Annotated in this window: 99 protein-coding genes (1 of these 99 cut by a window edge); 59 read left to right on the forward strand and 40 right to left on the reverse strand. The window is 58.0% G+C overall.

What is annotated here, in order from left to right:
• Nucleotides 1-60 precede the first annotated feature (60 nt).
• Together VN622_17160 and galE are read right to left on the reverse strand one after the other, a co-directional pair.
• On the reverse strand, nucleotides 61-1,149 hold the full coding sequence (locus VN622_17160) for a UDP-glucose--hexose-1-phosphate uridylyltransferase (GenBank protein ID HWR37593.1): 1,089 nt from the start codon (nucleotides 1,147-1,149) through the stop codon (nucleotides 61-63).
• Nucleotides 1,133-2,119, reverse strand: coding sequence for a UDP-glucose 4-epimerase GalE (gene galE / locus VN622_17165; protein HWR37594.1), 987 nt, complete (start codon nucleotides 2,117-2,119; stop codon nucleotides 1,133-1,135). The genes VN622_17160 and galE overlap by 17 nt, the downstream gene beginning before the upstream one ends.
• 336 nt (nucleotides 2,120-2,455) lie before the next feature.
• Between galE and VN622_17170 the strand changes: the two genes are divergently transcribed.
• Entirely contained in the window at nucleotides 2,456-3,487 is a 1,032-nt protein-coding gene (locus VN622_17170) for a LacI family DNA-binding transcriptional regulator (GenBank protein ID HWR37595.1), read from the forward strand.
• Nucleotides 3,488-3,517: 30 nt separating this feature from the next.
• On the opposite strand, the gene VN622_17175 is transcribed toward VN622_17170, so the two are convergent.
• The 4 genes from VN622_17175 to VN622_17190 form a co-directional block, all read right to left on the reverse strand.
• Nucleotides 3,518-4,789, reverse strand: a complete 1,272-nt coding sequence (locus VN622_17175) for a GAF domain-containing protein (GenBank protein ID HWR37596.1) — start codon at nucleotides 4,787-4,789, stop codon at nucleotides 3,518-3,520.
• Between the two features lie 116 nt (nucleotides 4,790-4,905).
• Nucleotides 4,906-5,301 carry a PilZ domain-containing protein gene (locus VN622_17180; protein ID HWR37597.1) on the reverse strand — a complete coding sequence of 132 codons (396 nt, stop codon included), beginning with the start codon at nucleotides 5,299-5,301 and terminating at the stop codon, nucleotides 4,906-4,908.
• A gap of 165 nt (nucleotides 5,302-5,466) precedes the next feature.
• Nucleotides 5,467-6,855, reverse strand: a complete 1,389-nt coding sequence (locus VN622_17185) for a sigma-54 dependent transcriptional regulator (protein HWR37598.1) — start codon at nucleotides 6,853-6,855, stop codon at nucleotides 5,467-5,469.
• Complete coding sequence (locus tag VN622_17190) at nucleotides 6,852-7,751, reverse strand: HAMP domain-containing sensor histidine kinase (GenBank protein HWR37599.1); 900 nt, start codon at nucleotides 7,749-7,751, stop codon at nucleotides 6,852-6,854. Before VN622_17190 ends, VN622_17185 begins: the two co-directional genes overlap by 4 nt.
• Nucleotides 7,752-8,102: 351 nt before the next feature.
• Here VN622_17190 and VN622_17195 point away from each other — a divergent pair, with 351 nt between their 5' ends.
• From VN622_17195 to VN622_17270, 16 genes are read left to right on the forward strand one after another with little or no spacing between them, the layout of a single operon-like run.
• Nucleotides 8,103-9,182, forward strand: coding sequence for a sigma-54 dependent transcriptional regulator (locus VN622_17195; GenBank protein ID HWR37600.1), 1,080 nt, complete (start codon nucleotides 8,103-8,105; stop codon nucleotides 9,180-9,182).
• Complete coding sequence (locus VN622_17200) at nucleotides 9,172-9,777, forward strand: polysaccharide biosynthesis/export family protein (GenBank protein HWR37601.1); 606 nt, start codon at nucleotides 9,172-9,174, stop codon at nucleotides 9,775-9,777. Before VN622_17195 ends, VN622_17200 begins: the two co-directional genes overlap by 11 nt.
• Nucleotides 9,778-9,784: 7 nt before the next feature.
• The gene (locus VN622_17205; GenBank protein HWR37602.1) at nucleotides 9,785-11,104 is read left to right on the forward strand and encodes a hypothetical protein; all 1,320 of its coding nucleotides are present in this window, start codon (nucleotides 9,785-9,787) and stop codon (nucleotides 11,102-11,104) included.
• 3 nt (nucleotides 11,105-11,107) lie between these two features.
• Nucleotides 11,108-12,670, forward strand: coding sequence for an XrtA system polysaccharide chain length determinant (locus tag VN622_17210; protein ID HWR37603.1), 1,563 nt, complete (start codon nucleotides 11,108-11,110; stop codon nucleotides 12,668-12,670).
• A 3-nt stretch (nucleotides 12,671-12,673) separates the two neighbouring features.
• The gene (locus VN622_17215) at nucleotides 12,674-13,624 is read left to right on the forward strand and encodes an AAA family ATPase (GenBank protein ID HWR37604.1); all 951 of its coding nucleotides are present in this window, start codon (nucleotides 12,674-12,676) and stop codon (nucleotides 13,622-13,624) included.
• The gene (locus tag VN622_17220; protein HWR37605.1) at nucleotides 13,621-14,526 is read left to right on the forward strand and encodes a CpsD/CapB family tyrosine-protein kinase; all 906 of its coding nucleotides are present in this window, start codon (nucleotides 13,621-13,623) and stop codon (nucleotides 14,524-14,526) included. Before VN622_17215 ends, VN622_17220 begins: the two co-directional genes overlap by 4 nt.
• 2 nt (nucleotides 14,527-14,528) lie before the next feature.
• Nucleotides 14,529-15,911: a sugar transferase gene (locus tag VN622_17225; protein HWR37606.1), complete on the forward strand. Its 1,383-nt coding sequence runs from the start codon at nucleotides 14,529-14,531 to the stop codon at nucleotides 15,909-15,911.
• Complete coding sequence (locus tag VN622_17230; GenBank protein ID HWR37607.1) at nucleotides 15,908-17,095, forward strand: glycosyltransferase family 2 protein; 1,188 nt, start codon at nucleotides 15,908-15,910, stop codon at nucleotides 17,093-17,095. The genes VN622_17225 and VN622_17230 overlap by 4 nt, the downstream gene beginning before the upstream one ends.
• Before the next feature lie 41 nt (nucleotides 17,096-17,136).
• The gene (locus VN622_17235; protein ID HWR37608.1) at nucleotides 17,137-17,922 is read left to right on the forward strand and encodes a polysaccharide deacetylase family protein; all 786 of its coding nucleotides are present in this window, start codon (nucleotides 17,137-17,139) and stop codon (nucleotides 17,920-17,922) included.
• On the forward strand, nucleotides 17,919-19,073 hold the full coding sequence (locus tag VN622_17240; GenBank protein ID HWR37609.1) for an alkaline phosphatase family protein: 1,155 nt from the start codon (nucleotides 17,919-17,921) through the stop codon (nucleotides 19,071-19,073). Before VN622_17235 ends, VN622_17240 begins: the two co-directional genes overlap by 4 nt.
• Nucleotides 19,074-19,075: 2 nt before the next feature.
• On the forward strand, nucleotides 19,076-20,281 hold the full coding sequence (locus VN622_17245; protein HWR37610.1) for a glycosyltransferase family 4 protein: 1,206 nt from the start codon (nucleotides 19,076-19,078) through the stop codon (nucleotides 20,279-20,281).
• The gene (locus VN622_17250; GenBank protein ID HWR37611.1) at nucleotides 20,278-21,390 is read left to right on the forward strand and encodes a hypothetical protein; all 1,113 of its coding nucleotides are present in this window, start codon (nucleotides 20,278-20,280) and stop codon (nucleotides 21,388-21,390) included. Before VN622_17245 ends, VN622_17250 begins: the two co-directional genes overlap by 4 nt.
• Nucleotides 21,391-21,441: 51 nt before the next feature.
• A complete protein-coding gene (locus tag VN622_17255; GenBank protein ID HWR37612.1) occupies nucleotides 21,442-22,365 on the forward strand; it encodes a glycosyltransferase family 2 protein in 924 nt (307 codons plus the stop codon).
• 13 nt (nucleotides 22,366-22,378) lie between these two features.
• Nucleotides 22,379-23,611 carry an O-antigen ligase family protein gene (locus tag VN622_17260; GenBank protein HWR37613.1) on the forward strand — a complete coding sequence of 411 codons (1,233 nt, stop codon included), beginning with the start codon at nucleotides 22,379-22,381 and terminating at the stop codon, nucleotides 23,609-23,611.
• Nucleotides 23,608-25,212: an oligosaccharide flippase family protein gene (locus VN622_17265; protein HWR37614.1), complete on the forward strand. Its 1,605-nt coding sequence runs from the start codon at nucleotides 23,608-23,610 to the stop codon at nucleotides 25,210-25,212. Before VN622_17260 ends, VN622_17265 begins: the two co-directional genes overlap by 4 nt.
• On the forward strand, nucleotides 25,213-26,139 hold the full coding sequence (locus VN622_17270; GenBank protein HWR37615.1) for a glycosyltransferase family 2 protein: 927 nt from the start codon (nucleotides 25,213-25,215) through the stop codon (nucleotides 26,137-26,139).
• A gap of 41 nt (nucleotides 26,140-26,180) precedes the next feature.
• Here VN622_17270 and VN622_17275 read toward each other — a convergent pair whose 3' ends face one another.
• Nucleotides 26,181-28,412, reverse strand: coding sequence for a hypothetical protein (locus VN622_17275; GenBank protein ID HWR37616.1), 2,232 nt, complete (start codon nucleotides 28,410-28,412; stop codon nucleotides 26,181-26,183).
• A 93-nt stretch (nucleotides 28,413-28,505) separates the two neighbouring features.
• The gene (locus tag VN622_17280; GenBank protein HWR37617.1) at nucleotides 28,506-31,865 is read right to left on the reverse strand and encodes an Ig domain-containing protein; all 3,360 of its coding nucleotides are present in this window, start codon (nucleotides 31,863-31,865) and stop codon (nucleotides 28,506-28,508) included.
• A 338-nt stretch (nucleotides 31,866-32,203) separates the two neighbouring features.
• On the opposite strand from VN622_17280, the gene VN622_17285 reads away from it, so the two are divergent.
• The 7 genes from VN622_17285 to VN622_17315 all read left to right on the forward strand — a co-directional run bounded on the left by VN622_17285 (nucleotide 32,204) and on the right by VN622_17315 (nucleotide 39,079).
• The gene (locus tag VN622_17285; GenBank protein HWR37618.1) at nucleotides 32,204-33,118 is read left to right on the forward strand and encodes an exosortase/archaeosortase family protein; all 915 of its coding nucleotides are present in this window, start codon (nucleotides 32,204-32,206) and stop codon (nucleotides 33,116-33,118) included.
• The gene (locus VN622_17290) at nucleotides 33,115-33,750 is read left to right on the forward strand and encodes an EpsI family protein (GenBank protein ID HWR37619.1); all 636 of its coding nucleotides are present in this window, start codon (nucleotides 33,115-33,117) and stop codon (nucleotides 33,748-33,750) included. Before VN622_17285 ends, VN622_17290 begins: the two co-directional genes overlap by 4 nt.
• Before the next feature lie 16 nt (nucleotides 33,751-33,766).
• Nucleotides 33,767-36,040: a tetratricopeptide repeat protein gene (locus VN622_17295; protein HWR37620.1), complete on the forward strand. Its 2,274-nt coding sequence runs from the start codon at nucleotides 33,767-33,769 to the stop codon at nucleotides 36,038-36,040.
• A 485-nt stretch (nucleotides 36,041-36,525) separates the two neighbouring features.
• Nucleotides 36,526-37,185 (forward strand): PEP-CTERM sorting domain-containing protein, encoded by a 660-nt coding sequence (locus VN622_17300; GenBank protein ID HWR37621.1) that lies wholly within the window; start codon nucleotides 36,526-36,528, stop codon nucleotides 37,183-37,185.
• A gap of 105 nt (nucleotides 37,186-37,290) precedes the next feature.
• Nucleotides 37,291-37,950, forward strand: coding sequence for a PEP-CTERM sorting domain-containing protein (locus tag VN622_17305; protein ID HWR37622.1), 660 nt, complete (start codon nucleotides 37,291-37,293; stop codon nucleotides 37,948-37,950).
• Between the two features lie 148 nt (nucleotides 37,951-38,098).
• Nucleotides 38,099-38,794 (forward strand): response regulator transcription factor, encoded by a 696-nt coding sequence (locus tag VN622_17310; protein ID HWR37623.1) that lies wholly within the window; start codon nucleotides 38,099-38,101, stop codon nucleotides 38,792-38,794.
• Between the two features lie 69 nt (nucleotides 38,795-38,863).
• Nucleotides 38,864-39,079, forward strand: coding sequence for a hypothetical protein (locus VN622_17315; GenBank protein HWR37624.1), 216 nt, complete (start codon nucleotides 38,864-38,866; stop codon nucleotides 39,077-39,079).
• 272 nt (nucleotides 39,080-39,351) lie between these two features.
• On the opposite strand, the gene VN622_17320 is transcribed toward VN622_17315, so the two are convergent.
• The 3 genes from VN622_17320 to VN622_17330 form a co-directional block, all read right to left on the reverse strand.
• Nucleotides 39,352-39,561, reverse strand: a complete 210-nt coding sequence (locus VN622_17320) for a hypothetical protein (GenBank protein ID HWR37625.1) — start codon at nucleotides 39,559-39,561, stop codon at nucleotides 39,352-39,354.
• 142 nt (nucleotides 39,562-39,703) lie between these two features.
• A complete protein-coding gene (locus VN622_17325; GenBank protein HWR37626.1) occupies nucleotides 39,704-40,297 on the reverse strand; it encodes a hypothetical protein in 594 nt (197 codons plus the stop codon).
• A 93-nt stretch (nucleotides 40,298-40,390) separates the two neighbouring features.
• Nucleotides 40,391-41,011, reverse strand: coding sequence for a hypothetical protein (locus tag VN622_17330; protein HWR37627.1), 621 nt, complete (start codon nucleotides 41,009-41,011; stop codon nucleotides 40,391-40,393).
• Nucleotides 41,012-41,158: 147 nt separating this feature from the next.
• Between VN622_17330 and VN622_17335 the strand changes: the two genes are divergently transcribed.
• The gene (locus tag VN622_17335; GenBank protein HWR37628.1) at nucleotides 41,159-42,151 is read left to right on the forward strand and encodes a Gfo/Idh/MocA family oxidoreductase; all 993 of its coding nucleotides are present in this window, start codon (nucleotides 41,159-41,161) and stop codon (nucleotides 42,149-42,151) included.
• Nucleotides 42,152-42,195: 44 nt separating this feature from the next.
• Nucleotides 42,196-43,380 carry an NAD(P)/FAD-dependent oxidoreductase gene (locus VN622_17340; protein ID HWR37629.1) on the forward strand — a complete coding sequence of 395 codons (1,185 nt, stop codon included), beginning with the start codon at nucleotides 42,196-42,198 and terminating at the stop codon, nucleotides 43,378-43,380.
• A gap of 12 nt (nucleotides 43,381-43,392) precedes the next feature.
• Here VN622_17340 and VN622_17345 read toward each other — a convergent pair whose 3' ends face one another.
• From VN622_17345 to egtB, 3 genes are all read right to left on the reverse strand, one after another.
• A complete protein-coding gene (locus VN622_17345) occupies nucleotides 43,393-43,779 on the reverse strand; it encodes a DoxX family protein (protein ID HWR37630.1) in 387 nt (128 codons plus the stop codon).
• A 33-nt stretch (nucleotides 43,780-43,812) separates the two neighbouring features.
• Complete coding sequence (gene egtD / locus VN622_17350) at nucleotides 43,813-44,727, reverse strand: L-histidine N(alpha)-methyltransferase (GenBank protein ID HWR37631.1); 915 nt, start codon at nucleotides 44,725-44,727, stop codon at nucleotides 43,813-43,815.
• Between the two features lie 132 nt (nucleotides 44,728-44,859).
• Nucleotides 44,860-46,140 carry an ergothioneine biosynthesis protein EgtB gene (gene egtB / locus VN622_17355; GenBank protein HWR37632.1) on the reverse strand — a complete coding sequence of 427 codons (1,281 nt, stop codon included), beginning with the start codon at nucleotides 46,138-46,140 and terminating at the stop codon, nucleotides 44,860-44,862.
• A gap of 343 nt (nucleotides 46,141-46,483) precedes the next feature.
• Here egtB and VN622_17360 point away from each other — a divergent pair, with 343 nt between their 5' ends.
• Nucleotides 46,484-48,304: an ABC-F family ATP-binding cassette domain-containing protein gene (locus VN622_17360; GenBank protein ID HWR37633.1), complete on the forward strand. Its 1,821-nt coding sequence runs from the start codon at nucleotides 46,484-46,486 to the stop codon at nucleotides 48,302-48,304.
• Between the two features lie 256 nt (nucleotides 48,305-48,560).
• Here VN622_17360 and VN622_17365 read toward each other — a convergent pair whose 3' ends face one another.
• Both VN622_17365 and VN622_17370 read right to left on the reverse strand, forming a co-directional pair.
• The gene (locus VN622_17365) at nucleotides 48,561-49,412 is read right to left on the reverse strand and encodes an alkaline phosphatase family protein (protein HWR37634.1); all 852 of its coding nucleotides are present in this window, start codon (nucleotides 49,410-49,412) and stop codon (nucleotides 48,561-48,563) included.
• Between the two features lie 202 nt (nucleotides 49,413-49,614).
• The gene (locus VN622_17370) at nucleotides 49,615-50,307 is read right to left on the reverse strand and encodes an outer membrane beta-barrel protein (protein ID HWR37635.1); all 693 of its coding nucleotides are present in this window, start codon (nucleotides 50,305-50,307) and stop codon (nucleotides 49,615-49,617) included.
• 392 nt (nucleotides 50,308-50,699) lie between these two features.
• On the opposite strand from VN622_17370, the gene VN622_17375 reads away from it, so the two are divergent.
• The 18 genes from VN622_17375 (at nucleotide 50,700) to hutH (ending at nucleotide 71,199) form a co-directional block, all read left to right on the forward strand.
• On the forward strand, nucleotides 50,700-51,680 hold the full coding sequence (locus VN622_17375) for a hypothetical protein (protein HWR37636.1): 981 nt from the start codon (nucleotides 50,700-50,702) through the stop codon (nucleotides 51,678-51,680).
• A gap of 25 nt (nucleotides 51,681-51,705) precedes the next feature.
• Nucleotides 51,706-53,535: a hypothetical protein gene (locus VN622_17380; GenBank protein ID HWR37637.1), complete on the forward strand. Its 1,830-nt coding sequence runs from the start codon at nucleotides 51,706-51,708 to the stop codon at nucleotides 53,533-53,535.
• Between the two features lie 66 nt (nucleotides 53,536-53,601).
• Nucleotides 53,602-56,862: an error-prone DNA polymerase gene (locus VN622_17385; protein ID HWR37638.1), complete on the forward strand. Its 3,261-nt coding sequence runs from the start codon at nucleotides 53,602-53,604 to the stop codon at nucleotides 56,860-56,862.
• Nucleotides 56,863-57,077: 215 nt separating this feature from the next.
• On the forward strand, nucleotides 57,078-57,329 hold the full coding sequence (locus VN622_17390; GenBank protein HWR37639.1) for a DUF2934 domain-containing protein: 252 nt from the start codon (nucleotides 57,078-57,080) through the stop codon (nucleotides 57,327-57,329).
• Between the two features lie 68 nt (nucleotides 57,330-57,397).
• Nucleotides 57,398-57,787 carry a response regulator gene (locus VN622_17395; protein ID HWR37640.1) on the forward strand — a complete coding sequence of 130 codons (390 nt, stop codon included), beginning with the start codon at nucleotides 57,398-57,400 and terminating at the stop codon, nucleotides 57,785-57,787.
• A 295-nt stretch (nucleotides 57,788-58,082) separates the two neighbouring features.
• Nucleotides 58,083-60,125 carry a heme lyase CcmF/NrfE family subunit gene (locus VN622_17400; protein ID HWR37641.1) on the forward strand — a complete coding sequence of 681 codons (2,043 nt, stop codon included), beginning with the start codon at nucleotides 58,083-58,085 and terminating at the stop codon, nucleotides 60,123-60,125.
• Between the two features lie 262 nt (nucleotides 60,126-60,387).
• The gene (locus VN622_17405) at nucleotides 60,388-60,882 is read left to right on the forward strand and encodes a cytochrome c-type biogenesis protein CcmH (GenBank protein ID HWR37642.1); all 495 of its coding nucleotides are present in this window, start codon (nucleotides 60,388-60,390) and stop codon (nucleotides 60,880-60,882) included.
• The gene (locus VN622_17410; protein ID HWR37643.1) at nucleotides 60,879-61,250 is read left to right on the forward strand and encodes a hypothetical protein; all 372 of its coding nucleotides are present in this window, start codon (nucleotides 60,879-60,881) and stop codon (nucleotides 61,248-61,250) included. The genes VN622_17405 and VN622_17410 overlap by 4 nt, the downstream gene beginning before the upstream one ends.
• Nucleotides 61,247-62,512, forward strand: coding sequence for a carboxypeptidase regulatory-like domain-containing protein (locus VN622_17415; GenBank protein ID HWR37644.1), 1,266 nt, complete (start codon nucleotides 61,247-61,249; stop codon nucleotides 62,510-62,512). The genes VN622_17410 and VN622_17415 overlap by 4 nt, the downstream gene beginning before the upstream one ends.
• A 163-nt stretch (nucleotides 62,513-62,675) precedes the next feature.
• Nucleotides 62,676-63,104 (forward strand): hypothetical protein, encoded by a 429-nt coding sequence (locus VN622_17420; GenBank protein ID HWR37645.1) that lies wholly within the window; start codon nucleotides 62,676-62,678, stop codon nucleotides 63,102-63,104.
• A 55-nt stretch (nucleotides 63,105-63,159) separates the two neighbouring features.
• Nucleotides 63,160-64,026 carry a zinc metalloprotease HtpX gene (locus tag VN622_17425; protein ID HWR37646.1) on the forward strand — a complete coding sequence of 289 codons (867 nt, stop codon included), beginning with the start codon at nucleotides 63,160-63,162 and terminating at the stop codon, nucleotides 64,024-64,026.
• A gap of 166 nt (nucleotides 64,027-64,192) precedes the next feature.
• Complete coding sequence (locus VN622_17430; protein ID HWR37647.1) at nucleotides 64,193-65,155, forward strand: MoxR family ATPase; 963 nt, start codon at nucleotides 64,193-64,195, stop codon at nucleotides 65,153-65,155.
• A 31-nt stretch (nucleotides 65,156-65,186) separates the two neighbouring features.
• Nucleotides 65,187-65,396, forward strand: coding sequence for a hypothetical protein (locus tag VN622_17435; GenBank protein HWR37648.1), 210 nt, complete (start codon nucleotides 65,187-65,189; stop codon nucleotides 65,394-65,396).
• Between the two features lie 259 nt (nucleotides 65,397-65,655).
• Nucleotides 65,656-67,281: an acyl-CoA carboxylase subunit beta gene (locus VN622_17440; GenBank protein ID HWR37649.1), complete on the forward strand. Its 1,626-nt coding sequence runs from the start codon at nucleotides 65,656-65,658 to the stop codon at nucleotides 67,279-67,281.
• A 24-nt stretch (nucleotides 67,282-67,305) separates the two neighbouring features.
• Nucleotides 67,306-68,169, forward strand: a complete 864-nt coding sequence (locus VN622_17445; protein ID HWR37650.1) for a hydroxymethylglutaryl-CoA lyase — start codon at nucleotides 67,306-67,308, stop codon at nucleotides 68,167-68,169.
• A 66-nt stretch (nucleotides 68,170-68,235) separates the two neighbouring features.
• Nucleotides 68,236-69,018, forward strand: a complete 783-nt coding sequence (locus VN622_17450; protein HWR37651.1) for an enoyl-CoA hydratase-related protein — start codon at nucleotides 68,236-68,238, stop codon at nucleotides 69,016-69,018.
• Nucleotides 69,015-69,503, forward strand: a complete 489-nt coding sequence (locus VN622_17455; protein ID HWR37652.1) for a thioesterase family protein — start codon at nucleotides 69,015-69,017, stop codon at nucleotides 69,501-69,503. The genes VN622_17450 and VN622_17455 overlap by 4 nt, the downstream gene beginning before the upstream one ends.
• 139 nt (nucleotides 69,504-69,642) lie before the next feature.
• Entirely contained in the window at nucleotides 69,643-71,199 is a 1,557-nt protein-coding gene (hutH, locus tag VN622_17460; protein ID HWR37653.1) for a histidine ammonia-lyase, read from the forward strand.
• 65 nt (nucleotides 71,200-71,264) lie between these two features.
• Here hutH and VN622_17465 read toward each other — a convergent pair whose 3' ends face one another.
• Nucleotides 71,265-71,837 (reverse strand): HDIG domain-containing protein, encoded by a 573-nt coding sequence (locus VN622_17465; GenBank protein ID HWR37654.1) that lies wholly within the window; start codon nucleotides 71,835-71,837, stop codon nucleotides 71,265-71,267.
• Between the two features lie 199 nt (nucleotides 71,838-72,036).
• Here VN622_17465 and VN622_17470 point away from each other — a divergent pair, with 199 nt between their 5' ends.
• Complete coding sequence (locus VN622_17470; GenBank protein HWR37655.1) at nucleotides 72,037-72,570, forward strand: helix-turn-helix transcriptional regulator; 534 nt, start codon at nucleotides 72,037-72,039, stop codon at nucleotides 72,568-72,570.
• A gap of 83 nt (nucleotides 72,571-72,653) precedes the next feature.
• On the opposite strand, the gene VN622_17475 is transcribed toward VN622_17470, so the two are convergent.
• Nucleotides 72,654-75,047: a TonB-dependent receptor gene (locus VN622_17475; GenBank protein ID HWR37656.1), complete on the reverse strand. Its 2,394-nt coding sequence runs from the start codon at nucleotides 75,045-75,047 to the stop codon at nucleotides 72,654-72,656.
• Nucleotides 75,048-75,960: 913 nt separating this feature from the next.
• Here VN622_17475 and VN622_17480 point away from each other — a divergent pair.
• The 5 genes from VN622_17480 (at nucleotide 75,961) to ispG (ending at nucleotide 81,564) form a co-directional block, all read left to right on the forward strand.
• Nucleotides 75,961-76,755, forward strand: coding sequence for an isoprenyl transferase (locus tag VN622_17480; protein HWR37657.1), 795 nt, complete (start codon nucleotides 75,961-75,963; stop codon nucleotides 76,753-76,755).
• On the forward strand, nucleotides 76,752-77,645 hold the full coding sequence (locus tag VN622_17485) for a phosphatidate cytidylyltransferase (protein HWR37658.1): 894 nt from the start codon (nucleotides 76,752-76,754) through the stop codon (nucleotides 77,643-77,645). The genes VN622_17480 and VN622_17485 overlap by 4 nt, the downstream gene beginning before the upstream one ends.
• 28 nt (nucleotides 77,646-77,673) lie before the next feature.
• Nucleotides 77,674-78,867, forward strand: coding sequence for a 1-deoxy-D-xylulose-5-phosphate reductoisomerase (gene dxr, locus VN622_17490; GenBank protein HWR37659.1), 1,194 nt, complete (start codon nucleotides 77,674-77,676; stop codon nucleotides 78,865-78,867).
• Nucleotides 78,868-78,874: 7 nt separating this feature from the next.
• Nucleotides 78,875-80,215 (forward strand): site-2 protease family protein, encoded by a 1,341-nt coding sequence (locus VN622_17495; GenBank protein HWR37660.1) that lies wholly within the window; start codon nucleotides 78,875-78,877, stop codon nucleotides 80,213-80,215.
• A gap of 98 nt (nucleotides 80,216-80,313) precedes the next feature.
• On the forward strand, nucleotides 80,314-81,564 hold the full coding sequence (ispG, locus tag VN622_17500; protein ID HWR37661.1) for a flavodoxin-dependent (E)-4-hydroxy-3-methylbut-2-enyl-diphosphate synthase: 1,251 nt from the start codon (nucleotides 80,314-80,316) through the stop codon (nucleotides 81,562-81,564).
• Between the two features lie 303 nt (nucleotides 81,565-81,867).
• Here ispG and VN622_17505 read toward each other — a convergent pair whose 3' ends face one another.
• The 3 genes from VN622_17505 to VN622_17515 form a co-directional block, all read right to left on the reverse strand.
• Nucleotides 81,868-81,990 (reverse strand): hypothetical protein, encoded by a 123-nt coding sequence (locus VN622_17505; protein ID HWR37662.1) that lies wholly within the window; start codon nucleotides 81,988-81,990, stop codon nucleotides 81,868-81,870.
• Between the two features lie 189 nt (nucleotides 81,991-82,179).
• Entirely contained in the window at nucleotides 82,180-83,145 is a 966-nt protein-coding gene (locus VN622_17510; protein ID HWR37663.1) for a DUF72 domain-containing protein, read from the reverse strand.
• 48 nt (nucleotides 83,146-83,193) lie between these two features.
• The gene (locus tag VN622_17515) at nucleotides 83,194-83,967 is read right to left on the reverse strand and encodes a CAP domain-containing protein (GenBank protein ID HWR37664.1); all 774 of its coding nucleotides are present in this window, start codon (nucleotides 83,965-83,967) and stop codon (nucleotides 83,194-83,196) included.
• Nucleotides 83,968-84,101: 134 nt separating this feature from the next.
• On the opposite strand from VN622_17515, the gene rmuC reads away from it, so the two are divergent.
• The gene (rmuC, locus tag VN622_17520; protein HWR37665.1) at nucleotides 84,102-85,490 is read left to right on the forward strand and encodes a DNA recombination protein RmuC; all 1,389 of its coding nucleotides are present in this window, start codon (nucleotides 84,102-84,104) and stop codon (nucleotides 85,488-85,490) included.
• A 728-nt stretch (nucleotides 85,491-86,218) separates the two neighbouring features.
• Here the strand turns inward: rmuC and VN622_17525 are convergent.
• Complete coding sequence (locus VN622_17525; protein HWR37666.1) at nucleotides 86,219-87,085, reverse strand: ABC transporter permease; 867 nt, start codon at nucleotides 87,083-87,085, stop codon at nucleotides 86,219-86,221.
• A 155-nt stretch (nucleotides 87,086-87,240) separates the two neighbouring features.
• Here VN622_17525 and VN622_17530 point away from each other — a divergent pair, with 155 nt between their 5' ends.
• Nucleotides 87,241-88,047, forward strand: coding sequence for a DUF4412 domain-containing protein (locus tag VN622_17530; protein HWR37667.1), 807 nt, complete (start codon nucleotides 87,241-87,243; stop codon nucleotides 88,045-88,047).
• A gap of 25 nt (nucleotides 88,048-88,072) precedes the next feature.
• Here VN622_17530 and nikB read toward each other — a convergent pair whose 3' ends face one another.
• Together nikB and VN622_17540 are read right to left on the reverse strand one after the other, a co-directional pair.
• Nucleotides 88,073-88,990, reverse strand: a complete 918-nt coding sequence (gene nikB / locus VN622_17535) for a nickel ABC transporter permease (GenBank protein HWR37668.1) — start codon at nucleotides 88,988-88,990, stop codon at nucleotides 88,073-88,075.
• A gap of 16 nt (nucleotides 88,991-89,006) precedes the next feature.
• A complete protein-coding gene (locus tag VN622_17540) occupies nucleotides 89,007-90,365 on the reverse strand; it encodes a hemolysin family protein (protein ID HWR37669.1) in 1,359 nt (452 codons plus the stop codon).
• Nucleotides 90,366-90,656: 291 nt separating this feature from the next.
• Between VN622_17540 and VN622_17545 the strand changes: the two genes are divergently transcribed.
• Nucleotides 90,657-91,865, forward strand: coding sequence for an efflux RND transporter periplasmic adaptor subunit (locus tag VN622_17545; protein HWR37670.1), 1,209 nt, complete (start codon nucleotides 90,657-90,659; stop codon nucleotides 91,863-91,865).
• A 240-nt stretch (nucleotides 91,866-92,105) separates the two neighbouring features.
• Nucleotides 92,106-92,948, forward strand: coding sequence for an SAM-dependent chlorinase/fluorinase (locus VN622_17550; protein ID HWR37671.1), 843 nt, complete (start codon nucleotides 92,106-92,108; stop codon nucleotides 92,946-92,948).
• Nucleotides 92,949-93,135: 187 nt separating this feature from the next.
• On the opposite strand, the gene VN622_17555 is transcribed toward VN622_17550, so the two are convergent.
• On the reverse strand, nucleotides 93,136-93,369 hold the full coding sequence (locus VN622_17555; GenBank protein HWR37672.1) for a hypothetical protein: 234 nt from the start codon (nucleotides 93,367-93,369) through the stop codon (nucleotides 93,136-93,138).
• A gap of 96 nt (nucleotides 93,370-93,465) precedes the next feature.
• On the opposite strand from VN622_17555, the gene VN622_17560 reads away from it, so the two are divergent.
• Nucleotides 93,466-93,834 carry a tetratricopeptide repeat protein gene (locus VN622_17560; protein ID HWR37673.1) on the forward strand — a complete coding sequence of 123 codons (369 nt, stop codon included), beginning with the start codon at nucleotides 93,466-93,468 and terminating at the stop codon, nucleotides 93,832-93,834.
• A 41-nt stretch (nucleotides 93,835-93,875) separates the two neighbouring features.
• Here VN622_17560 and VN622_17565 read toward each other — a convergent pair whose 3' ends face one another.
• From VN622_17565 to pilB, 5 genes are all read right to left on the reverse strand, one after another.
• Nucleotides 93,876-95,258, reverse strand: coding sequence for a sigma-54 dependent transcriptional regulator (locus VN622_17565; GenBank protein HWR37674.1), 1,383 nt, complete (start codon nucleotides 95,256-95,258; stop codon nucleotides 93,876-93,878).
• Between the two features lie 24 nt (nucleotides 95,259-95,282).
• Entirely contained in the window at nucleotides 95,283-97,037 is a 1,755-nt protein-coding gene (locus VN622_17570; protein ID HWR37675.1) for an ATP-binding protein, read from the reverse strand.
• Nucleotides 97,038-97,079: 42 nt separating this feature from the next.
• Entirely contained in the window at nucleotides 97,080-98,288 is a 1,209-nt protein-coding gene (locus VN622_17575; GenBank protein HWR37676.1) for a type II secretion system F family protein, read from the reverse strand.
• 105 nt (nucleotides 98,289-98,393) lie between these two features.
• Nucleotides 98,394-99,494: a type IV pilus twitching motility protein PilT gene (locus tag VN622_17580; protein HWR37677.1), complete on the reverse strand. Its 1,101-nt coding sequence runs from the start codon at nucleotides 99,492-99,494 to the stop codon at nucleotides 98,394-98,396.
• A 72-nt stretch (nucleotides 99,495-99,566) separates the two neighbouring features.
• Entirely contained in the window at nucleotides 99,567-101,279 is a 1,713-nt protein-coding gene (pilB, locus tag VN622_17585; GenBank protein HWR37678.1) for a type IV-A pilus assembly ATPase PilB, read from the reverse strand.
• A 383-nt stretch (nucleotides 101,280-101,662) separates the two neighbouring features.
• On the opposite strand from pilB, the gene VN622_17590 reads away from it, so the two are divergent.
• A complete protein-coding gene (locus VN622_17590) occupies nucleotides 101,663-102,427 on the forward strand; it encodes an endonuclease III domain-containing protein (GenBank protein ID HWR37679.1) in 765 nt (254 codons plus the stop codon).
• A gap of 82 nt (nucleotides 102,428-102,509) precedes the next feature.
• Here the strand turns inward: VN622_17590 and VN622_17595 are convergent, their stop codons facing one another.
• The 6 genes from VN622_17595 to VN622_17620 form a co-directional block, all read right to left on the reverse strand.
• The gene (locus VN622_17595; GenBank protein ID HWR37680.1) at nucleotides 102,510-103,862 is read right to left on the reverse strand and encodes a sigma-54 dependent transcriptional regulator; all 1,353 of its coding nucleotides are present in this window, start codon (nucleotides 103,860-103,862) and stop codon (nucleotides 102,510-102,512) included.
• A 94-nt stretch (nucleotides 103,863-103,956) separates the two neighbouring features.
• Nucleotides 103,957-106,239 carry an ATP-binding protein gene (locus tag VN622_17600; GenBank protein HWR37681.1) on the reverse strand — a complete coding sequence of 761 codons (2,283 nt, stop codon included), beginning with the start codon at nucleotides 106,237-106,239 and terminating at the stop codon, nucleotides 103,957-103,959.
• A gap of 12 nt (nucleotides 106,240-106,251) precedes the next feature.
• Nucleotides 106,252-107,196 carry a GTPase Era gene (gene era / locus VN622_17605; GenBank protein ID HWR37682.1) on the reverse strand — a complete coding sequence of 315 codons (945 nt, stop codon included), beginning with the start codon at nucleotides 107,194-107,196 and terminating at the stop codon, nucleotides 106,252-106,254.
• 63 nt (nucleotides 107,197-107,259) lie between these two features.
• On the reverse strand, nucleotides 107,260-108,555 hold the full coding sequence (locus tag VN622_17610; GenBank protein HWR37683.1) for a hemolysin family protein: 1,296 nt from the start codon (nucleotides 108,553-108,555) through the stop codon (nucleotides 107,260-107,262).
• Entirely contained in the window at nucleotides 108,552-109,043 is a 492-nt protein-coding gene (gene ybeY, locus VN622_17615) for an rRNA maturation RNase YbeY (GenBank protein ID HWR37684.1), read from the reverse strand. The genes VN622_17610 and ybeY overlap by 4 nt, the downstream gene beginning before the upstream one ends.
• Before the next feature lie 120 nt (nucleotides 109,044-109,163).
• On the reverse strand, nucleotides 109,164-110,270 hold the full coding sequence (locus tag VN622_17620) for a PhoH family protein (GenBank protein HWR37685.1): 1,107 nt from the start codon (nucleotides 110,268-110,270) through the stop codon (nucleotides 109,164-109,166).
• Nucleotides 110,271-110,889: 619 nt separating this feature from the next.
• Between VN622_17620 and rpsT the strand changes: the two genes are divergently transcribed.
• Both rpsT and VN622_17630 read left to right on the forward strand, forming a co-directional pair.
• Nucleotides 110,890-111,159, forward strand: a complete 270-nt coding sequence (rpsT, locus tag VN622_17625; protein HWR37686.1) for a 30S ribosomal protein S20 — start codon at nucleotides 110,890-110,892, stop codon at nucleotides 111,157-111,159.
• Between the two features lie 255 nt (nucleotides 111,160-111,414).
• Nucleotides 111,415-112,452, forward strand: coding sequence for a tetratricopeptide repeat protein (locus tag VN622_17630; GenBank protein ID HWR37687.1), 1,038 nt, complete (start codon nucleotides 111,415-111,417; stop codon nucleotides 112,450-112,452).
• A gap of 7 nt (nucleotides 112,453-112,459) precedes the next feature.
• Here the strand turns inward: VN622_17630 and holA are convergent, their stop codons facing one another.
• The 4 genes in view from holA to VN622_17650 are tightly spaced (at most 4 nt apart) and all read right to left on the reverse strand, a layout consistent with a single transcriptional unit that may run on beyond the window.
• Nucleotides 112,460-113,584, reverse strand: coding sequence for a DNA polymerase III subunit delta (gene holA / locus VN622_17635; GenBank protein HWR37688.1), 1,125 nt, complete (start codon nucleotides 113,582-113,584; stop codon nucleotides 112,460-112,462).
• 2 nt (nucleotides 113,585-113,586) lie between these two features.
• Entirely contained in the window at nucleotides 113,587-114,111 is a 525-nt protein-coding gene (lptE, locus tag VN622_17640; GenBank protein HWR37689.1) for an LPS assembly lipoprotein LptE, read from the reverse strand.
• A 4-nt stretch (nucleotides 114,112-114,115) separates the two neighbouring features.
• Complete coding sequence (locus VN622_17645) at nucleotides 114,116-115,180, reverse strand: Asd/ArgC dimerization domain-containing protein (protein ID HWR37690.1); 1,065 nt, start codon at nucleotides 115,178-115,180, stop codon at nucleotides 114,116-114,118.
• Nucleotides 115,177-115,343 carry the end of a phosphatidylcholine/phosphatidylserine synthase gene (locus VN622_17650; GenBank protein HWR37691.1) on the reverse strand. 697 nt of this gene lie beyond the right edge of the window, so only the last 167 of its 864 coding nucleotides appear in the window; its start codon lies off the right edge, out of view; the stop codon is at nucleotides 115,177-115,179. The genes VN622_17645 and VN622_17650 overlap by 4 nt, the downstream gene beginning before the upstream one ends.

A 115,343-nucleotide genomic window follows, 5' to 3' on the forward strand; every position in this document is an offset into this window, starting at 1 on the left:
CCCGCGCAACCAAGGCGCGATAAGGTCTTTCGAGTCCTTCGACTTCTGAGCCGCCGTTACTTACAGGCGATCCAGGTAGTGTTCTTCACTCAAGCTCCGCAGAAGTTCCGCACCCGATTCAGGAGTGATGTCTCGCTGCGGACTTGCCAGCATTTCATAACCAACCATGAACTTCCGCACAGTCGCCGAGCGAAGCAGTGGCGGATAGAAGTGCGCATGGAAGTGCCACTCCGGATGTTCCTGCCCATCCGTGGGACGCTGATGAAAACCCATCGAGTACGGAAACGAGACTTGGAACAGGTTGTCATAGCGGATGGTCAGCCGCCGCAAAATGTCTGCGAGCGAGTTTCGCTGCGCATCTGTAAGCGCGGCGATATCGGTGACGTGCTGCTTGCTCAAGACAAGGCTTTCAAACGGCCATATCGCCCAGAAAGGCACAACCGCGATGAAGTGCTCGTTCTCGCAGATAACTCTCTGGTTGATCGCCAGCTCGGTTTCGACGTAGTCGCACAGCAGGCAGGCGCCGTTCTTTGCTCGATATTCGATGAAGGCCGACTGCTCTTTTAACGGTTCATTGGGAATGCTCTCGTTGGCCCAAATCTGGCAGTGCGGGTGAGGATTGCTGCAACCCATCATCGCACCGCGATTTTCAAAGATTTGAACGTGGTTGATGTGCGGCAACTGACCTAGCTCGGAGTACTGCTCCGCCCACACATCGACGACATTGCGGATTTTGAAGGCCTCCATGCGAGCGAGGGTCAGATCGTGTCGCGGTGAAAAGCACACCACTTTGCAGATTCCGCGCTCGCTTTGAGCGACGAGTAAGCCGCGGCCGTCCACGTCGATGTTGAAGTCGCGCACCTCAGGCTTCAGCGCCGCGAAATCGTTTTCGAAAATGAACGTCTCGCTGTAGTGCGGGTTCCTGGCATCGCCTGCCCTGGGATTCCCCGGACAGAGATAGCAGGCGGGATCGTACTCAACAGAAGCGGGAACAGCCTGTTTCTCTACCTGCCCCTGCCAGGGACGCTGTGTCCTGTGCGGCGAAACCAGGATCCAGTCGCGCGTCAGCGGATTGTATCTGCGATGGGGAGATTGGGTGAACTCTTGAGCGAACTCGGACAGGTCCATGGCGCTATTCCTGGTAGCCATTCGGATGATTGCGCCTCCACTCCCACGCGCTGGCGATGATGCCGTCCAGCTCCGAGTGCCTCGGAGCCCAGTTCAGTTCCTTCTTGATTTTCTCTGAACTTGCTACCAGAACAGCGGGATCACCGGCACGCCGCGTCGCTTCCACGGCTTCGATCTGTCTGCCAGTCACGCGCCGTGCGGCTTCGATGACCTCTCGAACCGAGAAACCCGACCCATTGCCAAGGTTATAAATCAGACGTTCAGGCGCGGCGCTTTTGCCCAGCGCATCCAGGGCGAGAACATGGGCGCTGGCAAGGTCCTGCACATGTATGTAATCCCGCACGCACGTCCCATCCGGCGTCGGATAGTCCGTTCCATAGATGGCGACGCTCTTGCGGCGTCCAAGCGCAGCTTCCAAAACGATTGGAATCAGGTGTGTTTCGGGACTGTGATCCTCGCCTAAGTCAGCGGTGGCTCCTGCCGCATTGAAGTAGCGCAGGCTTGCATAAGCCAGGCCATGCAAGCGGTTGAACCACTCCAGCATGCGCTCGACGAGCAGCTTCGACTCGCCGTAGGCGTTCGTGGGCAGCAGGCGATCCTGCTCCAGAATCGGCGTGCGCTCAGGGTTGCCGTACAGCGCCGCGGTAGAGGAAAAGACAACTCGCGGAACCTTGTGCTCGAGCACAGCTTCAAGCAGCGCCAGGGCGTTGGCAGTGTTATTCCGGAAGTACTTCTCCGGGACCTGCATCGACTCACCAGCTTCAATGAACGCCGCGAAATGGAGGACTCCATCGAAACCGCTGCGCAGCAGGGCAGCGAGCGAGGCTCGATCGGATATGTCGCCCACCACGAGTCTCGCCCCGCCGGTGACCGCCGTTCTATGTCCGTTGCTCAAATTGTCGAACACAGTGACGTCATGTCCGGCCTTAAGCAGTTCGAGCGTGACGACACTGCCGATGTAACCGGCGCCACCTGTCACCAGTACCTTCATGGCGTTTTTTCTTTCTGCTCTGACTATCTGCCGGGCTCCATCATCCCGCGGTAATACCGCGAAATAGCCCGATAACTCAGAACGTAATGCATTAGTGTAATCGCTTACATAAATCAAAGTAAAGATCGCTATTGGACATCGTTGCCGTCGAACAACGACAAAGCGTGCGGGCGAAGCAGCAAAGCAACGCAATGTTTCACTCGGCACTCTCGCGAAGAAGAAGAACGTCTATTGTTGTGATATGTAAGCGGTTGCACATAAATCTATTAGCAATGTCTCTCGTAAACCTCGTTTAGCCTATAATGCCGAACGTTCCTTAACCAGAGATAAAGGCTCATGAACATCAAGCAGGTTGCCGCGCAAGCGAAGCTTTCTACCGCAACGGTTTCGCGCACGATCAACGGCAGTTCGTTCGTAAATCCGCGCACGGCGGAGAAAGTCTGGCGTGCTGTTCATGCACTGGGATACTACCCCAACACCCAGGCAAGGTCTCTGGCGGCGGGACGCAGCCGCACATTCGGCTTAATCATTTCCGACATCGTGAACCCGTTCTTTCCCGAAATCGTGAAAGGCTTCGAGGACACCGCCATCCAGCGCGGTTACGAAGTCATGATGGCCAATACCAACTACGATCCGCACAGAATGACCCTCGCGGTTCGCCGGATGATCGAGCGAAAAGTCGATGGCGTCGCCGTGATGACATCCGAAATCGACCGTTCGCTGACCGACGAACTCGCCAAGCGCGGCTTATCCATCGTTTTCCTGGATGTCGGCAAACCGCGCGAACGCACGACGAATATCGCAGTTGATTACCCCGGTGGTATTCGGCAGGCAGTGCAGCATCTCGTTTCGCTGGGGCATCGCCGCATTGGGTTTATCAGCGGTCCGCAAACGCTGAAATCGGCTCGCGTTCGCCGCTCGGCATTTCTGCATTGCATTCGCGAATTCCGCATGGCCGACACAGAAAATCTTGTAGTTGAAGCCAATCACAAAATAGATGGCGGAGAAGCCGCAATGCGTCAACTGCTCGCCCGGCGTCACATCCCCACCGCTGTGCTTACGTCCAATGACTTGAGTGCGGTCGGCGCGCTGCGGGCGATCTCCCAAGCCGGACTTGATGTTCCGTCCGATGTCTCAGTGGTCGGCTTTGACGACATTGAGATCAGCCAGTACACGAGCCCCGCACTCACAACAGTTCGCCTGTCGCGTGAGGAACTGGGGCGGACGGCGTTCGACGCGCTTCTCGAACTTACGGAAGGCACGGGGTCGAAGGGGCAGGAGATCGTCGTGCGCACAAGCCTCGTAGTCAGAAAGTCCACTGCGCCCGTACGATCGAGAAGAGCGACGTCCAAGTCACACTCGGCATAGCAGAAACTAGCGATTCCAAAGTACGATGCCTCATTCGGCACCGGCCGCTTTCAACTGCAAGTCAAAGACAAGAACGTAGGGATTTGAAGTCACGCTTACGAGATAAGTCGACGGGGAATTCAGTTCCATAACGAGCCGCACGACGCCTTTGCCGTATCTCCCCAGCCTGAAGATCTTTACCGCCCCAGCCGGTGCGATGCCCGCCGTCTTCAACTGCTTCGGCAGTTGCACGCCCTGTAGGTCCACATAGATGCGCGGCGGGGCCGAAAGCTCGCGCACCTGGAACTGCCTCGGTTCGCTCAGGCGGATTGAGACGAATGTGTGTCCCGGAGTGACCTGCGTAGCGACGGTATCAATCGTGGGCGACGAGTCTCCAGCATCCCTCACCCCTGCGGCAGCAGCCGACACTTCCAGCGGGAAGGGGAACTCCTCCACCCGGAATGTGGGCTGTGTCTCAGGCGTTATGGACGCGGGCCGCTCGGTTTGTGCCGCACCCGACACGGGCGACTTGGCCTTGTCACCCGGTCGCGCGAAGTGCCACCACATCCCTCCGCTGCAAGCCATCGCCAGCACCACCGCGAGTAACAGTAGAGTCTGCAGAGCCGCACGGGGTTGGGTCAGCTCGGGGCTCGGCATCGCAGCTTCGGCATTGACTGTGAAGATGACAGCACCATCCGGAACTTTTTCATGCTCGGCGGCTGCAACGGCGATTCGTGCGCTGTCACTTGCTTCCCGCTGAGGGGCTATCCCAACCGGTTGCCATCGCAGCAGTCTCACTACCTCGCGCGCGAGCATCTGCAGAACACGAAGGTCATGGTTCGTGAAGTGATTGGGCGCTTCGGAGAATACGCCGATGACGCCCGCGGGCTGCACACCATCCTGCACACCGCGCAGCAGCGGGACATAGATGATCGAGCGAACGCCAAACGTCCGGGAGTGCAAGCGGTCCACGATGGGGTGCGTCTCGGTGTCTAGGCAAACCTGTGGTGTGCCTGTCCGAATACATTCGGCGGCGAGACCGATGCCGGCCTGCGGCCGCGAGCCTGTTTGTGGCGCGGCCTCTCCGCTCCGCGCCACACATTCGATCTGCTGCTGATGCGAGATAGCGATGGCCGCGCCGGAAGCCATCGTGGCGAAGCGTGCCTGTTGCGCCAGTGTTGCGAGTTCGGAGCGGATGCGACGCCCGCTCCCGACCTGAAGCCCAGAGGCAAATGCCAGCAGTGCCTGAAGATTGTGCCCTTGGGCGTCGGGTTCCGGCACCCAGCGCGAGGACAGTCTGCGCGGAGACTTGGGTGTCGGCATGGCTTCTTAGCGTGCGTGCCTTTGCATGCTGTTGATGGAGTTCAGGGTAGCGCAATACGCTGCAGGCGCGACGGAGACGTGCCCCAGAGGCTCGTAACAATTAACAATCCAATGATCTAAGCTTTGGCAGTACGCGCTGAGTAGGCTTCGGGACTGAATTCATATCGTCTGATCTGGACGGCCACCCCGTGCCGATATCCGATATCATCTGACTTCTCAACCCGGACCACTGTGCCCCAGAATTGCACGTGCAACGGATTGGTGGTCGTCAGGTCGGGCCCAAACGTCAGGACGAACTGAATCTTCTCTCCGACTTCGATGGGTTCGTTCACTCGGAAGAATGCCCCGCTGGCACTCACATCCCTGGTCTCGCCGCGGACACCGGTGTTTTCCGGCAGTGCGTTGTGCAGTCTGAGCTCAGTCCCAATCGACAGAGGGAAGCGCCGATGGTTACGTTTGTCTTGGGCGAAATCCATTGAACTAGTCACCATGGTCCCAATGATCTGAATCATCTGGCTAATCGAAGTGCAACTCGCTTGCCATCCATGGCAGCATCTGCCGTTTTGAGACCGGCGACGTAAACCGTATGTTCCTCGTCAGTTAGCAACTGATTTCCACAGGCGCAAGAATTTGCTCATTGCATGTGTGAAGTATTCTGTCGCTATTGAGAAACAATCTTACGCTGATGGCACGCCAGTCTCGACCGGCTTATCAATGCCATACTGCTTGATCTTGTACAGCAGGGCCTTGTAGCTGATATTTAGCAAAGCGGCAGCGCGTTTCCGGTTCCAGGAAGTTTCCTGCAGCGCTTCACTGATGGCCTGCATCTCGGCTTCGCCCTTCACGTCGCGTGCGATCTGCTTCAGGTCACCGGAGCTGGAGCGTGGACGGTCCGCCGACGGACGTGCTGCGGCTGCCGACGTCAGTTCCGTAATCACCGACGCTTCATCGCCAAAAACAAGATAGCGCTTCAGGAAGTTGTCCATCTCGCGCAGGTTTCCAGGCCACGCGTAATTGACGCATGCCTGCATCAGGCCCTCGGAAAATCCGAGCGGAGCTTTCGCATAGCGCTCCGCAAGACCCACCATCATGTGCTTCAGTAACAGCGGAATCTCCTCCCGGCGCTCGCGCAACGGGGGCATTTCCAGCGTGAAACCGTTCAGGCGATAGTACAGATCCTCGCGGAAAGTACGGTTCGCGATTGCCTGCTCCATGTTGATGTTCGTCGCAGCGAGGATACGAACATCGACCTGCACAATATTTCGACTGCCCAGACGGGAGAACTTCCCTTCCTGCAAAACCTGCAGCAGCTTCGCCTGAAGCGCTGGAGGCATCTCGCCGATTTCGTCCAGAAAGACGGTTCCGTTATTAGCCAATTCGAAACGGCCCAGGCGCGTTTTGTTCGCGCCGGTGAAGGCTCCCTGTTCGTATCCAAACAACTCGCTTTCGAGGAGATCGGCTGGTACGGCGGCACAGTTGACCTTGAGGAACATGCGGTGGGCTCGCGCCGAATACTTGTGGATGAGTCGCGAAAGCACTTCCTTGCCTGTTCCGCTCTCGCCGAGAATAAGCAGTGGCAGGTCGGTCTTCGCGACCATCGCAGCCTGCGAGCGGAGTTTCTTCATCGCCGGAGAGCCGGCGAAAAAATATGTGCCGTTCCCGACATCGATGGACTCCATCGACGCGTCCTCGGGCGAGTGCTTGAAGCATTGCCTTAAGACTTCCTGCAACTCCTCGTTATGAACCGGCTTGGAAAGATAGTCCTGCGCGCCCAACCGGATGGCATGAGCAACAAAGCGCGTGCCCGTCATGCACGACAACATGACAATCTTTATATCTGGCCGGATCATGCGAATGCGCCGCATCGTTTCCAGGCCGTCGAAGTCCGGCAGCATGTAGTCCAGGAGCACGAGGTCCGGATGCGGCTGCTTTTGAAAGTGCTCGAGGGCTTCCGTCCCAGTGCTGGCCCACTGCAGGCGATAGCTGTCCGGTTCGATCAAACGCGCAATGTCTTTGACAGTGCTGGGCTCATCGTCAACAACGAGAATGGTTCCTGCGAAACTCATGTCTGGTCTTCTGCTACCTCTGTGCTGTCATGCGTATAAGGGAGGAGAACTGCGAACTTGCTTCCTGCACCGGGCGAGCTTTCAACCCAGATCTTGCCATGATGCGCATACACCAGGCGGCGCGCAATCGCAAGTCCCAAGCCTGAGCCTTCAATGCCCTTTGTTTGCCGCGGCACGCGGAAAAACTCCTGGAATATCTCCTGCTGAAATTCCGGGGCGATTCCCGACCCCGTATCGGAAACGGTAATACGCGCCGAATTCGGTTCCTGGTCGGAACGGCGGCGCCGGTCCATTGGGAAATTCTGGCCATCGAGTCGCCTGTCCCAGAAGTAAGGCTCGGCGTGCAGTTGCATCTTGCTGCCTTCCGGACTGTACTTGTACGCGTTCTCAAGCAGATTCGAAATGATGTGCTGCACCTTGTAGTAGTCGAATGCAAATGGGCGAACGTCTTCCATAACGAAGCTGAAGTCGATCTGCTTGTCCCGGAATTTCGGGGCCCAGAACGAAACCAGTTCGTTCAGACACAAATGTAAGTCGCCAACCGTAAACTGCAACTCGGCCTGGTCGAAACGTAAAGAATTGAAGTTAAGAAACTGGTTCACGAGCAGGAGAACCTGCCGGCGGCTGCGATGCAGTTCGCCGATAATCTCCAACTGCCGCGAGGTCAGCGGCCCTGGCTTGCCGCTCAGAAGCACTTCAAGATATCCGCCGAGTACGGCAAGCGGCGTTTTTAGTTCATGTGCGGCAATCGACATGGACGAACGGCACTGCTGACATCGTGCCGCGCCGGCCATATCCTGCTCTGTATCACTGCGATGGCAGACCTCCTGCACTCCTTCGGAGCATGGGACAGTTGCGTTTGGATTATTCACCTTTGCACTCGTAGGCTGTGCCATGCTGGCCTTCCCGGGGGAAACAACTATTTATGACGGACTGATACAGAATGGGGACTTCGCTTGAGTACAAGGCAAATTGAAGCGTCTGTCAAGGGAGTTGAATATAGATCGGTAGCCACCCGAATCTTGGTATCCAATCCAGATTCAAGAAGAAAGTGTTTTCCCTGTGTGCAAAGATTTGCTCTTTTAAGTGCAGGGTTCCTGCAATTCACCCATCTGCGCAACCACCCGCGATAAATGTGCAGAACGTTGCATGTTCAACGGCTTTGCGGCGCTATAAGCCAGCAAACGAGCGCGACTCCCGGTTTGGCGCTCTGAATGCAAGTAGCGGAACAGACATCCTGTTTCCGCATGATAGCGAACTCAAAAAACTCGACAGACCCTTTCGGTCAACTGCCGCCCGACGATATCGTCTTTGGCCGCACCCCCGAGATGCTTGCGCTGCGTGACAAGCTTCAACGCGTCGCGCGGTCAAACGTCCCTGTTCTCATCAACGGCGAGAGCGGCACCGGCAAGGAAATCATCGCCAAGCTGGTGCACCGATATTCCGCGGCGAACGGTTCTCCGTTCGTCAAGGTCAACTGCCCTGCCATCCCAGGCACATTGCTGGAGAGCGAACTCTTCGGATACGAGCGCGGAGCTTTCACCGGAGCCTATGCCGATAAACCCGGACGCGTTGAGCTTGCGGACGGCGGCACGCTTTTCCTGGATGAAATTTCCGAACTTGATGCCAGCCTTCAGTCCAAGCTCTTGCAGGTCTTGCAGGATGGACAATTCTGCCGCATCGGCGCGCAAGAGGATCAGAAGGTTGATGTTCGTCTCGTCTGCGCCACCAACCGCGACATGCAGGAAGAGACGGAGTTGGGCAGATTCCGGCGTGACTTGTTTTATCGCATCGCCGTCGTAACGCTTTCCCTTCCGCCGCTGCGTCACCGCATTGCCGACTTGCCGGAAATGACTCGCTATCTGCTCAACGTGCAGCAGCAAAAGCTGAATGGGACGGCGAAGCCCATCAGTCCATCCGTGATTCGCCAGATGCAGCTCTACGCGTGGCCAGGGAACATTCGGCAACTCGAAAACGTTATCAAGCGCTACGTCATCCTGGGCACCGACGACGTAATCCTTGCCGAACTCGCCGGTTCCCGCACGGAAGACCTTCGGGTTGCGCCTGACGGGGCCTGTTCGCTTCGTTCCCTGACCCGCCAGGCGGTTCGCAAACTCGAAGCGCAGGTCATTCTTGGCGCACTCGAATCGAACCACTGGAATCGCAAGCGTGCTGCGCGTGCCCTGAACATCAGTTACCGGGGGCTTCTCTACAAGCTGAAGGAAGTTGGAATCGCCGGGCCGCGCAGCCGAAGCACTGTCGTTAAAACCCAGCCCGAAGAATCCGGTCCCGTTCCAGTCGAGAAAGGTGCAACAGATGAAATTTAAGTGCCTGGCTATTTTGATCACATCTGCACTGCTGTTATCTGGTGCAGCGATAGGCCAAGACGGCGCTTCGAAAACTTCGCAACCCGTACAGAGTCCCGCGGCCAACGATCCGAACTACGTGATCGGCGCCGAAGATCTGCTTGCGATCAGCGTGTGGAAAGAGCCCGACCTCACGCGCTCCGTGCCGGTTCGACCGGACGGGAAAATTTCCCTGCCCTTAATAGATGAAGTCAAAGCCGAAGGCCTGACCCCTAAGCAATTGGAAACGGAACTGACAAAGAGGTTCTCGCAATACATTGCAAGTCCGCAGGTCTCGGTCATTGTCGCCGATGTTCGCAGCCGCACCTTCAGCATCGTCGGCGAGGTGAACCGGCCTGGATCGTTTCCGTTACGGCAAAAGCTCACTGTGCTTGAGGCGCTGGCAGCCGCGGGTGGTTTCAAAGACTTTGCCAAAACGAAAAGGATTTATGTCCTGCGCCTCAATGCGGACGGCACCAGGAGTCGCCTGCCGTTCAGCTACAACCGCGTGATCAAAGGTGAGGAAACGGCCCAGAACGTTGAACTGCAGTCCCACGACACGATCGTCGTACCGTAGGTGCAAAATGCGTAATTTTCTAAACATCACGATATTCGCGCTGCTCGCGGGCATCGCTTTCGCCCAGGTTGATGCTGCGCAACCGCAGCAAGCTGTTGCGCCTGTGAACATTCAGCCCAGCGGCTCTCCGCGCACCGAACTGCCACCGCAGGTTGTAAACAACGAGTCGTCTCCCGCGTTCGAGATTGGCCTCAGCACCAGTGCGGCCTTCGACGACAACGGGGGAAGCTTCCTTAGCGGCGACACCGCTGGTTTTGTCACCGGCATCTCACCCCTGGTCAGGCTCAAGAGTGGCGGCCAGAAACATCGCCTGCTCCTCGAATACCAGCCAAGCTTTTCGAGAACTACCGGCCTTTCCGAACGGGACGACTTCGGGCAGAACTTCAATGCCTCCCTTGAGTGGAAGCTGAGCAAGCGCTGGACGATGAGACTTCGCAACGGCTTCGTCATCACCTCGAATCCGTTCGAGAGCGCATTGCGGCCCACCGCCGAGTCGCCCAATGCGACCATCGCCACTCCGTTCATCCGCCAGAAGCGCGAACTCGCATCCGCTGAGCTTGAGTACTTCTTCTCGGCACGCACTTCGGTGGGAGCGGTCGGCGGTTTCTCCATGCAGCGCTACAACGACCCGAGCGGCGTAAAGAACAAGGACCGGCAACTGCTCGACTCCTCGAACGGTTCGGGGCGCGCTTACTTCCGCCATCGCTTCACCAAAACGATCGCCGGCGGATTCGAGTACTCGTATCAGGACTTGCTTGTTGCCCAGAGCACGTCGCGCACGCAGTCGCACACGGCCACCGCGTTCACGACATGGCAGCTTGGGAAGCATTCACAGATTTCCCTGTTCGCCGGTCCGGAGCGTTCAAGACTCCGCGATGTCGCGGAAATCGATCTTGGGCTTTTCATCATTCACTATCCGCTGGATGAGTTGCAGACCTCTGTCGCCGCCGGAGCGACCTACGCGTGGGAAGGCAAGCAGAATCGCTTTCGTGCCGGGTACAACCGACGCGTCGCCGATGGCGGCGGCCTGATCGGCGCAGTTCGCCTGGACAGCGTTTCTGCCGCATTCGAGCAGAAGCTGAGCCGGCGATGGGACGCAGCACTGGATTTCACCTACGGACATAACGCCGCGCTTGGGGTGGCCAACCGCGCATTGGAGTCCTACGCGGGCGGCTTGACCGTTCGCCACACAGTCAGCCGCGACCTGAACATCGCCATGAGCTACAACCACGTTGAGCAGAACGGCATGAGCACCATTCCCAACAACAATCACAATCGGGTCAGCGTCTCGCTTGAGTATTTGTGGACGCATCCGCTCGGAAGGTAACGAATGACGCGCCAAAGTACAAAAGAGCTGGGCCTGAGTGATATCTGGGCGGTTGCCGTCAGGAGACGCTGGTGGCTTCTGGTTCCTGCATTCCTGGTATGGACAGTTGTATTCGGTGTCAGCTGGTTCGTCCCGTCGGAGTACAAATCCGAGACGGTCATCCTGGTCGAACAGCAGAAGGTGCCGGAGCAGTACGTCGTCCCGAACGTGTCGTCCGACATGCAGCAGCGCCTGCAAAGCATGACCCAGCAGATCCTCAGCCGCACTCGGCTGCTGAAGATCATTGAAGATTTCAAGCTGTATCCCAGTCTTCGCGGACGGAAGGCGCCGGACGAACTCGTGGACCGCATGCGCGAGGACATCAGCATAGAGCTCGTGCGCGCGGGGAACCGGAACGATCTCACGGCGTTCAAGATCTACTACTCGGCATCGAATCCGCTCGTTGCTCAGCAGGTCACCAATCAGCTGACAACGCTGTTCATCGACGAGAACCTGCGGGCCCGCGAACAGCAGTCGCAAGGCACCACCGACTTCCTGGAGCGGCAGGTTGATTCTGCCCGCCAGAACCTTGAACAGCAGGAAGCCCGGTTGCGCGACTTCAAGCTCCGCTACCTCGGCCAATTGCCTGCGCAGTTGCAGCCAAATGTGCAGATACTCTCCGGCTTGCAGGGACAATTGGTAGCTGCCACAGGCGCGCGCGATCGCGCCGTGCAGCAGAATACGTACCTCACTTCCCTCATCAGCCAGTACAAGAGCACGACCAGCAGCAAGGACGGCAAAGATGCGGATCTATCCGGCATCGGCGCTGCGGCTTCGGCAGATCAGCAGCTCGAGACGCTTCGCGTTCAACTCGCCGAGTTGCAGTCGAGATACACGAACCAGCATCCGGACGTGCTGAAGCTACAACAGCAGATATCCGAGACCGAGCGTCTGCGAGAGAAGATGGCAACGGAGCCGCCGAAATTCAGCGCATCCGATGGAAAGATCACTCCGTTGGCACAGTTGAATAGTCAGCTGAAGGCAAACCAGCTTGAGATACAGAGCACCGACAAGGAAATCAAACTGCTCCAGGGGCACATTGCGGAGTATCAGGGCCGCCTTAACATCACTCCGCTGCGCGAACAGCAGATCTCCGATTTGAGCCGCGACTACGAGCAGTCAAAGGCAAACTACGAATCTCTGCTTGCGAAGAAGATGCAGTCGTCGCTGGCGACAAGTCTTGAGAAGCGTCAACAGGGCGAACAGTTCCGCATCATCGACCCGCCTAGTCTGCCGATCAAGCCGACCTCACCCAACCGCCTGCTGTGGAGTTTGGGCGGACTGGTCGTCGGCCTCGGGTTGGCTTTCTGCGCGACTGCTGTACTGGAAGTTCTCGACGATCGACTTCGCGGCGAGCAGGATCTCCTGGAAACGCTGCGGCTTCCGATCATCGCCGAAATCCCTCGCCTGGAAACCAGCGCCGAGGCTGCCTCGAAACGCTTCCGGCCACTGCTGGAAACAACCGCGATTGCGACGATGGTAACCGTCATTTCCGCAAGCACGCTGTTCGTCTACTTCCAAGGCTGAGATATGTACAAGAATTTCTACGGGCTTACTAAAAACCCGTTCGAGATCAGTCCGGACCCCTACTTCTTCCACCCGACGCCTCGGCACCTGGAGGCGCTGGCGAACCTCGACTTTGGGGTTCGCCGGGGGAAGGGCTTCATCGTCGTGACCGGGGAGGTGGGCACCGGCAAGACCTTGCTCATCCGGTGCCTCTTGCGTGAACTGGTGGCGAACCAGGTCAACTTCGCATACGTGTTCAATCCCCTGCTTTCGGTGGAAGACTTCTTCAGGTGCATCCTGCATGAGCTTGGAGTAGAGGGACCGTTTCAGTCGAAGGGTGCGATGCTGATCGCCTTGAACGACTTCCTCATCAAGTCGCACGGAGAGGGCAAGTGCACGGCGCTCATCATCGATGAGGCGCAGAATCTCACCCCAGAGTTGCTGGAAGAAGTTCGTTTGCTGACGAATCTCGAGACGGCCGAGCACAAGCTGCTACAGGTTTTGCTCGTCGGCCAACCGGAACTGGATGACAAGCTGGACTCGCCCGACCTGCGACAACTGAAACAGCGCGTGGCGTTGCGTTGCGCACTGCGGCCGTTCGATGAAGTCGAATCGCGAGCATACATTTTGAAGCGTCTGGAACGGGCGGGCGCCGGGCCCAAGTCGTCCATCTTCGCGAGTCAGGCATTGCACTCTGTTCATGCCCATGCGCGGGGCATCCCCCGCTTGATCAATGTCATATGCGAGAACGCGCTGTTGAACGGATACGCCCAGCAGTCGCGACAGATCACGCCGCGGATGATCGACGAAGTTGTAAAGGATTTGAGGCTTGACGTTCAGTCGGCGGCATTGTCGAAGCCGGACGACGAATCGAGCATGACGGAAATTGGGCTGCTGCGCGCGTTGTTGCGCCTGTTGCGCTCCGGAGGAGTGGACTCCACTCTTGCCCTAAACCTTCGAGAGGTAAAGAAATGAGCAGAATTTTTGATGCGTTGCAGCGCTTCGAACAGGAAAAGCGTGCCGGGCAGGCGACCAATCCTGCCGCTGCGCCTGACACACCTGCCGCTGCCGTCGCCAGTGCCGCCCCCGCATACGCGGCGTCCGCGACCCTGACACAGACGGTCGCCGAACCAGATTGGAATCCGAAGCCTCTCAACATCGCTCCCGAGGAATCGAGCCGGCTGGTTGCGATCAGCGATCCTTTCAGCATTGGCGCAGAGAATTTCCGCATGCTGGGTTCGCGCCTGGCACAGATGAAGACCGCCGGGCGCAACCGAATTCTCATCACCAGTTCCGTCGCCGACGAGGGCAAGACAGTAATCGCCACAAATCTTGCAGCGACGCTGGCAAAACGTTCCGGAGAGCGCGTGCTGTTGATCGAAGGCGACTTGCGCGCTCCGAAGGTGCTGGACGACCTAGGCGCGGGCCAGGCTGCGGGAATTTCCGAGTGGTACCGGCTCGGCGGATCCATCTTCGATTACATCTACCGGGTGCAGTCGCTGGAGTTGAACGTTCTCCCCGCAGGTCTCGGCGTGGACGATCCTTTAGAACTCCTGGATTCGCAGGCATTCAGCCGCACGATGACGCTGCTGGCGCAGCACTTTGACTGGATCGTGGTCGACTCCTCGCCCCTGGTTCCGGTAGCCGATAGCTTGTGCTGGATGCGCAATATCGATTCCGTGCTGCTGGTGACGCGCGAGAACAAGACCCCGAAAAACCTGCTGGCCAAAGCGGTCAAGACCATCGATCAGTCGAAGATTATTGGCGTGGTGCTGAACGACGCGTCGCGCGCAAAGTCCGCGTCCAAGTACTACGGCTATTACAAATATGGAAATCGCGGCAATGCCGCCTCCAAGTCGCCCGAGGTGACGAACTAAATATGGTTCGTCTCCTCAATGCGTACTTCCCGGCGAGAACCGTGCTGCTCTGTGTGACGGAGCTGCTGCTGGTCACGCTTGGGTTGGTTGGAGGCACGGTGATCTGGACAGGTCTGGTGGACGCCGACCTGGCGCTGTTCTATGAAGGCGGGTTTCTAAAAATCACGCTTATCACCGCCGTGGTATTCGTGTGGATGTACTACTTCGACCTCTACGACAGCACGGTGCTTGGCAACCGGCGCGAAGTGTTTACGCGCATCACCCAAGTATTGGGAACAACGTGTGTTTCGCTGGCGGCAATCTACTTTATGTTTCCGCAGAGCCGCCTGACGATGCGGATTCTTGGGCTTGGGGCGGTTTTCGTTATCATCGCCCTCGCCTTCGGACGCCGGCTGTTCCTGCTTGTGAACACATCCGAACGATTCGCTCAGCGCGCCATCATCCTTGGAGACGGTCCACTGGTGAAGCCTCTTATCGAGGAAATCAACAACCGTCCTGAACTCGGCATCATGCCGGTTGGCATCGTCGGCGAGCAGCCGGGAGTGGCGGGTGTGCCGAATATCGGCTCCATGGATCAGTTGCTTGAATTGGTCGTGAACCGCCGTGTAGACCGCATCTTTATCGACATGGCTGAGCGTCGCGGCAAGATGCCTGTTGACCTCCTGCTGGAGTTGAAGACTTGCGGAATCAGCATCCAGGACGCTTCCGCGTTGTATGAAACGTTACATGGCAAAATTCCGCTGCAATCGCTGAAGCTGAGTTGGCTGCTCTTTTCACCCGGATTCCAGCCAACGCGCGCATCGCTGTTTTACAAGCGCTTCGTCTCGTTGCTGCTGGCAACACCGGCGCTCATCATCTCTCTGCCTGTGATGTTGCTGGTCGCTATCGCCATACGACTCGAGTCTGCCGGTCCCGCGATTTTCCGGCAGAAGCGCGTGGGTAAAGGCGGCGAGACTTTTACGTTGTACAAGTTTCGCTCCATGCGCGACGGCTGCGACAGCGATGGCAACAATCGCCCCGCCGTAAAGGATGACGACCGCATCACGCGCCTCGGACACTTCCTTCGCCGGAGCCGGCTCGATGAACTGCCGCAACTTTTCAACATCGTGCGCGGCGATATGTACATCGTAGGCCCGCGGCCATTCGTCATCAGTCAGGAGCAGGAATACGTTAAGCAGATTCCCTTTTACCGTCAGCGCTGGGTCGTTCGCCCCGGAGCGACGGGATGGGCGCAGGTCAATCGTCCCTATTGCGCCACCATTGAAGACAATCGCGAAAAGCTTGAATACGACCTCTTCTACATCAAGAACGTCTCGTTCGGCCTCGACGTCCTCATTCTCTTCAAGACTCTGAAGATTCTGCTGCTAGGGCGAGGTGGGCAATGATCGAGTATCTGCGTGCCGCCGCCTGGGTGTCGTTCTGGATCTCGGCGTTCGCCATTGCATACACATACTTCCTTTACCCGGTTCTTCTGTTCGTGCTGTTCTCCGCAGCTCAGGTTCGCAGGGATCTTCGCTATCTGGCAATGCGATCGAACCGTCGCGCGCCCCTCAGTCTGCGCCAATGGCCGAAGGTCAGCATCATCATGCCCGCTCACGATGAAGAAACACATCTGCCCGCCAAGCTTGAGAACCTGAAAGAGCTTGAGTACGAGAGTGGGATGCTGGAGATCATCATCGTTTCGGATGGATCGACCGACAGGACGAACGAGTTTCTGTCCCATGTCACCGATCCCAGGGTCACGGTTGTCATTCTCGACGAACGCCAGGGTAAGCCCAACGCTTTGAACCAGGCAGTCGCGCAAGCCTCCGGCGACGTGCTGCTGTTCTGTGACGCTGCGACGCTTTTCCAGCCGGACACGGTCCGTATGTTGGCCCGTCATTTCGTAAATCCAAATGTGGGCGTCGTGTGCGGCGCGTTGCGGTTCGAGGGCTCCACCGAGTCCAAGCAGACCGAAGGGACTTACTGGAAGTACGAGACGGTCTTACGCCTGATGGAATCAAGGCTGGGCGCAACTCTCACCGCCAGTGGCGCACTCTATGCGATGCGCCGCAGCGCATACTCTCCCATCGCAAAGAATACGATCATCGAAGACCTTATCATTCCGATGGGCGCCCGCAAGCTTGGACTGGCCGTACTCTACGACCCTGAAGCCATAGGCGTTGAATATGCCGCGTCCACAGTGGCAGGAGAGTTCACGCGACGCGTTCGTCTTGCCATAGGAAGCTTCCGCTCAATCGGGCAGTTGCTGAGAATCCCTGTCGACTTCTACACCGCGCTTGCGCTTGTTTCGCACAAGCTGCTGCGCTGGTTCGTATTCTTGTTCGCTATCGTTCTGTTCGTCAGCAACATGGCGCTGCTGAACCGCTCCATTTATCAACTGGCGTTTCTATTGCAAATCGCTTTCTACCTGTCAGCCCTTGTTGGATATCTGCTGCGCGATCGGGCTCACAACTTACGTCTCGTTAGGCTCGGATACTTCCTGGTGGCGATGAACTGGGCGTTCGTGCTCGGCCTGTATCGATGCCTTGCAGGACGCGACAACGTGAAATGGCAGAGGGTGGCATGACGAATCAGATGACTCACTCTGTCGCTGCTCGCGATAACTCTATGAAGCGTCGGCTTCGGCTGCCCGGCGTGCCTGTGTTCGTCTACCACGGTATCGCTGAGGGGGCAGAAACGATTTCACCCGGCGACCGGAAGTATTGGGTGCGCGTCTCGGAATTGAAGCAGCACCTAAACCACATTCGCGCCAATGGCCATGCGATCTCGCTTGCGCAACTCACGGACCGGAGCATGACCCCTAACCCTGTCGTCATCACGTTCGATGATGGACGACTCTCCGATTACGAGTTCGCTTATCCGGAATTGCAGAAAGCGGGCATGACCGCCGAGTTCTTTGTGAACACGGCAAAAGTTGGGACGCGCGGATTCGCTGACTGGAGTCAGCTTCGAGAAATGCAACACGCTGGAATGTCCATCCAGTCGCACGCGCACGATCATGTCGATCTTGCACTACTGGCGGAAGGTGACCTGGAACGGCAATTATCAGTATCCAAGAACATGATTGAAGAACGCCTCGGAACAGCCGTTCAGTTCCTGGCGGCGCCATACGGCCGGCTAAATGCAAAGCTAATCGAGATCGCTCTTAAGGTGGGATACCGCTCAGTTTGCAGCGCGCGCAGCATACCTGCGCAGTATGGAGCGACGAAGATCGACCGTGTGGTTCTGCATCGTGACATGCCCTTAAAAGAATTTGCCCAATACTTCGACCGAGATCCGGTCCGATACCTTCGCCGAATCAGCCGCTCACTGCGTTATCGGTGGCCTCTGTCTGTGCTGTGCCGTCCGGCGTCTTCACGTTTGCAGCACGACTCCGTGGAGGGTTATCAATGAAAGACGGCAGGCAGATCCAAGTGTTCGTGCTGATTGACGCCCTGGGGTGGACTTACCTGAAAGATCGCGACTTCCTTCAGGATGTACTGCCATACCGCACGCCGCTGCGCACGGTGCTCGGCTTCAGTTCGGGAGCGATCCCTACGATCCTCACGGGAGTGCCGCCGGCCGAGAACGGGCATTGGAACCTTTTCTATTATGACCCCAACGGATCGCCATTCTGGTGGCTGAAGTACTTCAGCTTTTTGCCGGATGCCATCCTGGATCATCGCGTCCCTCGCAAGATTCTGAAAGAGCTAGGTCGGCGCGTGCTTGGACTTGGCAAGAGCTTCGAGGTTTGCGTCAATCCGCATCTGCTCCGCTGGTTTAACTGGGTTGAGAAGAAGAACATTTACGCCCAAGGCGGCATCACCGGCGCGCCCTCCATCTTCGACCAACTTGCGGCGAAGGACATTCCTCATCGCATTTACAGCTATCACGACTTGCGGGACGAACAGATATTCCAAACTGCGAAGCGAGACCTCGTTACGGGCGCAGCCGATTTCTATTTCGTTTATCTCTGCGAGATGGACGAATTCCTGCATCACCACTGCGAACACCCGGATCAACTCGAGGAACGCCTGGCGTGGTACGACGCGCAACTGCGCGAACTTTTCGCCGTCGCTCGTAGTCTAGACCCCGATGCTACGCTGGCAGTCTTCTCCGACCATGGCATGACGCCGGTTCGCGAACACTACGATTTGATTCGCGACATCAATGCTCTCGGCCTTCAGATGCCGAAGGACTATCTCGCCGTTTACGACTCAACCATGGCGCGTTTCTGGTTCTTCAACGACCGCGCACGAGAAGCGGTGACTGGCTTACTGGACAAGACGGCGTGCGGCCGCATCGTCTCCGATCGTGAACAGCAGCAACTGGGCATCTTCTTCCCTGATCGTCGTTTCGGCGAATCCATCTTTCTCATGAATCCCGGGATGATGCTGGCGCACAGCGACTTCAACGGTCCCCGCTGGATGCCGACCGGCATGCATGGCTATCACCCCGACGACGCTTATTCGGATGCGAGCTTCCTCAGCAATCGGCAGCCATCCTTCCCTATGTCGACGATTGCCGATATCTATCCGCTGATGCGTACGGCGCTTGAGGAATAACCATGAGCCAGCGCATCTCGGTTCTCCAGTACACAAACACAATTGTTCGCGGCGGAGTGGAAGAGCACATCCTGGTGCTCCTCCGTGGATTGAACAGGGACATGTTCAAGCTCTCATTCGCGTGTCCGCCCGAACTGGCGTCGCAGATGCGAGCGGACGTTCCTCGCGATGTCGATTTCATAGAGATTCCGATATTCCGATTCTGGCGTCTCGGCGAAGCTCGCCAATTCGCAACGCTCCTACGCAGCCGAGGAGTGCAGTTGTTGCACTCGCATATGTTTCAGAGCAGCCGCATGGCTTCGCCCATCGCTTCGTTCGCCGGGGTCCCAGCCATTATCGAAACGCCGCACGTCCGCGAGAGCTGGCGCAACCGCTGGCCGAGATCGAGCTATCTGCCGGACCGGATGCTGGCGCGTTGCGTCGATCGCTTTATTGCCATCTCCTACGCCAACGCGAAATACCTGGTCGCGGAAAAAGGTCTGCCCGGAGACAAAATCCGGGTCGTACAGAACAGTTGTGACCTCAAGCGATTCTCTGCGCCTCTTGCGGCGAATCCGCAGCTAAGGCACAGCGTCGGAGCCAGTGAATCCGATCCTTTGGTCCTTGTCGTCGCCCGTTTGGAACCGCAAAAAGGTCATCGCGTTTTACTCGAGTCGCTGCCGCAGGTCGTGCGCGAATGGCCGTCCCTGAAAGTGGTTTGCATCGGCGATGGCATCCTGCGACAGGAACTACTGCAACGTGCGGATGCGCTCGGCGTGACAAAGAACATCTCCTTCCTCGGCTTCCAGGCGAATGTTCCCGAATGGCTCGCGACCGCTGATTTCTGCGTGTTGCCTTCCTTTTACGAAGGATTGCCACTCGTAGCGCTGGAGTGCCTCGCCGCCGGGCGCGCAATGTTGGCCACCGCCGTGGATGGCACGCCGGAGGTGATTCAACACGAAGTAACCGGCTTGCTCGTCCCCCCTGGAGATTCAGCCGCGCTGGCGCGACAGATGTTGCGGCTAATTGCAGACCCCGAACTTCGTAAACGGTTGGGCGCAACGGGCCGGCAATTTGTGTTTCGGCAGTTCCGGGAAGAGCGACAGATCAAAGAGACCGAGCAGGTTTATTACGAGCTCTGCAAAGCGAAATTGCCTCAGAGCCTCTGTCCTGCCCCCCCGGCCGAGTTCTCGGAACCGAGCCGCGATGAGGCCACATCAATCGCATGACGAGCCAATCCATTCCGAATGCTACCGACACGGCCACCCCGCAGTCGCTCAGTGCCATGGTAGGCGCGATTGCCGCGACCTGTTGCCGGGAACGTCTGCGGGGCCTCCGCTCCGTTCTGATGATTGGAAGCATGGGACGCGGCGAAGCCACTTGGGAGCGCATGAGCCACGGATGGCGCGTACTGGGTGACGCCGAGTTCGTCGCCGTGACCGACAAGTCCCGACATAGACCAGGCGAAATTTCCAAATTGTGCTCCGCCATTTCGACCGCGCTCGAGGGCGTTGGCATCGCCTGCGTGGTGGACGTCAGCGTAGTAGACACAAATTGGTTACGGCGGCTTCCGAAAACAATCTTCACCTTGGAAATCCGCAATGCCAGCAGCGTCGTTTATGGCAGCACGATAGTGCTTCATGAGATAACTCGGTTCAGGGCGTCTGAGATTGACCATGAGGACGCATGGAGGCTGCTGTGCAACCGACTGGTTGAGTGGCTTGAACCTCCGGTAAACAGCGATCAGCGCAGCTATCGTGCCGTCAAACTCGTCCTCGACTGCGCAACCTCACTGCTGCTCCTGCATGGAGGCTATGAGCCCACCTACGCTGCGCGAGCGCCACAATTAAAGTTTCTAGCCGAAAACGACTCTCGCGAGTGGCCTCTGCCGAAGGACGTCTTTATTGACCTGGTCACACGCTGCACAGACTTCAAACTTGGGCGCGGTGCAAAACCCGGCAGCGCCGAACTAAGTAATGCCCCGAGCTTTGCATGTGCCATCGCTCGGCAGGCCGAACGAACCATGAGTCGCGACACCCGCTTCGCTCCAAGACTGCGCGGCTGGGCTTTTGTAGCGCGAGCATCCGGAGGCTTGCGTAGCTGGCGGCATTGGCTCAGGTGGGGGCGAATGTTCGTATCCGGCACTCCGCGAGTGCTGGTGTACTCGGCTGCGATGGATCTAATTGCCGCCATGAACGATGGCCGGTGCGACGAAGCAGAAATGCGGTTGATTGCGAAGAAACTGCCGGTGCGGAGTACAAACGCGCTAAGCATTGAAAACCTCTCGCACGATATCGCGTGGAATTACCACAACTTCATCGAAAAGACGCGGGCATAGTTCATGAACACGAGTGACAACAACAGAAGGTCCGCTACGACGCAACCGCTCGTGAGCGTCATTATCCTTAATTACAAACGGCTGGACGCGCTCGCGCAGTGCCTCGACACAGCCGTCGCGCAGGACTACCCAAATTACGAAATCATCGTCGTCGATAATCACTCGGAAGAAGACGTGCGCTCTCTTGTTGAAGCCAAGGGGCGCAACATCCGTCTCGTAGAACTTCCGCAGAACCTCGGAACATGCGGCGGTCGGAATGCCGGCATCAACGTCGCCCGGGGCGAGATCATCGTCACCATCGACAATGATGTCAACTTCATCACGCCGCACGAATTGACGAATATCGTGCGGGTTTTCGCAGACCATCCAGAATTCCACGTGCTGACATTTCGCATTTGCGACATGCAGGGCCGACTGAGGCTGCGCGAATGGTGCCATCCCAGATACTGGAAAGACTTCTCGGAAAAGGAATTCGAAACCACGTTCCTTCCAGAGGGTGCCTCGGCTTATCGCCGGGAGGTATTCGAGCGCGCGGGCCTCTACTTCCAGCCGTTCTTCATCGGCCACGAGGGCGGAGACCTGGCACTGCGAATCATGGACCACGGCCTTCGCATTCTCTACGCGCCGTCCGTTCGCGTAGGACATCTCGCGTCGGAAGAAACTCGCAGTTCCAGCCGGACGATCCACCTTTACACGCGCAACTACATCTGGCTCGCGTACAAGGACTACCCGCTCCTCAGTGCCCTGCGGTTTGTTCTGCCAAAGCTTGCCATGATGCTCTACCACGCATTTCGTGCTTCGCACCTGCCGGAGTACTTTCGCGGAATATGGGACGGGCTTACCGGCTTGGCGGACATTCACGGCGACCGCACGCCCATCAGCAAGGCGACTTTACGGTACGTCAACGGCCTGGAGAAAACACGGCCGAGCTTGCGCGTCCGGCTTGAGCGGCATCGCGCGCAACCACAGATTTGAACTGGTGACCTGAATGCTTTTGTTCTACCTCCTTATTTTGCTGATGGCCGTCGTGAGGCATCCGTGGCTCTCGCCGCTGCTCGGCGAAGACACGATGTTTAAGTATCTGGGAGCAGTCTGCGCCGTTTATGCCGGGATTTACGTCTTCCGGCGGCGTACGGTCCCTCCCATTTTCCGCACCTGGCAAATGCGGATATTTCTTGTTCTGTATGCCTGTGCTCTCGACTCTTACTTCACGCTCGGACTGACGCACTATCCGGCTCTAAGCTACTCCTCCATGGCGGTTCTGCTGCTGGTCACGATGACCATTGTCGATACCGAATCGCGATTGCGCGGAACCCTGATCGCAGTGGTCGCGTCCTTAGCGTTTGCGTCGCTCTACGTCATAAGGGAGTGGCAGGTCTATCACACCATGTACGAGGGTATGCGAGCCGCCGGAATCACAGGAGATTCGAACTACTTTTCGGCGTCGGCCCTGGTTTCAATTGCAGTCGCCTACTACCTGACGTCCAGGCAGGAGAGCAAGTTCGTACGGCTATTCGCCTTCGGGTCTCTCATCATTATCATGGTCGCAATCATGCTGGCAGCGTCTCGTGGTGGCTTGATCGGCCTAGCTGTCGCGGCAGCGCTCATCGCCGTCCGCTCACGTCATCGGATACTCGCATCCATTGCGATGCCACTATTCTTGGCGGCATTCCTGTTCCTCGCGCCTAACTCGCCCCTCGATCGATTTCTTCACCCCGGCTACGGCGATGATTTGGCTGTACAGGCTCGTAAGCTGGCGTGGACAGCCGGAATGCGCATGATTGACACTCACCCATTGTTCGGCGTGGGGCTCGGCAACTTCAAGCCAATGATGTCCCAGTACAGCGATCCAGGTGTCACCATCACCGAAATCGCACACAACACTTATATCGAGATTGCCGCTGAATTGGGAATCCCAGCGCTGTTGCTGTTTTTAGCTCTTGTGGCCGCAACGTTTCTGTCGCTGCAAAAAGCGAGACGCCAGGCGCTGGAACTGGAGATGGATCTGGTATATAGGGCAGCCGGAGCTATGCAGGCAGGATTACTGGGGTTTGCTGTGGCAGCGGTCGTGCTGTCCGCCGAATACCAGAAATTGTTCTGGCTTGTGCTGGGAATTTCAATGGCGCTCCCGCAGATCATCGACGCACGCCTCAGGATGGTGGCAGAAAATCAGGGCGAGTTGCCGGCACAGGATGCAGTAGGCACTGGGGTCTTACGATGATCGAACCAGCGATCGAACCGGCGACGAAACCAATCCAGCAGCCGTCTCCCCAAGCTCCCGGCCTTGGTCGAAAACTAGTCGCCAGCACGTTTACGAATTTCGCTGGCCAACTGGTATTGATGGCAGCCACTTTCCTGTGGACGCCGTACATCGTCCGCAACTTCGGTGATGCGCTATACGGTGTCTTCGTACTGTTGATGACGTACGTTGCCGTATTCACGCTGCTGGAATTAGGAATCAATTCCAGCCTTGTGAAACATCTCGCGGAGACTATCCCGCAAAAGCGTTTAGAGGACGTGAACAGTTATCTCGGGACCGCGATGGCGTTATTTTCCGGTACCGCGGTCGTCGTTGCACTGATTAGTGCAATCGGAGCGCCTTACATCGTAAGGCTCGCCCTCAATGTTCCCTCGCAATATTTCGAAGTCGCGGTGCTTGGAGTTCGAATCGCCAGCGTGGCGTTTGCGCTGCAGTTCATCTCCCAGGGCTTCGCCTCTGTGCCCATCGCTACGCATCGCTTTGACGTAATGAACGGCATCCAGGTCGGCACCGAAATTCTGCGGATGGCACTAACTGCCGCGGCGGTGTTCGCCGGGTATCGTCTTACGGCAGTCATGTTGATAACCCTGCTGACGAGTTCGCTGCGCCTGTTGGCGTTCGCCATCGCAGCAAGCAAGCTGGTTCCAGGAATCTCCCTGCGCCCCCGATTCTCCACAAAGCACTTGTCCCACATCCTGCATTTTTCGAAATACATATTTATCAGCAAAGTCAGCTCCACGGCCGTCTGGAGTGCGGACAAGCTTTTCATCGGCCACTTCCTGCCGATTCAGTTCGTCGCGTTTTACTCGATCCCATTCCAGTTGAGCCAGAGAGTATGGGCCCTTGCCGGAAATGTGACGACCGTTGTCTTTCCTGCTGCCAGCGAACTTTCAATGGAAGCGAGCAAGGCCCGCCTTCATAACCTCTATCTGCGCAGCAACAAGATGGTGACCGCAATTCTGATGGCGCCGGCTCTCCTGTTGTTTGTCTTCAGCTCCCAGATTCTGACTTACTGGATCAATCCGCTATTCGCGGAACGCGGCGCGTGGCCGCTCAGGCTGCTTGCGCTTGGATTCATGTTGAATGGACTTACCGTTGTTCCAGCCCTGGTTGCCGCTGCCGTGAACCGGCCTAACATTCAGGCTGCTTTCGCCGTAGCAAACTCCACCGCAAACATCGCGCTCTTTCTCATGCTGATTCCCAGATACGGCACCACGGGTGCCGCTGCGGCTTTCTTCATTACGCAGGCCGTGCAGTGGCCCTGGTATATGCACACGGTCAACCGCCTCATCGGAATGAACAGCAGCATCCTGCTGAAGAAAGTTTACGGACGCATAGCAATCCCTTCGATCTGCACCTTCGTTCTCGCGTTCGCGCTCAGATCGATGGTACATTCCCTGCTTTCACTCTTAGTCTGCCTTACCGCAATTGTCCTTGCGAATCTCGTCCTCCTTTTCTTCTTTGCCCTGGATGGCGACGAACGAGGCACATGTTTTCAGGTCGCGAACTCATGGATACCGTGCCGCGCGCGCGAGTTATTTTCAACCGGCGGAGGAGCCTAGGTGCCGCGTATCTCGTTCACAGCTATTATCCCCACCAAGAATCGCGCGCACGATTTGACTCTTGCGGTCCGCAGTCTGCTGCAGCAGTCTGTTCTTCCCGCCGAGGTGCTCATCGTTGACCAGAGCCCCGACGACCAAAGTCGAATCTGTGTCGAGCAGGAGTTTGCCTCTGCGCTCGCGCAAGTTGACAACGTAAAGCTCACTTATATTCACGACATCGAAATCACGGGTGGAGCGACAGCGCGCAACAGGGCGATGCAGGTCGCGAGCGGAGATATCTGGCTTTTCCTTGACGATGACGTGGTACTCGAACCCGACTTCATCGAGCAATTGATGAACGCCTATGCGCGCTATCCAGAAGCCACAGGCGTCTCCGGCGTAGTCACGAATTATCCCAAACCGCCGTTGTTTTTCCGCGTCTGGAACACGCTTTTCGTGCGTGGACCATTTCACGACGATCGCCAACCTATCTACTGGCACGCGGAACAACTGCGTCACAGCGACCCCATCCCTGTAACCCGATTCGGCGGCGGATTGATGAGTTTTCGGGCAGAAACAATCCGGAACTGTATCTTCGATCCCAACCTGACGGGCGTCTCAGATGGCGAGGATGTGCAGTTCTGTAGCCGTCTTCCCGAGGGGTCTGTGCTCCTGATAGCACCCCGAGCTCGTCTCGTTCATAATTGCAGCCCCATTGGCCGGGACCGGGATCACTGGCTACGAAGAGAGGCCCGCTCAACGCATTATCTGTTCTGGAGCGTGTGGGACCACGGCATCTATAACCGTATCTGCCTTGCGTGGCTGACCGTTGGCTATGTATCTCTAAGCTTTATCGGGGCGCTTCGGAGGGGTTCCCTGGAGCCGTGGCGTGCATTCCGGGCGGGTGTGAAGGACGCAAAATCGGTCTTCATGCGGGAGATGCAGTAGGTTCTCGATAGTTCACGATTGTGATGGCAATTGCTTCGTGCTTACGGCTGCATCCATTGCGTGTTCGCCTGCTTGACCGGCGTCAAAAAGTCACCATAGCAGAACTGCGAAGTTTTCACGCCAACGTTCTTCCAAACCACAGAGCCGTCGCCAGCAAACGCGCCTTCTCTCGGAGGCCAGGGCGGCTGTGAATCCCCGGAGACACCGGGTCTGACCACTTCGTACGTATACCGCGTCCCCGCAACATCTACCTGGATTCTCGATCCTCCTCTTGGTGTAGAGTCCGGGACTGAATAAGCGTGGTTCGGCTGCCAGCCTGGGATAGATTCTTCGGCGTATGTCACGACTCCTAAGCTAGTCCTGTGAGATCCCTGGCAGGCCTCCACTCCGTCGTATGCGTTGTCATGCAGAGAAACGACACCCCAGTTCCCTTCCACCCAGTTGTCGTGGAACTCCCACCAGCGAATACCGATAATCGTTCGCGTGTCATAGACCGTGTTCCTGGTATTGACGAACACGTTCATGGAATCTGCGTAGAACCTGCCGCGCTCCTCCTGCGTGTTACAGGGATTACAATGCGTGTCCGCAGCGTTCGCATACCTCCACATCGCCGAATCGGCGGTGGACTTGGCACCGTGCCAAAGAATGATGGGCTTGTCGCCTGCATGTGTGGCTACGTAATTGAGCTCGGACTGAAGTCGGCGGTAATCGGGCTGCCATGTGAGCACATCGACGTACGTTGCGGCCGCCTGTAAAACATTGCTGTTCCCGACGCCACCCCAGGTTCCCAGCACTCCGGGTCCGAAATACAAACTGTGCGGTGAGTAATGCTTGATTCGCTCGCGGGTCACCGAAAAGTATTGTGTTGCAAGCTCTCTGAGGAACGCGTTCATATCGTTATTGAACGCGACGTTTGAGCCAAGATGAACTTTGTCGGTCGGAATCCACGCATGTCGACCGTCCTCGTCCATCAGCCCTGCGCCATAACCCCAACCATCGCGGACGTAATCAATGGTGATCGCGGCACCGCTCACGGGCGCTCGGTTGAAGGTGATTGTGAGCACACCCTTCGCATAGTCAATGTCTCCAGCCGATACTGTCACTTCGGCCCCGGCCCTCAGACCAGTAAATCCGCCGTGGCCTGTCGCAGCAGCTGTGCACAACCATCTCGGACAATCGCCCCCGACTTTGATGCCAGACACTTTCATCGCCACGCTGAGCGGCGAGATATTCCTATTGGATAATGTCTTTGTAAATGTGGCAGTCGAGCCGTCTCCAACGCCGAGCGGTTCAGCGATGGTTTGCATTCCCGTGGAGTCCCACTGGGCGTAGTTACTGCCCCATGCAGAGTTTAGGGCCGCAAGACTTGGATAGCGTTTTTGAAGGAAAGCCTTCAATTGGGTCTTAGTGGCGACTTCCTGATTCGCATACACCTGGGGCGTTCTTACCATCGCTCGTCCCGGATTTGCATTCTGCACAGGTGAGGACACGAGCGTCATCAATGCCTGGTGCCGCTGGTTGTGGCCCGGAGGATTTGTCGCCATCTCCGGTCCCGCACCACACAAACCGAAGAGCGCATCGCATTCGTCGGACACCCATCCGACTACCCAAGGCGAGTTCTGCGCCGGTTTTAAGCTGGCATCATTCCGCAATGCGCCGTCGAGCCATGCGTAGAAGTTGGGATCCCAGATGTCGGGGAAAGTCGAGTTATGACCTTTACCGTAATACGCAACGTTAACGCCGGACTGCACGTCCTTGACCGCGCCCGCTGCATAACCGCCAGAGTTGTAAAGCGAATACATCGAAGGCTGAACCATGACGACCATTGGCACAGGATAAGGCTGCTTGCCACCAGCTTTCTCCCATCCACCTGGGCAACTCGGAGGCCAGCCACAGGTCGTTATGGGCAGTACCCACTTGACGGAGAATTCCGCGACGGAGTTAAAGCCCCACGACTTCAGTCGCCGCACCGTCTCCGGTCCCCATATCGTGTTGCTGTTGCCGTATTTCGCCCTAACAACGGCGTCGTACGTGGTGCCCAGGTCGGTCTTGTGCGAGTCTGGCGTCACGTTATACATGGCGATCATCCACCACACGTGACCTTCCGGGGTGCAAAACCACCAGCGATCTTGAAGCTTTTGTGTGTGAAACCACCCTGTCGCAGTACAAGGTTTCGACTTCAGTCCGCCAAATTGGTCGAGCCTCTGGGACATCGCAAGCGAGGGCGTCAGGCAGATCACCAGGCAGAAGAGGGCGGATGTCCACTTGTTCATGATGTTCGTTGAATCCTACAACGGAGCGCAGGTCCTCAACGCAAAAAAAGCGGCCATTATCAGTGGCCGCTTGCTGAGTCCAAATCGAGACGACTACTGCAATTGCCTCCACAGAGCGTTAGCTTTCTTCACCTGCGTGAGCATATCGCCATAGCAGGTTGAGGAAGTCTTCAGCCCTACGTTCTTCCACGTAACCGTGCCATCCGTGACTGTGGCTCCTTCGACCGTGGGCCATGCCGGCTGAACGGTGCCGGATGTTCCCGAGACAGATGCCTGATATAGATAACGCTTCCCGTCGCTTACTACAGCCTGAATGCGATTTCCTTTTACACCTGACGAAGGAACACCGGAGGCAACCTTGTATATCGTCGCCGCTTGCCAGCTCGGGACGTTCTCTTCCGCGAAGGTTTTATATCCGAACGCATCTGTTGTGGAAACGCTGCAGTTCTCCACGCCATCGTAGGCATTATCTTGCAGCGAGACGAGTCCCCAGTTCCCTTCCAGCCAGTTGTCATGGAATTCCCACCAGCGAATGCCTATGACCGTGCGCGAATCGAACGACGTATTCTTCGTGGCCAGGAACGTGGACATGGAATCGAAGTAGAACTTGCCACGCTCCTCCTGCGTGTTGCAGGGATTGCATTCGGTATCGGTTGGGTTCGTGTAGCGCCACAACGCGGAGTCGGCGGTGGACTTCGCGCCATGCCAGAGAATCACCGGTTTATCGCCAAGATGGGTGGCAACGTACTCGACCTCTGCCGACAACCGCGCGTAGTCTGGCTGCCATGTAAGCACGTCAACATAGGATGCCGCAGCCTCAAGGACATTCTTATTGGCCACGCCGCCCCACGTTCCCATTACGCCGGGGCCAAGGTAAAGGTTATTTGGCGCGTAGTGCTTGATGCGCTCGCTCGTGACCGAGAAGTAAGTATCTGCCAAGGCCTTGAGAAACGCGTCCATATCCGCGTTGAAGGACGTATTCGTACCGAGGTAAACCTTGTCAGTGGGGATCCACGAGTGGCGGCCATCCTCATCCATAAGACCGCTGCCATAGCCCCATCCGTCGCGAACGTAATCAACGGAGATAATTTCGCCGTTAGCAGGTGCAGTCGCAAAGCTCACGGTGATTGCGCCATTGGAATAGTTGATATCTCCGCCGGCAATAGCATTTGGCTGGGTTGAAGTTGGACCGGTAAACAGTCCGTGTCCGGTCGTCGCCGCACCACATAACCACTTCGGACAATCGCCGCCTACCTTTGTTCCCGACACTCTTACCCCGACACTTAGCGCAGCAATATTGATGTTTGCTAATGTCTTGGTGAAGGTTTTCGTGACTCCGTCACCTTTGCCGAGAATCTCGCCGTTCACTTGCGTTCCCGTTGAATCCCATTGGGAGTAGTTGCTGCTCCATGCATTGTTCAAGGCAGCGATGCTGGAATAACGACCTTGCAGGAACAGCTTGAGTTGGGTTTTGCTAAAGACGTCCTGCTCGGCGTAAACCTGTGGAGACGACACCATTGCCCGTCCCGGATTGGCGTTCTGCACGGGCGAGGTCACCAACGTCATGAGCCCCTGGTGCCTCTGATTGTGACCTTGCGGGATGGTGGCCATGTCCGGCCCGGCCCCACAAAGACCAAACAGTGAATCGCACTCGTCGGAAATCCAACCAACCACCCACGGTGAATTCTGCGCCGCCTTGATGCTCGAATTGTTCTGCAGTTCCCCATCCAGCCATGCGTAGTAATTCGTGTCCCAAATGTCGGGAAATGTGGAATTCCAACCCGCGCCGTAATAGCTCGGCGTTATGCCGGACTGAATGTCCTTCACCGGACCAGGAGCATAGTTTCTGGAGTTGAATAGAGAGTACATAGATGGCTGAACCATCGTCAGCATCGGAACCGGAGCAGGCTGTTTGCCTCCATTCTCACCCCATCCGCCTGGGCAACTCGGCGCCCAACCGCACGTCTGGATCGGAGTCACCCAACTAACCGAAAACTCCGCCACCGAATTGAAGCCCCACGACTTCAGACGCCGGACTGTCTGCGGACCCCAGATCGTGTCCTTGTTGCCATACTTCGCGGTGACGACAGCATCGTAAGACGTCCCTAGATCCGTTGTATGCGAGTCTCCAGCCACGTGGTACATCGCAACCATCCACCAGATGTGCCCTTCCGGAGTGCAGAACCACCACTTTCCATTGATCTGCTCTGTGTGGAAGAATCCCGTCGCGTTGCAACTACTGGACATTAAGCCACCGTACTGATCCAGCATGTCGCTGGAGATTAAGATGGAGAGAGTTTTCGACGCCGTCTGGCTGTTTGCATCTGCAACCTGAACAGTGAACGTAGATGTGCCGCCTATGGTTGGCGTACCGCTCAGACTGCCCGATGTGGCTGCCAAAGTTACCGATCCCGGCAGGCTTCCGCTTACCACTTTCCATGTGTACGGCTCGGTTCCGCCCATTGCAGCGAGCGAAGCTGCATAGGGTTGCCCCAAGGTGCCGCTCGATACCGAGTTCGTTGTGATCGCCAGCGACTGCAAGGTCGTCGTCGATACTTGAATTGCAAAATTCGCTGTAGTTTTCTGCGATACCGAGTCTGTCAGTTGAGCCGTAAACGAATAGCTCCCCGCAACAGTCGGCGTGCCCTTGATCGCCCCATCCGGACCAAGGCTCAATCCTGCGGGCAAACTACCTGCAGCCAGGCTCCAGGCATAGGGAAGCTGGCCGCCTGTGCCAGACAGCGTCGCAGAATACGCTGTGCCGATTTTCGCGTCGGGGAAACTCACCGTCTCTATCGCCAGGGGTGCAACCGACTGCGTTACCGCTAGCGAGTAAGTTGCCGATGTGCTCTGTGCGGGAGACGTCGTGTCCGTCGCCATCACAACGAATGAGGAGCTACCCGCAGCCGTAGGTGTGCCGGAAATCGTTCCATTTGAGCCCAGGGAGAGACCAGCCGGAAGCGTTCCGCCCGCGAGCGCGTAGGCGTACGGCTTCGAACCGCCCGTCGCCGACAGCGTGGCCGAATAACTTGCGTTGGCCGTGGCCGCCCCAAGGGCGCCACCGGTGAGCTTCAGTTTCTGAACAACCGTAAGCTTGAAGTTTTTGCTCTGGGACCGCGTCGACGAGTCCACCACTTCCACACCAACCTGGAAGGTCCCAGTCTGCTCAGGAATTCCTTCAAACACTCCCCGCGAGGAGTCGAACGAGACGCCCGACGGCAGAGCCGAATTCTTATTTAGCCGCCAGCTATACGGTGGGGCGCCCCCCGCTGCTTGCAGTGCGGCGGCGTACGTGGTCAGTTGAGTGCCGCTTGGCAGGGTTGACGTCGCAATAACCGGCGTGGAGGACTTGGAGTTCGACGCGGCTTCCGCGACTGTGCCGCCGCAACCTGTAAGAGCAAGAGCCAGCACTATTGCCAAGACGATGATTCTGCGTTGATACGTAAGCACCATGGCGCCACCTCAACTTCGATGTCGCATCAACGCTAGCCTTCGTTGCTGCTTGAATCTACTGGGCTTAGGTGCAAAAAAGGTACAGTTGGTGGACCTGTTCCAAACCTGTCCCTCGGACCAATTAACGAACTTGATTCCCGCTACAAGGGAGAAGAACTCTGGTACCGAAGTGCAACTTTTTGCACTATCCGCGCGACGCGAGGGCTTAGTTCGAAAAAACTCCTTTAAGTCCCTAATTATCTGTTAGTTACAACGAAGATACGTCTCTCGATTTTGGCTTTCAACGTGCAACTTCGTGTGCGTAGCGACGACTTGCTAAAGATTTCGCAGGAGTGTGCTTGCCCTCTGATGCTCAAATCCGCGCCGAGGCACCGCCCACCTCGGCGCTCGAGTCCGCCGTTGGGAAATCGGTTTGGTCGTATTGGCCCATCGCGCTGCTGGCCGCAGTCGTGGCAGCCCTGTATGGCTCGGTTTTGCCTGGCTTAGTAAAGCAGTGGTACGCGGACCCCGAATACTCCCACGGATTTTTGGTGCCGGTCGTCAGTGCGTATGCGCTGTGGACGATGCGCGAAAGGCTTAGAACTCTTCGGCCAAAACCGGCAGTCTCGTTCGGCGGGGTCGCATTAATAGCCAGCTTGATGCTGCTTTTCCTCGGAAGCCTCGGTGCCGAGCTTTTCCTTACCCGCGTTTCGCTACTGGCTACGATTACGGCCCTGGTGCTCTACTTTGGCGGTTGGACGCTGTTGCAAGCTATCGCCTTCCCGCTCGGATTCCTTCTCCTGGCGATTCCTTTGCCCGCCATCCTCTACAACCAGATTGTGTTTCCGCTGCAACTCCTGGCTTCGCAGCTTGCAACCGGTTGCCTGGATACCGCGCACGTCGTGCCCATCCTGCGCGAAGGCAATGTCCTCATCCTGCCCAACACGACTTTAGAAGTGGTGGAAGCCTGTAGCGGCATTCGTTCACTCATGTCGCTCATTACGCTTGCGGTCGCCTATGGCTTTTTAACCGAGAAGAGCATTGCAATCCGGTGGCTGCTCGCCCTCGGCATGGTGCCGGTCGCAATTTTCACCAACAGCGTGCGGGTGATGAGCACGGCGACCATCACGTATTACTGGGGAGTAGAGGCAGCGGAAGGATTTACTCACACGTTTTCGGGACTGGCGATCTTCATCGCCGCGACGTTTCTCATGATCGGACTTCATGCAGCACTCCGAAAAACCTGGAAAACATTGCATTGGGAGCGCGCATGAAACCTAATGCAAAGTACTGGCTCGTTCTCGTCATCCTCGTAGCTGCCACGTTGGGATTGAATGCGCTGTCACATGGCGAGCCTGCGCTGCCCCTGCACCCCATCAGTTCCATTCCGCTGCAATTCGGCGCATGGGTGGGACAGCAGAGAGAGCTGGAAGATCGCTTCGTGCAGGCGCTTGGCGTGGACGACTACCTCTACCGGACTTATCAGCGTGGGAACGAAATTCCGGTCGGCCTGTACATAGGGTTCTACGCGACCCAGCGGACCGGTTCCACGATCCATTCACCAAAGAACTGTTTGCCCGGCGCGGGCTGGCAAGCCATCCATGCGGACACGATTCCGCTTAAGCGCCCGGACGGCTCCTCGGCGGTTGCAAATCTCTACATCGTGCAGAAGGGCTTGCAGAAACAGCTCGTCGTCTACTGGTATCAATCGCACGGCCGTATCGTTGCGAATGAATACTGGGGAAAAATCTACCTCGTCGTTGACGCCATCCAGTTGAACCGCACCGACGCGGCGCTGGTGCGCGTTGTAACGCCATTCGAGGGAAGCGACCAGGATGCGCGTGTGCGCGCCGCGGAGTTCGCTCAAGAAATCATCGGCTATGTTGACGCGGCTGTCCCGCGATAGCTCCAGGAGAACCAGAATGCGTGCTCGGATCGTCACACTCGTCTCGTGCTTTATCGTCCTTCTCTGCGTCACCGGATGCTCCCGTGATCCGGAAAAAGCCAAGCGCCGCTACCTCGAGAGTGGCCAGCGCTATATGCAGCAGCAGAAGTACTCCGAAGCGCAGATCCAATTTAAGAATGCGCTGAAGAAGGATCCGAAGTTCGTCGAAGCGTACTTCAAGCTCGCGACCGCGCAGATCGCTCTCAAGCAGTGGTCCGATGCTTACGTCACTCTCCAGCAGGCTTTAGCTCTCGATGCATCTCGCGACGACATTCGTATCGAGTTGGCAAAGCTCTATGCAGGCGCCGGGTCTTTCCATGACGCCGAGGAGCAGGCGAACACCGTGATCGAGCACGACCCGAAAAATGCCGGAGCTTATCAGGTCCTGGGCTCGGCGCTCGTCGCGCAGCAGAAACCGGCTCTTGCGCTGGCGGCCTTCAAGAAGTGCGTTGAACTCGCGCCGAACGATGCCGCTGGTTACATCAATGCCGGACTCACCTTCGTCACGTTGCGCCAGTTCGATCAGGCTGAGCAGTTTCTCCGCAAAAGCATCGAGGTCGATCCCTCTGCTCTTCAGGGCTACACCAACCTTTCCAACCTGTACCGGCTGACTCGTGACTACAACAAGGCCTCCGAAGTGCTCGCCGCCGGACTCCAGCACATTCCGAATAACCTCGATCTGCACGTCAGCCGTGCCGATATCCTTTGGGCGCAGCAGCGGCCCGACCTGGTGGCTCAGACTTTCGACCAGCTTCGAACCCGGCTCGGCGACAACGCCAAGGTCTCCCTCGCCATCGCCGATTTCTACGCCGTTCGCCAGGCACACGACAAGGCCATTGCCGAAATGCAGCACGGGCTATCTCTCGACAAGAACAATTCGGCATTCAAGAACCGGCTCGTCGAAGAGTACCTGGTCACCGGCAAGCAGGACGAAGCAATCAGGTTGAATTCCGAGGTGTTGAAGTCGAGTCCCAAGGATGTGCTCGGCCGCATCCATCAAGGCCGTATCCTGCTCGCTCAGAATCAGGTCAATGACGCTCTGAACCTGCTGCGTTCGGTGGCCGCAGACGCACCTGAAAATGCTTCCGCGCACTATCATCTTGCGCGGGTGCTCATGATGATGAATGACGCCACCCAGGCGCGAACGGCGTTGAATGAAGCCATTAAAGTAGCGCCGGATTCGCCTGATGTGCTGCAAGCTCTTGGGGAGCTGCAACTCTCACAGGGCGAATTGCCCACAGCTCTTGAATATGCGCAGCGCAAAGCCGAACTGTATCCGACCGACGTAGCAGGACGTCTGTTGCTCGCCCAGGTTTTGTCGCGCCAGAAGAAATTGCAGGCTGCTGAGCAACAATACAAAATAGCGCTCCAATTTGCGCCGGCCTCGCCGGAGGTCTACTCGCACTTTGGCGGCTTCTATAGCTCGGCCGGAAGACTGAAAGACGCCGAGGCGCAGTATGAGAGCGCGCTCCGCGCATCCAGTCAATACATTCCTGCCTTGGCTGCCCTGGCCGACGTCATCGAAAAGCAGAACCAGCCCGCCCGCGCCCAGGCTCGTGTCGAGCAGTTCGTCCAGGCATATCCCTCCGATCCCGCCGGTCACATCGTTTTCGCCAACCTGCTGGAGAGACGGAAGGACTACGCGCGATGCGAGCAGGAACTCGAACGCGCGTTGCAGTTGTCCCCGAACAACACGGTAGCTTACCTCCAGCTGGGACGCATCTACCAGGCCCAAAAGAAGACGGATGCCGCGATCCAGAAGTTCTCAAAGGCGCTCGAGCTGCAACCGAAGACGCCTGCGCTTCAGGCTCTTCTCGGCAACCTCTACATGGACAAGAATGATCTCGTGAAGGCGCGCATGTATTACGAACAAGCACTGGCGAACGACCCCAATTTTGCCGTCGCTGCCGGAAACCTCGCGTGGGTCTACACCCAGGACGGCGGGAATCTGGACGTCGCCCTCGGCCTCGCACAGAAAGCCAAGCAACTTCTGCCCGAAGTCGATTCCATCTCCGATACGCTCGCATGGGTCTATTACAAGCGCGCAAATTACGACAGCGCGATTGAACTGCTTCGTGACTGCGTGGACAAGTCGCCGCAGCGCGGATCCTATCGTTACCACCTTGGCATGGCGCTCATGCAAAACGGCAAGCAGGACCAGGCGCGCAAGCAACTCGAAGCCTCGTTGAAACTCGACTTGAAGCCAGCCGATGCCACTGAGGCGCGTAAGGCCCTGGACCAACTGCGCTAGTCAGAACGGTAGATTCACTCTGCGGTGCCGGACAATTCCTCGTTCGGTACCGCAGCTTCACAGGCTGCTGAGAAACTCGATTTCTTGAAGGGGCACGCCTTCAGGCGTTCCGTAAGTCGCACTGAAGTCGAAACCACTTGCAATAAGCGGGGTCATCCTTCTGTCCCGCAAAGGCGGCGTGACCTCAGGATGACCCGATACGGATTCCGTTCAGCCTCAATCAACGCAGTGACCCGACGTCTTTCCAATCCAAAATGAGTCCTGTTTGTTCCCCTCGCAAAATGGACAATGATTCGCGCGAAGATGCAAGACGCTGCACATGAGCCATTCCGCAACTCCAATTTCCCACATGCAGGAAGCTGCAGTTGCAAGTCCATGAATTCACGGGTGACTAAAGTACGTAGCCCATCGGTTCCAGAGACTCTGCTTGGCACGTGAGTTGCTCATAGGAACCACAGAAGGTACCTGTACCTCTAGGAGTAAACATGCCTCGCGTGAAACTTTCAAAGATCGTGCAAGTCGCCCTGTTCAGCCTTTTGCTGCTTTTGGGCAGCAGCGCAATGGCGGATACAGCCGATTTCCAAATCACTGTGCCAAATCCTGGCCTCGCCGCCAGTGGAAACCCTAGTGGCACCCTCTTCGCAACCGTTCACCTTGAATTGAATGGCTCCAATCAGATTGTGGCCACCGTCACGATGGAATCCGGGTTCAAGGCATTCGACGTGTTCGGTTTCAATGCGCCTGATCACAACACTGCGGGCCTCACCGTCACTAGCAACACTGCTGGGTGGACGGTTGAAACCGCCGCCAACAAGCTTCCCGGGCAGGTTGATGGATTCGGCAAGTTCGACTTCGTCCTCAACGGCCCGAGCCAGGGCAATAACGGAAGCACTACCTTGAGCTTCACAGTCAATTGCGCCGGGGGATGCACCTCGGTCAATCAGATTGTTGGAATCGCGGGCGGCTCACCGGCTGCGGGCCAGGAAGGCGCGCACTTCGCACTGCACGTCTATCCGCTCAACAGCACGAATAACACCGGCTTCGCTGGTGACGGCGGCGCTCCGGTTCCTGAGCCAGCCTCGCTCGCATTGCTCGGCCTGGGATTGCTCGGCACCGGCGGCTGGTTTCGCAAGCGCAAGAGCTAAACCGGACCGGCCTAAATAGGGAGCGTACCCCACGCGTCTCCAGAATTGGATAATCGCCGCAGATCAATGCGGCCCCTGCAAGCACTTAGGATTTCGGAGGCAGCAATGCGTAAGCTCATCGTTGTACTGGCGTGTGTCGTGATGTTGATGGCCGCACTTCCGGCGGCGGCACAAACCCAGATCACACTCGGCAATCCGGCTAATTCGTTCATTTTCTCGGGTGACGGCGCGGGCAATCTCGTCATCAACCTATCCAGCGGCACATCGATGGCGGGCGCTGCCACCGCGACCGGCGACTTCGTCGGCCTCTCTAACCACGGAACCTATGTTCTCGATTTCGTGGGCACTGCGCCGATTAACGCTACGTACGTCTCTGGCGTCGCCGGATCGCAGACGTTCACCATCGTCCAGGGCGGGCCGATCGCGTTCAGCTATGTGTCGTCTGGTGGAGATACGCTTTATGGCGATCTGCAACTTGTCGGCATGCAGCAGGCCGGTATGCTTGGCGTGTTCAACCAGAATGTCACAGCGAATCTGACGAACCTGAGCGGAACCCTTGCAAACGCACTGTCGAATGGAGAAGCGACGATCGACATCACCATCGCGTTCTCAACGGTGATGGACCTTTCGACCTTCGAAGGCCGCACCAACGCGATCTTCTCCAGCGGCGAACTCCGTCCGACTCCGGAACCGGCAAGCCTTATGCTGCTCGGTGGCGGACTCTTGAGCATCGGTGGCGCACTGCGCCGCAAGCTCAAGGCGTAACTTCCGTTGATCCGGTAACGCAACGGCTCACCGCATGAGATCTCGGCAGCTCTTGGACAACAGACCGGGGCTGCCGATTCTTTTACGTTTGCGTTAATCGACGTTTGCTTGGTTAACGTCCGATTTAAGCATTTTTGGTTCCCACTTTATGGCAGGCAAGAAACAAACAAACCAGGTCAGCACCTGTGTTCTATCGGATCATCCCGTCGTAATTGAGCAACTGAACCGGGCACTGGCCAAAATGCCCGGCATAGAACTGCAACATCGCCTGCTCGACTGGTCCCAGTCCGGCGATGACTCGGGGATGCCACTCCCGCGCGCCACAACCTACGTCATGGACGCCCGCGATCAGGGAAAGGGCAAGCAGCTTTGTGGACGCATTCTGGAACTGCATCCCAAGGCGAGGATACTTATCGTTTCCGAAAAGTTGGCGGAACCGCAGGCGTTCGCCTTGTTGCGCCTTGGCGTGAAAGGCCTTCTCTCTTACGATGAAATCGATGGCCAGTTGCGGCGCGCAGTCAAAGCCGTAGCCGAAGGCGGATATTGGGTTCCCCGGGCCGTACTCTCGCGCTTTGTCGAATCTATTCTCGACGTTGCCGCCGAGGTGAAGAACTACAATCTACCCGCAAAACTTAGCCGTCGTGAGCGGGACGTCCTCGACGCCTTGTTGAAAAACGAGTCGAACAAAGAGATCGCGAATCACCTCAATATCTCCGAGCGCACGGTCAAGTTCCACGTCTCGAACCTTCTGAACAAGTACTCCGTAAGACGCCGTGCCGACCTCATCGTCCTCTGGCTGCACGATAGCTCGGCTCATGCCAATGCTGTCCCGGCAGTTCACTGATCAGCAATCCGCTCTGCACGTCGAGAGAAGGCACCCACAGAGGCAGGCGCGACAGGGTGCGAGAAAGCGATGTCGCGTCACCTATCGCTATGCTCAGCGGGTTCGCTCGCCTTCGGTACGCAGCTTACGGTCGACACTTGCGTTGACAACGCTGATCTCACCTTCGTAACGATTGGCGGCAGTACCACGAACCATTGGAGCCATCCAGCCACGAAGAATAATGCCCACATCGAGAACAGCGATGCCATCGTGAGTGTAGGTACCGAATTGAAAACGTACAAGTAGTACAAGTAGATTCCAAGCGCCGCAAAACAGATAGGCCAAGACAACGCAAGCATCAGGAAAAGCTCAAGTTCCTGCGCGTCGTAAGTTCGCAGTAGCAGAGTTCTGACTAGAACGGCGACACAAGCCAAGATCCAAACCGGTTGTACGGCACAAAAGTAGAATCCGTTTGTGCGTATCACGCGCATGAGTTCCGTTCTTTGTGAATGCGAACAGGCCTTCGCATCGGTATTGTGACACTCTGGATTATGTGTGAGAAGGGGATATACCAACAACTATCTCTCGTATCGGCTTTCCAGAATCCACACGGCTAGAGCCAGCGCAGCCATCACCGCCCAGTAAACGCTGTGTTCACGAAGATACAGTTCGCTACTCGTTCCGAAGTATGAAGTGAAGAAGTGGTACTTGGCGGATATGTACACCAGAATGAATACGCCGCACAAGACTAGTGAGGACTTGCGTATCAGATTTCGACTGAGCAGCATGTGCCGAACCTACAACGTAATCACGGCGCATTCAAGATTACTGTCGATAACAGCCCTTAGCACACGCTATAGTGCCACTCTGGATAGGGTGTGCGATGACGATTTATGCACAGTGATAAGGGCACACCGCACGAATTGGATCTCAGCACGTTGCTGAGTGAATCTGAAACCCAAAAGCGAACGGACCTATCGGCCCCTTGTTTGTTTTCGCAATGCCGGATGCGTCGTACAGGATGTTAGCAATCCTCTCTACGTCTTGCTGCGCACGAACGGCGTTCTCTTCCGTGCAAAACTTCTCCCACTGCGCCCTGACGGGCTCGCCTAGCTTTCCATCAAGGAAATCATTCAAGTCCTCATAGCTCTCACTAGTCAGCAATACGGGTTTACCGTGGGCAACCTCATTTCTGAACTGAAAGAGAAGTTTCACGATCTGCCAGGGGTGTGAACCGTAATCGGGCTCAACCTTCACCAAGTCAGCCAACAGCTCTAATTTCTGAAGTGTCTTGATCTGCTCCAGATATTTCCAGTGCGGCACAAGCTGCTGGCCAAGCCAGTTCAAGAATGCTTCAAGGCAGAACGCGCGGAAAATCAGGCTTGCCCTGAATTGATGTGCTGAACCCTCTTTTTCGAGTTTGCCGGCCTTGAGTAGGCAATTGGATGTGTGCCACAGCTCGGCGTGTATCCTAAGATCTCTTTCTTTCGTTACATGAGCTTTCTTAACCGACGGTTTGTTCATTGGCCAAAAATTCTACGCAGGAGCGTTAGAAATTGATACGGGAATTCGCAGAAGTCTTCCCTTTTCGCGATAGCTGTACAGATATATCACCAACTATCTGTTACCTGATGACTTGTCGGTGGTACTGGCTACCTTGATCCATTTCGGCAAGTCTTCCGTCGGGGATGATGCCCATCGAAACTCCTCAAATGTTCCATCTCCGTCGCGGTCTGTCCACGTTGCGTTTGCACTCGCCCCGATGTGGCTCCCGACTGCCGCCGCAGTGTATCTGAACGGCTTTCCATCCACCTCGAACATCAGTAACGTCGGGAGTCGGAATTTGAAAGAGTAAAGCATCAGTCGGTCGTTTTCGATGTAGTACCACGGCAGGAACATGGGCTGCGAACTGCCAAACTCTGACACATAGACGCGAGTAACTTTTGGCTGGCCCGCAGGTGCAACGAACAGCTTGCGTGACTTCGCGCGACGATGCTTCGGCAATTCCCATCCCTGTGGTTTCACAATACTGCGAAATGGGGATATCGCCATTCGTTCAGGAGATGCCGGTTCCTGTGCAACGCCTGATACCAACAGGAGAAATGCAACGAGAGCGAAGGCGAATGGATGTCTGCTCATGGTCAGCAGATTACGCCGAACTTGGTTGTCGTTCCAGATTACTGGCGATAACAGCGCTTCTCTTACCCTATTCTCCCAATGTCGCAGCTGTTCCGGCACGGTCTCCGTGTTCTCCGAAGCATGTAGCCTCCTCAGCCAACAGATAGCAATAGATACGGATGTACTATGGACTCCGCGTCGACGCTCGCGCTATGCGCTAGCCAACGCACATATCGAAGCATTGTTGGACACCGCACGAGGGCACTCATGGTCAGGTACGGAATCGTCGGGTTTGGTCTGCATGCAGTTCGCCGCTTGATGCCCGCATTTCAGAAATCCGAGCAGTCGGTTGCAGTTGCTCTTTCAAGACGCGATCAGACCAAAGCGCGGGAGAATGCGGAGCACTACGGCATTCCAAATGTCTTTGCGACTACCGAGGAGCTCTGCCGGTGTCCTGACGTGGACGCCGTATTCGTCACAACCCCGAATTCCCTTCACCTCTCCGATGTCCTGACCTCAGCACGCCACGGCAAGCACATTCTTTGCGAGAAGCCGATGGCGATGAACATTGAGCAAGCCGAACAGATGATCGCCGCGGCAGATTCCGCGGGTGTTCAACTTGGTATCGCACAGTGCTTCCGTTTCGCGGAAAGCGTAAATCGCTTTCGCGAACGAGTTCTGCGGGGAGACCTCGGCACTGTGGTCGCCGCGCGATGCGACTTCTCGTTCCTGGGAACAGAAAGCTCAAGAGCGTGGCTCAGGAATGCAGCCATCTCCGGCGGCGGACCGATTAACGATATCGGCGTTCACTGTATTGACGCCCTTCGATACATCCTCGGCGACGACCCCATAAGGGTCAGCGCGTTGGCAGAACAGGATGAAAACTTCAGCGAAGTGGAAGCCTCTGCTGCAATCAGCCTGCTGTTCCCCAAAGGCGCGCTTGGAACGGTGACGGTTTCCTATCGCTCGCCTTATCGAACGTTGCTGGAAGTCGTCGGCACCGAGGGAGTCTTGACGGCAAGGAACGGGCTGACCATCAACCATCCCGTCACTATAGATTTCATCCCCAATGAGGGCGCGGCAGAGAACGAGGTCGTCGATAACGCACGCGCTTACGTTCTGCAGGTCGATGCCTTTTCCGCGGCGGTTGAGGGACGGCAGCAGTTTCCCGTGCCTGGGCAGGAGGGCGCGATCAACCAGCGAATCCTCGACGCCGCTTATCGCAGCGCGAAATCGGGACACGCAGAAGACTTAGCCTGACAGTCGCTCCGTCGGTCGATGCCGGGCCTTTCTGTTAGATTCGCATAAGCGTGACTCAAACTTTCGATGCGATCATTTTGGGTGGCGGCGCCGCCGGTCTCATGTGCGCCATGGAAGCCGGCAAGCGCGGGCGTCGCATCGCCGTGCTCGATCACGCGGAACGCGTTGGCAAGAAAATCCTGATCTCCGGCGGCGGACGTTGTAATTTCACGAACCTGCACTGCCAGCCGGAAAACTTCCTCTCCGCCAACCCTCACTTCTGCAAGTCGGCGCTGGCCCGCTACACCCCATCGGACTTCATCGCGCTCGTCGAAAAGCATCGCATCCCTTATCACGAGAAGACACTCGGACAGCTTTTCTGCGACCGCTCAGCGGGCGATATTCTTGGAATGCTGGAGGAAGAGTGCCGTCGCGCGGGCGTCCGTATTCTTCCGAAAACGCCTGTGCGCGAGGTGGTGCATGGCAGCGGATTCACCGTGCGCGCTGGAGAAGACGAATTCCAGGCACCTGCGCTCGTGGTCGCGACCGGCGGGTTATCGATCCCGAAGATGGGCGCAACCGCTTTCGGATACGAACTCGCGCGGCAGTTCGGCCATCGCATCCGCGAATGTCGCCCGGGCCTCGTGCCGCTCACCTTCAATCCAGACGATCGCCAGCGCTTCTGCGATCTCGCCGGAGTCTCGACGGAAATCATTGCGTCCGTCGCCGACGGACGCAGCCGCCAGCACTTCCGCGAAAAGATGCTCATCACGCATCGTGGACTGAGCGGCCCAGCGATACTTCAGATCTCGTCATACTGGAACAAATCTGACGCGGTGGTTATCGATCTCGCACCCAATCGCGAAGTCACCGCTCCGCTGCGTGACCCGAAAGCCCGGCGCGACATTGCCTCGGCCAAAGCTGCATTTCGCGCCACGCTCCCCAACCGCTTCGCCGAACGTTGGCTCGATCTGTACCAGCCCGCCGGATGGACAAATCAGGCTCTCGCCGAAGTCGAACGACAGGTACATCGTTGGGAAGTGCTGCCCGAAGACACGGAAGGGTACGACAAAGCAGAAGTCACGGCGGGCGGCGTCGATACCGCCGAGCTCTCGGCCAAGACGATGGAGAGCCGCAGAGTTCCCGGGCTGTTTTTCATCGGAGAAGTTGTGGACGTGACCGGACACCTTGGTGGATTCAATTTCCAATGGGCGTGGGCATCTGGCTTCTGCGCCGGACAAGCAATCTAGGGTCACTAATTGCTAGAGCAGAACCAGCCTACCGCCATCCGTCACGATGATGACGAGGCACATCAGCACCAGCATTAAGTCATAATGCCAGCCGTACGTTCCGCTTTCTCCCCAGAAGCCGGTGTGCCAAACCGTGGCTTTCTTCTGTATGGCGCCCAGCATGACGAGGATCAGTCCTAAGGCAGCCAGTTGGGTCAGCACACCGAAGAGGATGCCGAGCGCCCCAAGCAATTCTGCCGCACCGAGGAGCAATGTGAAGCCCTTACTCATTCCTATGCTCTTGCTGCGAGCTTCAGCATCGCTAAGATGACTCCACCCGCTCGAGATGAAGATTGCGGCCACCATCATTCGAACCAACAGTAAAGCGACATCCGTGAACCGCGCTAACTGTGGAAACATCGAAGACCTCGCTTACCAAACAGCCGCCCTCGTTTATGCCACCCCGTACAGCCCCACCGCGAAGTAGCGAGCTCCGTCAATCCGCAACGCCATTCGCCTGAATCCCGCATCGCCGGCGAGAGCATCGAAACCATCCACGCCATACTTGTACGAATTTTCCGTGTGGATTCGCTCCATCGCCTCGAAGGCCACGCGCTCTCCGGCCACTCTCACTTCCTGTCTCTTTGCGCTTTCCAGATGCATCTCGATTCGGCTGAATTCCTCGTTGAACCAGGCGACGTGCCGAAACGCATTCAGGTCAAAGTCGGCGTCCAGCTCGCGATTGAAACGAGCAAGCAGGTTCAGATTGAATGCCGCCGTCACGCCCTGAGCGTCGTTGTAGGCGCGAACCAGCACGTTGCGATCTTTCTTGAGATCGAAGCCGATCAGCAGTGCGCCATCATCGCCCAGCACCGCGCGGCACTGCGAAAGGAGCGCACACGCTTCGAGGGGATCGAAATTGCCAATGCTTGAGCCCGCATACAGAAGCACCCGCCGGCCCGCTTCCGGCAGCAGCGCTTCCAATCTTCCGAGGCCAGCCAGGAAGTCCATCGCGACGGCGTGCACAGAAATCCCGGCGAACGAGTTTGCAATATCCAGCCCGGCAGTTCTCAAGTGTTCGGTTGAGATATCCACTGGGACAAACGTCGATACTGCGCCGGTCTGCAGCAGCAATCTGCCCTTGTCGCAATTGCCCGCGCCGAGCTCGATGAGACACAACTCCCGTCCCAAGCTCCGCAGCAACTCATTCGCGTTGTTCGTCAGAAGAGCTTTTTCCGTGCGCGTCGGGTAGTACTCAGGCAGAGCACATATCTCCTCGAATAGCGCCGAACCGCGTTCGTCGTAGAAGTACTTGGCCGGGGTCGTCTTCGGCAGACGCCGCAGTCCCTCGAGCACTTCTTCTTTCATTGTTCGTGAAGCCGAGCTTAGCTCGCTTAGCCGAAAGCGTGCTTGACCGCCAGGCATAGGCCAATAGGTGCTCGCCGATGTAGTCATCCCCATCCAGAAATCCTCACAAATTCGAAATCGTTATGGAGCGGGCTACTCCACGTCCTTCGCAAGACGTACGCCCGAGAATTGCCATCTCGCATGTGGCGGGAAGAAATTCCGGTAGCTTGCACGGATGTGGTCCGCCGGAGTCGCGCAGGAACCGCCGCGCAACACAAGCTGGTTGCACATGAACTTCCCGTTGTATTCACCGATTGCGCCGGCCGCAGCTTTGTAACCCGGGTACGCGACGTACGGACTCGCCGTCCATTCCCAAACATCTCCGAACAGCTGCTGCATTCCCTCTCCCGCAGCGGGCTGCGGATGCAGAACATTGACGTCCAGCAGTGTGCCCGTTGCAGGCGTGCGCGTCGCGACTACCTCCCACTCCTCTTCCCGCGGCAGTCGTGCACCGGGGAGTCGAACGCCGACCCACTGCGCGTACGCATCCGCCTCGTAGTAGCTGATGTGGCACACAGGTTCCGCCGCGTTCACGTTCCTGACCTCATCCCTGGTGCGCTCGCACCAGCCATCGTCGATGCGCTCCCAGTACAGCGGTGAATTCCAGCCCTGCGCACAAACCATGTCCCAACCATCGGACAGCCACAACTCGGGACGCCGATAGCCGTCATCGGCCATGAACTCCATGTATTCGGCGTTCGTTACTGGTCGCGATGCAATCTGGGATGGCCGCAGCAGCACTTCATGCCGAGGGCCTTCGTTGTCGAAAGCAAAGCCGTCGCCTTCGTGCCCGACCGGCACGACACCGCCCTCGACATCGATAAAGGTTAGTCGCGGAGCGATCGCCGCCGGACGAGGCCCGGCGTTCGCTGCCTCTGCCAGCAGCGGGCCTGACCACAGAGCATGTTTGATGTCCGTCACCATTAGCTCTTGATGCTGTTGCTCGTGGTTGATGCCGAGTTCTACCAACCGAAGCACCTCGTCGCTTGCCGTCTCCAATTCTGCAAGCACGGCTGCGTCCACGTGGCGGCGGTACTCATCCACTTGTTGCAGCGACGGACGCGACATCAACCCGCGCGATCCGCGGTAAGGATGCCCGCCGATTTGTTTGTAATAGGAATTGAAGAGGTACCTGTAACGCTCATCCAGCGGCTTGTACGCACGAACGTGGTCCCGCAAGATAAACGTCTCGAAGAACCATGTCGTATGCGCAAGATGCCATTTGATCGGACTCGCGTCGGGCATTGACTGCAGCATCTGGTCCTCGGCAGAGAGGTTCTCAGTCAGGCGCATACTCAGCGTACGTACTGCGATGAATCTCCGCGCAAGCCCGTCGGCAATCGGCGATAGGTGCCCGTGGACAGCCGTTGACATCGTTCCTCCTTCAACCATGCGCGTCTGCACGGCGGTTGCAAAGACAGGTGCTTTGGCTGATGCGCACCGGGTTCCCGCAGGTTGCGCTAACAATCCTGCAACACGAGTTGACCTTCATCTTGACGGCTGTGCGAGGACCGCTCATACCATTTACTACTTGGTAACCACGGATTTCAACTCTCCACCTCGCAAACCTAAAGTCACCACGCGAATGCGCTCCGAAATGAACGTCAGTCAAGAATTTGAAAATTCGGAACTTGCGGCCTGAGCGAGTTGACGAAGTTCGAGAACGCGGCACTCCTGATATCCTCAAAAGAGACCAACAAAGGAACGTAACCAGTCATTGCCGCCGATTCTCAACGCACAAGGCCTGTCGAAAACCTACGGTGCCGCGCCGCTTTTCCAGAACGTCTCGTTCACCGTTTCCGAAGGTGAGCGTATCGGCCTCATCGGGCCAAACGGTTCCGGCAAGTCCACATTGCTCGGCATTCTCGCGGGAGATATAGACAGCGATATCGGGGAAGTCGCCGTACGCAAGCGCGCGACCCTCAGCTACGTCGTACAGGAATCGCAGTTCACTCCCGGCGCGACCGTGCGTTCCGTTATCAGCGACGCCCTGCAACGCGCCGCCGTGCTTGAGTCTGAGCACGACACTCGCCTCGCCGAAACACTCGGGCGCGCAGGCTTCGAAGACTTCGATGCCGAAGCCGCCGCACTCTCGGGTGGCTGGCGCAAGCGCCTCGCCATCGTCGAGGCACTGGTGCAGGCGCCAGACATCCTGCTGCTGGACGAACCTACAAACCACCTCGACCTCGCCGGAATCGATTGGCTCGAAACGCTTCTGAAAAACGCGCCGTTCGCTTGCGTAGTCGTCAGCCACGATCGCTATTTTCTGGAAAACGTCGCCACCGAGATGGCAGAACTGAATCGCGCTTACCCCGACGGCATTCTGCGTGTGAACGGAAACTACAGCAGGTTCCTAGAGAAGAAAGAAGAGTTCCTGCACGCGCAAGCCAAACACCAAGATGCGCTCGAGAATCGTGTTCGCACCGAAATTGAGTGGCTGCGTCGCGGTCCCAAGGCGCGCGCCACCAAGGCCAAAGCCCGCATCGACAAGGCGAACGAACTCATCGGCGAGCTTGCCGACCTGAATGCGCGCACTCGCACGGCGGCCGCGAAGATTGACTTCTCTGCCACGGATCGCCAGACCAAGCGCCTGATCGAGCTGAAAGGCGTCACTTACTCGATTGGCGGACGCACGCTCTTCGAGAACCTCGATTTCGCGATTACCGCAGGCATGAGCGTTGGACTTGTCGGGCCCAACGGCAGTGGGAAAACAACACTGCTGCGACTGCTGCGTGGCGAGGCCAACGCAGACTCTGGCAAGATCCACCGAGCCGACCAGTTGCGCATTGTGTACTTCGATCAGAACCGGCAGCTCGATCCTGACATCACTCTGCGCCGCGCGCTCGCGCCGCATGGCGACTCGGTCATCTACCAGGACCGGGTGGTTCACGTCGCTTCATGGGCGTCACGCTTCCTGTTCCTCAGCGAGCAACTCAACCAGCCCGTCGGACGCCTCTCCGGCGGAGAGCGTGCCCGCGTGCTCATTGCACAGCTCATGCTTCAGCCCGCGGACGTGCTGCTGCTCGACGAGCCCACGAACGATCTCGACATCCCGACGCTGGAGATTCTCGAAGAGAGCCTGCTCGAGTACAGTGGCGCGCTCGTGCTCGTCACTCACGATCGCTACATGCTGGATCGCGTCTCGACTGTTGTCCTTGGGCTCGATGGCCAGGGCGCAGCTGAACGCTTTGCCGACTACTCGCAGTGGGACCTTTGGCAAGCCGAGCGCAAGCAGGCCGAGAAATCTGCCACCCCAGTAAACGGCGATCAACCGGCGCGCAATTCCCCTCCGGTCGCACCTCCCGTGTCAGCGAAAAAGAAACTCTCCTACAAGGAAGCGCGCGAATACGCCACGCTCGAACAGCGCATTGCCGATGCCGAGCAGTTACTCGCAGCAAAACGCGAAGCCGCCGAAAACCCCGCTATCGCGACCGACTCCGCGAGCCTGCTCAGTGTCCACGCCGAAATTGAGGAAGCGCAGAAGATCGTCGATGAGCTCTACGCCCGCTGGGCAGAGTTAGAAGAAAAGAAAAGCTGACGTAACCGCGGGGTGGTTCGCTCAAAAGAGAGAGCTGAAAGCGAAGCTTTTAAGCTACTAAGCTACAGCTACTAAGCTTTGCGAAAGATCCTGTCATCCTGAACGAGGGCTTAAGCCCGAGTCGAGGGATCCCTTTTGCCAGCTTCGTGCTGATCGTAGGGGTCCTTCGACTCCGCGACTTCGTCGCTCCGCTCATCAAACAACAAAACTCGACAGCTCAGGAGCTCAGCGGCTCAGAAGCTCACGTTCTGTTGCTTTACTTGAAAAATCCCTTCATGCTCGGCGCGGTAATTGAGGCGCCTATGAAGTTCCTCATACCTAGCGCCGACATCGTCGTTCTCAGCAGGCTCTGATGCTGGAAGAATGTTGATGATCTGTAGTTCGACTTCACCTTGGGACCAACAGCCACGAACGCCACGCGTCCGCCTCCGTGCGTTCTATCACCGAAATTCGCTTCATCGAAGACAATGATCAGCAAACCATCTTTTTGGAAACTGGAAGTGGAAAGGAGCGGCGCGAAATTCTTCTTGAGCCAGGCGTCTGCCGTTCCCAGGGAACAATCGTGCGCATTATGACAATTGTTTGGAATGACGAAAGAGTAGCGCGGCAGCGCGTTGTTTCTCCTGTCGGTCGCGAATCGCGAAAACGGTACCATGTTTAGCCGTTCAGACCTGCTATTCACCACGTCCACAAAATAAGCGAATGGGTTGTGGTGCTTCACATAGCCGGTCCTGTCGCCCCCCGTATAGCCGGCGTAGGGCAATCCCTCGGCGTAAGCCTTCCATGTCTTACCCGAGATCAATAACCGCCGGACGATGTTGTCGGCGGTAACCTTGCTGGAAAAACTGTCGTTGAATGTGATTGTTCTTCCGGTGGTCATCACGAAGTAGTTCGTGAGCGAGGGGTGAGCATTCGCGTAATACTGTGTCGCCAATCCGTACCTCCTTGCGAGGCTGTTCAGGTACGGCATTGACGAATTGCCAATCACGCTCGTGTATCCATGGTTTTCCAGGACGACCACGAACACATGACCAGCCGAAGGAACCTGTGCGGACGCAAGGATTCCCGCCATCATCACAACGCAAACAATCACGAGCAGCTTCTTCATGCGACACCTCCAGCAAGGAACGTAGATGTCGCTCAACTCTGGCTCAAGCTTTAACCAAAGCTCATGGTGTCATGCACTGAAAGCAATAGACATGGTAAGCACGATTTTCGACGTGCGACACAGAACGGAAAAGCCGCTGATTTCTCAGCGGCTTCGTTGCGTTTATCCCAGAAGCGTGGCGTCGCTTCATGAGTTTTGATTCCTAGTGAACGCTCTTTCCGCCGACATTCTTTCCAAAGCGAAACGTCGGGCCTGTCGAGAAGCGAACACTGTTTCGACCTTCCCTCAACATGCCTTCGAAAAGGTTCGTGTGCACGAAGTCGGCCGCAAACCGCAACGCAACGTGCTTGGAGACATTAAGGTCCATACCGCCACCGAAGCCGTAGAACAGCACGGTGTCGCTCTTCGCTTTACTTGGCCCGACGAGCCCGGTCACAACAGTTGTCGCGAGTGGATTATCCGGCTTGCCTGTCACCTTCTCGTACAAGATGCCAAAGGCCGGGCGAACGAAAAACGTCACCGCATTCAGCTTGCGAATGTTGACTTGCGGCCCTGCGCTGAACGTGTACGTTTCTGCGTCGTAAGGAACCGACAGCTTCGTGCCTGGCGGAAGCAACGGAAGCAGCGGAGCCAAATTCGCCTGATGAGCGTCGGTCAGTTCTTCCGGCGTTAGTGAGCTGTGGCCTTTGAACATGCTGAAATCGGCACCCAACGCTAGCCACCGGTTTACATTGATACCGGCCTCGCCATTGAACCCGCGCTGAAACAGGTTCATCTTCGGCGTGGACAGGTAAGAAAATCCAGTAAATGCATTGTAACGTCCTACATAGGATTCCTGTGCCAGGGCCGACATAGACACAAATGCTAAAAGAACGCACAAAAGTAAGCGGCGCATATCACTCCAAGAGACGGGAATTGTATTCAGAAAACCGCGAGAGTTTACCAGAGCAGCTATTCACGAGTAAGTGACAGAGCACGCATTCAGGAGAGATCGCCTAACCGAGAGCCAGTGGGATGCCGATTTCGGATTGAGTCGCGTTATGCAATCGCGTTCTGACCTAAGTTGCCTTTTTGCGTCCTGCGTTTTTGCATCCAACGGAGTACAGAACGCCTTGAGGATTTGCTGGTCTCAACGGCTTGTTTCATGTTGCATTTTTCGTATGCTTGACAAGCCGCCGCAGCCGTAGCAGAATCCCATTCGCAGGCGAATAAAAAGCGAAAATGGACCCAGCAGCCCAGCATCATGGCTTCCAGCTTCGCTCCCCACGCCGTTTCTTGAGGTACTCCATGAAAGGGCCCGCACCCTTGCCCTTCTTCGCTCGTAGCGGAGAAGGTGCATCCGCCACTTCGAAATTACCGGCGGCGGAACTCGCAGCTTCAAATGCTTCTGCTGACGCACGGGCAGACGACCAACGCGCGCGTGTGCAGTCTATCCGCAACAGCCTCGGCAACCTCGCTTACCAGATGGTTGCTGCCACGGAGTTGCCGAAGCGTGAAGCCCTACAGGTTCTATCGACAGGCATCGCACCGCTCGATGCCGTTGTGAGCGGCTTGCCTCGTGGCGCGCTCACAGAAATCTACGGTTCTGCGTCATCGGGACGCACCAGCGTTCTGCTGGCTTCACTTGCCGCTGCTACCGGGCGCGGAGAAGTTTGCGCCCTGGTTGATACCACCGACAGCTTTGATCCCGAATCCGCTGCGGCTGCCGGCGTCGAACTCAGCCAGTTGCTCTGGATTCGCTGCAACGGTGCGCAACAGGCGAAAGAGAAGCGCACGCAGCGCTTCGCTGGAAATGACTTTGGCGGCCACGACCTTCTGGAGAAGCCGGCGTTTGTGCCGCGTGCCGACAAGATCGCGCGCTCCAAGGCCTTTCGCCGCCTCGAACAGGCACTCAAAATTACCGACCTGTTGCTGCAAGCCGGTGGATTCGGAATAGTGGCCATCGACATGGCCGACCTCCCCGACGACGTCGCGCGGCGGGTTCCGCTCACGTCGTGGTTCCGCTTTCGGCGTGCCGTGGAGAACACGCCAACTTCGCTTTTGGTAATCGAGCGTGAGGCATACGCACGCGCCTGTGCGTCGCTCGTGCTGCGATTCGAGCGCGCACGTGCACGGCGTTCGCAAGTGTCGGTCTCTTCCCCGACGCACGCAATGCTCCTGCGGGGAATCGAGGTCGACGTGGAGGTGATTCGCTCGCCCGAATCGGCTGGATTTAAGAAACCTGTGCAGTCAGCGCATTTCATCGCACGCGTGCGCGACACCGCATGAGCGCTCATGCCGCAGCCGCTCGCTTATGAGCTTCGAAAAAATTCGAACTTTTCCTATGTACGCCTGTGTTTACATCCCGGGTTTCCTCTCTGAAGCCATCGTGCGCACGCGTGCGGAGTTGCGTCCGCAGGCCGTCGTCGTCATAGAAGGCACGCCGCCCCTCAAGAATCCAGACACGAAAAAGCGACGAGACACACGGTCGCAGGTAGCGGTCGCACTATGCCTACGGTCGCATGAGCAGGAGCGAGCAGCACACGCCGCGCTGCTCGATGCCGCGCACGCGTTCTCTCCGCGAGTGGAAGACACGGCGTCCGACACCGTGCTCCTTGATCTCTCTGGACTGGAAAGGCTCTTTGGGATGCCACAAAAAATCGCCCGTGAACTTGCGCGCCGCGTGACTGATGTCGGGCTCGAAGCCAACATTGCCGTTGCGGCGAACCCCTACACCGCAATGCACGCCGCTCGCGGCTTTGCTGGCATCACCGTCCTTGAACCCGGAACGGAGGCCGAGCGGCTCGCCTCGCTGAACATTGAACACCTTTTCGCAACTCCCGCCTTCGCAGCCACCGCTCCGACCGGTGGTCCGCGCAAACGCCGCGATACTGCGGACGCGCAGAAGCGCGCAGCTCGCATCCTGGAGACACTTGACCGGTGGGGCGTACGCAACTTCCGTGCGCTGGCGGCGTTGCCGGCCGTGTCGCTCTCCGAACGGCTGGGAGCGGAAGGTGTCCGCTTGCAGCAACTCGCGCGCGGCGCAGTGACACGCGACCTCGTTCTCGCCGAGCCGCAACTCGCTTTTGAAGAAGCCCTTGAGCTGGACTATCCCGTTGAGTTGATCGAGCCGCTGGCGTTCCTGCTCGGACGCATGCTGGAGCAGCTATGCGCGCGTATGAACGGCCGCGCGCTGGCCACCAATGAACTCCGCCTGCGCATGCAACTCGAGCATCGCGTGGCGGACGAGTCCATAGCTACACAGAACGAACTCGACGATGCGATGCCCACTATCGAGCGCCGCCTGACATTGCCCGTACCGATGAACGATGCGCGGCTCTTCCTGAAGCTGCTGCACCTGGAGTTGAACTCCAATCCGCCGGGCGCACCCGTCATCAAGCTCTGTCTTGTCGCCGAACCGGCACGCCCACGCGTCACGCAGAGCGGGCTGTTCATGCCTCTGGCTCCTGAGCCGGAGAAACTTGAACTCACGCTCGCGCGCATTGATCGTGTACTTCGCGGCACGCGTGAGTGCGGCGATCACCCCAGCGCGCACCCAAAGCACACCAGAGAACTGCGTGCTGGTTCCGTGGAAACCATCGACACCAACCAGCCGGATGCGTTCCGCATGACTCGCTTTACGCCGAAATCGCCGGAGCAGTTTGCGAACACCTCCGCGCCGGAGCCGTCCACGCGCACGGTCGTTGCATTGCGAAGATTTCGCCCGCCGCTCGGGGCCGATGTGGCGTTGCGCGAGGGCCGTCCCATCGCGCTTAGCTGCGAATCGCTGGGCGCAAGCGAGAAACGCAGCGCGAAAGAAAATGTCGTGTGGGCCGCCGGACCTTGGCGCATCAACGGCAACTGGTGGATGGCAGGTGAAGAAGGTTCGGAATCCCGGGAAACGAAGCAGAACGAACATACGCAACCATCCGACCTTAAGCATCGCGACCTCGACGGCGCTTGTACCTGGCAGCGCGATCAGTGGGACATCGCCGTTGCCATCACTACAACTGCACTCGACAAGCGTTCGCCAGAAACGCAGCACTCGATGGAAGAAACCCAGCGCCAAACAAACATCGCGCTCTACCGAATCTTTTGCGATGCCACCACCCGCGAGTGGTTCGTAGATGGCTGCTACGACTGAAACCGGCACCGCCAACTGGCAACTAATTGGCATTAAACCGGCAACAGACAACTGGCAACTGCATTTATGTTCGTAGAACTCCACGCCCGCTCCGCCTTCAGTTTTCTTGAGGGCGCTTCCCTGCCAGAAGAACTGGTGGAAGTGTGCGCCGAGAGCGGCGTGGGGGCGATGGCGCTGCTCGACCGCGACGGCGTTTACGGTTCTGCGCGCTTCCACACGGCGGCGAAGAAACTCGGCCTCAAAGCCCACATTGGAAGTGAGCTTTCGCTGGACGGTGAGTCGCGCTTGCCCCTCCTGGTCTCCGAGCGCAGCGGCTATCAGAACCTCTGCCGTCTCATAACGCAGATGAAACTGCGCGTGCGAAAGAACACCGAGTGCTTCACCTGTCCGGAAGAGATTGCAAACTACAGCGCCGGACTCATCTGTCTCACGGGCGGAGATGACGGCCCCCTGGCTCGTGCGCTCGAACACGGCGGCATTGACAAAGCTCGTCGCACGGTCGAGCAACTCACGCGCATTTTCGGACGTGAAAACGTGTACGTCGAACTCCAGCGCCACTACGATCGCTCTGAAGAAGCGCGCAATCAGGCGTCGCTGGAGATTGCCCGCTCGCTCGGATTGCACGTCATCGCCACCAATGCCCCGCAGTACGCGCGTGCCGCACAGCGCCAGGTGCTCGATGTCTTTACCTGCATACGAAACCATCGCACGCTCGCAACCGGACGCCTGCTCTCAAAAAATTCCGAGCGCCACATCAAGAGCGCGGTAGAGATGGCGCGCCTCTTCGCCGACATTCCCGAAGCTCTCGCCAACACCGTCGAACTCTCCAATCGCCTTGGCTTCACCCTCGCCGATCTCGGTTATGAGTTCCCTCGCTATCTGGTGCCTGACGGCGACACCATGATGTCGTTTCTTCGCAAGCGCACGGAAGAAGGCGCGCGCGAGCGTTACGGACATCCCGCGAAGGCGCATCTGCGCCAGCGTGCGCGGCGCCAGATCGAGCGTGAGCTATGCCTTATCGAAAAACTCAAGCTGGAAGGCTACTTCCTGATTGTCTGGGATCTCGTTCGCTTCTGCCGTGAGCAAGGCATCCTCGCCCAGGGACGCGGGTCGGCCGCCAACAGCGCAGTCTGCTACTCGCTCGGCATCACTGCCGTCGATCCCGTCGGGATGGAATTGCTGTTCGAACGTTTTCTTTCCGAAGAACGGGGCGAGTGGCCTGACATCGATCTCGACCTGCCCAGCGGCGATGAACGCGAGCGTGTCATTCAGTATGTGTATCAACGTTACGGCAAACTTGGCGCGGCCATGACCGCGAACGTCATAACCTATCGCGGACGTTCTGCCGCACGTGAGGTCGGCAAGGCTCTCAACTTCGACGCCGACACGCTCGACCGCGTCTCCCACCTCGTCGGCACCTGGGAGTACAAGGACCCGGACGACACGATGGAACGTCAATTCCGTCAGGCCGGTTGCGACCTCCGCCATCCGCGAATACAGAAATACCTCAGCCTATGCATGGCCGTGCAGGACTTGCCGCGTCATCTTGGGCAGCACTCCGGCGGCATGGTTATCTGCCAGGGACAACTCGACTCCGTCGTCCCGCTCGAACCTGCCAGCATGCCTGGCCGCGTCGTCGTGCAATGGGATAAAGAAGACTGCGCCGACATGGGCATCATCAAGGTGGATTTGCTCGGCCTTGGCATGATGGCCGTATTAAAGGATTCCGTCTCGCTCATCGAACGACACTACGGCGAACAGGTTTCGCTCGCGCACCTGCCGCCCGATGATGCCGGCGTTTACGCCGCGTTGCAGAAGGCCGATACCGTAGGCATGTTCCAGATCGAGAGCCGCGCGCAGATGTCATGCCTGCCGCGGCTTCGTCCGCAGAATTTCTACGACATAGTGATACAGGTCGCACTCATTCGTCCCGGCCCCATCGTCGGCGAAATGGTGAACCCCTATATCAAGCGACGGCAAGGCCGCACGTCAGTCGAGTACGCGCATCCTTCGCTCGAGCCCATCCTCGAGCGCACCCTTGGCGTGCCACTCTTTCAGGAACAGCTTTTACGTATCGCCATGGTCGCCGCCAACTTTACCGGCGGCGAGGCCGAAGAGTTGCGTCGAGCTCTCGGGGCCAAACGCTCCGAAAAGCGCATGAAAGAAATTGAGGTCAAGCTGCGACGCGGCATGACAAGCAACGGCATCGTGCCCATAGCGCAGGAGCAGATCATCCAATCCATCGTCTCGTTCGCACTCTACGGATTCCCGGAGTCGCACGCCGCCAGCTTCGCGCTAATCGCCTACTCGAGTGCGTACCTGAAGACTCATTACCTCGCGGCCTTCACCGCAGCCATGCTCAATAACCAGCCAATGGGCTTTTATTCGCCAGCCACTATCGTCAAAGACGCGCAGCGCCATGGACTGCTCATCAAGCCCATAGACATCTGCACCTCACACTGGCTCTGCACACTGGAAACTGAAGATGAAAGTCGTCGCACGTCACGCGGCGGCGAATCCGGAAAGCCGGTTGTTCGCATGGGCCTGCGCTACGTTCGGGGTCTTCGCGAGGACGCTGCGCTTACATTGTTGCGCGAACGTGCTCGTCGCCCATTCGAGTCCATTGCCGATCTTGCACGCCGTGTACCCGAGTTGCGCAAGAACGAACTCGTCGCTCTCGCCGACATAGGTGCGCTCAATTCGTTGGGCGACGTTACGCAGCAAGCCCTGCCCGGTGTGGAACAACCGATAAATGTTCGCGTACCCGGAGCGCCCGCGCGTAATAGCGCGCACGCTACCGTGCAGTTCCACCGACGCGACGCACTCTGGCAAGCCGAGGCGGCTTCGCAGCCCGTCGGTCCCCTGCTCTCAAAACTCGCGCAGCCCGATGGCTCATCGCCTCTCAATCGCATGACCAACGACGAGCGCCTGGTTGCGGACTTCCGTGGCACGGGACTCACCGTCGGCCCGCATCCCATGTCGTACCATCGCGCACGCATGACGAAGATGGGGGCAGTGCCAGCAGCAGAACTCGCGAACATTCCCAATGCCCGAAGCGTGCGCGTTGCTGGAACTGTCATTGTGCGTCAACGCCCCGGAACCGCGCATGGCTTTGTCTTCCTCAGCCTGGAGGACGAGACCGGAATCGCGAACATTATCATCACCCCCGGCCTCTTCGAAGCCAACCGGCTGCTGCTAGTCGAAGAACGGCTTCTCTTCATTGAAGGTATTCTGCAAAACCTGGATGGAGTCGTCTCCGTCAAAGCCGATCGCGTGTTACCCATGCGCGTCAGCGCCGCCGAGATCGCGTCGCACGACTTTCATTAATTCAATTCTGCCCGCAATATCGCTTCGCGACATAAAAAGTCACATGCGTGCTGTAGTTCGGAGTTACGGCAAAAATTTCCGTTTCGCCCCTGATATCCACAGTGCCCTAGGTTTATCATCTCCTCAAGGACTCAGGGGTGAGAACCTGCTTCACAAAAAACCAGTAGTATTCCATCCCGTTGCCCAATTTTTATTCATATAGGAGTTGGTGTTCGATGCCGAAATCCACGAAAGCAACCGGCCCCACCGCAAAAAAGACTTCCGAGAAGAAGAACAAAACTGCCGCCACAGCAACGAAAGCATCAGTGACTTCTATGCCTAAGACCCAGGACATCACGATCAGCACGGAGGAACAGATCCGGCGCCGCGCATACGAGATATACAAAGAACGCGGCGGCCACGGCGGCACTGCTCAGGAAGATTGGTTGCAAGCTGAAATCCAGATCCGCGGGAAGCGTACTGCCTGAACCACACTGGCAGGCATCGGAGAGAGATGACCGGTTGTGAAATCGAAGTACATCAGAGTCCCGTAACCTTGAGCCACATTCTTATCATCGATGACAACCCGCTGCAATTGCGCGTGCGCGAAACGATCATGCGCGATGCGGGGTTTCAAGTGTCCATTGCTACCACGGCGGAAAGCGCCTTGGCGCTGCTAAAAACGCAACACCGGCTCTTCGGCGCGGTAATAACCGATCACGTCCTGCCGAAGGCCAGCGGGGCCGACTTCGTCCGAGAACTGCGCAAAGCAAACTCGGAAATCCCTGTCATCGTCGTAAGCGGCATGGCTGAAGCGGAAGACGAATATGAAGGCCTGGGCGTGGAGTTCCGGCAAAAACCGCTCCCACCCGCAGAACTGATCGATCTCGTGCAGACGGCGCTTTCTGTTGCGGACGGCCAACCGGGTGAGAGTTCGTTGACGTAAACATGACGTAAACAAACAGCGTCAACATACAAAGATCACGGCTGTGCTTCCCCGGGGGCGCGGCTTTTTGCTTTGCTGAGTTTCGCGATGCGAACTTACTGCAACTTTCGTGCCGCGTTCTCATCAGGTATGTAGCGGAACGATGTAGAAGGACGACGACGATGTAAAGGGCGATGTGGGCTCGCCTCGTTCCCGCTGATCCTCCTTCGTTACTTGCGCGCAGATCGGCCCAGCGCCGCTGTTCGCAAGTTGTAGGAGCAGCGGCTTTCTGGAAGAATACTGGCAAACACTCACCATGCCTCAAATCGGAAGTTTCTCACTGTTGCTGGCACTTGCATTGAGCGTTTACGCGTTTGGTGCGGGAACGATCGCGCTGATGCGGCGCAACGAAATCCTTGGCGAAACTGCGCGACGCGCCGGTATCGCCATCTTCGTCGCCGTCACGGCTGCGTCACTGGCGCTTGTGTTGGCGGCGTTCCGGAATGACTTCTCGGTCGCGTACATTCTTCACCACAGCAATCGCGACCTGCCCATCCAGTACAAGTTTGCGGCATTGTGGTCTGGCCAGGAAGGTTCGTTGCTTTTCTGGTGCTGGCTGCTTGCCGCCTACGGCCTGGTGCTGCGGCTGCGGCACAAGGTGGACACGCGCCTGGTGGCGTACGCGTCCGTCATCATTGCCGCCGTGCAGATCTTCTTCCTGCTGCTGGTGAATTTTGCGGCGCATCCGTTTGCCACCGTCAGCGGAACCATTCCGCCGGATGGCAACGGCCTCAATCCTCTCCTGCAATATCCGGAGATGGTCATCCATCCGCCGATGCTCTACCTCGGCTATGTAGGGATGACCGTGCCGTTCGCCTTCGCCCTCGCTGCCCTCATCATGAAGTATCCCGGCGAGAAGTGGATTCACATCACGCGGCGTTGGACCATGGTGGGTTGGGCTTTCCTTACCTGCGGAATCTTCCTCGGCGCACACTGGGCTTATGCCGTGCTGGGCTGGGGCGGATATTGGGGCTGGGACCCGGTTGAGAATGCTTCGCTGCTGCCGTGGCTTACCGGCACGGCTTTCCTGCACTCGGTGATGATGCAGGAGAAGCGCGGCATGATGAAGGTCTGGAACATGTGGCTAATCTTCTCCACGTTCCTGCTTTCCATCTTCGGCACCTTCCTGACGCGCTCCGGCGTCGTCAGTTCCGTACACGCCTTCGCACAATCGGGGATTGGCCCCTGGTTCGTCGTATTCCTGGCTCTGACATTCGCGACGTGCGTCTTCTTCTTCGTGAAGAACCGCTCACACCTCAAGAGCGAGCACAAGCTGGAGTCGCTGGTTTCGCGCGAATCCAGTTTCCTGTTCAATAACGTTCTGCTGCTCGTGAGTTGCTTCGCCGTTCTTTGGGGCACGCTCTTCCCCGTCCTGTCGGAATGGGTGCAGGGGACGAAAGTCACCGTCGGCCCGCCGTTCTTCAATCGCGTCAACATTCCGATTGCGATGTTTCTGCTGCTTCTCACCGGCATCGGGCCATTGCTTGCGTGGCGCAAGACGTCCATGGAAAGTCTGCGCCGCAATTTCCTGATCCCGACCATTGTTGCCGCGCTTACCGCCGTGGCGCTCATCATCGGCGGCATGAAGCCCTGGCAGGACAGCTCGGTTTTCTTTTCATTGATGGGTATCACGCTTTCTGTGCTTGTCGCTGCCACGATCTTCTCTGAGTTCTGGCGCGGCGGACGCGTTATCGCCCGTCACAATAACTCCAACGTCTTCGCCGGCATGATCCAGCTGACGCGCCGCAACACGCGCCGCTACGGCGGATACATCGTTCACCTCGGCGTGGTCCTCGTCATCATCGGCTTCGCCGGATCGGCATTCAATTCGGACCGCGAACAGGAACTCGGCTTCGGCGACAAGATGCAGATTGGTTCTTACACGCTCGTTTGCCGCTCCTACACGCAGGACGACAAACCGAACTACCGCAGCGAATGGGCCATCCTGGATGTCTTCAAGGGCGGCAAGCAGGTCGACACCATGTTCCCCGAACGCCGCTTTTACAAGGCAAGCGAGCAGACGGCGACCATCGTGGCGAACCGCTCCACGCTTCGCGAAGACCTCTATCTCGTTTACACCGGAATCAACCAGGACACCGGACGGCCCATCATCAAGGCGCACTTGAACCCGCTCGTGCTGTGGATATGGATGGGAGCCCATATCCTGCTGATTGGCACAATAATCGCGCTGTTCCCGAACATGGCGGCTTCCAGCGTGGCATCACCGGCGCGTGAGCGGGCCGCCGTTCCGGCTGACGCTGTTGCCAGCAGCACAACGACGGCCGGCGGGGACGATTAAGTTTCGTTATGGCGGTGGCTAAACAGGCTGCTGAAGAACTCAGGGCACGTCATCGTGCGCGTTGTAAGTGGCAAAAGGCCGCTTTACAGGCGCTGAATACGCTTTACAGGCGCTGAAAAACTCGATTCCTTGAAGGGGCACGCCTTCAGGCGTGCCGTAAGTCGTAACGGATGAACGGCGGCTTTAGCCGCTGAGGTCGATGTCTTCAAGAAAAGACTTTTTCCGCGGTAACGAATTCCGGGGTTATAGCCCCTGAGGTCCGATGAACAGACTTCGACAAACGATTCGCCGCACGTTGTTGCTGATGGCTATCGCGCTATGCGCGATCACATTGCTGGGCGCAGGAGACGGAAGCACCGACGCGCGCTTCAACAAACTCGGACACAACCTGATGTGCATGTGCGGTTGCAACCAGGTGCTGCTGGAATGCAATCATGTCGGTTGCTCGTTCAGCGACCGTATGCGCGAGGAACTCGCCGCCGGCATGCAGCGTGGCGACAGCGATTCGCTGATCCTCCAGAGCTTCGTGCAGAAATACGGCAACACCGTGCTTTCCGCACCCACTACCACGGGATTCAACCGGGTGGCGTGGATTATGCCTTTTGCGATTTTCCTCGCCTCGATGGGCGCTGTCATTGTTGTCATCCGCACATGGAAATTGCGTCCCGCGTACCGCGCCGCGAACGCCGCTGCTGGATTGCCTCCGGAGCAACTCGACGAACTCCGCGAGCGCGCGCGCAAGGAGACCGAACTGTGATTCTTGCCCTGCTGCAAATGCAAGTCGCCCCACTGCCGGATGCGACTGATTCCACGTTCATCCTGTTCGGGTGCATCCTTTTTGCGGCTTGCCTGCTGATCTACATCTTCATGCCCGTACAGGTTGAGAGTGGCGAAGAGAAGACGCGCCTCGCCTATCTCTACGAACGCAAGGACGTGGTTTACGAAAACCTCCGCGACCTCAACTTCGAATACAAGGCGGGCAAACTTAGCGATGCCGATTTCCAGACCATGCGTGCTTCGATGGAAGAAGAAGCTACCGGCGTGCTCGCTGAGATTGAACAACTGGAGAAGGCGCGCCGCTCGCTGCTCCCAAAACGCAACGCGGACAAAGGAGCACGCGCGTGAGAACAAACACGATGATGAAAGTCTGCTGTGCCGTGCTACTGCTGACCGCAATGGCAGCGGCACAGAACGTTACCGGAACGGTCAGAAACGGTACGACCGGAAAACCCGCCGCAGGCGTGGAGGTCGTGCTGCTCGATCTTTCGCAAGGCATGAACGAAGCTGCCAAAACAAAGACCGATGCCGAAGGCCGCTTCTCCATGCCAATGGAGGGCGGACAGGTGCCGCACCTCGTGCGCGTCAGCTACCAGAACGCAAGCTATTTTAAGATGGTTCCCCCCGGAACCAGCACGGCCGAAATTCAGATCTACGAAGCCGCTAAGAAGATCGACGCGCTCGCTGGAAACGTCAACGTCATCCGCGTGCAGGCCGACGGCAACACCATGCAGGTGATCGAACTCTACGCCGTGCGCAACGACTCCCGGCCACCACGCACTGTCGTCGGAGACAGCACCTTCGAGGTTGTCCTACCGGAAGGCGCGCAGATCGACACCGCCGATGCCCAGGGACCCAACGGGCAGCCGGTCTCCAACGTTCCGACGCCGCTTAAGGAGAAGAACCATTACGGATTCTCTTTCCCATTGCGCCCCGGTGAAACCAGATTTCAGCTCGCCTACCATCTCCACTATTCGGGCAATGCAGTGATTACGCCGCGCCTCGCGCACGCCTTCGACCACTTTGTTGTTGTCCTGCCGGCGACAATGGGCTTTGAGGCGAAGAATGCTGCGCAGTTCCGCCCTATGCCAGATCAGCAGGGTACCAACGTTCAGGTTGTAACGAACGCCAGGCCCGGTCAGGATCTCTCGTTCCGTGTCTCTGGCCAAGGTGCGATTCCTGAAGATCAGACTGAGGCCGCACAATCCCAATCTGGCGGCGCGACGGGTGGCACGCAGAATGACAGCCGACCCGGCGGCGGATTAGGCCCGCCTATTGACGCTCCCGACCCGCTCGCAAAATACAAGTGGTGGGTTCTCGGCGGGCTCGGAATCGCACTCACCGGTGGCGCGTACATGCTGACTCGCCGCCCCGCCGCTCTGGCCACAACAGGTGCATCTCAGACTTCCGCCGCCGCTCCCGCAGCCTCGGCCAGTGCCCCTGTCGCGATAAGCTCCGGGAACGCGCTGCTTGAAGCCATGAAAGAAGAACTCTTCCAATTGGAGATCGAGCGCCAGCAGGGCGCCATCACGCAAGAGGAGTACGAGAAGCACAAGGCTGCGCTCGACCAAACCTTGCAGCGTGCTCTATCCCGTGCCACTCGCGTCTGAGTTCGGCAGTTCGGCGATGTGAAGAAAGGAATCGAAGAGGCCACTCACTCGAGTGGCCACTTCGATTCCGGCGAGCAGCACCTGAAGGTCGCCCCGGCCGCGCGCACCCTCCCCCCCAACCAGTCCCCCGCCCTGCGCATCTTTCAATCAGAGGAAACCAGAGATGCCACTTGTTCAGAAGAGCATGTCGATGTTCGCCAACCAAATGCCCAAAGTCGTAGGGCCCAGGGCTCACGCCGTCATTGACTACGCTGTCGCCGCCACTTTTTTCACCGTGGGCGCGCTGTTCTGGAATCGGGACAAACGAGCTGCTATCAGTTCCATCATCTGCGGAGTAGCCACCGTCACCAACAGCATTTTTACCGACTACCCCGGCGGAATCGTCAAGGCAATCAGCTATCACACGCATGGACGTATCGACATGGGACTTGCCGGCCTCACCGCCACCATGCCGCAAGTCATGGGCTTCGGCGACGAAGCTGAATCCCGCTTCTTCCAAATGCAGGCAATCGGCGAAACCGCCATCACTGCCATGACGGATTTCAATGCACTGGAGCGCACTGAGTCCTATCGTTATAGGGAAGCGGCTTAATCTCCGGCGTTCCGCGTTGGCGCGACCGGACGACATCCTGTAGCATCTACATAACATGGGAAACACGTTTAAGACAGCGGCCCTGCTAACGGGCCTTACTTTGTTCCTGGTATTAATGGGTCAGGCCTTCGGCGGCCAGCGCGGAATGGTGCTCGCATTCGTGCTGGCGGCGGTCATGAATTTCGTTTCGTACTTCTTCTCGGACAAGATTGCTCTCGCGATGTATCGCGCGAAGCCCATCACACGCGATCAACTGCCGCGCGTGTATGACGTCGTGGAACGCCTGACCCAGAAGGTTGGGCTGCCGATGCCGAAGTTATTCGTCATCCCGCAGGACTCGCCCAACGCGTTCGCCACCGGACGCAACCCGCAGCATGCATCCGTTGCTGTAACGGAAGGCATCCTGACCCTGCTCACGGACGATGAACTCGAAGGCGTGCTCGCTCACGAACTCGGCCACGTTCGCAACCGCGACATTCTTATCAGTTCCATTGCCGCCACCCTCGCCGGTGCCATCACGATGATGGCGCGCATGGGATACTACGCCGCGTTGTTTGGCGGCATGGGTGGTCGCGATGATCGCGATCGCGGCAACGGAGGCGGAGCCCTCGGCGCGCTCTTCATGATGATCCTCGCCCCAATCGCGGCGATGCTCATTCAGATGGCAGTCTCTCGTTCCCGCGAGTATGCGGCAGACGCCACCGCCGCGAAGTTCACCGGGAATCCTTATGCGCTGGCCAACGCTCTCCGCAAGCTAGATTCGTATTCCAAGCGCGTGCCTATGCAGGCCTCGCCCTCAACGGCGCATATGTTTATCGTGAAACCGATGCTCGGTGTCAACTTCGGAAACTTGTTCTCTACGCATCCTCCGATTCCGGAGCGCATTGCGCGACTCACCGGAATGTCACCGGAGAGCGTGTAAAGAAAGACACAGGCGCGCGCTGGCGGCCTAGTTCCTCCTCCTGAGCAGCGCAACCAATGTTGTCTTCCTGAGCGCAGCGACGTAGTCGCGGAGTCGAAGGATCCCTATGCTCGCTGAAACCCTGGAGCAACAACTTCCGCGTGCTCTCTAGTACAATCGCTGCCAGATGCAACCGCAATCTGCGCCTGCCGCCCTGCTAGATCGCGCTGCTCGCCTCGAGTCTGCGCTACGCTCCGTTATTCGCGGTAAAAACGAAGTCGTCCGCCTTGCCCTGGTTGCGGTCTTCGCGCGCGGTCATCTGCTCATTGAAGGCGTTCCCGGCGTTGGCAAGACTACGCTCGGGCAGGTCCTCGCTCGCGCCATTGATTGCCAGTTCCAGCGCGTTCAGTTCACCAGCGACATGCTTCCCAGCGACGTGCTCGGCATTTCCATCTACTCGGCCACCGAGCAGCAGTTTGAATTCAAGCGCGGCCCGGTTTTCACGAACGTGCTGCTCGCCGACGAGATCAATCGCACCACGCCCAAGACGCAGTCCGCCCTGCTCGAAGCCATGAACGAGCAGCAGGTCACGGTGGATTCCTACTCGCATCCCCTGCCACAGCCGTTCATCGTCATTGCCACGCAGAACCCCATCGAGCACCACGGCACCTATCCCCTGCCGGAATCGCAGATGGATCGCTTCCTTTTACGGGTACAAATGGGATACCCCGAGGCCGGCAGCGAGCGCGAGATCCTGCGCGGCGAGGCCGGAGCGGCGCGTCTCGACGATGTCCGTCCCGTTCTCAGCGCCGACGAGATTACCGAACTCCAGAAGTTCGTGAGCCAGGTTCGCGTGGATGAAGCCCTGGTGGATTACGCGTTGCAGATTGTTAACAAGACGCGCGAGTCGGATCAACTTTCTCTCGGAGTCTCGCCTCGCGGCTCCCTTATGCTCTATCGAGCTGCCCAGGGTATGGCCTTCCTCGAAGGCCGAGACTTCTGCACGCCGGAAGACTTCAAGAATCTCGCTGTACACACCTTCGCACATCGCGTAGTGGTCAACGCGCGTTACTCGTCCCTGCGAAAGAAATCCGAGCAGGCCGAAGAGATTCTGCGCGAGATCGTCGAGAGCGTCCCGGTTCCGGTCTAACGCACTTACCCTGAGACGTGGGACAATAACGATGACTCGTGCTCGTGTGCTGGCCCTTACGGCTGCGGTGCTCAGGCTCGCGGTCCACGCGCAGCCGCTGGTCATCATTGGCAACGAGCGCTTCTTCTCCCTGGGAGCCGACCTGGCGGAAATTGCCACGCTCATTGGGCCTTCGGCTCACGAGTTCGCGGCCATGGGACAGCGACTGATGAAGGCGCCTGGTGAACGCGGTCGCGCCTGACCCGCTGAAGGAGGCGCTTCGCCGCTCGCGCGCACATTGCTGTGCTTAGGGTCAACCCTAAGCCTGTGACCAGTCTCCATTGCGTATCCCGTACCGCTCATTTACGCTTAGGGGGTTTTCATTCATTCGTGATCCGGTTACGCCCGGCTACGATTTCGCCGGGGTGTGAGGGTTTATGGCCGACCGCAAGAGCAATACGATATCGGAACTTCCCGCCAATGTACTGGCCTCCAAGATTGACAGCAAGAACGCGCGCTTCATGACAAACACGCGTGATCTGGCGCACAAAGTGGCCGAGGTCCGCAACGAAGAAGAGGCGATCCGTGAAGGCGGCGGCGAAAAGGCGATTGCCGCACAGCACAAGAAAAACCGGCTGACGGCACGCGAGCGCCTGCACTTACTGCTCGATCCCGACGTTGAGTTCTTTGAGATCGGCGCCTATGCGGCTTATGGAATGTATGAGGAATGGGGCGGTGCGCCGGCAGCGGGCGTGATCACCGGCCTGGGACGCGTTTGTGACCGGCTCTTCATGGTCATCGCCAACGATGCGACGGTGAAGGCCGGTGCCTTCTTCCCGATGACGGCGAAAAAAGTCATTCGCGCGCAGAACATAGCCATCGATAACCACCTGCCGACGATCTATCTCGTCGATTCCGCCGGAGTTTTCCTTCCTTTGCAGGAAGACGTCTTCCCCGACACGGATGACTTTGGCCGCGTGTTCCGCAACAACGCCGTCATGTCCGCCAAGGGCATCCCGCAGATCACGGCCATCATGGGCATGTGCGTTGCCGGCGGTGCTTATCTGCCCGTCATGTGCGACCACGTGCTGATGACCGAAGGCAGCGGCCTTTTCCTGGCAGGCCCCGCGCTGGTACAGGCGGCGATTGGACAAAAGGTTTCGGCAGAGGAACTGGGCGGCGCGACCATGCACGCCGAGATCAGCGGCACGGTGGACTTCAAGGAACCGAACGACGAGGCTTGCATTGCACGCATCCGCTCGCTGGTGGACAAGATGGGCTATCGCCAACCGGCACCCTTCCACCGCTCGGAAACCGTGGAAGCGCCGCTGTATTCGGCGGAAGACCTCTACGGAATCGTGGAAGCCGATGCATCGAAACCGTACGACATGAAGGAAGTAATCGCGCGCATCGTCGATGGCAGCCGCTTTGACGAGTACAAGCCCGATTACGGCGAGACGCTTATCTGCGGATATGCGCGCATCAACGGCTACGCCGTCGGCATCGTGGCAAACCAGAAGATGCACGCGCAGCAGGTGGATCACCAGGGTAACAAGCGCATAGAGTTCGGCGGCGTGATCTATACGGATTCCGCCGAGAAGGCAGCGCGCTTCATTATGGACTGCAACCAGAACCTGGTGCCGCTGGTCTTCATCCACGACGTGAACGGCTTCATGGTGGGACGCGATGCTGAGTGGAGCGGCATCATTCGAGCAGGCGCAAAGATGGTCAGCGCGGTTTCGAACTCCGTCGTGCCGAAGATCACGGTCATCGTTGGCGGGTCGTTCGGCGCGGGTCACTATGCGATGTGCGGCAAAGCCTACGATCCGCGGTTCGTATTCGCATGGCCGAGCGCGCGCTATGCCGTAATGAGCGGCGATTCGGCGGCCTCAACGCTGGTCGAAATCAAGGTCAAGCAACTCGAACGCCAGGGCAAGAAGATTACCGACGCCGACCGTAAGGAGCTATTCGAGTCCGTAAAGGCGACCTATGACCAGCAAACGGATCCGCGCTACGGTGCGGCACGCCTGTGGGTAGACCGCATCATTGACCCGATCGAGACGCGTGAAGCAATCACGTGGGCGCTGAGATCGGCTCGGCATAATCCGGATGTCGCGACGTTTAATGTTGGGATATTGCAGACATAACTAGCCGCACTGCTGAATTGCTCTATGCCTGATTCCGTGAAGATCATCGAGTGTCCGCGCGACGCGTGGCAGGGCCTTCAGGTGCAGATTCCTACGAGCTCGAAGGTGGAGTATCTGCGGGCGCTGATTACAGCGGGCTTTAAGCACCTGGACGCCGCGAGCTTCGTATCGCCGAAGGCCGTGCCGCAGATGGCCGACAGCGAAGGGGTGCTGAAGCAGCTCGACCCGCCGGATGACGTTGAGATCATCGGGATCGTGGTAAACGAAAAGGGAGCGGAGCGCGCCATCGCCACCGACGCGGTGCGCACGCTCGGCTACCCTTACTCGATCTCCGAAACGTTTCTCCGCAAAAACCAGAACCAGTCTCCGGAGGAGAACTTCGACGTGCTGGAGGCGATCAAGAAGAAGGCCGACGAAGCCGGGCTCGACATGGTTGTTTACATATCGATGGCGTTCGGCAATCCGTATGGCGATTCCTGGAGCGTCGAAGAAGTGCTCGCCGCCGTAGAGAATCTCGCGGACATGGGGATCGACACGGTGTCGCTGGCGGACACGGTTGGCATGTCGAAGCCTGAGCAAATCGCTGGACTTGTGAGTTCCGTAGTCTCGCAATTCGAGTGGCTGAAGATCGGCGTACACATGCATTCGCGTCGCGACGACGCAGCGGCGAAAGTGCTGGCCGCGTATGACGCCGGCGCACGGCGCTTCGACTCGGCCATAGGCGGATTGGGCGGATGTCCCTTCGCGCAGGATTCGCTGATCGGGAATATCCCTACGGAGATCGTGCTGGAAACACTGGCCGCGCGCGGAATTAAACTTCCGATCCGAAAATCGCTGGATGCGGTGCTGGCGATGAATGCGGAGATTGCGGCAAACCACGCTTCGTGAAACTCACCTACGACCTCCGGGCTGACTATTCCCTGCCGCGTGTTTTACACTGAATAGGCTTAACGTATGGCCTACAACACACTCACGCTCGCGCATGATGGCGCCGTCGCTACCATCACTTTTAATCGACCTGACAAGCGCAACGCGATCAGTTATGAACTGATCGACGAACTGCTGCTCGCGCTCGCGGACGTGGAGCAGTCTTCTGCACAGGTACTGATGCTCACCGGGGCTGGCAAAGCCTTCTGTTCCGGCATGGACCTGGACAACCTGCGGGAGATCACGGCCCGATCTTCGTCTGAGAATCTGAAGGATTCTCAGAGGATGGGCCTGCTTTTCCGGTCGATCTACGAATTCCCAAGGCCGACGATTGCGGTCGTCAACGGACCTGCCATTGCAGGCGGGTGCGGCATCGCGACGCTCTGCGATTTCACGCTGGCCTCGACGGAAGCGAAATTTGGCTACACGGAAGTGCGTATCGGGTTCCTGCCGGCGATCGTCTCGACTTTCCTGATCCGCCAGGTTGGCGAAAAGCATGCGCGCGATCTGCTGCTGACCGGCCGCATCATCGGCGCGGAGGAAGCGTTCCGGATGGGCTTGGCAACCGAAGTGGTTTTGCCGGAGAAACTTGTGCCGCGCGCCCGGGAACTGGCGTCGCAGTTGATGGAAAACGCTCCCGCCTCGCTGCTTGCAACCAAGCAATTGCTGACCGGCTACTCATTCGAATTGCTGAACGAACATATCAAGGCCGCCGTAGATTCGAACGCGCGCATACGCGCGACCGACGACTTCCGCGAAGGCGTAACCTCGTTTCTTGAGAAGCGCAAGCCTAACTGGAGCGGTAAATGAGTTCTGCTGCCGCACCGGTTGCGCGCAAGAACGGACAAAAGGGAGGAATGTTGACCGCTCATCGTGGTCCTGCCGCAACCGTCGGCGAAGCGCGCCTGCGCGTTCGCTATGCCGAGACCGACCAGATGGGTGTGGTCTATCACTCGAATTACATCGTCTGGTTCGAGGTTGGACGGGTGGAACTGCTGCGCCAGATCGGGTACACGTACCGGGAGATGGAAGCCGATGGCGTCCAGTTGCCGGTTGCCGAAGTACGTTGCCGCTACAAGTCTCCAGCACGATATGACGACCAGATCCTGATCCGTACGTCCATACAGAACGTGCGTGGAGCGCTCATACAGTTCGGTTATGAAGTGCTGCGCCAGACCGACAACACGTTGCTAGCAGAGGGCACAACAACTCATCTTGTCGTTGGCGGCGATATGCAGCGAATTACTCTGCCAGAAAAATACATGACCCCCTTCACCGGCGCTATGGGCCGCTAACAAGCGCCTTCGCGGAGAGTCATACGGTTTTCTTAGACAAACCTTTACAATGGAGCGTTTGCCACTGCAATTCTGCTCCGGCCTGCGATGCAATGGGCGCGCCAATGCTGAGTTGACGGTCGCAGGCAGAGGGTTCCGCATGAATATCCTTCATATCAATGGAAACGATCTCACACTTGAAGAACTCGGGCAGGTCATTTACGAACGACGTCCCGTAATCCTGGAGCCGCAGGCGCGGCAGGCGGTGGAAAAGGCTCGCGCCGTGGTCGACGATCTCGTCGAGAGAGACCTGGTGGCATATGCCATCACGACGGGCGTCGGCCAATTGTCCGACGTGCGTATTTCGGGCGAGCAGGTTCGCGAATTGCAGATCAACCTGGTGCGCTCGCACGCGGTCGGCGTTGGCGAGCCGCTTAGCGAGCATGAGTCGCGCGCGATGATGCTGCTGCGCGCCAACTCGCTGGCGAAAGGTTATAGCGGCGTTCGCCCCGTCATCATCGACACGCTTTGCGAGATGCTGAACCGCGGCGTGCATCCCGTCATTCCATCGCAGGGTTCCGTCGGTGCGTCCGGCGACCTTGCACCGTTAGCTCACCTGGCTGCGGCACTGATTGGCGAGGGCGAGGCCATCTTCGAGGGGCGCAAGGTTACTGGCGCCGAGGCCATGAAGATGGCGGAAATTAAGCCCGTAACACTGGCTGCCAAAGAAGCCATTTCGCTAATCAACGGCACACAGGCCATGCTGGCCGTGGGATGCCTGGCACTGCTGAAAGCCGAGACGCTGGCCAACACCGCCGACGTGGTCGGTGCGATCTCACTGGACGCGCTAAAGGGAACGAACGTCGCCTTCGACGAACGCATACATCGCGTGCGTCCGCATAGCGGCCAACTCACGGTGGCGGCAAATCTGCGCCTCCTGCTCGAAGACAGCGAACTGCGTGCCTCGCACCGCGACTGCGGACGGGTGCAGGATGCGTACTCGCTGCGCTGCATGCCGCAGGTGCACGGCGCGGTTCGAGACACGCTTGCATATGCGCGTTCGGTGTTCGAGGTTGAGATGAATTCGGCGGTCGATAATCCGCTGGTCTTCATTGAACCCAGGAAGGTTGGCGCAAAACCGGCGCCGGCCGGACAAGCGCCGCTTGGCGACATCCTCTCGGGCGGCAACTTCCACGGCCAACCGCTGGCATTCGCGCTCGACTTTGTGGCGATAGCGTTGTCGGCTCTGGCCGGAATCAGCGAGCGGCGGCTGGAACGTCTGGTGAATCCGGCGCTGAGCGAAGGGCTTCCGGCGTTTCTGGCGCCTGGCGCTGGCTTGAACTCCGGCTTCATGATGCCGCAGGTCACGGCCGCTGCGCTGGTCAGCGAAAACAAGGTATGGGCACATCCGGCGTCAGTGGATTCGCTCACGACTTCGGGCAACAAGGAAGATTACGTATCGATGGGCATGACTTCGGCAAACAAGCTGAAGCGCGTGGTCACGAATACGACGAACGTGCTCGCCATCGAGGCATTGGCGGGAGCGCAGGCGGTTGACATCCTAGCGCCTCTGAAGCCGAGCAAGCCGTGCCAAACGGCCCTGGCGGCGATCCGCGCGGTTTCACCGATGATGGCGAAGGATCGCTCGCTCGCGCCAGACTTCGCAAAGGTTGCCGGCGTGATTGCGAGCGGCGAAATTGCGAAAGTGCTGCAGTAGAAATCAGTCGTTGATGTATTGAAGGCGCAGCTTCACGCTGCGCCTTTCACTTTGGGAGCGGATCGTCAAGGTTGAGCTTGTACGCCCGCCAGTCCTAATTTCTCCGCAATGCCCTTCATCGCCTCCACGCAGAAAGCGATGTGCTCGTCGAGATCGATACCAAGGTCTGCCGCACCATTCACGATGTCATCACGGGAAACTGAGCGCGCGAAGGCTTTATCCTTCATCCGCTTGCGCACGCTCTTTGCATCAACCTCACTTAGAGATTTGTTCGGCTTTATCAGGGTGACGGCCGTGATGAAGCCGGCGAGTTCGTCGCAGGCGAAGAGCGTCTTCTCCATCCTGGAGTCGCGGCTGACGCCTGAATAGTTGGCGTGGCTCATGACGGCGCGGCGTATCTCGTCGCTGACGCCGCGCTCGGCAAGGATCTGATTGCCCTTAAATGGATGCTCCTCGGCCGTCGGATACTTCTCGTAGTCGAAGTCATGCAGCAGACCGACAACGCCCCAGGTGCCCGCGTCTTCCCCAAACTTCCCGGCGTAAGCCCTCATGCAGGCCTCGACGGCTAGGGCGTGTTTGCGCAAGCTTTCGGACTGGGTGAACTCAGTTAGTAACCCCCAGGCATCTTCGCGATTCATTACTGTTTTCTCCATGTTTTCGCCCTATAACTTCCTATATCGTGCGCTCTGTTGCGAGCTTCACGGGTAATTCGTACCTGAATGACTATAAAAATGTCTTGACACGCCTACCTCATTTATCGGAAATTAGCCAAGCCTAAGGGTTACCAGTTTGGTGCCTTAGGGTTGAGAGTGCCTGCTCTGGCAACTCCCACATTTCATGGCCACAACACTCGCGCCCGTCGACTCCAGGGAAGTGGTGCGCTGCGACCAATGCCATCTCGTGCAATTCCGCACGAACAATAATCTTTGCCGCAAATGCAAGTTGTCCCTTGATGAAGAACCTGAGCCGGTGGCGATGCAACCTGTCATCGAGCCTCAACCCACGTCGTCTCATTCAACACACCTGCCAGTTGCGCTAGCGATTCGTTCGTTGCGCCTTCGCGCCGGATTGAGCCAGCGCCAGCTCGCGCTGCGCATGCGCGTGCCGCGCACCTACGTATCCAAGATCGAGAACGAAAAGGCCTGTCCAACGCTTTCTTCGCTGGAACGGCTGGCCAACGCGTTGCATGTGAGCGTCCCCGACTTGCTGAAAGGCGACGCGCACAATTTACAGGATGACATCCGCGAGTTGCAGTCTGACGAATTCATCGCGGAATTGATCGACCTGCTTCCCAAGCTGTCACCGATGGACTGCGCCACCATCATGGCACGCGTGCGCGACATGAGCATCATGCCACGACGAACTGCATAGTTCTCGATCAATGCGTCGCCAGTCAACTCAACCAACAAGAAGGCCGGAGCAAACGCTCCGGCCTGACTGCTTGTGGTCAAAAGCTAATCAATAGCTCCGGCGCCTTTTTTCCCTGTTTTTGACCAGTGGAAGATCATGCGCACGGCGACCTCGCGCGGACGGCCGATGTGCGTGCCGGAGAAAACGCTCTCGAAGTTGAACAGGTAGAAGCGGTCGAACATGTTGTTGACCGTCAACTGCAAGCTCACCGGGAATCGCCGTTCGCGCATCATGTCGTAGCCGAGCGCTAGTTCAAAAACGGAGCGTGGCTTTACCCGGAGCCGTACCGGATCCAACTGCTCTTGCAGGCGCGGGTCTAGTGAGTTGAACGTGGCCGGATTGAAATCGGTGGGGACTCCGCTGTCGTAGCGTCCGGTGAAGCTGCCCCATGCGCCCGATTTGTGCGAATAGGTGACTCCAAACTGCCCTTCGTTGCGCTCGTCATGATCGTTGGGGAACTGAATCCCCGGAACAAGCAACTCGGAACTCGCTTCGCCCAGAAACAGGCCACCTACGATCGGCGTCGTTCCATTCGACTTGGAATTGGCATAGCTCATGAAGCCGCTGAAGCCGTGAACCTCGGCCAGGTCAAGACGCACTTCGGTGCCGCGCACGTCGCCGCGAGCGATCGCGATCGGGAAGATGACGCCTGTTTCGAGAAACTGATCCTTATCGGAAAAGTTCTTGATGTTCTTCATGTATCGGGACACGTCGAAGCGAAGAAATCGTCCGAACTGCTGTTGTACGCCGAACTCATAAAAGTTCTGCCACTCGGGCGGCACAGCATGAGTGGTTCCGCTTGCAACAGGTGAAAACATCTGCCCGGCTTGCGAGGACGAGAGCAAGAGGTTTTCCGTTGGCGGCGTCTGGAACAAGCGGTTATACGAAGCGCGCACCACGGTGCCGGTCTGCTTGACGAAGTATGCGAGGCCCACCCGCGGACTCCAGGCGTCTTCACGCGTAATGATGTCGTAGTGGTCGTAACGCAGCCCCAGATCAACCGTCAGGCGATCGAATACCCTGAGGTGATCCTGCAAGTAGAACGCGGACTGGTTTCCTGTTTTCGCACCCGTAAACACGAATGGGCGGGAAAGCGGAAAAGCACTGGCGGGGTTGCTTGGATCGGCAAGGATCAGGCGATCCGTGGCAGCCACGGTGAAGAACTCCGATATCGGGAGGCGCTTGGCTTCAAAACCGACCTTGAAGGAATTGTTCTTCCACTCATGGCTAAGGTTCGCGCGCGCGCCTTCATTGCGTTGGCGGCGACTCTGCTCAGCGGAGAACGGGAAGCCCGTCGCTTGCGGATCCAGCAAGCGCGCCGAGGATGAACGCCGGTACACGACGGCGTCGAGTACGGTGGCGGAGCCGAATACGTGGTTCCAGCCAAGCGACTCGGAATCGTCGCGAAGCTCTTGGCGAAGGCGCTGCCCCATGATCTGCTGCTCAAACCTGTTCGGAACGCGGAAGTCCGAGCCGTTGGTTGAGAGTGACAGGCGCAGTGAATCCTTTTCCGAAGGTGCCCAATCGAAGCGCGTAAAGAGCCGCGCGTTGCCGCCGACGTTGTTGTAATTCCCTATCTCTGGAGGATCGAGGTAGCGGCGGCTACGGCTGGTCCCACCGGAGACGAACACGCCTAGCTTGCCAACGTGCCCACCGAACTCTCCCCCGACATCGCTCATGCTGGAAGAACCGCTGCTCAGCGACACGCTGCCGGTCCACGGCATTTCGAGCCCGGAGCGCGTGTTGACGTTGACGACCGCCCCAAGCTTATCGCCGTACTCGGCGGGAATGTTGCCGGTCATAACCTCCGTCGTGCGCATGTTCTGGACGCTGAGGCCGGTCGAGAAAACCGCGGACAGTTGCTCGGTGATGGGCACGCCGTCTACGACGTATTGCACCTGCGATTCCGAGCCCCGCGCGTGCATTCGACCGTTGTCGTCCTGCACCACTCCGGGAACAGACTGCACAACGGAGGACATCCCACGGCCCGGGGTGCTCTGAGGCAACTTTCCCAGTTCGGCGTAATCCAGGTCGTGATGAGTGCCGCTGGAGGTGGTCTCGAGTAATGGTGCTTGCTCGGTGACCGTCACTTCCTGCTGCGACGTTGCAAGTTGAAGTTTCAGGTTGACGATCAGGGGTACGTTGCTGCGCAACTCGCCCGACTGGTCACCATGCTGGAAGCCGGAGGCCTCCGCGTGCACGGTAAATTGGGAATAGGGAATGTTGGCAAATTTGTAGAAGCCGTTGTTATCCGTACTAACAACCTGCTTATACCCGGAAAGTGCGCTGGTCAGCGTCACCCTTGCATTCGGTATGACCGCACCGGTCGGGTCCGCAACCGTGCCCTGCACTACGCCCACGTTCTGCGCAAAGACCAGGACGGACATTAGCACCAGCAAAGCTGTGCCATATAGGAACTTACACCTGCAATATCGCATGTTCTCTCTCCGACGAATATGAACTCGGTACCTGAAACCTGGGACCAAATCACACGATGGGAGGGGGGCGAATAACGACACGAAGCAGGGATTGGTGGGAATAAGCGCTTACAGCAGGGGTCAGTAGATGTTCAAGCACCAACCGGAACGGGGGCGACTGAACGTTGAGCGAGGCTTCCGTCGCAAGCAAACCGAGGCACAGAACACAGCCGGAGTCCGCGCCAGAAACCATATGCGCGACTACGGACGCTTTTCCATCGCTCGGCCCATCGCGATGGATATGCGTTGCCTGTGCGCCTGTCACAAGCGCCACAGCCAGGATGCACGTCCACACGACCCACTTGTGCAGGTCTTGGAGGAAACGAGATCGTGGCTGCCGCAACATAGTTGATTTGGATGCCTGAGTAGCTGGATTAGGCTCTTGAAATTATACGTCGCTCGTTCGACTGGTGATGGATGTGCGCCGTCTGCCACGGCTCATGCAACGAAAGTTTGCGTGTTGGCGTCTTAACCAGTTAATGCGATTGGGCGAAGAGCGCTATTCCTCCCCATAAGTTCTTTGAGCCAAAAGGCTCGCCAGCGATGGCGAGCCTTTTGCTCAGAAGGCAGTATAAGCAGCCATGAAACCCCATCAGGCGAAGGTTAGCGAGTGCGCAAATCCGGAATGCAAGGCTGAATTTCGCCGCTTGGGAGAAGGCAAACTGTTCGTGCAACCGGCATCCCGGCGACACCAGCGCCAGAAGGCAGTGTGGCTGTGTCGAATCTGCTCCCAGAGCCTGACCATGCAGTTTGACGAGGAGCAAGAAACCTTTGTGCTGCAGAAAATAGGCGGGGCTGCCGCCTAGCTTCTTCTGGTTACATTGCAAGAAGCCCGTTCCCTATGCTAGTTTCAATGTTTTCATAGGGGTACATTTTGCGCACAACCGTCCCCGCCGGACTGAATCGCAAAGAAGCCGAGATATACGCCCGGCTTGATCCAGCACGGCTTCCGCAACATATAGCAGTCATCATGGACGGCAACGGCCGCTGGGCTCGCAGCCGCCATCTGCCTCGCATCGCCGGTCACCGCGCCGGCGTTGAGGCCGTGCGCTCTACCGTAGAGACTGCGGCCAGTATCAAAATCCCTTCGCTTACTCTGTACGCTTTTTCAGTCGAGAACTGGAAGAAGCGTCCCCGCACGGAAACGGGATTCCTGATGGCGCTGTTGCGCCGCTATCTGAAGCAGGAAGTCCCGTCGCTGCTGAAGAACAACATCCGCCTGCAATACATCGGACGGGAACACGAGTTGCCCCCCGAAGTACAGGAGCGAATGGAATGGGCTCGACAGGCCACGGCAGGAAATACCGGCATGGTGCTGACCCTGGCGCTCAACTACGGTTCGCGTTCCGAACTGGTAGATGCATTCCAATCTATCGTCCACACGGCGATGAATAACGGCGGTCTTTCACACATGAAAGTGGACGAGGACCTTATCTCGCGGCACCTGTATACGAATGGCCTTCCTGACCCGGACCTGGTGATCCGAACCAGCGGAGAAATGCGTCTCAGCAACTTTCTCCTATGGCAGCTTGCCTATGCTGAGATCTATGTCACAGAGACGCTGTGGCCAGACTTTCGCGGTACCCACCTGCTGAACGCGCTTTTCGAATACCAGAAGCGCGAACGGCGTTATGGCGGACTTGGCGCGTCCGGTGCGCACCCCGAATGAAGCGCATCGTCACCGCTGCTGTCCTCATTCCGCTCGTTCTCATCAGCGTGTTTCGCGCGCCTATCTGGATGCTGGCAGCGCTTGCCGGTCTGGTTGCCGTGCTAGCCATCCGCGAATACCTTGATATTGCCGCTGCGTACGGCGCTAAACCTTTCACGTTCCTGACGTACCTGTTCACGATCACGATCTTTGCGCAGGTGATCTGGGCGTCCTCGGCACCTGCACCTTCGGCGATTGCAGTACTTGTGGCGGCGATTTTCTTTTTTCTGTTCACGCCGTTCGTGTTTCTCTGCGCGGGCATGGTGCGGGATGATCTGCGTAGCGTACTGCCCGGCGCGGCCGTCTCGTACTTTGGTCTGCCCTATGTTGGATTCTCGCTGGCTTGCCTCGTTTTTTTGCGAATGATGCCAGGTGGCTGGTTCTATGTACTATTCACGTTCCTGGTGGTCTGGGTGGGGGATACAGCTGCATACTACGTAGGCCGCTCTATGGGGCGATTGAAGTTTTCGCCGCGCATCAGTCCGAAGAAGACTTGGGAAGGCGCGATCGCCTCTCTCGTCGGAGCGGTGATCGTGGGTTGCATCGCGACCTACTTCGCGCCGGAGATCAATCGAGGACTGGTTGCCATGCGGTTGCTGGTTTCGCGGGACGCCTTTGCCGACACCCCCATGTGGGTTCCGGCTGTGCTCGCGCTGGTCATCAATGCTGCGGCGCAAGTTGGAGACCTTTTCGAGTCCCTTATCAAACGAGGCGCTGGCGTAAAGGATTCTGGAAGTATCCTGCCGGGGCATGGCGGCATGCTCGACCGGATTGACGCTCTACTGTTTGCGGTGCCGGTGGCGCTCATTCTTTTCGGCGCAACCATCGATAAATTCATTCAAATGCCCTGAGTTCGGGTATTCTAAGCGGTTCCTCCCCATGAAAAGCATCGCTATCTTAGGGTCCACCGGTTCCATCGGTTGCAGCACCCTTAACATTATCGAGTCTTATCCCGACCGGTTCAGCGTGGCGACCATGGCTGCCGGCAACAACGTCGACCTCGCCTTTGAGCAGGCGCGGCGCTGGCATCCCCGCATCCTGTCGATGGGCACCGACGACGGAGCGGAGACGGTCAGCCGCAAGCTTCGCGAAGCAGGCTTGCCGGAAATCACCGTGCTGAGTGGCTCAGCCGGTACGGTTGCCGTTGCTACGGCTCCTGAAGTGGATTTCGTGGTCAGTGCGATTGTGGGTGTCGCCGGGCTGGAAGCCACCTACGAAGCGGTGAAGGCCGGAAAGGCCATCGGCCTTGCGAACAAGGAATGCCTGGTTGCAGCCGGCGAACTCATCACGGCCGAAGCGCGGCGACAGGGCAAACCACTGCTCCCCATCGACAGCGAACACAATGCCATTCATCAGTGCATGAGGGGTGGGCGATTGCAGGAAGCGGAGCGTGTCTGGCTCACTGCTTCGGGCGGCCCGTTTCTGCATACCCCGAAAGCCGCCTTCGACAGCATCACGGTCGAGCAGGCGTTGAACCATCCTACGTGGAAGATGGGTCGGCGGATTACCATAGACTCTGCGACCCTGATGAACAAAGGTTTTGAGGTGATCGAGGCGTGCAGGTTGTTCGACTTGCCGCCCGCCAAGGTTCAGGTCATCGTGCATCCGCAGTCCACCATCCACTCGATGGTCGAGTTCGTGGATGGCAGTCTGTTGGCGCAGATATCCGTGACCGATATGCGCCTGCCCATCCTGTACGCGTTGACCTACCCGGACCGCATAGCATCCGACCTTCGTTTTCCGGTTAAGGAGCTGCGCCAGTTGGACTTTTGCCCTCCGGATCTGGAGAAGTTCCCTTGCCTGCGCCTGGCCTATGAGGCTGCCGAGCAGGGTGGGGCCAAGACGGTGGCCCTGAACGCAGCCGATGAAGTGGCGGTTGCTGCATTCCTGGACGGAGAAATACCTTTCCAGACGATTCCAGCTACAATTCAGCAGGTATTAAAAGAAACGCCCGCGCGCCATCCCGAATCTATAAAAGAAGTTCTGAGTATGGATGTGGAGGCGCGGCAATTGGCGCGACAGCTAATCGCCGGCACCCGGCCTTTCGTCTCGGCTCAAGGGGAAAGGGCCTAAAGGATCTATGGCTACAGCTTTACTGTACAGCGTCGTCTCCATGGTCATCGTGCTCGGCATAATGATTGTGGTGCATGAGTTCGGCCACTTTGCCGCGGCCAAGTTGTTTGGCGTTCGCGTGGAAGTTTTTTCCGTCGGCTTCGGCAAGCGGATTCTGGGGTTTCGGCGTGGCGAAACGGACTACCGCATTTCGCTGCTTCCGTTGGGCGGATACGTGAAGATGGCCGGGGAAAACCCTATGGAAGCGCGCACGGGCGATCCTGGCGAATTCATGTCGCACCCGCGCTGGCAACGGCTGATTATCGCGGTAGCCGGTCCGGCCATGAATATCGTGCTCGCGGTGGCGCTGCTCACCGGCGTCTTCATGGCACATTACGAGCACCCTATCTACCTCGACCAACCGGCGATTATTGGATGGGTTCTGGAGAACTCTGCGGCAGAGAAGGCGGGTTTCCAGGCGGGTGATCGCATCGTTCGTATTGGCGGCACGCAAAATCCCACATGGGAGGAAGTGATCCCACGGGTAATGCTCAGCCCGAACCAGCCGGTCGAAATGGCGGTCCAACGCGGCAATGAAATTTTGTCAAAAACTATCACTCCCGAATCCAACGGACCGGAACAGTTCGGCAACCCTGGATGGCTGCCCGAGCAACCGAACACGGTGACGGAAACCGAACCCGATATGCCGGCCGCCAAAGCCGGTATCCAGGTTGGGGATGAGATCGTCGCGATCAACGGCATCGCGGTTCGTTCCACGCCGGGCATGGCTCGTCAGTTACAAGAGACCAAGGACCAGCCGGTCACGATCACTGCCCTGCGTGGTGGTCGCGAGATGAAGTTCAACATGATACCCGTGCTCACGGAGATTGACGGACGCAAGCAATACCGCGTGGGCGTCCGCTCCGAGCCGCAGCATGTTGACAAGCTGCCGTTCACGCAAGCCGTGGCCAAGTCGGTCGATCAGAACAAGAAGAACTCGATGCTGATTCTCGAGTTAGTTCAGAAGATGATGCAGCGGAAGGTTTCCATCAAGCAGATGGAAGGGCCAATCGGAATCGCTCGCGCTTCCGGACAGGCGGCTCAAGAAGCAGGCTGGACGCCGCTACTCGGCCTGATGGCCGCGATCAGCCTGAACCTTGGCATCTTCAATCTCTTCCCGATTCCAATTCTGGATGGCGGGCTGATTCTGCTGCTGCTGATCGAATCGCTCATGCGGCGGGACATCAGCCAGCGCATCAAGGAACGTATCTACCAGGCTGCATTCGTGTGCCTGATCCTGTTCGCCGGACTCGTGATCTTTAACGACGTTATGAAGGCGCTGCCGGGACTGACGCAACATATTCAATAAGCAACACTGGTCGAAATAGACCGTTCGAAACAGACTGGTTGAGAGAGACAGGGGGCGCGTCGAGCGCCCCTTTATTTTGCTAAACTTAGTCAGACCTCATGGCTACCATTCAGCGCAGGAAAACACATATTTCGAATGTCGGCGGTGTTCGCGTCGGCGGCGATGCTCCGCTCGTTATCCAATCCATGACGAACACGGACACGGCCGATGTAGCTTCCACCGTGAAGCAGGTAGCGGCGCTTGCCCGCGCCGGCTCCGAACTGGTGCGCGTCACCGTCAACAACGATGCCGCTGCGCAAGCCGTTCCCGCGGTGGTTGCGGCGCTTGCGGACCAGGGAATTCGCGTTCCGATCATCGGCGACTTCCACTACAACGGACACCTGCTGCTGAAGAAGTATCCGGCGTGCGCGCGCGCACTCGCCAAGTACCGCATCAATCCCGGCAACGTCTCCATCGGCCGCAAGGACGACGACAACTTCCGCACGATGATCGAAGTCGCGGTCGAGAACCAGCGACCCGTGCGCATCGGCGTGAACTGGGGATCGCTCGACCAGCAGTTGCTCGCGCGCATGATGGACGCGAACTCCAAGCTTGCCATGCCGGGCGAAGCGCGCGACGTGATGATGGAAGCCATGGTCATCAGCGCGCTAAGTTCAGCCGAACTCGCCCAGAAGTACGGTCTGCGTCCGGACCAGATCATTCTGAGCGCCAAGGTCAGCGGCGTGCAGGACCTTGTCGATGTTTACCGCACACTCGCCGCACGCTGCCAGTATCCGCTGCACCTGGGGCTTACGGAAGCCGGCATGGGAGCAAAGGGCATTGTGAGCAGCACAGCCGGGCTGGCCATTCTGTTGCAGGAAGGTATCGGCGACACCATTCGCGTTTCCCTCACTCCGGCGCCGAACGGCGACCGCACGGAAGAGGTGTTCGTGGGCCAGCAGATTCTGCAATCGCTCGGCATACGCAGCTTCTTCCCGCAGGTGACGGCGTGTCCCGGATGCGGACGCACCACTTCAACTTTCTTCCAGGAAATGGCCGAACAGATTCAGGGCTATTTGCGCGAGAAGATGCCGGAGTGGAAAACTCGCTATGAAGGAATCGAGGAGATGAAGCTCGCAGTGATGGGCTGCATCGTTAACGGCCCCGGAGAATCGAAGCACGCGAATATCGGCATCTCACTACCGGGCACGTTCGAGGAACCCAAGGCCCCCGTGTTCGTGGATGGACGCCTGATGTTGACGCTGAAGGGCGATCACATTGTCGAGGAATTCCTGAACATTCTGAACGAGTACGTGGAGACGCGCTACGCACCAAAGGCCGCTGATCCGGTGGAGATCGCAAAGGCTTAATCGTCCGGCTTACGTGAGTATTCAGAATAGAAAAGACGCGCCGCAAAGCGCGTCTTTTTTATTTGTACATCCTTCACGAAGATCTTGCCCGGCGGCGCTGGTTGGCGCTCGCCGGGTCTCATGGCGGCGAACGGCTTGGCTGCTTCCGTATGGAAGTCAATCGGCCATCATCTTTAACCTGGCAGAAATGCAAGCGCCGTTTGCGCCAACGTCACTTCTGCCGCAACATCCTGCATTCCGAACCTTTCGTTAGGAATCGCAGACGTCGCATTCACCGCTGATGCTCACGCATCAAAGCGCGCACTACACTTTGCTGGCAAACTCCAGAACGCCAACAGTCAAAGCGAGCCATGTACACCAGGCAATCGTGTTCATTGCGACACGAACTGCAACATTATCGATCATCCAATTCCACTTTGAATCCATATCAATCTCCTTCGCACCCGCACTCATAGTCTTTGACGGGCGTCATCGCGAATCGTTAGTAGATTGCGCTCGATCACATTGCGCGCCTGTTCATAGATACGCACGACTGCATGGCGAAGTTCCACCAGAAGAGCAGGCGTTCTAATGAGGAGTTACGGAAGAGGTGCGCGACACGTGAAGACGAAACCGCTAGAGCAAACGCGCACTAGCCTCGTCCGAAATTTGCTCCAGCTCCCAATAGTGCTTCATCAGCGTTTCGGGAACCTTCACGGCGCGCTCGGTAATCATGTGTTTCAACTGGAGCGCGTTGACGGCAGCCTTGCCTTCGAAGTGATTGTTGGTCACGACAAACGTGATCTGCGCTCTTTTAGCGATGTTGTCGATGTGGCGCTTCCAACTGCGCAGTTCATGTTCCGAATAAAGGTAGTTGTAGCGTTCATCTCTGCGCTGCGTGCTGCGGCCTTGAGACGCGGTGTCACCTCTGTCACTGAACCACTCTTCGTAATTGCGGCCGTGCAGTCGCACATAGGCCAGTGGGGCCGTAACGTGTTCTGTTGGGGCAATCGACTTGCCGAGGACTGGTTGGTCTATGTTGCAGAAGGCGACGCCCTTCTGTCCGAAGTACCGCAGAGTGCCTTCATTGTTCCAACTCGAGTGGCGGACCTCGACGACAGTGGGATACTGCCGGAATCGCCATAATACGTTCTCAAGATAGTCGCGATTTTCGTTGGTGTTCTTGAATGAAATGGGAAACTGCGCGAGAAGCCCGCCGAGCATTCCCTCGCTACACAGCGCGTCCAGACCTTCTTTCGCCAGCTTCTCGTCATCATCGGTCGGACGGATCGTGGCCGCCGAGGTCGCTTGCACGACGGCGATCGGCGAGTGCGTAAACGCCTTGTTCAACTTGGCCGTAAACATGAACCCCGGATTTACGGCTTTCGCCTTGCGGCACCAGAGCAATCCGAGTTCGGGCTTGATGTGACCGTAGAACGAGGTGTTGATCTCGATGACGTCGAAGTATTGCGCGAGGTACTCCACGGGGTGCTGAGCCTTCTTTAGCGACGCGGGATAAACGATTCCCTCCCAGTCCTTGTAGGACCAACCGGCGGTCCCAACGAGGACCTTTGGCGCGTTCTGTTGTTGCGGCTCCGTCATAATCGGAGAGTAGCACAATGGGCTGCGCACCCTGGAAAGCCCGCTGCGTTAAAAGTATGTAACCAATGCCACCCAGTACACTGCATTGGGATAGCTGGCGCTCTTCGCGAAGCAGGCTCCGACGGAGTACCCGCTGGCTTGTTCTTCACGAAGCTTCTGTGCGCTCGAAGGCAATTTGTCCAGCTCGGTTGCGGTGTACACGACCATGTTGCGCACTCCGTCAATGCCGCGCAGCGCACTCGCATTCAGCCGGTCATCGTTGGCCATATCGCAGGCTATCTTGCGCAACTCCGGATTCCGGCGTTGCGGCAACGTGTTTGCCCCAGCGCTCTTGCGCAAACTGGCGAAGGCCTTCGCGATTATCTGTTCCGCTTCGACGATGGAGATTTCCGGCAGGCGATGTGCAAAATTCTGCGTCACGTAAATCAGGTCGCCTTTGCGCACCACACCGACCCCAATCACATTGAAGCCGGATCGCATGATATTTGCGCGATGCGGGGGCGAGTTCATAAGTCCCACGTGCGCCCGGCGAGCGGTAGCGTCGAAAGCGACATTCTCGCCACTGGAATTGAACCGCAGGGTCGTGCTGGCAATCCGTCGCAGCACATTAGGCTCGCCCCCAAACTGGTGTGAGAGCGCGTTCTTCTCTGCCATGAGCTCGGAGTGTTGCCGCGCCACTTGCGTCAGCCGGTCGTCCGTTTCCAGCGTGCCGAGCCCGGCCTTTGCACGTTCCTCGTTCACCAGGCGCACAAGTTCCTGCTCGGACGAGCGGTCATACTGCTGCGCCAGCGCGGTGCAACAAAGAAACAACGATAGAAGCAAAATTGCAGCACAAACCCTGCCTGGTCTTACGATTAATCTCAAGCTTTCTCCTGCCTGTCTGATGCCGGGAAGTTCACAGCCGTTCACAGCAGCAGAGTACGATACAATCCGGCTTTCCAGCCACGCACCCAACCATGATGAACACTGCCATTATCGCTTTATTTTCACTCGGCTTAGGAAGCCTATTTACATGGCTCTTCTCGCGCTCGCGCGCTGGGATGCTTGCGGCTCGCGGCAGCGCCCTGGAACAGGAGCTCGCGGCGGCTCGTCAGGATGCAGTTTCTGCCAGGCGCGACGTCGATCTCCGTACGGGCGAGAAAGCCGGCTTGCAGGCCGAGGTCGCTCGCCTGGAAGAACGCCTTGAGCAGGAGCGCCGGTCCGCGGCCGAGAAACTGGACCTGGTCACCAAGGCTTCGGAAGAACTGCGCAACGCCTTTGGCATCTTGGCGAATAATGCGCTCAAAAGCAATAACACGCAATTTCTCGAACTCGCCAAGGAATCTCTGGCGCAGTTCCAGGCTGATGCCAAAGGCGAACTGGAGCTGAAGCGGCAGGCTGTTGAGAACCTTGTAAAACCGATTGCCGACTCTCTTGCCAAGGTGGACACGCAAATCCAGACGATCGAGAAAGAGCGCGTGAACGCCTACGGCACTCTGAGCGAGCAGGTTCGGTCGCTGATCGGAACGCAAGAAAAGCTTCAGTCCGAGACCGGCAACCTGGTGAAAGCCCTTCGTGCGCCGCACGTGCGCGGACGCTGGGGAGAGATTCAACTGCGCAGGGTCGTCGAGATCGCGGGCATGCTTCCCTACTGCGACTTCGTCGAGCAAGCGTCCGTTGTGACCGCCGATGGCCGTCTCCGTCCTGATCTGATTGTCCGGCTGCCAGGAGGTAAGAACATCGTGGTGGACGCCAAGGCCCCGCTGCAAGCCTACCTGGATGCCTACGAGGTGCAGGACGACGATTTGCGCCGCAAGCACCTGCTGGAACACGCCGGCCAGATCCGCGGCCACATGACGAAGTTGAGCGCGAAACGCTACCAGGAACAGTTCGAGCCAACGCCCGAATTCGTCGTGATGTTCCTTCCGGGAGAGATATTTTTCAGCGCCGCACTCGAGAACGATCCGGGCTTGATCGAAGAGGGCGTCAACCAGGGCGTTATCCCCGCTTCCCCGACTACTCTGATTGCGCTGCTGCGAGCCGTTGCATATGGGTGGCGACAGGAAACACTAGCGGAAAGTGCGCAGCATATCAGCGACCTTGGCCGCGACCTGTACGAACGTCTGCGCTCGATGGCTGAGCACATGCAAAACGTTGGAAAAGGACTCGATCGCGCGGTGGACTCGTACAACAAGGCAGTGGGTTCGATGGAATCGCGTGTACTGGTGACGGCACGCAAGTTCGCGGAACTTGGAACATCGATTAAGGAAGAGATCCCCGAGCTTTCGCCGCTGGATAAGAGCGCCCGAACTCTGCAAGTTTCAAATGGCGATGCGCCCGAATTGGCCAACAAAGCAAAAGCCTAGGACATTCGCAATCCAGAAACCGAGATTACCGAACCCCGTGCACATGGAAAACACTCTTGGAGTGAAATGTCATCCTGCGCGAAAGCAAAGGATCTGCCGAGGGAAGTGTCGTCCTGAGCGAAGGATCTGCGGAGTGAGGTGTCATCCTGAGCGAAAGCAAAGGATCTGCGGGGAAGTGTCATCCTGAGCGAAGCGAAGGATCTGCTTTGTGCTGCTGGACGGAAAGAAAAGCAGATCCTTCGGCCGCGCCAAAAAGCGGCGCACCTCAGGATGCGCAGGCTCAGTTCCAGCTTTGAAGGGGCGCGGCTTCAGCCGCGCCATCAACATCCGCAGGACAAGCGGCTTTAGCCGCTGAGGTAAGCCGTTCCGTCTAGAAGCTTACGTACCTCAGCGGCTAAAGCCGCCTTTCATCAGTGCGAGTTACGGCACGCCTGAAGGCGCGCCCCTTCAAACAATCGAGTTCTCAGCAGCCTGTAAAGCCGCCTTTCATTGCTGCGAGTTGCGGCACGCCTGAAGGCGCGTCCCTTCAAACAATCGAGTTCTCGGCGGATAAAGGCGCTACAAAATGGCAACTCAACCGCATCCCCTAAAGGCCTGCAGCATCTGGACACGTCGGCTCCCGTAGGCCTGAATCCCCCGCTTCACTGCAGGATGGAAGCCCTGCTCACACACGAAATTCCCATCTTCATTGCAGATTCCTGAAGGCCGGCGTTTTCGAGAAGCGAAGTTTACAGCCCAACTTCGATTCGCGAGCGCGGGTCCAGGTAATCGCGCAAGGCGTCACCGATGAAGTTGAATGAGAGCACGGCCAGCATGACGGCCAGTGCCGGGAAGAGCACGAGATGCGGTGCGTCGAAGAGGTGCGAACGACCGTCGTTCAGCATGGAACCCCAACTTGCGGTCGGGGGCGGCACGCCGAGCCCGAGGAAACTCATGGTCGCTTCTGCGAGCACAGCGCCGGCCATTCCAATCGCCGCCTGCACGATGACCGGCTGCATGATATTGGGCAGGATGTGGCGCACGATAACACGCAGGTCTCCGGCGCCTAGCGCACGTGCGGCTTCCACGTACTCGCGCTCGCGCGCGGCCAGCACTTGCGCACGCACCAGGCGAGCGTAGCCAACCCATCCGCCTATAATGAGCGCCAAAATCAGATTGATCAGGCCGGGCCCAAGGAATGCCACAAACGCAATCGCCAGCAGAATTCCGGGGAATGAGAGGAAGGCGTTCATGACGATTACGTTGACGAAACGATCCAGCCGCCCGCCGTAGTAGCCCGCGAGAGAGCCGACGACAGTTCCCAGCAGCAGCGAGCCTGCAACGACGCTTACGCCCACCAGCATTGAAATTCGAGCGCCAAAGATGATGCGGGAAAAGATGTCGCGCCCAAGTTCGTCCGTGCCGAACCAGTGTGCGGCGGAAGGTCCGGTCAGCCGTGCCGGCAAATCGATGTTCGCAGGATCCTGCGGCGCCAGCCATGGTGCGAACAACGCGCAAGCAACGAAGACCAGAACCAGCACGACGCCGACTGCAGCGAGCGGGTTTCGCCTGCCGAGCAAAGATGCGTTGCTGAGGACACTGGGAGCGGTCGTCATGAGATGTGGGCGAGCAGCAGAAGCCACTCGGGCCTGAACCGCATGATAAACGGAATATGCCTTCAGCGCTGCCCTTCTCCGCACCTCTCGTGCTGATGTACCATCCTGCTCAGCGCCAAGGTGTTTCATGAATGCGCTCGCATGAAGGTGTTCGCATGAAAAGGTTCGTCCTGCTGCTCGTTTTGGCTATTTCCACAACGGCTTTCGCCGGAGTCACGTTCACGTCTACCAGTCAGACTGAGCAGAATGGCAAGACATCGAAGACGCGGGTAAAAGCGTCTGTGAGCGGTCAGAATGCTCGAATCGAGTTTCTCGAGAATGAGGACGATCCGATTTTCACTCCCGGCCGTTACCTGCTGTCGCGTGACGGAGGAAAGACTATGTACCTCGTTGATCCTGCGCAGAAGACGCTTTCGCCAATTGACTTCACGGAGATAACGAAGGAAATGACGGCGACCATGCAGCGTCTGAACGTCAAGGCCAGCGTGGGCGCGCCGAAGATGACAAAAGTTCTCGACCTGCCGGGCAAACCGGTCGCCGGCCTGGCAACACGCCACTATCGCTACCAGACCCAGTACACGACTACGCTGGAAGTCTTGGGCCAGAAGACAGGAATTGAGACCGCTGTCACCGACGACCTGTGGACAACCAAGGCCCTCGTCGATCCAGCTCTCGGCGTGTGGCTGCGCAAGGAAGCCGTCTCCACCGGAGATGCGAACGCCGATGCCCTGCTTAAGTCTGAGATGTCGAAAGCCAGCGGCTTCCCCGTTAAGCGCGTGACGGTCACTACGACGAGCGACGATCACGGCCACAAGAGCACGAGCACTACCTCGATGGAGATACTTGAGGCGCAAGTGACGGCCGTTCCCGCCTCAGCTTTTGTTACTCCGGCTGATTACCGCCAGGTACCGTTGCCGGTGCCGGACGACGCAGACGACGAGCATGAGTCGCACACGCACTAAAAGATGTACTTTTGCAGGACGAGTTCTACTGACGGATGCGGGGGTTCAGGGCGGAGTACAGCGTATCGGTAATAAAGTTGACGAAGACATACGTAAGACCGATACAGAGGATGCAACCCTGCACGAGGTAGTAGTCGCGATTGGTAATGGCCTGGATGGTAAGACGGCCGATCCCGGGCCACGAGAAGATGGTCTCGGTGACAATTGCGCCAGCCAGGAGCGCACCGAACTGCAAGCCCAGCACGGTCACGATCGGAATCATCGCGTTGCGCAGCGCGTGTCGATAGACGACGGTGCGCTCTGGAAGTCCCTTGGCGCGCGCCGTTCTGATGTAGTCCTGCCCTAGCTCTTCCAACATGGATGTGCGGACCATTCGGGTAAGAATGGCAGCCAACGCTCCGCCAAGCGTGAAGGCGGGCAGCACAAGATGCGCCCAGGTGCCTGCGCCGGAAACGGGTAGCCATCCTAGCTTGATTGCGAAGAACAGGATGAGGATCGGCCCGAGGGCGAAGTTCGGAAACGACAATCCCAGCAGGCTCACGAAGCTCAAGGCGCGGTCATCCCATCGGTTGCGATGGAGCGCCGAACGGACCCCCGCCGGAACCGACAGCAAAATGGCGACCAGCAGCGCCGCGAAAGTCAGTGCGATGGTGGATGGATACGCCTTGCTGATGATGCTACTCACGTCCTGGTTCAGCCTGAGCGACTTCCCAAGATCGCCGTGCAGCACGCCCCTCCAGTAATTCACGTACTGCTGCCCTATTGGAACGTCGAGTCCGTAGGCGTGGCGTGTGGCTTCGATATCAGCGCTGGCCGCGCCCTCTCCCAACATCTGCTGGATAGGGTCGCCCGGTACGAAGTGTATGAGCAGAAAAACGACGCTGACCACCAGCCAGATGACGGGCAACATGTATAGCAATCGAGTTGAGATGTAACGCAACATTCGACGTTTCAGTTGATCAGGCTTGTTGGTTCGCAACGGGCTTGAGCAACTCGATATTCACGCTCTCCACGCGATTGCCATCCATCTCCAGCACGGTGTAGCGGCGGCCTTCGTACTCGAAGGAATCGCCGGTTTTCGGGATCCTCTGCAACTGGGTGAGCACGAAGCCGGCGAGAGTCTCGAATCCCTGATCTCGCGGCAGCTTGAGGTGATACTGCGTCTCAAGGTCGCGGATGTTGGTTGCGCCATCCAGCACCATGGACGTAGCACCGGGCACGAGCGCCGCTGGCGCTACATCGAACTCATCTTCGATTTCGCCGACAAGCTGTTCGAGAACGTCCTCGACGGTAACTACGCCGGCGGTGGTTCCGAATTCGTCCACAACAACGGCGAGGTGACGCTTGCGCTTCTTGAATTCCAGCAGCAAGTCCGGCAAATCTTTGGTCTCGGGCACAACCAGCGCGTCACGCATGATGTGGCGAACGCGCAACGTCGTGGGCTTGCGCACCAGTTCATCGCTGGCTTCACGCGCCATGCGGAACTGCATCCAGCGCATCAAGTCCTTGGAATAAAGGACACCGATAATGTACTCGGGGCCGCGCTCTGGGTCGTACACGGGAATGCGTGAGTGCTGCTCCTCGACAACGAGGCGCAGGGCCTCGTCGAGCGTCATGTCTCCCGGTAATGAAAAAATGTCAGGTCGCGGAACCATGACTTCGCGAACCGTTACATTCTCCAAGTCGAGCGCCCGATGGATCATCTCCTCCTGTAAAAGGGGAATGAGTCCGAAGCGACGGCTGGCAGTTACAACCATCTTCAGTTCTTCCGGCGAGTGCACGCCGCCTTCGCGTATCTCGTGAGTGCCAAACAATTTGAGCACGACTCTTGAGGAAGCATTCATCACAACCAGGGCCGGACGGGAGATGGTCATGAAGACATCCATTGGCGCTGCCACGGCAAGCGCTACGCGCTCCGCTTTCTGAAGCGCAATCGACTTGGGGACAACCTCGCCGAGGATTACGTGCAAATAGGTGATAAGTGCGAAAGCAATCGTTATCCCGATCGCGTGCGAGTACACAGCGGCGTAAGGCAGCCGAGCCAGGAGCGGCTCCAGCAAATGAGCCATCGCCGATTCGCCGACCCAGCCAAGCGCAAGGCTGGCGATGGTGATGCCGAACTGTACGCCGTTCAATACCTCATCCAGGTGCCGATGCAGCTTTTGCACCGTCCGCGCACCAATGCGGCGGGCATCTATGAGTTGCTGAATGCGCGTGTCTCGAACGCTGACAAGCGCGAATTCAGCGGCGACAAAGAAAGCATTGGCTGCAACGAGCAGAAAGACGGCGATAACCCGGAGCAGCGCGAACGTGACCATAACCCGAGGATTTTAGCATCGCCAGCGAGTTCCGCCCTCTTCCGCAGTATGCGGCGGGTGCCGACGAGTTGCACCATCCTTAGCGAAGCGTGCGGCTTAACGCGATTGCTCTCCTTTTCGCACCGGCACCGTCTAATTTCCCCAAATCGGCCCTGCGCAGAAACGGATGGAACGCTGCGCAAATATATTGTTACTGCACGGAACCAATCCTGAACCCCGCGCGTATTTCAACCAAGCGGACGAGTACCCGCGCGGAGTGAACCTCTGAGCAAAGATTTTGAGGAGCAGAACGTGGCGAACGGTAACGGCAAGAACAAGCGCAAGAAGCGTTGGATGGTCGGGGTCGTGGTCGTCCTCATTCTTATCGTGGTCGTTGGCGTGGTCGCTGCGAAGAGCGGTGGCACTAAACTCGATCCCAGCAAACTGGCGAAAGTGGAACGCGGCGACCTCGCCAAGAGCGTCGTTGCAACCGGAAAGGTCGAGCCAATTACCAAGGTCGAAATCAAGTCCAAGGCTAGCGGCATTGTCAAAAAGCTGTTGGTCGACGCAGGCGACCAGGTCAAGACTGGACAGGTCCTCGCGGAACTCGACAAAGAAGAAATCCAGGCTCGCGTTCGCTCGCAGAAGGCGCAACTGGAAGCTTCGCAGTCAAACCTGCACGCAGCCCAGGCCGAATTCGAACGTTCCAAGGTGGACGCCGAAGGACCAGACGTTCCCTTGCTGAAGCGGGCATATGAGCGCGCCCGCAAGATGGCTGACGAAGGCGTGCTCTCGCAGGCGCAACTCGACGACGCCCAGAAGAATTTCGAGATGGCCAGCAACAAGCAGAACGTCTCCCGTGCGCAACTGACGGTGAGCAAGGCGAAGGTCGCCCAGGCGTCTGCGCAGGTGCAGCAGGCGCGCGCCACACTGGAGCAGCTTGAAGAGGAGTACCGCAATTCCACCATCATCGCGCCGATCGACGGCATTATCCTGTCGCGCAACGTAGAGATGGGTGACGCAGTCAGCTCGATCCTGGTGATGGGCTCCGCGGCAACGCTGGTCATGACGCTCGGCGACGTCAACGAGGTTTACGTGAAGGGCAAAGTTGACGAGAGCGACATCGGCAAGGTCTATCTCGGCCAGCCCGCGCGAATCAAGGTCGAGTCTTTCAAAGACAAGAGCTTTACCGGCAAGGTCACGAAGATTTCCCCGATGGGTGTGGAAAAGGACAACGTCACTACGTTCGAAGTGCGTGTTTCGATCACCAATCCCGGGGGCGAGTTGAAGGCGGCCATGACTGCAAATGCCGAGATCATCCTGGAAGAGCACAAGAATGTGCTGATGGTACCGGAAGGCTCCATCATGTACGACCGCGATAAGCACGCTTCTGTGGAAGTACCGGATGCAAAGGGCAAAGAAGGCAAGCGAAAGCTAGCGGTGCAGATCGGAATCTCCAACGGCGCCAAGACCGAGTTGCTCGCGGGGCTCAAGGAAGGCGATCAGGTCATCCTGCAATAAACTGCATGAAATCTGGTAAATGCGCCTCGCGCTATCGCGGGGCTCATTTACATATGGCACAGTCATCCACTTCGTACCAGTTCCGGCAACATCGAAGTGCGTTGATCGCCTATTCTCCCAAAATGCGCTGAAGGTCTATGGCCTTCTGTGCATTTTGGCGGGCTCACGTGCGTCACTTGACTTGCCTCGTTCTGCGCGATAACTTGCCCGCTGACCCTGCAACTAGAACGAGAGGTAGTGTTGGCCCAACAACGCCTGATCACGCTCACGACCGACTTCGGCCACAACGACCATTTTGTCGGCACGATGAAGGGCGTCATTTTAAATATCAACCACGCGGCGCACATCATCGATATCTGCAACTCTCTGCAGTCGTATGACGTGCTGGATGGTGCTCTCACGATCGCGCAGGCCTACAGCTATTTCCCGTCGAATTCCGTTCACATGGTGATCGTGGATCCCGGAGTCGGTACCAACCGAAGGCCGCTGCTCGTACGTACCGAACGCCACCTTTTCCTGGCACCGGACAACGGAGTGCTTTCAATGGTGTACGAACGCGAAGAGCGCATCAGCGTACGTCACATCACGGCCGAACACTACTTCCTGCAACCGGTCTCGAACACATTCCATGCGCGCGACATCTTCGCGCCGGTCGCGGCATGGCTGAGTAAAGGAGTGGACATCAGCAAGTTCGGAGACGAGGTTAGCGATTACGTGCGCTTCGCTGCGCCAAAGCCGAGGCGCTTGAACGATCGCATACTGAAAGGCGTTGTACTGAAGGTCGATAAGTTCGGGAATCTGATCACCAACATCACCGCCAGCGATGTTCCCGAAGTTTTCCAGGCGGAGGCCCCCGAGTTCAAAATCCTGGTTGGAAAATCGGAAACGTCGCGGATGCGCACAGCCTACGCGCAAGGCGCGCCGGGCGACTTGTTTGGCATTCTCGGCAGCATGGGATACCTGGAGATTGCGGCGAACCGTGCGGCGGCCGCGCAGGTTGCGCAGGCGACGAAGGGCAGCGACGTTGCAGTCGTGTTCACCGAGGCGCAATGGGAGATGCCGGCACAGGCACCGGCGGTCTAGCAATCAACCAAACTGGGCGTAGCGCCGTGTTCTCAGGGCGTAGTCGAACTACGCTATGTTTCCGCCGCATACGAAACGCAACGTGTCTCCACTTCGCGCCTTCGGCGCTCCGGTCGACATGACACTCTAGTTGGTCAGCGGTCTCACTCGTAGCGGGAGCTGCGAGTTTTTGCAGAGGACTCCACGGCTAAGGATTCTTTGGCCGTACGCGAGCGTACTTCTCCATCTTCCCCGTCCACTTCAGGAAGCGGAACAACTGGCCCCGCTCCCGCCACATGAATCCCCAGAACTCAAAGAAGCCGATTGCCTGCATCTTGACGCCCGTATAGGTCTCCAGACGCCATCGCAGGTACGGACTCCGCCATGGCGCGAGGTGGTGGCCGCTTGTCGCATTCCAGAGAAAACGAAGAATGTACCACATGGGTAAAACCAGTATAGCCGCTTGCAGTTGACACAGCAGCAGCTACTTGGACCGGCGCGGAGGCCCGCGTCGCAAGGGCTTGATAGAATCAAACGGATGGCTGACCCGTCCAACCCTGCCGCTCGCGCCGAGGCTGAAACCCACTACTACGATGCCCTCGATTTATATGCCGAAGGCGAGCACCAGCGTGCGATCGATGCATACCAGCGCGCAATCGCCAGCGATTCCACCTTCGTTGACGCCCTGCACGGACTATCAAGGGTGTTGCAGGATTTGGAGCGCTACGACGAAGCTATTGACGTGTCCAGGCGCATCGCAGAACTCGACCCCGACGACGTACTCGCGCATACTTCGCTCAGCATCCTTTACCAACGCACGGGCATGATCCCGGAAGCGGAAGACGAAGCGGCCAAGGCGCGCGTGCTCGGCTGGAAGCAGCAACTCAACCAGAATAAGCAGCAATAACAAGACCTGCGCTGAGCGGGCTGTCCAGGAACTTCAGAGCCTTAAAGCTCATACTTCTTCATCAAGTGCCGAAAGCTTCTGTAGCTGAGCTTCAGCATCTCCGCCGCGCGCGTCTGCACGCCGTTGGAGCGCCGCAGAGCCGATTGCAGCAGCGAGCGTTCAACGTCGGCGACGTAGCTTTCCAGGTCGAGCCCCTCCGATGGAAGGACCACTCCAGGGGGACCGCCCATGCCGGCCGCCGCAGCCGCGGCGCGCGACTTCGGCCTATCGGCCGGGAGATCCACTCGCAAGAGCTCACCGGACTCCATGGCCACCGCTCGCTCGACCGAATTCTCAAGAACGCGCACGTTGCCGGGCCAGTCGTAGCCTTTCAATATCTCCATCGATTCCGGCTCGATCCCGCGGACGACCTTGCCCATCTGCCCCGCATATTTTTTCAGGAAGTGATTGGCCAGCAGCACTACATCATCGCCACGATCGCGCAGAGGCGGCAACTGGATCGGAATGACGCTCAGGCGATAAAACAGGTCCTCGCGGAACGCGCCATCAGCGACGAGCCGGTCGAGGTCCTTGTTGGTTGCGGCGATCACACGCACATCTACCGGCGTTTCCTGCGCACCGCCCACGGGACGCACGCACCGCTCCTGCAGTACGCGCAGGAGCTTAACTTGCATGGCAAGCGTCATCTCGCTGATCTCGTCGAGAAACAGCGTGCCGCCACCAGCCATCTCGATCAATCCACGCTTGTTCTGGTTGGCTCCGGTAAACGAGCCTTTCACGTAACCGAACAATTCGCTTTCGAGCAGCGTCTCCGGAAAGGCAGCGCAGTTCACGCTGACGAACGGTTCCAAGGCCCTCGAAGAGCACGTATGGATGGCGCGCGCTACAAGTTCCTTGCCGGTGCCGCTCTCGCCCTGGATGATGACAGTGGAACTGGTGGTGGCGACCGTGCGAATCGTTTCCTTCAGCTTCAACATCACCGGGCTTTCGCCGATGATGTTGTCCAGCGAGTTCCTTGTCGCGGCGTCGCGCTTGAGGGCGACGTTCTGGCGTCGCATCGCCTGCTTATCAATGGCGAGTTGCACGGCGCTGAGCACGTCGTCCAGGAGTTTCGGGCCCTTGCGTATGTAGTGGAACGCACCCGCATTCAGCGCCTGGATCGGCGTCTCGGAATCGTCCAGGGCGGTGATCATCATCACCATCGTGTCGGGCGATACGCGGCGTGTGTGGTCAAGCACCTCCATGCCGGTGGTGTGCGGCATGCGGACGTCGGTTATGACGACATCGTAAAGTGCAGTTTCGATTTTGCGCTTGGCCTGATCACCCGAAGTCACCGTCTCGGTGCGGTGGCCCTCGTTATTCAGAGCAATTTCCAGCATCGTGCAGATCGACCGCTCGTCATCGCATACCAGGATGTTGCCCATAATTACCGACCTCTTACTCCCTGCTTATGAATGCGTACTAGCATTGGCCGCAGCACTCGCGATCTCGCCCGCTGCTTCTTCCACTCTGCGGAAGCGCAGCGTGAAGTTCGTGCCATGCCCCGGCTCGGAGTCCACGGAAATTGTCGCCTCGTGCGCCTGGACTATCTGGTACACGATTGCCAACCCAAGACCGGTCCCGCCCGCGAACGTTGTCTGGAACGGTTCGAATATTTTCTCAATCTGCTGCGTAGGCATGCCTGGGCCCGTGTCCGCGATACTTACGTGCCACTCTCCGGCTTCCATCGAAACGCCAACGGTGAGCGTGTACACCCTCGGTTGCAGGCCAAGCTCCTGTGCGTGCGCCGCATCGGCACACATAGCGCGAATGGCGTTTTCACAAATGTTCCAGAACACCTGCTTGAGTTTGTCGCCATCGCCCTGCGAAATGGCATTGCTCACCGCGAAGTTGCGCACGATGTTGATCTTCGGCCCCGCACCGCCGACTCGCAATTCCGGCCGGTGCTCAAGGAGCGCCAGCGTGTCGCCGAGCAGTTCAACCAGGTCAACAGGACGCACCTGATACGTCTTCTCGCGCGAATAGGCGAGGAAGTCCGTGATGATGGCATTCAAGCGCTCGGACTCGCGGGTGACGATTGCCACCAGATCGCGCTGGTCGTCTGTGAGCGCGGAGATGTTGGAAAGAACCTTCACCGAGCCAGCTATGGAGGAAAGTGGATTCCGTATCTCATGCGCGATACCCGCTGCGAGGCGCCCAATTGCAGCCAGCCTATCGCGCAAACGAACTTCGCGCTCCAGCCTGCGAATCTCCGTGAGGTCATCGAACGTGTAAACGTATCCGATATTGCCGCGCCCTGGGACATCCAGCGCGGAAACCGTAACGCCCAGCGTTTTCTCCTGGCCCGAAGGCGTGAACGAGCGAACTTCCGTATGCACGGCGGGCGCGCCGAAGGGCGGAAGCGGGTCCAGGAACAGATCGTCCACTCTCTTGCCCGCGAGATCGCTCTGTTCACGCTCCAGCAAACTGAGCCCCGCCGGATTCACCAGCTTGATTTGGTTCTGTAAGTTCGTTGTGATGAGGCCGCCGCTGATGGAGTCCACGATGTTTTCGTGCAGAGCCTGGAGGTCTTCCAGTGCATCGCTCTTGTCGGCCAACTCTACATCCACCTGCCGAAGTCGATTGCTCAGGCGTCCGGACAGATAGGCGATCGTGATGTACGCAAACAGGTTGATGAGAATGACGGCCTGTAGCGACTTCGGGTCAGGGCGGCTGCTGGCGTAGGAGGGGATCAGTTCGAAATACGTGAGCTCCAGCACGGCGCCGAACAGGATGAACGACAACGCCGCCGTGATATACGCCCACCAATCCGAGATCAGGATGCTCGCAACGATAATGATGAGCGGATACAGGAAGTTGAACGAGGTATCGATACCGCCAGTGACGTAGATGATGACCGTGGCGAATGCGAGATCCGTCAGTATCTGCGACCGCGATTGCATGCCCACTTCGCGCCGCGCATTCAGGACGAGCACATGGAGGATCGAGACGCCATACCAGAGCAGGATCGCCGTCATGTAAAGACGGCGATTCACGTTCGTTGGAGTTAGCGTGGTGATCGCCAACTCGATTGCGAGCAGGAACGTGATGATGAGGATGCGCACTTTGACAAGCCATGCCAGCCAGGTGCGCTCGTTAAAGCCTCTAACCATGGAATCCAGTCGTAAGCCGACGAACGGCCGGCTGTCCGAAAAAGCCGTCACGCTACCTCGTGGGCCAGGGCTGCGTCGAGTTCAGCAGCGGTTTTAACCCGAAAGTTTGCCAATCATCGAGAACAGCGGCATGTAAAGCGAGATCACGATGCCTCCAACAGAGACACCGAGGAAGCCGATCATGACAGGCTCAAGCAACGTCAGCATATCCTTCGTTGCGGCATCCGTGTCATCCTCGTAGAAGTCGGCGATCTTCTGCAACATGGCGTCCATCGCGCCGGTTGCTTCGCCGACTCCGATCATCTGCGTGACCATGTTCGGAAATACGCCGCTCTCCTTGAGCGGATCGATGATTGTGCGGCCTTCTTCAATTGCTTTGCGCACCTTTAGCAGTGCTTGTTCCACAACGGCATTTCCCGACGTGCGCGCCGTGATCGACAAACCTTCGAGAATCGGCACGCCCGAGGTGATGAGGGTGCCCAGTGTTCGAGTGAATCGCGCGACGGCGATCTTGCGCAGCAACATGCCGAAGACAGGCAGGTTCAGCATCACCCTGTCAAAGGCTAGCCGGCCTTGAGGGCTCTTCCTGACCTGCTTGAGAGCAAACACAACCGCGAACAAAGCGCCGAAGATCACCCACCAGAAGTTTGCGACGAAGTTGCTGAGCCCGATCACAATCCTCGTAGCCAGCGGCAGATCAACACCGAGTCCAATGAACAGGTTCACGAAAATCGGCACAACAAACTTGAGTAGCGCGCCGACGACCAGCACGGCGATTGAGACCACCGACACTGGATAAATAAGCGCAGACTTCACGGCCGCTTTCATCTTGACCGCCTTTTCTACGTAGGCAGAAAGGCGCTGCAGGATGAGGTCCAGAATACCGCCTGTTTCGCCGGCCTCGATCATGTTGGTCGTGAGGTCGTCGAAGATTTTGGGATAGCCGCGCATCGCATTCGCCAGCGTGGACCCTCCCTCAACCGATACCCGCACGCCGGTCAGACACTTCTGGAATGCCGGGTTCTCCTGATTGGAGGCGAGAATCTCAAGGCACTGAACCAGCGGCAAGCCGGCATCGATCATGACGGAGAACTGCCGGAAGAAGATTGCCGTTTCCTTGGTCTTGACCTTACCCGACCCGAATGTCGGCAGGGCGAATTCCTTGCCCTTCTCCTTGATCTTGGTAGCGTTGACGCGCTCCTGGCGTAGTTGCGCGGCGAGCACCTGCTTGTTGACCGAAACCCGCTCCCCACTGATCTTTTCGCCCGTCGCGTTCGTTCCCGTGTATGTGAATACCGGCATCGTGAACCTCCCAACGTTCTTCGCCATCAGGCCGTGTAACTTCCGGCCTCGCATCCAGACTGAACCTGCGGATTGTGTCCGCCTGCCCAGTCGCGTCAGAGCCTGCTACTTGCGGGCCGGGCTTGCGCTCCTCGCCTGTGTACCGCGGTTGATCATCTCCTGCAACTCGTCCGGCATTGAAGACCGCGCTATCGCCGTCTCCAGCGTTATCTGTTTCTGGAAATACAACGCGGCCAGGGACTGGTTGAACGTCTGCATTCCGAACTTGTCCTGCCCCGATTGCATTGACGAGTAAATCTGGTGGATTTTGTCTTCGCGGATCAGGTTACGGACTGCCGGGTTTGGCACCAATATTTCCATCGCCATCGCGCGCCCCTGCCCGCCAACCTTCGGCAGCAGAGATTGGCAAAGAACTCCCTCCAGCACCAGGGACAACTGGGCTCGAATCTGCGACTGCTGGTGGGACGGGAACACGTCGATGACGCGGTTAATGGTCGATGACGCGGAGTTTGTGTGCAAGGTACCGAAAGTGAGGTGACCCGTTTCGGCAATGCGGAGAGCCGATTCGATGGTTTCCAAATCGCGCATCTCGCCGATCAGCACCACGTCGGGATCTTCGCGCAGCGCCGCCCGAAGCGCGTGAGAAAAGCCTTTTGTGTCCGAGTGCACTTCGCGCTGGTTCACGAGGCAGCTCTTGTGCTGGTGAACGAATTCGATCGGATCCTCGATCGTGATGATGTGTTCGTGCCGCTCGATATTGATCTTGTCGAGCATGGCGGCGAGAGTCGTTGACTTGCCCGAACCGGTCGGCCCGGTCACAAGGATCAACCCGCGCGGCTTGTCGCAAAGTTTCGCAACGACCGGTGGAAGATTCAACTGCTGGAATGACTTGATTTCGAAAGGGATGACGCGGAAGACAGCGGCTGCTGCGCCTCGCTGGTTGAAGCAGTTGGCGCGGAACCGTGCCAGTCCCTTCAGTCCGAATGAAAAGTCCAGTTCCAGGTCTTCCTCAAACCGATGCTTCTGTGCGTCCGTCATCACGCTGTAGGCCAGTTGCTTTGTCTCCGCCGGTGTCAGCGGAGGCATATCGAGCGGCTGCAAGTGGCCATGCACGCGCACCTGTGGCGGCGTGTTCGTGGTGATATGCAGATCGCTTCCCGAAAGTTCCAACATCTTCTTCAACAAATCACTAAGCGTTGCGGCCATTCATTCCTCTTATTCCAAAATCACGGCGCGCAAATCGCAGCCGTCTTCACCCTAACTTGCAACCAAGATGTTTTAGTGCACGGTCTCGCGTGCCACTTCTTCCAGCGTCGTCACGCCTGCCATGGCCTTGATCAGTCCGCTGCGGCGCAACGTAATCATGCCGTGCTCAATGGCTTTCTTTTTCAGTTCCATGGCTGACGCGCCTACGAGGATCAGTTCGCGGATGTCGTCGTCGATCTCCATCACTTCGTACAGACCTGCGCGTCCTTTGTATCCGCTGTTGTTGCAAATTCCGCAGCCCTTGCCTTTGAATACCTGCGCCGTCTTCGCCTCTTCCGGAGAGAACCCGGCTTCAATCAGCGCCTGCACCGGAAGATCAACTTTGGCTTTGCACTCACCGCAGATACGCCGCACAAGGCGCTGCGCGCAAATGAGGTGGACGGAGGTTGCGACCAGAAAGGGCTCGATACCCATGTTCATCAACCGGCTGATGGTTTCCGGCGCACCGTTCGTGTGCAGGGTGGAGAGGACAAGGTGGCCCGTGAGAGCGGCTTTGATGGCGATTTCTGCTGTCTCAAAGTCGCGGATCTCGCCGACCAGGATGATGTTCGGGTCCTGCCGCAGGAACGAACGCAGCGCGGCGGCGAAGTTCAACCCGATCTGTTCCTTCATCTGAACCTGGTTCACGCCGGACAACTGGAACTCAACCGGATCTTCGGCGGTCATGATGTTGGTGTCGGGCTTGTTCAGCAGCGAGATGGATGAGTACAAGGTGTTTGTCTTGCCGGACCCGGTAGGCCCTGTGACCAGCACCATGCCGTAGGGCTTCAGCACCGCCCGTTGGAACTTCTCCAGAGACTCCGGTTCGAAGCCTAGCTTCGTCATGTCCAGGCGGAGGTTTTCCTTGTCGAGAAGGCGCATAACGACCTTCTCGCCCCACAGAGTCGGCAGTGTACTGACACGGTAATCGAGCTGCCTCTTCTTTCCGCCGACCTGCATCTTGAGCATGATGCGGCCGTCTTGCGGCAGCCGCTTTTCGCTGATGTCCAGCTTGGCCATGATCTTGATGCGCGAGGTAATCGCATCCTTCAGCTTCATGGGTGGCGTCATCATCGATTGCAACATGCCGTCGATGCGGAACCTTACGCGGTATTCCTTCTCATAAGGCTCCATATGAATGTCGCTGGCTCCGCGTTTCACGGCGTCGGTCAAGATCAGGTTTACGAGCTTGACGATCGGCGCTTCGTCGGCCGCTTTTTCCAGATCGGCCAGCGCTAGTTCGGACTCCTCATCCTGAACCTCGACATCGGCTTCTGCCTCGCCGATCGAGGCCATCACCTTCTCCAAGTCCTCTTCCTGAGTTGAGCCGTAGCATTTCTCTATGCATTCCAGGATCGACGCTTCGCTTGCCACGACAGGCTCTATGTTGAAGCCGGTCATGAACTTGATGTCGTCCATGGCGAAGACATTTGTCGGGTCCACCATCGCGATCGTCAGCGACGCGCCCACACGGCTGAGGGCAAGAATTTGATAACGCTTCGCGGTCTCGTACGGTATGAGCCTTACGATGGCAGGCTCTATCTCGAAGAAAGAGAGATTGATGGCGGGAACGCCGTATTGGCGCGAGAGGAAGTTGGTTACATCTTCATCGGTGAGGAAGCCAAGCTTTACGAGCGCCGTGCCCAGGCGGCACCCGTTGTCCTTCTGTGCCTTCAGTGCCTGGTTCAACTGCTCCGAGGTAATGACCTTCTCTTTGACTAACAGGTCACCTAACCGTTGAGACATACCTCGACTCCCTCTTCTATGGAGTCCCAGCAGGGACTCGCACTTTTCTGCTCGACGCACCGATACTGCCACGGCATCTGCACCGTGCCATGCCGGGCAGTGTGATTGCAGCCTGTTCGAGCCAGGCCTTCAGTCCCGCTGCTCCTGGCTAGCCGCTGTTCCGTTGTTTTTGTCCCCTAACACTGAGTGTCGCAACGATTTAGCGGGAAAACGGATTCAGAAACGTGAGTAGCGCGAATCGTATGTTGGAGTGACATTAATTGTCAATCCAGAATAGCCGCTCAGCCGTTGTCAAATCGGTATCCTGGGGTCTATTGCGTGCAGAGAATGTCTTTCGTCACTTGCGCTTGCCCTCAACTCCGCGCTTTGCGCTAACCTGAAGCGTGCGATCTGAATCCGCAATCTGGAACTACTACGAGACGCTTGCCCGGGCTTGGGGCCCTCAGCATTGGTGGCCGGCGGAGACTCCGTTCGAGGTCATCCTCGGTGCGTATCTCACACAGAACACTGCCTGGACGAACGTTGAGAAGGCATTTGCTAATCTCCGCAGCGTTGACGCAATTTCCGTGGGGGCGATCCGTCGACTTCCGCTCAGCGAACTCGAGCAACTGATCCGTCCGGCTGGTTACTTTCGTCAGAAGGCGGCGCGCCTGAAGACATTCGTCTCCTTCCTCGACCAGCATTACCGCGGTTCGCTGGCTCGCATGTTCGCGCAGCCAACGGACAGGCTGCGAGCGGAACTGCTTGCGCTGAACGGAGTAGGTCCCGAAACCGCCGACTCTATCCTGCTCTATGCCGGGCACCACGAGGTCTTCGTTGTCGATGCCTACACGCGCCGCATCTTCGAGCGGCACGGCATCACAACATCGAAGTCAAGCTATGAAGAGATTCGGCAGCTTGTAGAACGCGCACTCGCCAACAGCGTAGGTCCGGCTCCGGTCGAGCCGGGTGCCGGCAACCCTGCGCCTCCGATTCACCGGCCCTCGCAGATGTCCTGTGCGCTTCGTTCAGGACAAGCGCAGGTATTGAATGAGTTTCATGGCTTGATCGTGCAGGTCGGAAAGCATCATTGCCTCAGCCGCGTTCCAGCCTGTAAGGGATGCCCGCTCGCCCCATTCCTGGCGAAAGATGGTCCAATACTTTCGTAACGCGGTGAGGGAGCAAATCTCACGTCGGGACGTGGGCTGCGAGGTTCGAGGACGCTCAGTTCGATCTCATTGATGGAGCGACTTACTCTTTGACCGTTATGCCGAGCGCCTTCATCTTGCGATACATATGGCTCCGCTCCAGGCCAAGGACTTCAGCCGTGCGACTCACGTTGCCGTGGTTCTCGTCGAGCTTTTTCAGTATGTAGTCGCGCTCGTAGGCGGCACGCGCCTGGTGCAGTGTGGAGAACTCGCCCAACGTGCGCCGCGAGCCTTCGCGATAAACGAGTGGCGGCAAATGCTTGCGGTCCAACTTGTGTACCGTCGGGTTCATGATGATGATGCGCTCGATCACATTTCGCAGTTCGCGAACGTTCCCCGGCCACGAGTAGCGCATCAGCGTATCGACGGCGTCGTCGGTAATCTCTTTCGTGCGGCGACTGTAAGCGTTGGAGAACTCTTTCAGGAAGTGCCTTGCCAGCAGCGGAATGTCTTCCTTGCGCTCGCGCAAAGGCGGCACGAAGAACGGAACGACATTGAGCCTGTAAAACAAATCTTCGCGGAAGTTGCCTTTTGAAATCTCGTCTTCCAGGTCCTTGTTGGTTGCGGCGATCACGCGCGCATCTACGGTCGTCGGTTCTTCCACGCCAATCGGCGCGAAACGTCCTTCATCGAGCGTGCGCAGAACCTTCGACTGTGTCTTGAGGCTCATATCGCCGACTTCGTCCAGGAACAGCGTCCCGCCATCGGCCTTCTGGAACTTGCCATCTTTGTCGACAGATGCGCCCTGGAACGCCCCCTTGCGATGTCCAAACAGCTCACTCTCAATCAGGTCTTCAGGAATCGCAGCGCAGTTCACCTCGACAAACATGGCGTCCTTGCGCAAGCTCTGGGCATGCATGGCGCGCGCTACGAGTTCCTTGCCGGAGCCGCTTTCGCCAAAGATCAGCACGCGTGCGTTCGTCGGCGCCATCAGGCTTATCTGCTGACGCAGCGCCTTCATTGGAATGCTTTCGCCCACGATGACGCTCTTCGAAAGCGTCTGCCGCTTCAGTTCCACGTTCTCGCTACGCAGCTTGCGCGCGTCCGCGGCATTCTTGACGACGATGAGGGTCCGATCGATCGATAGAGGCTTTTCCAGGAAATCGAATGCTCCAAGCTTCGTCGCGCGAACGGCGGCTTCGATCGACCCGTGCCCTGAGATCATGACGATCTCCGGCGAGCCCTCCATTCCCTTTATCCGCTCCAGTGCTTCTAGTCCGTCGATGCCTGGCAACCAGATGTCGAGGAGTACCACGTCAAAGCGCTGATCGCGCAGCATTTCCAGGCAGCGTTCCGCGCTCCCCGCGTCGCTGACCTTGTAGCCCTCGTCTTCGAGCACTCCGCGCAGGGACTCGCGAATTCCGGATTCGTCGTCAACCACCAGAACTTGAACCATAAGTTGGCTTTGATTGTATTACTTGAGCTCGCAAATATGGTCATGCAGAAACTTCTGGTCAAATAGGCGTTGAGAAGTCACATAACACCTTCGTTCAAGGCTGCTGCACGCGCAGATTTGACGCCGTTGATGCACCGGGCTCGCGGTCGCCGAGTTCGGCGGCTACGGGCAGCTCCACGATGAAGCGTGCGCCGACAGGCTTGTTCTCCTCGACGCGAATCGTGCCCTGATGGTCCTCGATGATGCGGCTGACGATGGCCAGGCCCAGTCCCGTTCCGCGCTGCTTCGTCGAGAAGTATGGCAGGAACAGGCGCTCCTTCACCTCCGCCGTCACGCCCTGGCCGGTGTCCGCGATGACGAGTTCCACTGCATCACGCGATCCGAGCAACGAGGTTGAAATCTCAATCTCGCGCACCATGCATTCCTTGAGCGCTTCCGCGGCGTTATCGACGAGATTGGCAATGACACGCTTGATTGCTTCCGAATCCGCCATCACGTGAGGCAAGTCCGGGGAGAGAAAGCGGTGGACGGCGATTCCATCGAGCCTGCCGTCGAACAGTGATAGCGCGCTCTCGACAATTGCATTCAGGTCAGCCGGTTGCGGCTGAGAAGCTGGGAACCTGGCCAGGGTGGAGAACTCATCGACCAGTGCGCGGACGGTTTCCACAGCTCCGGCAATGGTTTCGGCGCACCCGTGGATGACGGCAAGCGACTGGTCATCTGGAGCGCCACGCGCCAAGTGCCGCCGAATACGTTCCGCCGACAGCGTGATCGGGGTGAGCGGATTCTTGATCTCGTGCGCGATGCGGCGCGCCACCTCCCGCCAGGCCGCCTGCTTCTGCGCCTTCAGCAGGTCCGATAAGTCTTCAAGGATGATGACGTACCCAAGACGCTGATTCGCTGGACGCGGCACGCGCAGGCGTGCGTCGATCGATGCCGCCGTGACGGCAACCACCATTTGCCTGCCCTCAACGGTTACTTCCATCTGCGCGGTCGTGGTGCCCATGCGGTCGGCCTTGCGCAGCATACGATCGAGATCCTGCGACATTTCGCCAGGGAAAAAATCTCGCAGCGACGCACCCGCGGCGTAACGCACATCGGTCAGCCCCTGCGGATGGAACATCCGCACCAGAGCGTCATTCGCACGAGTCACGCGTCCGACTGCGTCCAGCGACAACACGCCCGTAGGAATGCTTTCCAGAACGGTCTCAAGCTGCCGCCTGCGCTCTTCCAACTCTACGTTCGCATGTGACAGATCGCGGCTGCTGGCCTCAATCTGGCGGCGGTTCGACTCCAACTCTGCCGCCATCCTGTTGAACGAACCGACCAACTCCGCTAGTTCGTCACCGGCTGCCACCTCGACGCGGTAATCGAGCCGGCCGCTTGATATCTCCTGCGTTGCCAAGGCGAGCGCCGAAACAGGCCTGGTCACCATCTTCGACAGGTACAGCGCAAACCAGGTCGCCGCGAAGAGTACCAGCACCGTCAGCAGCATCAGTAACTGCATGTACGTTTGCCGGATCAGCTTTCTCTCGCTGCGCAGCGCGTTGTACTTTTGCTCGCTCTCCCGAAGTTCGCGCAGTGCGTCGGAGTACTTTGCCGACAGCGGCATCGCAACCAGAATCAAGCCGTCTCGTCCGACGCTCGCGCTGGCCAGCATGTACTCGTGGCCGTTCAGCGAGAAAATTCGTGGACCATTGGACAGACCCGCCAACGGAAGTTTCGGTGCCAGAACATACCAGGCATCTGGAGCCTGGAACGACGCTTCAGCGCGGTTTTCAAAAATTGCCAGCGCAAAGCCGCCCTGCAACGTGATACCTCTGCGCCGAAACTCTTCCAAGACACCATCGAAATTCCTCGTTCGGAATGCCTTCTGCGCCTCTGCCGATGCCGCGATCGCGTCCGCTTCTGCCAGCGCGTTCTGCCCTGCGTAGCCGGAAAGCAAAGACGTCACCGTCGAGGTATGCTCGCGCACTTCCTCCACCGGGCGCGAGAACCATTTATCAATGGATCGGTTCATCAGCCCGTAAGAGAACAGGAACATAGCAATGACCGGCGCGAAGGAGAGGACGAGCGCACCAAGCACCATCTTGGTGCGGAACTTGGAGCCGAGTACGCCGGTCTGCCGCTCCAGGTAGAGTTTCAACAACGTTCGTATCAGGACGAACGTGAGCGCAACCAGCAGCAGGAAGATGAGAGCGGACATCGCCGCGAATACCAGCGTCTGAGCGAGGGTGTCCGGCTTCAGGAAGGTGAGGTTGAACGCCGCCTGAGAGAAGATGATTCCGAAGAGCAGAAATATGCCGAGGGCGAGCAGCACCAGGGTCAGGCGCCGCGGTCGCGATTCGGTCGGCCGTCCTTTAAGATCAGCAGGCAAAGTGGACCAGCCCTACGAGTTGTTGCCTGGCATCTTCGACGTCAGATGCTCCATCTGTCGCCGCCAGTCCAGTTCCTCGACAAACTGTCTGGAGTCGCGCCAGTTCTGCCGCACCTTGACGAACAGCTCAAGAAACACCTTGTGCCCGAGCAGTCGCTCAATGTGACGTCGAGCTTCCGTGCCTATTGTCTTCAGCATGGAGCCTTGACGGCCGATGATGATTCCCTTCTGCCCCTCGCGCTCCACGAAGATCGTAGCCGCTATTCTCGTCAGCTTCTCGCGTTCCTCAAACTGTTCGATAACGACGGTCGCGGCATACGGCACTTCTTCATTCGTCTGAACCAATACCTGCTCGCGAATGTACTCCGCCGCCAGGAAGCGTTCCGGTTGGTCGGTAACCTGGTCTTCCGGGAAGTATTGCGGACCGTCGGGCAAAGCTTTGACTACTTCCGCCAGCAGGTCTTCCAGGCCAACGCCCTTAGCGGCTGAGATGGGAAGAACGGCGTCGAATGCGTGCCGCTGCTGCCACACCTCGATCATGGGCAGAAGCTGTTCCTTCTCGATCAGATCAACTTTGTTCAGCAGGAGAAAGGTTTTGGTCTTCGTGCGTTGGGCCAGTTCCAGGACAAACTTGTCGCCGGTACCGAACTTCTGCGTCACATCCACGATGAGCAGAAGCACATCGCAGCCTTCCAGCGCGTCATACACTTCCTGCATCATGCGCTTGTTCAGCGCGCTTTCGGCCTTGTGCACGCCCGGCGTATCGATAAGGATGATCTGCCCGCCTGGGCGGCGGCCTTTTTTCTTTACGTTAACAATGCCTTGAATGCGGTTGCGCGTCGTCTGCGCCTTGTGCGTGACGATCGCGAGCTTCTCGCCGACGAGCGCGTTCAGCAGCGTCGACTTGCCCGCGTTGGGACGGCCTAGGATAGTGACAAAACCCGATCGAAACGCCATGGTTCGATGATACAGCAGGCCCGTTCACAACATGACGCAAGCGGTGGCAACAGCCGTGGCCGGCTATTCGCCGTTCTTGTGATTGCGGTTTTCCGCTGGACGTAACTGGGGGGCGTCCAAGGCGGTGATGCGCACCTTTTCAACCCGCCGGCTCGTCGATTCCAGAACCTCGAAACGCAGGCCGTCACTCTCCGCAACCTCACCCGGTCTGGGAATACGGCCCATCACTTCGCTCACCAGCCCGGCGATCGTCGTCGACTCCCAGTCATCGACGTGGACACCGAACAGGTCGGCCAGGCGGTCCACATCCATGTTGCCGGGCACGACGTAAACATTCGCCGATTCGCGGATGACGTCGCTTTTCTCTTCGTCCTCGTCGCGCAGCTCGCCGACGATTTCCTCAATGAGGTCTTCGATCGTAACCAGGCCGGCGACACCGCCGTACTCATCGATCACGATAGCCATGCGTATGTTTTCGCGCTGCATCTCGCGCAAAAGTTCGCTGCCGCGCTTTGTCTCCGGCACAAACAGCAGGTCGTTCTTCAGGAGCTCGCGAGCGGTGCGCTCATGCGCCTCCGTGTCGGGAACTTGCAGCAGGTCGCGCGCAAAAATGATGCCTTTGATATGGTCAATGTCGCCCTCGTACACCGGTATCCGCGAATACGCATGTTCGCGCACGATGTCTGTCAAGCCCTCGACTGTGGTATCCAGAGGCACTGCGACCATCTCAGGGCGCGGGGTCATGACTTCGCGGACCACCTTGTCGCCGAACTCGACGACCGAGTGAATCAACTCGCGGTCACTCTCTTCCAGGATGCCTTCATCCTGACCTGCCTCGATCAGCGCATCGACAGCTTCCGACGGGTGCTCCGGTTCCTCTGCGATGTTCTCTTTCGTCAGCGACACAATCGACTGGAGAAAGCCAAGGGCGAGCGTCAGCGGCATGCAGAGGTACAACAGTCCTCGCAGAATTGGCGTCAGGTGCACGAGCCACCGGCCTTTCGTCCGCGAGAAGAACACGAACGGAAGGAAACGATGGAAGATGACGATGACGAGAAGCAGGATGATAATCGCCTGCGTCAGCTCGGCGGCGTTCCACAGCCCGTCTCTAAATGTTTCAAAGGCTACGATGAAGCTGATCGCCGCGATGCAAACTTGCTCCAGCATCGCCATGGCGGTGAACGCGCGTTGACGGTTCACTCCGAGCCGGGGCTCTATCTCTTTCTCAAAGACCTCGATGTTGTCCTGGAACTCACGCGAAAGGAACTTCCCGGCCTCCGAATACAGCCGCGTCGTGTAGGACACCAGGGTCAAGATTGCGACCAGTACCACCGAGATGGCAAACAAAGCAAATGTCACCGGCTGTTCCTTCCGGCTGCCTTCCCCGATGTCGCCAAACGTGAAGACTTCGCCAGGCTCTGCTTTTTTGCAGGCGGTGGCGTCCGCTTGCGTGCGGCAGGCTTTACGGAAGCGGAGGCGCGCTCGATCAGGCCGTCTGGCAAGTTAAGCTCGGCTCGCAGCCGCCGTTCTTTGCGCGCCATTTCACCATTGTCGGTCTCGTGGTCGTAACCGGCCAGGTGCAGAACCCCGTGCAGGATGAGTACTTTTAGCTCGGTTGTGATGCCGTGGCCAAGTTGCTTTCCGTTCTCTCGCGCAATATCGGCTGAGATTGCGATGTCGCCGGCGAATCTGTCCTCTTCCGACGGAAACGACAGCACATCGGTCGGCTTGTCTTTATGCCGGAATTGGCGGTTCAGCTCGCGCAACTCAGAGTTGTGGGCGATGAGCACGTTGATGTAGCCGGACAACCGGGCCGCACGCCGCGCGCGCGCCGCGAAGCGGGACAAAGCCGGCTGACTCACACCGGCGATAGGTTTGCGGAGGATAATCAAGCGTCAAATGAAAAGGAGGGCAACAAGCACCAGCCATACTGGCCGGGCGTGGCCCTCCTCAGATGTTAACAGTTTCTAATCCTGTACGCGATTTTCAAAGACGCGAGCGGCATCGGCAATGGACAGGCCCGCCAGTTGACTGCCCTGACTCTCCGCCTTGCCGTTTCCGTTCGCCTTGCCGTTCCCATTGCTGCCGTTCTCCGGTTTCGCATCCAGTTGCAAGGACAGTTGCTCTTCCGCACGTCTGGTGTGCTCGTCGTAGGCGCGCACGATCCGCTGCACCAGGTGGTGGCGGACCACGTCGCCTTCATCGAAATACTGGAAGGAAATGCCTTCCACGTTCTTCAGCACGTTGACGGCCTCAATGAGACCGCTACGGCCGGCGTTGGGCAGGTCTATCTGCGTGATGTCGCCGGTGATGACCGCCTTTGAGTTGAAGCCCAGGCGGGTAACGAACATCTTCATCTGCTCGGACGTCGTATTCTGCGCTTCGTCCAGAATCACGAATGCGTCGTTCAGCGTGCGTCCGCGCATGAAGGCAATCGGCGCAATCTCGATCACATTCTTTTCGAGATAGCGATCGATCTTTTCCGGCTCCACCATGTCGTAGAGCGCATCGTACAGCGGGCGCAGGTAGGGATCGACCTTCTCCTGGAGCGTGCCGGGCAGGAAGCCTAGCCTTTCGCCCGCTTCCACGGCGGGGCGTGCCAGAATGATCCGGTTCACACGCTTGGACATCAGCGCCGAAATCGCCATCGCAACCGCCAGGTAGGTCTTGCCTGTACCGGCCGGGCCGATGCCGAACACCATATCGTTCTTCTCGATTGCGTCCATGTAGCGGCGCTGGTTGATGCTCTTGGGCTGCACGACTCGTTTTCCAAACGAGCGCTGCTTACCGGCCTCGGCCAGGCTGCGCAATGTGGACGTGGCGTCCGATGTCACAACGCGCAGCATCGAGTTGAGGTCACCGTTGTTAAAAGCGTGACCATTCCGTCGCAGGTGGTCGTAGTCCGAGAACACCTGCTCGGCGCGCGACACGTCACGCGGAGCTCCTTCAATCTCGACAGAGTCGGCCCTCAGGTCGATCCTGACGTTGAGTCCGTCTTCCATGAGGCGGAGGTTCTCATCGCGCGTGCCAAAGAGCGTTTCGATGTTCGAACTGATATCGATGTTCTTTTTCATTGAGTGTCCGGCGTCATCCCCTGGCGCAAGTGTGCGTTCGCCGGTGGAAGCGGCTGGCCGCTGCCATCGACGAAAACTGGTTTGTTGTTGATTGTTGTGGAATCCCGGCAGGCGGGTGCTGCTGGGGAACTGGAGGTGCGGGAGTGTGGCATCTTGGATTGCTCACACCATCGCACAACACCACATCAGTATGCTCGCGGACGGTTTGGCGGGTCGGAGCAATCCCCATCTGGGCGGGATAGTAGCCTGACCGCTGCTGGCAGTCAATAGAAGACAAGTCCCGTACAGCGTTTAAATTCGTGATGACCCTCTGTCGTGAAACAGCCCTATGGAAAATAGTCCACTCCTGATTCCTTAGATGGCCGAACAGGGAAAAACGCTCCGCAGAATTGCTTCCTGCTTTGCCCTGATAAACTGCTCAAGGCCAATTTTATGTCCGGCGGCTTCTCTCGCGGAGCTTGCCGCGGGCACGTGCGCGCCACTCCCCAAGGCGAAGGTAGCCACGGGCGTTGTCAAGGGGTACCGAGTTCCCGTACAATACTATTTCGGCTGCGTTAGCCCGCCCGGAGTACTCCACCGTGGGCCTCGCCGGAAGAATTCACGAGGATAACTGGACAGTATGGCGAATCATGTTTCGGCGCTGAAGCGCGTCCGTCAAACCGAATCGAAGACCGCAGTCAACCGCACCAACAAGTCGCGCCTGCGCAGCGCTCTGCGAGACCTGCGTGAGGCAATGTCAACCACCGACAAGGCTGCCGCTGAGCAGAGTTTCCGAGAGACCGTGTCGGCCATCGACAAGTCGGTACAGAAAGGCGTTCTGCACAAGAACACCGCCTCGCGCTACAAGTCCCGCCTGGCTGCCCGCGTTAAGGCACTCGCGACGAAGTAGCTGTACCCGTTTATAGAGTTGTGAATGAAGCGGCTGGCCGCAAGGCTGCCGCTTTGTCGTGTTGCGCGATACGGTTTCGCTCGGCCATGCTCCGGCCGGCCCCGTTGTCCCCCCGCTGAGATCACACAGCCTCCGGTTTGGATCTCGCTTTCCCGCATTCCTCAGTAGCGTTGGGCATCCTTCAATCCAATGCCGGAATCAAGATCGAGACACTGGTGAGTAGTCCCGCCATCCGAGTCAACCCGGAGGTGTCCGATGCTTCGCCCACGCTGTATCCCGCCTGTCATTGCGTCGCTGATGGTTGTTTTGCTGATTGTCTTCGGCCCGGTTTGTCCAACGTCTCTTCTGGCGCAACGCTCTCGCAACGGAACCGGTGCCGTGATACCGAGGACAATGGACAGCCTGGCGGAACTGGACATTCAGATCACATATCCAGATTCGCGCCACGCCGAATTGCAACTCATGATTGAACTGATTGCTTCTGGCGGCGCCGTAGCATCGCGTACATACACCAACACTGACGGGCGTGTCTCATTCAGAGTCCCTCCCGGCTCCTATCGCGTGCGCATCACCGGATTGTCAGTCGAAGATACAACGTCCGATTCGTTCGAGATTCAGGCGGGCGAGATGATGCATCACGAGAACGTCCCTGTTCAGCCGAAGCCTGCGACCGAGGGGACGGGCACTCCCAGCGGCGTTGTCAATGCATCGGAACTCGGCATTCCCGGTAAAGCCGCAAAGGAGTACGAGCGAGGAATGGAAGCTCTTCAACACGGAGACTCTAAAAAGGCGGAAGATCACTTTCACAAAGCTATCGAACACTACCCGGATTACGACTGGGCCTACAACAGCCTTGGCGTGGCACGCATGAAGCACGGGGACAAAGAGGGCGCTCGCGAGGCATTCGAAAAGGCGATCGCCATCAACGGCCATAACGCGAACGCTCAGCGCAATATGGCGCGTTTCCTCATTGGCGAAAAGAAATTTGCAGAAGCCGAGGAGATGGCAAAGAAGTCCCTGCTCAACGAGCCACAAGACGCGGATGGACTCGTGCTGCTAAGCCTGGCACAACTAAGCCAAGGGAAATATGACGATGCGCTCGCCTCCGCTCGTCGCGTCCACACCGGCAAAAAGCACCAGTTCGCCTTCGTCCACCTGATCGCCGCGCGTGCATGCGAAGCCAAGCAGCTAAACCAGGAGGCGATCGCAGAGTACCGTGCCTACCTGGAGGAATCGCCCGGAACGCCAGCGGCGCAAATCGCAAAAGACGGGCTGGCGAGAATGCAGAAGTAACTTTGACTTATACCGGCAATTCTTCCTGCTGCCACCCAGCTTCCATTTGCTTGGGTTCGGAGCAGAGATCCAGAACCAAGTTTTCCAGGACCATGCGCTTGCTCGTTGGGTTCGACCGCAGCGCGAGGTCTGCCTTGGCGATCAACCGAATCGCGCGCGTCAGTTCCCTGCGCGACTTGTAGCGGCGTGCCTGGCGAATAATATCCTCCGCAGCGAATGGCGGCACCCGGAAGCCCTGCCACAACGCAGCCCACAACGACCGCGAGTCACGCACGTTGCGTTCGCTGATGACCAGCATCTGGCGAAAGGTTTTGGCTAGCATGTAAAGGTGGCCGATCGCAGCCTCGTCACCATCGCCGGTCGTGATGATGGCATCCAGGACTTCGAGCGCTTTTGCCCGGTCTTTCGCGCTGATTGCATCGGTCAACTCATATAGCGTGCGTTGTTTTGCGGCAAGCACCATGGTTTCGACGTCGCCCAGCGTGATCCTCTTCTTCTCGCCGACGTAGAGAATGAGTTTCTCGAGTTCGCCGGAGAGCATCATCATGTCACCGCCGAGCGCGTCCACCATCTCGCGCGCGGCGTCCTGGTCCACCTTCACGCCTTCTTTAGCCGCATTGTCGATAACCCAACGCACTGCCTCGCTCTCTTCCACTCGCGCCAGTTCGATGACGGTGCAGTGCTCGCCCAGCGTCTCGCGTATGCGCTCGTAGCGCTCCTTGTCCTGCATCTCCATGCGACGGACGTCGGCGGTGATACTAACGTGGTCGGCGACAAAGACGATTAGCGCATCGGGATTCGGGTCTTTGAAGTAGCTCTCGATGGCGGCGAATTCGTCATCGTGCTTGCCGCGCCCATACAGCGCCTTCACGCCGCGCACGAAAAACACCTGGAACGGAGCCATGAGCGAGGGTGTCCGGGCGCGATCGAGCACTTCGCGAACATTCATATGGTCCAGGTCGAATTCGTAGAAGCTGAAGTCCCTCATGCCGGCGGGTACGAGGTGTTGCAGGATGGCTTCGCGGCAGCGGCGGCGGAAGAATGCCTCATCGCCGATGAATACGTAGCCCGGCTTCAACTTGCGTGTCTCCACGTCAGTGACGAAGCGGTCGGTTGCAGCGAAACTACGCACGCTTAAAAAGCCTCCAGAACGTTACTCACCAGCGTGCGGGCGAAGTCCCGCGACAGGCGATCGATTGCCGGACTTTCCTCTTCGAAAAAGCTCGAAAGTTCGCGTGAGACCTGGTACTGCTCGCGGAACGTGTAGTTCTGGTTTTCGTAGATGATCTGCCCATCGCGTCCGGTCAGCGACACGCGCATAGTAACCGTAACCAGCGCGGTGGAGGCGCGCCCGGTGTGCGAGTCATAGGTCAACGGCGCCAGTTGCGTCGATAGCACCGTGCCGCGCAGGACGGCGTCGGCATCGTTCCCGGCTTCGTTCAGAATCCGGTAATTCGTGCGCGTGTTGAACTCGCGCACCACTGCCGAGGTAAGCATCGTCTCGATGCGGTAAGTCTGCGTCTGATTCACAAAAGCGGGAATGGCAATGGTGTGCAGCGACGCCGGCAAGCGCCCTGCATTGGCGGCCGTGTGATATCCGCACCCGGCGAGGGCGAGCACGCTGGCGACCAGCGCCAGCCATTGCATACGACGCAGCATTCGCTTACTGTACCTTCCCTCGCGGCCTGGTTGCCGCCATGGATTCCGCGCACTCAACGGCCATGTTCGCCGTAATGCGCAGGTTGTCGGAAGCTGCCCAGATCCAGAAACCGTTCTCGCGCTGCGTATCGCGGCGCACGAGCACCTGCACCTGTTCCTGCCCTGCGACGTTCACATTCGTGGGCGTATCCTCGAAGGTGCGGGCAATCTCCACATGGTCGCCCATGATTGCCGTTTCCATCTCTTGCAGAGACGCCGGGGACTGCAACTCTATGTATATGGAGAAAGTGTGCGCGTGAAAGACCGGCGCCTGCAGCAGCATCAGCGAAGGCGCTTTTGCCACGTCGCCGCACATCTTCTCGAAGTGGCGGCGAATGCGCTCTTCCACCTGGTTGAGCGACGGGCGAGACTCCTGACCATAGCCCGGCACCATATTGAAAGCGATTTGCGTGCCAAAGACATTCGTCGGCATCTGCTGGAATGAAAGCAGGTTCACGGTCTGATCATGGAGTTCATCCATGCCGCCCTTGCCGCGCTCAGAGGCAGGCTCAAGGATGGTGGCCGAGGCATGTTCTATGTGCCGCAATTTCTCGATTCGCGTTGTCAGGAGCGCGAGCACAACGGCCGCCGGGTGCGCAACTACGACAGGTGCAGTCACCAGTTCAACCGGATGCGGCTTACCGAGCTCGTCTTCAATCCATGGTGCGCGGAGAATCACGCCGGGCTCATTCTCCAGCGCGTACGAGAGATCTATGATCTCGCTGCCCCGTTCACGAGCCTCCCGCCAGGTCCGCGCCGTGAACTCTTCATCGGAAGCGAAGAACGTGAAATCCACGTTTTCCAGGTGCTCGGGAAGAACGCTTTGAATGAAGGTTGGCTCGTCGCCGACATTCTCGAGAGTGCCAAGTGCGTCCTCATCGTCGAGCAGCTTTACTTCGTTCGAAGGAAAATTGCGCTCGCTGAGCACATCCTTCAGCTCTTTACCCTTCAACGTAGCGGCGCCAACGACAGCCACACGGAAGAGGCCACCCCAACCTATTGCTTCACCGGATTTCTTCGAACGTTTCATGAAAGAGGAGCCTCTTGTGGTGCTGCCCCCGCTGCCGGACGCTTTCGAATTACATAGAACAAGCGCGCCAGCACACCGGAAAGCATGTAAGCCAATGCCATAAAGAAGAGCATGTAGCGCGAGTAGAACCAGATTGCGGCGATCACGATGCCGATGAGCAGGA

The sequence above is a fragment of the Clostridia bacterium genome, from assembly GCA_035561135.1.
GTDB lineage: Bacteria > Acidobacteriota > Terriglobia > Terriglobales > Acidobacteriaceae > DATMYA01.

What these genes read in the sequence shown, in the direction of transcription:
- VN622_17280 (HWR37617.1), bottom strand. Translation starts at nt 31,865, where the DNA reads ATGGTGCTTACGTATCAACGCAGAATCATCGTCTTGGCAATAGTGCTG.
- VN622_17620 (HWR37685.1), bottom strand. Translation starts at nt 110,270, where the DNA reads ATGAAAAAGAACATCGATATCAGTTCGAACATCGAAACGCTCTTTGGC.
- VN622_17220 (HWR37605.1), top strand. Translation starts at nt 13,621, where the DNA reads ATGAGCAGAATTTTTGATGCGTTGCAGCGCTTCGAACAGGAAAAGCGT.
- VN622_17505 (HWR37662.1), bottom strand. Translation starts at nt 81,990, where the DNA reads ATGGATTCAAAGTGGAATTGGATGATCGATAATGTTGCAGTTCGTGTC.
- lptE (HWR37689.1), bottom strand. Translation starts at nt 114,111, where the DNA reads ATGCTGCGTCGTATGCAATGGCTGGCGCTGGTCGCCAGCGTGCTCGCC.
- VN622_17595 (HWR37680.1), bottom strand. Translation starts at nt 103,862, where the DNA reads ATGGTTCAAGTTCTGGTGGTTGACGACGAATCCGGAATTCGCGAGTCC.
- VN622_17185 (HWR37598.1), bottom strand. Translation starts at nt 6,855, where the DNA reads ATGAGTTTCGCAGGAACCATTCTCGTTGTTGACGATGAGCCCAGCACT.
- VN622_17160 (HWR37593.1), bottom strand. Translation starts at nt 1,149, where the DNA reads ATGGCTACCAGGAATAGCGCCATGGACCTGTCCGAGTTCGCTCAAGAG.
- galE (HWR37594.1), bottom strand. Translation starts at nt 2,119, where the DNA reads ATGAAGGTACTGGTGACAGGTGGCGCCGGTTACATCGGCAGTGTCGTC.
- VN622_17580 (HWR37677.1), bottom strand. Translation starts at nt 99,494, where the DNA reads ATGGCCGCAACGCTTAGTGATTTGTTGAAGAAGATGTTGGAACTTTCG.
- VN622_17310 (HWR37623.1), top strand. Translation starts at nt 38,099, where the DNA reads ATGGCAGGCAAGAAACAAACAAACCAGGTCAGCACCTGTGTTCTATCG.
- VN622_17250 (HWR37611.1), top strand. Translation starts at nt 20,278, where the DNA reads ATGACGAGCCAATCCATTCCGAATGCTACCGACACGGCCACCCCGCAG.
- VN622_17365 (HWR37634.1), bottom strand. Translation starts at nt 49,412, where the DNA reads ATGAAGAAGCTGCTCGTGATTGTTTGCGTTGTGATGATGGCGGGAATC.
- VN622_17215 (HWR37604.1), top strand. Translation starts at nt 12,674, where the DNA reads ATGTACAAGAATTTCTACGGGCTTACTAAAAACCCGTTCGAGATCAGT.
- VN622_17200 (HWR37601.1), top strand. Translation starts at nt 9,172, where the DNA reads ATGAAATTTAAGTGCCTGGCTATTTTGATCACATCTGCACTGCTGTTA.
- VN622_17370 (HWR37635.1), bottom strand. Translation starts at nt 50,307, where the DNA reads ATGCGCCGCTTACTTTTGTGCGTTCTTTTAGCATTTGTGTCTATGTCG.
- nikB (HWR37668.1), bottom strand. Translation starts at nt 88,990, where the DNA reads ATGTTGCGTTACATCTCAACTCGATTGCTATACATGTTGCCCGTCATC.
- VN622_17405 (HWR37642.1), top strand. Translation starts at nt 60,388, where the DNA reads ATGAACAGACTTCGACAAACGATTCGCCGCACGTTGTTGCTGATGGCT.
- VN622_17235 (HWR37608.1), top strand. Translation starts at nt 17,137, where the DNA reads ATGAAGCGTCGGCTTCGGCTGCCCGGCGTGCCTGTGTTCGTCTACCAC.
- VN622_17470 (HWR37655.1), top strand. Translation starts at nt 72,037, where the DNA reads ATGGCCACAACACTCGCGCCCGTCGACTCCAGGGAAGTGGTGCGCTGC.
- VN622_17190 (HWR37599.1), bottom strand. Translation starts at nt 7,751, where the DNA reads ATGGCACAGCCTACGAGTGCAAAGGTGAATAATCCAAACGCAACTGTC.
- VN622_17380 (HWR37637.1), top strand. Translation starts at nt 51,706, where the DNA reads ATGAGCTTCGAAAAAATTCGAACTTTTCCTATGTACGCCTGTGTTTAC.
- VN622_17430 (HWR37647.1), top strand. Translation starts at nt 64,193, where the DNA reads ATGCAACCGCAATCTGCGCCTGCCGCCCTGCTAGATCGCGCTGCTCGC.
- ispG (HWR37661.1), top strand. Translation starts at nt 80,314, where the DNA reads ATGGCTACCATTCAGCGCAGGAAAACACATATTTCGAATGTCGGCGGT.
- VN622_17260 (HWR37613.1), top strand. Translation starts at nt 22,379, where the DNA reads ATGCTTTTGTTCTACCTCCTTATTTTGCTGATGGCCGTCGTGAGGCAT.
- VN622_17555 (HWR37672.1), bottom strand. Translation starts at nt 93,369, where the DNA reads ATGTGGTACATTCTTCGTTTTCTCTGGAATGCGACAAGCGGCCACCAC.
- VN622_17445 (HWR37650.1), top strand. Translation starts at nt 67,306, where the DNA reads ATGCCTGATTCCGTGAAGATCATCGAGTGTCCGCGCGACGCGTGGCAG.
- VN622_17210 (HWR37603.1), top strand. Translation starts at nt 11,108, where the DNA reads ATGACGCGCCAAAGTACAAAAGAGCTGGGCCTGAGTGATATCTGGGCG.
- VN622_17320 (HWR37625.1), bottom strand. Translation starts at nt 39,561, where the DNA reads ATGCTGCTCAGTCGAAATCTGATACGCAAGTCCTCACTAGTCTTGTGC.
- dxr (HWR37659.1), top strand. Translation starts at nt 77,674, where the DNA reads ATGAAAAGCATCGCTATCTTAGGGTCCACCGGTTCCATCGGTTGCAGC.
- VN622_17400 (HWR37641.1), top strand. Translation starts at nt 58,083, where the DNA reads ATGCCTCAAATCGGAAGTTTCTCACTGTTGCTGGCACTTGCATTGAGC.
- VN622_17560 (HWR37673.1), top strand. Translation starts at nt 93,466, where the DNA reads ATGGCTGACCCGTCCAACCCTGCCGCTCGCGCCGAGGCTGAAACCCAC.
- VN622_17195 (HWR37600.1), top strand. Translation starts at nt 8,103, where the DNA reads ATGATAGCGAACTCAAAAAACTCGACAGACCCTTTCGGTCAACTGCCG.
- VN622_17325 (HWR37626.1), bottom strand. Translation starts at nt 40,297, where the DNA reads ATGAACAAACCGTCGGTTAAGAAAGCTCATGTAACGAAAGAAAGAGAT.
- VN622_17645 (HWR37690.1), bottom strand. Translation starts at nt 115,180, where the DNA reads ATGAAACGTTCGAAGAAATCCGGTGAAGCAATAGGTTGGGGTGGCCTC.
- VN622_17455 (HWR37652.1), top strand. Translation starts at nt 69,015, where the DNA reads ATGAGTTCTGCTGCCGCACCGGTTGCGCGCAAGAACGGACAAAAGGGA.
- VN622_17420 (HWR37645.1), top strand. Translation starts at nt 62,676, where the DNA reads ATGCCACTTGTTCAGAAGAGCATGTCGATGTTCGCCAACCAAATGCCC.
- VN622_17630 (HWR37687.1), top strand. Translation starts at nt 111,415, where the DNA reads ATGCTTCGCCCACGCTGTATCCCGCCTGTCATTGCGTCGCTGATGGTT.
- VN622_17510 (HWR37663.1), bottom strand. Translation starts at nt 83,145, where the DNA reads ATGACGGAGCCGCAACAACAGAACGCGCCAAAGGTCCTCGTTGGGACC.
- VN622_17485 (HWR37658.1), top strand. Translation starts at nt 76,752, where the DNA reads ATGAAGCGCATCGTCACCGCTGCTGTCCTCATTCCGCTCGTTCTCATC.
- VN622_17265 (HWR37614.1), top strand. Translation starts at nt 23,608, where the DNA reads ATGATCGAACCAGCGATCGAACCGGCGACGAAACCAATCCAGCAGCCG.
- VN622_17495 (HWR37660.1), top strand. Translation starts at nt 78,875, where the DNA reads ATGGCTACAGCTTTACTGTACAGCGTCGTCTCCATGGTCATCGTGCTC.
- VN622_17540 (HWR37669.1), bottom strand. Translation starts at nt 90,365, where the DNA reads ATGGTCACGTTCGCGCTGCTCCGGGTTATCGCCGTCTTTCTGCTCGTT.
- era (HWR37682.1), bottom strand. Translation starts at nt 107,196, where the DNA reads ATGGCGTTTCGATCGGGTTTTGTCACTATCCTAGGCCGTCCCAACGCG.
- VN622_17175 (HWR37596.1), bottom strand. Translation starts at nt 4,789, where the DNA reads ATGCCGACACCCAAGTCTCCGCGCAGACTGTCCTCGCGCTGGGTGCCG.
- VN622_17565 (HWR37674.1), bottom strand. Translation starts at nt 95,258, where the DNA reads ATGGGCAACATCCTGGTATGCGATGACGAGCGGTCGATCTGCACGATG.
- VN622_17240 (HWR37609.1), top strand. Translation starts at nt 17,919, where the DNA reads ATGAAAGACGGCAGGCAGATCCAAGTGTTCGTGCTGATTGACGCCCTG.
- VN622_17170 (HWR37595.1), top strand. Translation starts at nt 2,456, where the DNA reads ATGAACATCAAGCAGGTTGCCGCGCAAGCGAAGCTTTCTACCGCAACG.
- VN622_17290 (HWR37619.1), top strand. Translation starts at nt 33,115, where the DNA reads ATGAAACCTAATGCAAAGTACTGGCTCGTTCTCGTCATCCTCGTAGCT.
- VN622_17435 (HWR37648.1), top strand. Translation starts at nt 65,187, where the DNA reads ATGACTCGTGCTCGTGTGCTGGCCCTTACGGCTGCGGTGCTCAGGCTC.
- egtD (HWR37631.1), bottom strand. Translation starts at nt 44,727, where the DNA reads ATGAAAGAAGAAGTGCTCGAGGGACTGCGGCGTCTGCCGAAGACGACC.
- VN622_17525 (HWR37666.1), bottom strand. Translation starts at nt 87,085, where the DNA reads ATGACGACCGCTCCCAGTGTCCTCAGCAACGCATCTTTGCTCGGCAGG.
- VN622_17315 (HWR37624.1), top strand. Translation starts at nt 38,864, where the DNA reads ATGTCGCGTCACCTATCGCTATGCTCAGCGGGTTCGCTCGCCTTCGGT.
- VN622_17305 (HWR37622.1), top strand. Translation starts at nt 37,291, where the DNA reads ATGCGTAAGCTCATCGTTGTACTGGCGTGTGTCGTGATGTTGATGGCC.
- VN622_17345 (HWR37630.1), bottom strand. Translation starts at nt 43,779, where the DNA reads ATGTTTCCACAGTTAGCGCGGTTCACGGATGTCGCTTTACTGTTGGTT.
- VN622_17275 (HWR37616.1), bottom strand. Translation starts at nt 28,412, where the DNA reads ATGAACAAGTGGACATCCGCCCTCTTCTGCCTGGTGATCTGCCTGACG.
- VN622_17385 (HWR37638.1), top strand. Translation starts at nt 53,602, where the DNA reads ATGTTCGTAGAACTCCACGCCCGCTCCGCCTTCAGTTTTCTTGAGGGC.
- VN622_17245 (HWR37610.1), top strand. Translation starts at nt 19,076, where the DNA reads ATGAGCCAGCGCATCTCGGTTCTCCAGTACACAAACACAATTGTTCGC.
- rpsT (HWR37686.1), top strand. Translation starts at nt 110,890, where the DNA reads ATGGCGAATCATGTTTCGGCGCTGAAGCGCGTCCGTCAAACCGAATCG.
- VN622_17475 (HWR37656.1), bottom strand. Translation starts at nt 75,047, where the DNA reads ATGCGATATTGCAGGTGTAAGTTCCTATATGGCACAGCTTTGCTGGTG.
- VN622_17390 (HWR37639.1), top strand. Translation starts at nt 57,078, where the DNA reads ATGCCGAAATCCACGAAAGCAACCGGCCCCACCGCAAAAAAGACTTCC.
- rmuC (HWR37665.1), top strand. Translation starts at nt 84,102, where the DNA reads ATGATGAACACTGCCATTATCGCTTTATTTTCACTCGGCTTAGGAAGC.
- VN622_17425 (HWR37646.1), top strand. Translation starts at nt 63,160, where the DNA reads ATGGGAAACACGTTTAAGACAGCGGCCCTGCTAACGGGCCTTACTTTG.
- VN622_17205 (HWR37602.1), top strand. Translation starts at nt 9,785, where the DNA reads ATGCGTAATTTTCTAAACATCACGATATTCGCGCTGCTCGCGGGCATC.
- VN622_17575 (HWR37676.1), bottom strand. Translation starts at nt 98,288, where the DNA reads ATGCCGGTATTCACATACACGGGAACGAACGCGACGGGCGAAAAGATC.
- VN622_17375 (HWR37636.1), top strand. Translation starts at nt 50,700, where the DNA reads ATGAAAGGGCCCGCACCCTTGCCCTTCTTCGCTCGTAGCGGAGAAGGT.
- VN622_17300 (HWR37621.1), top strand. Translation starts at nt 36,526, where the DNA reads ATGCCTCGCGTGAAACTTTCAAAGATCGTGCAAGTCGCCCTGTTCAGC.
- VN622_17230 (HWR37607.1), top strand. Translation starts at nt 15,908, where the DNA reads ATGATCGAGTATCTGCGTGCCGCCGCCTGGGTGTCGTTCTGGATCTCG.
- VN622_17295 (HWR37620.1), top strand. Translation starts at nt 33,767, where the DNA reads ATGCGTGCTCGGATCGTCACACTCGTCTCGTGCTTTATCGTCCTTCTC.
- egtB (HWR37632.1), bottom strand. Translation starts at nt 46,140, where the DNA reads ATGTCAACGGCTGTCCACGGGCACCTATCGCCGATTGCCGACGGGCTT.
- hutH (HWR37653.1), top strand. Translation starts at nt 69,643, where the DNA reads ATGAATATCCTTCATATCAATGGAAACGATCTCACACTTGAAGAACTC.
- pilB (HWR37678.1), bottom strand. Translation starts at nt 101,279, where the DNA reads ATGTCTCAACGGTTAGGTGACCTGTTAGTCAAAGAGAAGGTCATTACC.
- VN622_17225 (HWR37606.1), top strand. Translation starts at nt 14,529, where the DNA reads ATGGTTCGTCTCCTCAATGCGTACTTCCCGGCGAGAACCGTGCTGCTC.
- VN622_17335 (HWR37628.1), top strand. Translation starts at nt 41,159, where the DNA reads ATGGTCAGGTACGGAATCGTCGGGTTTGGTCTGCATGCAGTTCGCCGC.
- VN622_17465 (HWR37654.1), bottom strand. Translation starts at nt 71,837, where the DNA reads ATGAATCGCGAAGATGCCTGGGGGTTACTAACTGAGTTCACCCAGTCC.
- VN622_17450 (HWR37651.1), top strand. Translation starts at nt 68,236, where the DNA reads ATGGCCTACAACACACTCACGCTCGCGCATGATGGCGCCGTCGCTACC.
- VN622_17440 (HWR37649.1), top strand. Translation starts at nt 65,656, where the DNA reads ATGACAAACACGCGTGATCTGGCGCACAAAGTGGCCGAGGTCCGCAAC.
- VN622_17530 (HWR37667.1), top strand. Translation starts at nt 87,241, where the DNA reads ATGAAAAGGTTCGTCCTGCTGCTCGTTTTGGCTATTTCCACAACGGCT.
- VN622_17180 (HWR37597.1), bottom strand. Translation starts at nt 5,301, where the DNA reads ATGATTCAGATCATTGGGACCATGGTGACTAGTTCAATGGATTTCGCC.